The 112,800-nt window shown below is 61.8% G+C and carries 107 protein-coding genes, 1 tRNA gene and 1 pseudogene (1 of these 109 running past the window's edge); 45 read left to right on the plus strand and 64 right to left on the minus strand.

Annotation, left to right across the window (positions count from 1 at the left end):
* The first annotated feature begins 245 nt into the window (after nt 1-245).
* Together AC1PUL_RS13485 and AC1PUL_RS13490 are read left to right on the plus strand one after the other, a co-directional pair.
* The gene (locus AC1PUL_RS13485; protein ID WP_480468582.1) at nt 246-1,082 is read left to right on the plus strand and encodes an SMP-30/gluconolactonase/LRE family protein; all 837 of its coding nucleotides are present in this window, start codon (nt 246-248) and stop codon (nt 1,080-1,082) included.
* 220 nt (nt 1,083-1,302) lie between these two features.
* Entirely contained in the window at nt 1,303-2,082 is a 780-nt protein-coding gene (locus AC1PUL_RS13490; RefSeq protein ID WP_480464675.1) for a PRC-barrel domain-containing protein, read from the plus strand.
* A gap of 67 nt (nt 2,083-2,149) precedes the next feature.
* Here the strand turns inward: AC1PUL_RS13490 and AC1PUL_RS13495 are convergent, their stop codons facing one another.
* Both AC1PUL_RS13495 and AC1PUL_RS13500 read right to left on the minus strand, forming a co-directional pair.
* Nucleotides 2,150-4,195: an oxidoreductase gene (locus tag AC1PUL_RS13495; RefSeq protein WP_480464676.1), complete on the minus strand. Its 2,046-nt coding sequence runs from the start codon at nt 4,193-4,195 to the stop codon at nt 2,150-2,152.
* 195 nt (nt 4,196-4,390) lie between these two features.
* Entirely contained in the window at nt 4,391-5,932 is a 1,542-nt protein-coding gene (locus AC1PUL_RS13500) for a trimethylamine methyltransferase family protein (RefSeq protein WP_480464677.1), read from the minus strand.
* Between the two features lie 88 nt (nt 5,933-6,020).
* Between AC1PUL_RS13500 and AC1PUL_RS13505 the strand changes: the two genes are divergently transcribed.
* On the plus strand, nt 6,021-6,923 hold the full coding sequence (locus AC1PUL_RS13505; RefSeq protein WP_480464678.1) for a LysR substrate-binding domain-containing protein: 903 nt from the start codon (nt 6,021-6,023) through the stop codon (nt 6,921-6,923).
* 12 nt (nt 6,924-6,935) lie between these two features.
* Here AC1PUL_RS13505 and AC1PUL_RS13510 read toward each other — a convergent pair whose 3' ends face one another.
* Both AC1PUL_RS13510 and AC1PUL_RS13515 read right to left on the minus strand, forming a co-directional pair.
* Nucleotides 6,936-8,297: a putative bifunctional diguanylate cyclase/phosphodiesterase gene (locus AC1PUL_RS13510; protein ID WP_480464679.1), complete on the minus strand. Its 1,362-nt coding sequence runs from the start codon at nt 8,295-8,297 to the stop codon at nt 6,936-6,938.
* A 112-nt stretch (nt 8,298-8,409) separates the two neighbouring features.
* A complete protein-coding gene (locus AC1PUL_RS13515; protein ID WP_480464680.1) occupies nt 8,410-10,158 on the minus strand; it encodes a response regulator in 1,749 nt (582 codons plus the stop codon).
* Nucleotides 10,159-10,436: 278 nt separating this feature from the next.
* Between AC1PUL_RS13515 and mutL the strand changes: the two genes are divergently transcribed.
* Entirely contained in the window at nt 10,437-12,287 is a 1,851-nt protein-coding gene (gene mutL, locus AC1PUL_RS13520; RefSeq protein WP_480464681.1) for a DNA mismatch repair endonuclease MutL, read from the plus strand.
* A 94-nt stretch (nt 12,288-12,381) separates the two neighbouring features.
* Nucleotides 12,382-12,612, plus strand: coding sequence for a DUF2093 domain-containing protein (locus AC1PUL_RS13525; protein WP_162548179.1), 231 nt, complete (start codon nt 12,382-12,384; stop codon nt 12,610-12,612).
* Nucleotides 12,613-12,615: 3 nt separating this feature from the next.
* On the opposite strand, the gene lpxK is transcribed toward AC1PUL_RS13525, so the two are convergent.
* The 6 genes from lpxK to AC1PUL_RS13555 all read right to left on the minus strand — a co-directional run bounded on the left by lpxK (nt 12,616) and on the right by AC1PUL_RS13555 (nt 18,431).
* Entirely contained in the window at nt 12,616-13,650 is a 1,035-nt protein-coding gene (gene lpxK / locus AC1PUL_RS13530) for a tetraacyldisaccharide 4'-kinase (protein ID WP_480464682.1), read from the minus strand.
* A 114-nt stretch (nt 13,651-13,764) separates the two neighbouring features.
* Nucleotides 13,765-14,472 (minus strand): HAD family hydrolase, encoded by a 708-nt coding sequence (locus tag AC1PUL_RS13535; protein WP_480464683.1) that lies wholly within the window; start codon nt 14,470-14,472, stop codon nt 13,765-13,767.
* A gap of 20 nt (nt 14,473-14,492) precedes the next feature.
* Nucleotides 14,493-15,812, minus strand: a complete 1,320-nt coding sequence (gene waaA, locus AC1PUL_RS13540) for a lipid IV(A) 3-deoxy-D-manno-octulosonic acid transferase (RefSeq protein ID WP_480468583.1) — start codon at nt 15,810-15,812, stop codon at nt 14,493-14,495.
* Between the two features lie 155 nt (nt 15,813-15,967).
* Nucleotides 15,968-16,204 carry a DUF4170 domain-containing protein gene (locus AC1PUL_RS13545; protein WP_162548176.1) on the minus strand — a complete coding sequence of 79 codons (237 nt, stop codon included), beginning with the start codon at nt 16,202-16,204 and terminating at the stop codon, nt 15,968-15,970.
* Nucleotides 16,205-16,267: 63 nt separating this feature from the next.
* Complete coding sequence (locus tag AC1PUL_RS13550; protein ID WP_480464684.1) at nt 16,268-17,098, minus strand: 3'(2'),5'-bisphosphate nucleotidase CysQ; 831 nt, start codon at nt 17,096-17,098, stop codon at nt 16,268-16,270.
* Entirely contained in the window at nt 17,085-18,431 is a 1,347-nt protein-coding gene (locus tag AC1PUL_RS13555; protein WP_480464685.1) for a TldD/PmbA family protein, read from the minus strand. The genes AC1PUL_RS13550 and AC1PUL_RS13555 overlap by 14 nt, the downstream gene beginning before the upstream one ends.
* A gap of 135 nt (nt 18,432-18,566) precedes the next feature.
* On the opposite strand from AC1PUL_RS13555, the gene AC1PUL_RS13560 reads away from it, so the two are divergent.
* On the plus strand, nt 18,567-20,375 hold the full coding sequence (locus AC1PUL_RS13560) for a monovalent cation:proton antiporter-2 (CPA2) family protein (RefSeq protein WP_480464686.1): 1,809 nt from the start codon (nt 18,567-18,569) through the stop codon (nt 20,373-20,375).
* A gap of 3 nt (nt 20,376-20,378) precedes the next feature.
* On the opposite strand, the gene AC1PUL_RS13565 is transcribed toward AC1PUL_RS13560, so the two are convergent.
* The 3 genes from AC1PUL_RS13565 to AC1PUL_RS13575 are packed head-to-tail and all read right to left on the minus strand — an operon-like array spanning nt 20,379 to nt 23,810.
* Nucleotides 20,379-21,254, minus strand: coding sequence for a patatin-like phospholipase family protein (locus AC1PUL_RS13565; RefSeq protein ID WP_480464687.1), 876 nt, complete (start codon nt 21,252-21,254; stop codon nt 20,379-20,381).
* Nucleotides 21,255-21,281: 27 nt separating this feature from the next.
* Entirely contained in the window at nt 21,282-21,842 is a 561-nt protein-coding gene (gene rsmD / locus AC1PUL_RS13570) for a 16S rRNA (guanine(966)-N(2))-methyltransferase RsmD (protein WP_298464630.1), read from the minus strand.
* Between the two features lie 6 nt (nt 21,843-21,848).
* A complete protein-coding gene (locus tag AC1PUL_RS13575; RefSeq protein WP_480464688.1) occupies nt 21,849-23,810 on the minus strand; it encodes a pseudouridine synthase in 1,962 nt (653 codons plus the stop codon).
* A gap of 69 nt (nt 23,811-23,879) precedes the next feature.
* Here AC1PUL_RS13575 and AC1PUL_RS13580 point away from each other — a divergent pair, with 69 nt between their 5' ends.
* Together AC1PUL_RS13580 and AC1PUL_RS13585 are read left to right on the plus strand one after the other, a co-directional pair.
* Nucleotides 23,880-24,332: a nucleoside deaminase gene (locus AC1PUL_RS13580; protein WP_480464689.1), complete on the plus strand. Its 453-nt coding sequence runs from the start codon at nt 23,880-23,882 to the stop codon at nt 24,330-24,332.
* Complete coding sequence (locus tag AC1PUL_RS13585) at nt 24,332-24,652, plus strand: hypothetical protein (protein ID WP_480464690.1); 321 nt, start codon at nt 24,332-24,334, stop codon at nt 24,650-24,652. The genes AC1PUL_RS13580 and AC1PUL_RS13585 overlap by 1 nt, the downstream gene beginning before the upstream one ends.
* 5 nt (nt 24,653-24,657) lie before the next feature.
* On the opposite strand, the gene AC1PUL_RS13590 is transcribed toward AC1PUL_RS13585, so the two are convergent.
* The 10 genes from AC1PUL_RS13590 to chrA form a co-directional block, all read right to left on the minus strand.
* Nucleotides 24,658-25,140, minus strand: coding sequence for an N-acetyltransferase family protein (locus AC1PUL_RS13590; RefSeq protein ID WP_480464691.1), 483 nt, complete (start codon nt 25,138-25,140; stop codon nt 24,658-24,660).
* Between the two features lie 68 nt (nt 25,141-25,208).
* A complete protein-coding gene (locus tag AC1PUL_RS13595) occupies nt 25,209-25,841 on the minus strand; it encodes a hypothetical protein (protein WP_480464692.1) in 633 nt (210 codons plus the stop codon).
* 151 nt (nt 25,842-25,992) lie between these two features.
* Entirely contained in the window at nt 25,993-28,899 is a 2,907-nt protein-coding gene (ileS, locus tag AC1PUL_RS13600) for an isoleucine--tRNA ligase (protein WP_480464693.1), read from the minus strand.
* Between the two features lie 249 nt (nt 28,900-29,148).
* On the minus strand, nt 29,149-29,388 hold the full coding sequence (locus tag AC1PUL_RS13605; RefSeq protein ID WP_480464694.1) for a BrnA antitoxin family protein: 240 nt from the start codon (nt 29,386-29,388) through the stop codon (nt 29,149-29,151).
* A gap of 101 nt (nt 29,389-29,489) precedes the next feature.
* Nucleotides 29,490-30,716, minus strand: a complete 1,227-nt coding sequence (locus AC1PUL_RS13610) for a GGDEF domain-containing protein (RefSeq protein ID WP_480464695.1) — start codon at nt 30,714-30,716, stop codon at nt 29,490-29,492.
* A gap of 161 nt (nt 30,717-30,877) precedes the next feature.
* Nucleotides 30,878-31,321, minus strand: coding sequence for a DUF6691 family protein (locus AC1PUL_RS13615; protein ID WP_480464696.1), 444 nt, complete (start codon nt 31,319-31,321; stop codon nt 30,878-30,880).
* The gene (locus tag AC1PUL_RS13620) at nt 31,321-31,749 is read right to left on the minus strand and encodes a YeeE/YedE family protein (protein WP_480464697.1); all 429 of its coding nucleotides are present in this window, start codon (nt 31,747-31,749) and stop codon (nt 31,321-31,323) included. Before AC1PUL_RS13620 ends, AC1PUL_RS13615 begins: the two co-directional genes overlap by 1 nt.
* A 109-nt stretch (nt 31,750-31,858) precedes the next feature.
* Nucleotides 31,859-32,839 (minus strand): bifunctional riboflavin kinase/FAD synthetase, encoded by a 981-nt coding sequence (locus AC1PUL_RS13625; RefSeq protein WP_480464698.1) that lies wholly within the window; start codon nt 32,837-32,839, stop codon nt 31,859-31,861.
* Nucleotides 32,840-32,852: 13 nt separating this feature from the next.
* Nucleotides 32,853-33,701, minus strand: coding sequence for a TIGR01459 family HAD-type hydrolase (locus AC1PUL_RS13630; protein WP_480464699.1), 849 nt, complete (start codon nt 33,699-33,701; stop codon nt 32,853-32,855).
* Nucleotides 33,702-33,809: 108 nt separating this feature from the next.
* Nucleotides 33,810-35,168, minus strand: coding sequence for a chromate efflux transporter (gene chrA, locus AC1PUL_RS13635; protein WP_480464700.1), 1,359 nt, complete (start codon nt 35,166-35,168; stop codon nt 33,810-33,812).
* A 149-nt stretch (nt 35,169-35,317) separates the two neighbouring features.
* Between chrA and groES the strand changes: the two genes are divergently transcribed.
* The 3 genes from groES (at nt 35,318) to AC1PUL_RS13650 (ending at nt 38,458) form a co-directional block, all read left to right on the plus strand.
* Nucleotides 35,318-35,614, plus strand: a complete 297-nt coding sequence (groES, locus tag AC1PUL_RS13640; RefSeq protein WP_054148802.1) for a co-chaperone GroES — start codon at nt 35,318-35,320, stop codon at nt 35,612-35,614.
* 69 nt (nt 35,615-35,683) lie between these two features.
* Nucleotides 35,684-37,324: a chaperonin GroEL gene (groL, locus tag AC1PUL_RS13645; protein ID WP_298464677.1), complete on the plus strand. Its 1,641-nt coding sequence runs from the start codon at nt 35,684-35,686 to the stop codon at nt 37,322-37,324.
* Between the two features lie 693 nt (nt 37,325-38,017).
* A complete protein-coding gene (locus tag AC1PUL_RS13650; RefSeq protein ID WP_480464701.1) occupies nt 38,018-38,458 on the plus strand; it encodes a hypothetical protein in 441 nt (146 codons plus the stop codon).
* Nucleotides 38,459-38,521: 63 nt separating this feature from the next.
* Here AC1PUL_RS13650 and AC1PUL_RS13655 read toward each other — a convergent pair whose 3' ends face one another.
* Entirely contained in the window at nt 38,522-39,229 is a 708-nt protein-coding gene (locus AC1PUL_RS13655; RefSeq protein WP_480464702.1) for a glutathione binding-like protein, read from the minus strand.
* A 223-nt stretch (nt 39,230-39,452) separates the two neighbouring features.
* Between AC1PUL_RS13655 and AC1PUL_RS13660 the strand changes: the two genes are divergently transcribed.
* Nucleotides 39,453-39,902: a DoxX family protein gene (locus AC1PUL_RS13660; RefSeq protein ID WP_480464703.1), complete on the plus strand. Its 450-nt coding sequence runs from the start codon at nt 39,453-39,455 to the stop codon at nt 39,900-39,902.
* A gap of 74 nt (nt 39,903-39,976) precedes the next feature.
* On the opposite strand, the gene AC1PUL_RS13665 is transcribed toward AC1PUL_RS13660, so the two are convergent.
* The 4 genes from AC1PUL_RS13665 to hisS form a co-directional block, all read right to left on the minus strand.
* A complete protein-coding gene (locus AC1PUL_RS13665) occupies nt 39,977-40,576 on the minus strand; it encodes a class I SAM-dependent DNA methyltransferase (protein ID WP_480464704.1) in 600 nt (199 codons plus the stop codon).
* 8 nt (nt 40,577-40,584) lie between these two features.
* Nucleotides 40,585-41,280 carry an ATP phosphoribosyltransferase gene (gene hisG, locus AC1PUL_RS13670; protein ID WP_480464705.1) on the minus strand — a complete coding sequence of 232 codons (696 nt, stop codon included), beginning with the start codon at nt 41,278-41,280 and terminating at the stop codon, nt 40,585-40,587.
* Nucleotides 41,277-42,458 (minus strand): ATP phosphoribosyltransferase regulatory subunit, encoded by a 1,182-nt coding sequence (locus AC1PUL_RS13675; protein WP_480464706.1) that lies wholly within the window; start codon nt 42,456-42,458, stop codon nt 41,277-41,279. The genes hisG and AC1PUL_RS13675 overlap by 4 nt, the downstream gene beginning before the upstream one ends.
* A gap of 165 nt (nt 42,459-42,623) precedes the next feature.
* Entirely contained in the window at nt 42,624-44,252 is a 1,629-nt protein-coding gene (gene hisS / locus AC1PUL_RS13680) for a histidine--tRNA ligase (RefSeq protein WP_480464707.1), read from the minus strand.
* A 153-nt stretch (nt 44,253-44,405) separates the two neighbouring features.
* Here hisS and relB point away from each other — a divergent pair, with 153 nt between their 5' ends.
* The 6 genes from relB to AC1PUL_RS13710 all read left to right on the plus strand — a co-directional run bounded on the left by relB (nt 44,406) and on the right by AC1PUL_RS13710 (nt 47,323).
* Complete coding sequence (gene relB, locus AC1PUL_RS13685) at nt 44,406-44,633, plus strand: type II toxin-antitoxin system RelB family antitoxin (RefSeq protein ID WP_480464708.1); 228 nt, start codon at nt 44,406-44,408, stop codon at nt 44,631-44,633.
* Nucleotides 44,617-44,886, plus strand: a complete 270-nt coding sequence (locus tag AC1PUL_RS13690) for a type II toxin-antitoxin system RelE family toxin (protein ID WP_480464709.1) — start codon at nt 44,617-44,619, stop codon at nt 44,884-44,886. The genes relB and AC1PUL_RS13690 overlap by 17 nt, the downstream gene beginning before the upstream one ends.
* Before the next feature lie 3 nt (nt 44,887-44,889).
* Nucleotides 44,890-45,636, plus strand: coding sequence for a hypothetical protein (locus tag AC1PUL_RS13695; protein ID WP_480464710.1), 747 nt, complete (start codon nt 44,890-44,892; stop codon nt 45,634-45,636).
* 52 nt (nt 45,637-45,688) lie between these two features.
* Nucleotides 45,689-46,072, plus strand: a complete 384-nt coding sequence (locus tag AC1PUL_RS13700; protein ID WP_480464711.1) for a hypothetical protein — start codon at nt 45,689-45,691, stop codon at nt 46,070-46,072.
* Between the two features lie 65 nt (nt 46,073-46,137).
* Nucleotides 46,138-46,521 carry a CopM family metallochaperone gene (gene copM, locus AC1PUL_RS13705; protein ID WP_480464712.1) on the plus strand — a complete coding sequence of 128 codons (384 nt, stop codon included), beginning with the start codon at nt 46,138-46,140 and terminating at the stop codon, nt 46,519-46,521.
* A 97-nt stretch (nt 46,522-46,618) separates the two neighbouring features.
* Nucleotides 46,619-47,323 (plus strand): HAD family hydrolase, encoded by a 705-nt coding sequence (locus AC1PUL_RS13710; protein WP_480464713.1) that lies wholly within the window; start codon nt 46,619-46,621, stop codon nt 47,321-47,323.
* On the opposite strand, the gene AC1PUL_RS13715 is transcribed toward AC1PUL_RS13710, so the two are convergent.
* The gene (locus tag AC1PUL_RS13715) at nt 47,324-47,959 is read right to left on the minus strand and encodes a DNA-3-methyladenine glycosylase I (RefSeq protein ID WP_480464714.1); all 636 of its coding nucleotides are present in this window, start codon (nt 47,957-47,959) and stop codon (nt 47,324-47,326) included.
* A gap of 205 nt (nt 47,960-48,164) precedes the next feature.
* On the opposite strand from AC1PUL_RS13715, the gene AC1PUL_RS13720 reads away from it, so the two are divergent.
* Together AC1PUL_RS13720 and AC1PUL_RS13725 are read left to right on the plus strand one after the other, a co-directional pair.
* Entirely contained in the window at nt 48,165-48,998 is an 834-nt protein-coding gene (locus AC1PUL_RS13720) for a L,D-transpeptidase (RefSeq protein ID WP_480464715.1), read from the plus strand.
* 91 nt (nt 48,999-49,089) lie between these two features.
* Complete coding sequence (locus tag AC1PUL_RS13725) at nt 49,090-49,776, plus strand: L,D-transpeptidase (protein ID WP_298466134.1); 687 nt, start codon at nt 49,090-49,092, stop codon at nt 49,774-49,776.
* Nucleotides 49,777-49,852: 76 nt separating this feature from the next.
* On the opposite strand, the gene AC1PUL_RS13730 is transcribed toward AC1PUL_RS13725, so the two are convergent.
* The 5 genes from AC1PUL_RS13730 to AC1PUL_RS13750 form a co-directional block, all read right to left on the minus strand.
* Nucleotides 49,853-50,326 carry a hypothetical protein gene (locus tag AC1PUL_RS13730; RefSeq protein ID WP_480464716.1) on the minus strand — a complete coding sequence of 158 codons (474 nt, stop codon included), beginning with the start codon at nt 50,324-50,326 and terminating at the stop codon, nt 49,853-49,855.
* Nucleotides 50,327-50,387: 61 nt separating this feature from the next.
* Nucleotides 50,388-51,701 (minus strand): glycolate oxidase subunit GlcF, encoded by a 1,314-nt coding sequence (gene glcF, locus AC1PUL_RS13735; RefSeq protein WP_480464717.1) that lies wholly within the window; start codon nt 51,699-51,701, stop codon nt 50,388-50,390.
* Between the two features lie 49 nt (nt 51,702-51,750).
* Entirely contained in the window at nt 51,751-52,131 is a 381-nt protein-coding gene (locus tag AC1PUL_RS13740; protein ID WP_480464718.1) for a DUF4870 family protein, read from the minus strand.
* Nucleotides 52,132-52,143: 12 nt separating this feature from the next.
* Nucleotides 52,144-53,337: an FAD-binding protein gene (locus AC1PUL_RS13745; protein ID WP_480464719.1), complete on the minus strand. Its 1,194-nt coding sequence runs from the start codon at nt 53,335-53,337 to the stop codon at nt 52,144-52,146.
* A 277-nt stretch (nt 53,338-53,614) separates the two neighbouring features.
* A complete protein-coding gene (locus AC1PUL_RS13750) occupies nt 53,615-55,048 on the minus strand; it encodes an FAD-linked oxidase C-terminal domain-containing protein (protein WP_480464720.1) in 1,434 nt (477 codons plus the stop codon).
* Between the two features lie 138 nt (nt 55,049-55,186).
* On the opposite strand from AC1PUL_RS13750, the gene AC1PUL_RS13755 reads away from it, so the two are divergent.
* Nucleotides 55,187-56,083: a LysR family transcriptional regulator gene (locus AC1PUL_RS13755; RefSeq protein WP_480464721.1), complete on the plus strand. Its 897-nt coding sequence runs from the start codon at nt 55,187-55,189 to the stop codon at nt 56,081-56,083.
* On the opposite strand, the gene AC1PUL_RS13760 is transcribed toward AC1PUL_RS13755, so the two are convergent.
* Nucleotides 56,080-57,498, minus strand: coding sequence for a DUF6880 family protein (locus AC1PUL_RS13760; RefSeq protein ID WP_480464722.1), 1,419 nt, complete (start codon nt 57,496-57,498; stop codon nt 56,080-56,082). The genes AC1PUL_RS13755 and AC1PUL_RS13760 overlap by 4 nt on opposite strands.
* A gap of 66 nt (nt 57,499-57,564) precedes the next feature.
* Nucleotides 57,565-58,836 (minus strand): DUF3422 family protein, encoded by a 1,272-nt coding sequence (locus AC1PUL_RS13765; RefSeq protein WP_480464723.1) that lies wholly within the window; start codon nt 58,834-58,836, stop codon nt 57,565-57,567.
* Nucleotides 58,837-59,001: 165 nt separating this feature from the next.
* On the opposite strand from AC1PUL_RS13765, the gene AC1PUL_RS13770 reads away from it, so the two are divergent.
* The 11 genes from AC1PUL_RS13770 (at nt 59,002) to AC1PUL_RS13820 (ending at nt 70,602) form a co-directional block, all read left to right on the plus strand.
* A complete protein-coding gene (locus tag AC1PUL_RS13770; protein ID WP_480464724.1) occupies nt 59,002-59,826 on the plus strand; it encodes a FadR/GntR family transcriptional regulator in 825 nt (274 codons plus the stop codon).
* Complete coding sequence (locus AC1PUL_RS13775) at nt 59,823-60,596, plus strand: (Fe-S)-binding protein (protein WP_480464725.1); 774 nt, start codon at nt 59,823-59,825, stop codon at nt 60,594-60,596. The genes AC1PUL_RS13770 and AC1PUL_RS13775 overlap by 4 nt, the downstream gene beginning before the upstream one ends.
* Before the next feature lie 24 nt (nt 60,597-60,620).
* The gene (locus AC1PUL_RS13780; protein ID WP_480464726.1) at nt 60,621-62,045 is read left to right on the plus strand and encodes a LutB/LldF family L-lactate oxidation iron-sulfur protein; all 1,425 of its coding nucleotides are present in this window, start codon (nt 60,621-60,623) and stop codon (nt 62,043-62,045) included.
* 3 nt (nt 62,046-62,048) lie between these two features.
* Nucleotides 62,049-62,732, plus strand: coding sequence for a LutC/YkgG family protein (locus AC1PUL_RS13785; protein WP_480464727.1), 684 nt, complete (start codon nt 62,049-62,051; stop codon nt 62,730-62,732).
* Nucleotides 62,733-62,840: 108 nt separating this feature from the next.
* The gene (locus AC1PUL_RS13790) at nt 62,841-64,178 is read left to right on the plus strand and encodes a glycosyltransferase family 4 protein (protein ID WP_480464728.1); all 1,338 of its coding nucleotides are present in this window, start codon (nt 62,841-62,843) and stop codon (nt 64,176-64,178) included.
* Nucleotides 64,175-64,924, plus strand: coding sequence for an HAD-IIB family hydrolase (locus AC1PUL_RS13795; RefSeq protein ID WP_480464729.1), 750 nt, complete (start codon nt 64,175-64,177; stop codon nt 64,922-64,924). Before AC1PUL_RS13790 ends, AC1PUL_RS13795 begins: the two co-directional genes overlap by 4 nt.
* A 184-nt stretch (nt 64,925-65,108) precedes the next feature.
* Complete coding sequence (locus AC1PUL_RS13800) at nt 65,109-65,618, plus strand: NUDIX hydrolase (RefSeq protein WP_480464730.1); 510 nt, start codon at nt 65,109-65,111, stop codon at nt 65,616-65,618.
* Nucleotides 65,619-65,795: 177 nt separating this feature from the next.
* Nucleotides 65,796-67,301: an inorganic phosphate transporter gene (locus AC1PUL_RS13805; RefSeq protein ID WP_480464731.1), complete on the plus strand. Its 1,506-nt coding sequence runs from the start codon at nt 65,796-65,798 to the stop codon at nt 67,299-67,301.
* 19 nt (nt 67,302-67,320) lie between these two features.
* Entirely contained in the window at nt 67,321-68,058 is a 738-nt protein-coding gene (locus AC1PUL_RS13810; protein WP_480464732.1) for a 16S rRNA (uracil(1498)-N(3))-methyltransferase, read from the plus strand.
* Nucleotides 68,059-68,201: 143 nt separating this feature from the next.
* Nucleotides 68,202-69,575, plus strand: a complete 1,374-nt coding sequence (locus AC1PUL_RS13815; protein ID WP_480464733.1) for a glutamate--cysteine ligase — start codon at nt 68,202-68,204, stop codon at nt 69,573-69,575.
* Between the two features lie 112 nt (nt 69,576-69,687).
* Complete coding sequence (locus AC1PUL_RS13820) at nt 69,688-70,602, plus strand: DUF937 domain-containing protein (RefSeq protein ID WP_480464734.1); 915 nt, start codon at nt 69,688-69,690, stop codon at nt 70,600-70,602.
* Nucleotides 70,603-70,676: 74 nt separating this feature from the next.
* On the opposite strand, the gene AC1PUL_RS13825 is transcribed toward AC1PUL_RS13820, so the two are convergent.
* Both AC1PUL_RS13825 and AC1PUL_RS13830 read right to left on the minus strand, forming a co-directional pair.
* Nucleotides 70,677-73,184: a methyl-accepting chemotaxis protein gene (locus tag AC1PUL_RS13825; protein WP_480464735.1), complete on the minus strand. Its 2,508-nt coding sequence runs from the start codon at nt 73,182-73,184 to the stop codon at nt 70,677-70,679.
* A gap of 208 nt (nt 73,185-73,392) precedes the next feature.
* The gene (locus AC1PUL_RS13830; RefSeq protein WP_480464736.1) at nt 73,393-73,704 is read right to left on the minus strand and encodes a DUF1127 domain-containing protein; all 312 of its coding nucleotides are present in this window, start codon (nt 73,702-73,704) and stop codon (nt 73,393-73,395) included.
* A gap of 191 nt (nt 73,705-73,895) precedes the next feature.
* On the opposite strand from AC1PUL_RS13830, the gene AC1PUL_RS13835 reads away from it, so the two are divergent.
* On the plus strand, nt 73,896-74,849 hold the full coding sequence (locus AC1PUL_RS13835; RefSeq protein WP_480464737.1) for a LysR substrate-binding domain-containing protein: 954 nt from the start codon (nt 73,896-73,898) through the stop codon (nt 74,847-74,849).
* A gap of 6 nt (nt 74,850-74,855) precedes the next feature.
* Here the strand turns inward: AC1PUL_RS13835 and AC1PUL_RS13840 are convergent, their stop codons facing one another.
* The gene (locus AC1PUL_RS13840) at nt 74,856-75,482 is read right to left on the minus strand and encodes a TetR/AcrR family transcriptional regulator (RefSeq protein WP_480464738.1); all 627 of its coding nucleotides are present in this window, start codon (nt 75,480-75,482) and stop codon (nt 74,856-74,858) included.
* Between the two features lie 129 nt (nt 75,483-75,611).
* A complete protein-coding gene (locus AC1PUL_RS13845; protein WP_480464739.1) occupies nt 75,612-76,754 on the minus strand; it encodes a DUF3734 domain-containing protein in 1,143 nt (380 codons plus the stop codon).
* A 165-nt stretch (nt 76,755-76,919) separates the two neighbouring features.
* On the opposite strand from AC1PUL_RS13845, the gene AC1PUL_RS13850 reads away from it, so the two are divergent.
* Complete coding sequence (locus tag AC1PUL_RS13850) at nt 76,920-77,390, plus strand: hypothetical protein (RefSeq protein ID WP_480464740.1); 471 nt, start codon at nt 76,920-76,922, stop codon at nt 77,388-77,390.
* A gap of 67 nt (nt 77,391-77,457) precedes the next feature.
* Here AC1PUL_RS13850 and adhP read toward each other — a convergent pair whose 3' ends face one another.
* The 5 genes and pseudogenes from adhP to guaB all read right to left on the minus strand — a co-directional run bounded on the left by adhP (nt 77,458) and on the right by guaB (nt 82,517).
* Entirely contained in the window at nt 77,458-78,486 is a 1,029-nt protein-coding gene (gene adhP / locus AC1PUL_RS13855; protein ID WP_480464741.1) for an alcohol dehydrogenase AdhP, read from the minus strand.
* A 166-nt stretch (nt 78,487-78,652) separates the two neighbouring features.
* The gene (locus tag AC1PUL_RS13860) at nt 78,653-79,528 is read right to left on the minus strand and encodes a dienelactone hydrolase family protein (protein WP_480464742.1); all 876 of its coding nucleotides are present in this window, start codon (nt 79,526-79,528) and stop codon (nt 78,653-78,655) included.
* Between the two features lie 118 nt (nt 79,529-79,646).
* Nucleotides 79,647-80,435: pseudogene (locus AC1PUL_RS13865) on the minus strand (dioxygenase family protein).
* Between the two features lie 25 nt (nt 80,436-80,460).
* Entirely contained in the window at nt 80,461-81,030 is a 570-nt protein-coding gene (locus AC1PUL_RS13870) for a hypothetical protein (RefSeq protein WP_480464743.1), read from the minus strand.
* Nucleotides 81,027-82,517: an IMP dehydrogenase gene (guaB, locus tag AC1PUL_RS13875; RefSeq protein ID WP_480464744.1), complete on the minus strand. Its 1,491-nt coding sequence runs from the start codon at nt 82,515-82,517 to the stop codon at nt 81,027-81,029. The genes AC1PUL_RS13870 and guaB overlap by 4 nt, the downstream gene beginning before the upstream one ends.
* Before the next feature lie 305 nt (nt 82,518-82,822).
* Here guaB and AC1PUL_RS13880 point away from each other — a divergent pair, with 305 nt between their 5' ends.
* Nucleotides 82,823-83,134 carry an ATPase inhibitor subunit zeta gene (locus AC1PUL_RS13880; RefSeq protein WP_480464745.1) on the plus strand — a complete coding sequence of 104 codons (312 nt, stop codon included), beginning with the start codon at nt 82,823-82,825 and terminating at the stop codon, nt 83,132-83,134.
* A 44-nt stretch (nt 83,135-83,178) separates the two neighbouring features.
* Here AC1PUL_RS13880 and AC1PUL_RS13885 read toward each other — a convergent pair whose 3' ends face one another.
* The gene (locus AC1PUL_RS13885) at nt 83,179-84,159 is read right to left on the minus strand and encodes an MBL fold metallo-hydrolase (protein ID WP_480464746.1); all 981 of its coding nucleotides are present in this window, start codon (nt 84,157-84,159) and stop codon (nt 83,179-83,181) included.
* Between the two features lie 242 nt (nt 84,160-84,401).
* Between AC1PUL_RS13885 and AC1PUL_RS13890 the strand changes: the two genes are divergently transcribed.
* Nucleotides 84,402-85,808: a DHA2 family efflux MFS transporter permease subunit gene (locus AC1PUL_RS13890; RefSeq protein WP_480464747.1), complete on the plus strand. Its 1,407-nt coding sequence runs from the start codon at nt 84,402-84,404 to the stop codon at nt 85,806-85,808.
* Here AC1PUL_RS13890 and AC1PUL_RS13895 read toward each other — a convergent pair whose 3' ends face one another.
* From AC1PUL_RS13895 to AC1PUL_RS13905, 3 genes are read right to left on the minus strand one after another with little or no spacing between them, the layout of a single operon-like run.
* A complete protein-coding gene (locus AC1PUL_RS13895) occupies nt 85,809-86,192 on the minus strand; it encodes a VOC family protein (protein ID WP_480464748.1) in 384 nt (127 codons plus the stop codon). It abuts the gene before it with no gap.
* A 13-nt stretch (nt 86,193-86,205) separates the two neighbouring features.
* Nucleotides 86,206-86,985: an RlmE family RNA methyltransferase gene (locus AC1PUL_RS13900; protein WP_480464749.1), complete on the minus strand. Its 780-nt coding sequence runs from the start codon at nt 86,983-86,985 to the stop codon at nt 86,206-86,208.
* Nucleotides 86,986-86,987: 2 nt separating this feature from the next.
* On the minus strand, nt 86,988-88,646 hold the full coding sequence (locus tag AC1PUL_RS13905) for a Ppx/GppA phosphatase family protein (protein ID WP_480464750.1): 1,659 nt from the start codon (nt 88,644-88,646) through the stop codon (nt 86,988-86,990).
* Nucleotides 88,647-88,945: 299 nt separating this feature from the next.
* Here AC1PUL_RS13905 and AC1PUL_RS13910 point away from each other — a divergent pair.
* The 3 genes from AC1PUL_RS13910 (at nt 88,946) to AC1PUL_RS13920 (ending at nt 91,513) form a co-directional block, all read left to right on the plus strand.
* Nucleotides 88,946-89,019, plus strand: a tRNA-Gln gene (locus AC1PUL_RS13910).
* A 367-nt stretch (nt 89,020-89,386) separates the two neighbouring features.
* A complete protein-coding gene (locus AC1PUL_RS13915) occupies nt 89,387-89,896 on the plus strand; it encodes a hypothetical protein (RefSeq protein ID WP_480464751.1) in 510 nt (169 codons plus the stop codon).
* 60 nt (nt 89,897-89,956) lie between these two features.
* Complete coding sequence (locus AC1PUL_RS13920) at nt 89,957-91,513, plus strand: ISL3 family transposase (protein WP_097142919.1); 1,557 nt, start codon at nt 89,957-89,959, stop codon at nt 91,511-91,513.
* A 946-nt stretch (nt 91,514-92,459) separates the two neighbouring features.
* Here AC1PUL_RS13920 and AC1PUL_RS13925 read toward each other — a convergent pair.
* From AC1PUL_RS13925 to AC1PUL_RS13975, 11 genes are all read right to left on the minus strand, one after another.
* Nucleotides 92,460-93,656, minus strand: coding sequence for an AGE family epimerase/isomerase (locus AC1PUL_RS13925; protein ID WP_480464752.1), 1,197 nt, complete (start codon nt 93,654-93,656; stop codon nt 92,460-92,462).
* Nucleotides 93,657-93,696: 40 nt separating this feature from the next.
* Nucleotides 93,697-95,052, minus strand: coding sequence for a glycoside hydrolase family 130 protein (locus tag AC1PUL_RS13930; protein WP_480464753.1), 1,356 nt, complete (start codon nt 95,050-95,052; stop codon nt 93,697-93,699).
* On the minus strand, nt 95,049-97,328 hold the full coding sequence (locus AC1PUL_RS13935; protein ID WP_480464754.1) for a glycosyltransferase family 4 protein: 2,280 nt from the start codon (nt 97,326-97,328) through the stop codon (nt 95,049-95,051). The genes AC1PUL_RS13930 and AC1PUL_RS13935 overlap by 4 nt, the downstream gene beginning before the upstream one ends.
* A 62-nt stretch (nt 97,329-97,390) precedes the next feature.
* On the minus strand, nt 97,391-97,594 hold the full coding sequence (locus tag AC1PUL_RS13940; RefSeq protein ID WP_149740678.1) for a hypothetical protein: 204 nt from the start codon (nt 97,592-97,594) through the stop codon (nt 97,391-97,393).
* Between the two features lie 75 nt (nt 97,595-97,669).
* Nucleotides 97,670-97,933: a hypothetical protein gene (locus tag AC1PUL_RS13945; protein WP_480464755.1), complete on the minus strand. Its 264-nt coding sequence runs from the start codon at nt 97,931-97,933 to the stop codon at nt 97,670-97,672.
* Between the two features lie 218 nt (nt 97,934-98,151).
* Nucleotides 98,152-98,469: a hypothetical protein gene (locus AC1PUL_RS13950; protein WP_480464756.1), complete on the minus strand. Its 318-nt coding sequence runs from the start codon at nt 98,467-98,469 to the stop codon at nt 98,152-98,154.
* Between the two features lie 126 nt (nt 98,470-98,595).
* Nucleotides 98,596-98,883, minus strand: coding sequence for a DUF1488 family protein (locus AC1PUL_RS13955; RefSeq protein WP_480464757.1), 288 nt, complete (start codon nt 98,881-98,883; stop codon nt 98,596-98,598).
* Complete coding sequence (locus tag AC1PUL_RS13960; RefSeq protein WP_480464758.1) at nt 98,880-99,131, minus strand: hypothetical protein; 252 nt, start codon at nt 99,129-99,131, stop codon at nt 98,880-98,882. Before AC1PUL_RS13960 ends, AC1PUL_RS13955 begins: the two co-directional genes overlap by 4 nt.
* 201 nt (nt 99,132-99,332) lie before the next feature.
* Complete coding sequence (locus AC1PUL_RS13965) at nt 99,333-100,436, minus strand: AI-2E family transporter (protein ID WP_480464759.1); 1,104 nt, start codon at nt 100,434-100,436, stop codon at nt 99,333-99,335.
* 85 nt (nt 100,437-100,521) lie between these two features.
* On the minus strand, nt 100,522-101,328 hold the full coding sequence (locus AC1PUL_RS13970) for a transglutaminase-like domain-containing protein (protein WP_480468584.1): 807 nt from the start codon (nt 101,326-101,328) through the stop codon (nt 100,522-100,524).
* A gap of 134 nt (nt 101,329-101,462) precedes the next feature.
* A complete protein-coding gene (locus AC1PUL_RS13975; RefSeq protein WP_480464760.1) occupies nt 101,463-102,539 on the minus strand; it encodes a sensor histidine kinase in 1,077 nt (358 codons plus the stop codon).
* Between the two features lie 273 nt (nt 102,540-102,812).
* On the opposite strand from AC1PUL_RS13975, the gene AC1PUL_RS13980 reads away from it, so the two are divergent.
* From AC1PUL_RS13980 to AC1PUL_RS13995, 4 genes are all read left to right on the plus strand, one after another.
* Entirely contained in the window at nt 102,813-104,138 is a 1,326-nt protein-coding gene (locus tag AC1PUL_RS13980) for an APC family permease (RefSeq protein ID WP_480464761.1), read from the plus strand.
* Entirely contained in the window at nt 104,131-104,535 is a 405-nt protein-coding gene (locus AC1PUL_RS13985) for an OsmC family protein (RefSeq protein ID WP_480464762.1), read from the plus strand. Before AC1PUL_RS13980 ends, AC1PUL_RS13985 begins: the two co-directional genes overlap by 8 nt.
* Nucleotides 104,532-105,227, plus strand: coding sequence for a VIT1/CCC1 transporter family protein (locus tag AC1PUL_RS13990; RefSeq protein WP_480464763.1), 696 nt, complete (start codon nt 104,532-104,534; stop codon nt 105,225-105,227). The genes AC1PUL_RS13985 and AC1PUL_RS13990 overlap by 4 nt, the downstream gene beginning before the upstream one ends.
* Before the next feature lie 89 nt (nt 105,228-105,316).
* A complete protein-coding gene (locus tag AC1PUL_RS13995; protein ID WP_480464764.1) occupies nt 105,317-105,706 on the plus strand; it encodes a DUF302 domain-containing protein in 390 nt (129 codons plus the stop codon).
* Between the two features lie 79 nt (nt 105,707-105,785).
* On the opposite strand, the gene AC1PUL_RS14000 is transcribed toward AC1PUL_RS13995, so the two are convergent.
* From AC1PUL_RS14000 to AC1PUL_RS14015, 4 genes are all read right to left on the minus strand, one after another.
* A complete protein-coding gene (locus AC1PUL_RS14000; RefSeq protein ID WP_480464765.1) occupies nt 105,786-107,375 on the minus strand; it encodes an MBL fold metallo-hydrolase in 1,590 nt (529 codons plus the stop codon).
* Nucleotides 107,376-108,109: 734 nt separating this feature from the next.
* On the minus strand, nt 108,110-109,612 hold the full coding sequence (locus AC1PUL_RS14005; RefSeq protein ID WP_480464766.1) for a tripartite tricarboxylate transporter permease: 1,503 nt from the start codon (nt 109,610-109,612) through the stop codon (nt 108,110-108,112).
* Between the two features lie 10 nt (nt 109,613-109,622).
* Nucleotides 109,623-110,099 carry a tripartite tricarboxylate transporter TctB family protein gene (locus AC1PUL_RS14010; protein ID WP_480464767.1) on the minus strand — a complete coding sequence of 159 codons (477 nt, stop codon included), beginning with the start codon at nt 110,097-110,099 and terminating at the stop codon, nt 109,623-109,625.
* A 1-nt stretch (nt 110,100) separates the two neighbouring features.
* Nucleotides 110,101-111,240, minus strand: a complete 1,140-nt coding sequence (locus AC1PUL_RS14015) for a GntR family transcriptional regulator (protein WP_480464768.1) — start codon at nt 111,238-111,240, stop codon at nt 110,101-110,103.
* A 158-nt stretch (nt 111,241-111,398) separates the two neighbouring features.
* Here AC1PUL_RS14015 and AC1PUL_RS14020 point away from each other — a divergent pair, with 158 nt between their 5' ends.
* Both AC1PUL_RS14020 and AC1PUL_RS14025 read left to right on the plus strand, forming a co-directional pair.
* Entirely contained in the window at nt 111,399-112,370 is a 972-nt protein-coding gene (locus AC1PUL_RS14020; protein WP_480464769.1) for a Bug family tripartite tricarboxylate transporter substrate binding protein, read from the plus strand.
* A gap of 87 nt (nt 112,371-112,457) precedes the next feature.
* Nucleotides 112,458-112,800 carry the beginning of a class-II fumarase/aspartase family protein gene (locus tag AC1PUL_RS14025; protein WP_480464770.1) on the plus strand. It continues 1,037 nt past the right edge of the window, so only the first 343 of its 1,380 coding nucleotides appear in the window; it begins with the start codon at nt 112,458-112,460; the stop codon falls past the right edge of the window.

Consider the following 112,800-nt stretch of genomic DNA (forward strand, 5'->3'; position numbering starts at 1 on the left):
CGATATCATTCGGAAGAATGAATGAGAGAAGGGACACCCAAAGGCGATATCAACAGCGAATCTGGACCCTTAAGTTGCTGAAGCATAGACTTGTAAACGCTCCAGGGTCCAGATACCCCAAAAATTTTACCGTAAACCTCTGTCTTCGACCTTAGTCGCAGAGCAGAGATAAACAGACAACGACAAGGAGGACGCGCGTGATCGCGACACAAAGCTTCAATGGCAAGCCACTCATCGAAGACCTGATGGAATTGGGTGAAGGCCCCACCTATGATGCCGCGACAGGCCTGCTCTACTGGTTCGACATTCTCGGAAAGACGCTGTGCGCCCTTGATGTGGCGACCGGCGAACTTTCCAAACATCCCCTTCCCTTCCTTGGCAGCGTTCTGGCTGTTGTCGATGAGAAGCGGCAGCTCATTGCCTCCGATCAGGGTCTCTTCCTGCGGGACGGGATGACAGGCACCCTGTCGGCCTATGCCACGATCGAGGACAAGCCACAGAACCGCTCCAACGACGGCCGCGTCCATCCAAGCGGGGCGCTGTGGATCGGCACGATGAGCCGGACGGCCGAAACCGGCGCTGGTGCCATTTATCATGTGGCCGGCACCGTGGTGACCAAGCTGTTCAATGCCGTCAGCATCCCAAACGGGATCTGCTTCTCGCCGGATGGCAGCGTGGGCTACTTCAATGATTCGAAGGTCAACCACATGATGCGGGTCGAGCTCGATCCAGCGACCGGCCTTCCCACATCCGCACCGACCGTGTTCATCGACCAATCTCGCCGTCAGGGGGTGATTGACGGATCGGTGGTCGATCTCGATGGCACTATCTGGAACGCAAACTGGGACGGCGGGGCTGTGGATCGCTACGCACCGGACGGAAGCCAGATTGCCCGCTACGCCGCCCCGATGCGCCGCCCCACCTGCCCCGCTTTTTATGGCAGCCGTTTTGATCGGCTCGCTGTAACCTCCTGCTGGGAGGGGCTCAGTGATGCGGAGCGAGCCGAAGACAAGCTTGCTGGCGTGACCTTCGATCTCGGCGTCTCAGTCAAGGGTAAGCCCGAACCGCGGTTCAAGCTCTAAAATCGAGACTTGGCATAAACCACGGGGAATGCGGGGCCAAAGCCGGCCCCGCAAACCACGTTGCCAGCATTTTGTTCCGATAGATCCATCAAAATATTCAAAGACTAAGGGGCGGAACGATCGGCCCCGACGGACATTTTCCTCCTGAACCGACGCCCCCGCCCCATGCCGAGCGGGAAGCGTCAGTCGCAGACCATCTCAGAGGAAAGGTAGGTCCATCATGAACACGTCTCTCAAGACCCTCGCTGCAGCCATGCTGCTCGGCTCCACCGCCATGGCACCGTTTGCTATCGCTCAGGACGCAGCTCCCGGTGCGACGACCACACCGCCAGCGGCAACCGACGGCGCGGCAGGCACCGGCTCCGGTGACGCCGGCACTGGCGTTCCCCCTGTAACCCCCGGTGCCAACAGCGGCGCTGCCGGCTCGACCGGCACCATGGGCACGACCGCCCAGGATACGACAGGCGCTGCTTCCGGCAATGCCAGCTATCTGACGGAACAGGCCGAGAACCACATCTCTGTCAATGACTTCATGGGTCAGCCGATCTACACCGCCGACAATCAGTCGATCGGTGACATCAATGATCTCCTCGTCGAAGAAGACGGCGGCATCGTCGCAGCTGTTGTCGGTGTGGGCGGCTTCCTCGGGATCGGCGAAAAGAATGTCGCTGTTCCCTTCGAGAACATCACCATCACCCGCGTCATGGACGATGACATGTCGATGACCGGCACTGAAGGCGCTGCCACCACGGACGGCACGGCTGCCACCGGCACCAACGGCACAGGTGCTATGGGCACGACCGACACCACGGCCGCAACAGATACCACGGCCACGAATAGCGGCGAGACCCAGATGGAGCGTGTTGCAGACGCCGAAGTTCGCCTGACGACGACCGAGACGGCCGAGAGCCTGCGCAATGCCCCGGAATTCCGCACGCTGGAAGACCAGGCCAATAACGCGACCGACGGCACCACAACCTCGTCGACGGATGACAACTGATCCCGGAACGAGCCACGTGCTCACGGTCCTGACGGGCGGCGCTTCGGCGCCGCCTATTCTTTTGTCGTCACAAAAGGCTGCAGAAGCGCAGGGCGTCATAGATCGCCGCATGGATATTGCGGCTTTCGATGGCGTCGCCGATGCGAAGCAGATCGAAGGCTGCCTCCGCGTTCCTCACCGGAAGCGGATCCCGCCGGGCGATCAGGGCGGGATAGTCGACTGCGCCGCGATTGCGTGAAAGAGGTTTCAGCTCCAGGTACAGATCAGCGTTGGCCAGGGTGCCATGTTCCACGACCACCTGGGCGACACGGCGCTCGGTTCTCGTCTCGGCAAAGTCCGAACCGAGGGTCGCAACGAGGCCATTGCCCTCGCGACGCACGGCGACGAGCCGGGTGTTGATCGTCACCTTCACATTCTTTTCCGCAAACACCTTCGCATAGGGCACATGGTTCATGCCGCCCATTTCGGGTGCGAAGAAGCGCTCCGGCGAGACGACTTCCAACTCGACCCCGGCATTGGCGATCACTTCCGCAGCACTCATGCCGGGATGGCCACCATTGTCGTCGAAAAGCAGAACGGGGCCTTCGGGCTTGATGCTACCCGCGAGGATATCCCAGCTTGACGTGACGAGTTCCTCGCCTGCCTCCAGCTCCGGTGACTGCGCGATGCCACCCGTGGCGATGACCACCAGATCGGGTTGGAAAGCGAGTACGTCCTCGGCACCGGCATAGGTGTCGTAATGGATGGCAACGCCCAGACGATCGAGTTCCGCCAGACGCCAATCGACGATGCCGACCATTTCCTTGCGGCGCGGATTGCGGGTCAAGAGGTTCACCTGGCCACCGGCCCGGCTCGATGCCTCCAGGACCTCGACATGGTGGCCGCGTTCGGCGAGCACGCGTGCAGCTTCGAGGCCCGCCGGCCCCGCCCCGACGACGACGGCCTTGCGGAGTTTCGCTGCCTTGGGCAGGTCATGCGGGATCAGGGCTTCGCGGCTGGTCGCGGCATTGTGGATGCAGAGCGCCTCGCCGCCTTCATAGATGCGGTCGAGACAATAGGTGGCGCCGACGCAAGGGCGGATCTGATGTTCACGGCCTTCGATGATTTTTCTGACAATATACGGATCGGCGATATGGGCGCGGGTCATGCCGACCATATCGAGCTTGCCTTCGGCGATCGCATGGCGGGCGGTCGCGACATCGGCGATGCGGGCGGCATGGAAGACCGGGAACTTGGTCGCCGCGCGCACGTCACCGGCGAAATCCAGATGCGGCGAGGCGGCCATGCCCTGGATGGGGATGACGTTGTTCAGTGCCGCGTCGTGCTCGATATGGCCCCTGATAATGTTCAGGAAGTCGATCTTGCCGCCGCCGGCGAAACGCTTGGCGATCTCGACGCCTTCGTCGCGGCTCAGACCCTTGTCCCAGTCCTCGTCGGCGACCATGCGAATGCCGACGATGAAATCCGGGCCGACGGCCTTTCTAACGGCTGATATCACCAGGTTGGAAAAGCGCATGCGGTTGTCGAGCGAGCCGCCGAATTCATCCTCGCGCCTGTTGGTGGCAGGTGACCAGAAGCTGTCCATCAGGTGGCCGTAGGCCTCGAACTCGATGCCATCGAGGCCGGCCTCCTGCATGCGGGCGGCGGCGGTCGCATAGTCCTCGACGATGCGCTCGATGTCCCAGTCCTCGATCTCCTTCGGGAAATGCCGGTGGGCCGGCTCGCGGATCGGGGAAGGCGCGAGTACCGGTAGCCAGTCGCCCTTGTTCCAGTTGGTGCGTCGGCCGAGATGGGTGAGCTGGATCATCACGGCGCAGCCATGCTCGTGACAGTCGTCGGTGAGGCGCTTCAGATGCGGGACGATCTCGTCCTTCCAGGCCAAGAGGTTGCCAAAGGCGGGCGGGCTGTCGCGGCTGACACTGGCGGAGCCTGCCGTCATGGTAAGCGCGATGCCGCCTTTCGCCTTTTCGACGTGGTAGAGCCGGTAGCGCTCGGTCGGCATGCCCGCTTCCGAGTAGGCCGGCTCATGCGCAGTCGACATGATGCGGTTCTTCAGCGTCAGGTGCTTCAACTGGAAAGGCTGGAGAAGGGGATCCTTGCTGCGATCAAGCATGGGGCATACCCCCCTCTGCCCTGCCGGGCATCTCCCCCTCAAGGGGGGAGATCGGATTGTCGCTGCCCTCCCAATCCGTTGATTTCAGTCCGGGCGGACAGTGGAACCGCAGGGCAGCGGATCGACCAATCTCCCCCCTTGAGGGGGAGATGTCACGGAGTGACAGAGGGGGGTATTTCATCGGCTTCTTATCTTTCAGTACCAGGCGTCCGGCTTGGCGCGTTTCGTTCTCTCGACATAATCCAGAAGCGCCTCGTCGATGGCGACGTCCAAAGGCGGCGCTTCGTATTCGGCGAGCGTCTTTTTCCAGCGGGCGTTGGCACGTGTTGCCATATCGGTGGAGCCGGCTTCCGACCATTTTTCGAAGGGTTCGTTATCCGATAGGGCCGAATCCCAGAAGGCGGTCTGGTAGTTGCGCATCGTATGGGCCGAGCCCAAGAAATGGCTGCCGGGGCCGACCTCTTCGAAGGCATCCATGGCGAGCGTGTTGTCATCGACGACGACGCCGGCGAGGTAAGAATGCAGGGCGCCGCAGAAGTCGGTGTCCATGACGAATTTCTCGTAGGACATGGCGAGCAGCCCGTCGACGAAACCGGCCGAATGCAGGATGAAATTCGCACCGCAATGCACGGCTGATAGCATCGACATGACGCCCTCCTGCATGGCCTGGGCATCGGGCAGTTTGGAATTGGAAAAGTTGCCGGCACAGCGGAGCGGAAGTTTTAGCCGCCGGGCGAGCTGGCCGATGACCATGGAGCCGATCGCAGGTTCCGGCGTGCCGAAGGTCGGCGACCCCGAGCGCAGAGACATTGAGGAGAGGAAGTTGCCGAAGATGACCGGCGCGCCCTTGCGTTCCAGCTGGGTCAGGGCACAGCCGGCCATGGTTTCGGCCAGCGACTGGGCGATTGCCCCGGCATTGGTGACCGGGCCCATGGCGCCGCCGAGGATGAAGGGCACGATGACGGCTGCCTGGTTGGCGCGAGCATAGGCGCGCAGAGCCTTTGTCATCGTGCCGTCCCAGACGAGCGGCGAGTTGACGTTGACATTGCCGAGGATGACGCAGTTCCGGTCGACGAAATTGGCTCCGAACAGGATGCGGGCCATCTCGATCGATTCTTCGGCGCGGTCCTCTGCCGTCACCGAGCCCATGAACGGGCGGTCGGAATATTTCATGTGGCTGTAGACCATGTCGAGGTGGCGCTTGTTGACGGGCACGTCGACCGGCTCGCAGATCGTGCCGCCGGAATGATGCAGCCAGGGCGAGGACTGGGCAAGCTTTATCAGGTTGCGGAAATCCTCGATCGTGCCATAGCGGCGGCCCTTATCGAGGTCCATGACGAAGGGCGAGCCATAGGCCGGCGAGAAGACGACGGCGTTGCCGCCGATTTCGACATTGTTGGCCGGATTGCGGGCGTGCTGGGTAAAGACTGCCGAGGCCGAGGCAAGGATCTCGCGCAGCATTCCCTTGGGGAACCGCACGCGAAGACCATCCATCTCGGCGCCCGCCTTGCGCCAGAGCTCCAGCGCTGCCGGGTCGTCGCGAAACTCGATGCCGATTTCGGCGAGGATGCGATCGGCCACCGCTTCGATGCGTTCGAGATTTTCCTCCGACAGGATGTCGTAGGTCGGGATGTTGCGCCTGATATAAGGCACCACCAGAGGCGAGACCAAGGCTCCCCCTCGCCGAGCCGATCGCTGCCTGCGCGTGCCCGGGTTTTCCGCAAGTGCCTGATCCATGACGCTTCCCCTCGTTTTCTCAAAGGCTAATCCAGGCCAAAGCGCCTGTGACGCTGGAAAATTGCTGGAGATGCAATAAGCTCAGCTTATGACTACATTTCGCAGCCTCATCCCCTCGGCCAATGCGCTGGTGATCTTCGAAGCCGCGGGTCGACACGAGAACTTCACTCGGGCAGCCGAAGAGCTCGGCATGTCGCAGGTCGCCGTCTCCTATGCCATCCGTGGGCTCGAACAACAGCTCGGCACGCAGCTCTTCGAGCGGCAGCACCGGGCAGCAAAACTGACGGAGGTTGGCGAGCGGTTTCATGCCGATGTCTCAGCCGGGCTGTCTCGCATTGGCCGGGCGGCGGAAGAAATCCGAATGAAGGGGCGCGAGGTGAATGTGACGCTCGCGGCCTCGACTGCTTTTGCTTCAATGTGGATGCTGCCGCGACTTTCCGCCCTCAGGGACGATCTTCCAGATATCGACCTCCGGATCCAGACCAGCGTGCGGGATCTCGATCTCGATGAGGAAGACATTCCGCTCGGGGTGCGCGGTGGTAATCCGCAGGACTGGCCGCATTACCATTCGGCTGAACTGGCGCCGGAGATCGTGACGGCCGTCGCGAGCCCCGCCTTCGTCGAGGCGAACGGCTTGCCTGATAGTCCAGAGGCAATCGCCCGGCACCGGCTGATCTGGCTGGAAGAACCGGTGCGCCAGGCCTGCAGCTGGCCGGAATGGTTTGCCTCGGCCGGCATCGACTACCGGCCAACGGGGCGGCGACTGGCGATCAATGATTATGTTCTGGTGATCCAGGCGGTGCTGGCCGGCCAGGGCATTTCGCTCGGCTGGCGGCATTTGGTCGAGCGGCTGGTTGAGCAGGGGCAGCTGGTAGAAGTGGGCGGACATGCGCTGCGCACGGGTCAGGCCTTCCATATCGTCTGGCCCCGGTCGCGCGAGCTCAGCGCAGCGGCCACGCGGGTGCGCGACTGGTTGCTAAGGCAGACCTAAGTAACAAGAGGGTCAGGCGGAGGCGCGATCGACAAGCGCGAAGTCGTGATGGTTCTCGGCCAGGTAGCGCAAGGTGGCGGCCGCATCGACCGGTTTGCCAAAGTAATAGCCCTGCCCCATGCCGCAACCGAGTTCGCGCAGCTTCTGGGCTTCGGCCTCCGTCTCGATGCCTTCGGCCACGACTTCGAGATCAAGGCCCTCGCACATGCTGACGATCGCCTTGATGATGTGCTCGGAGGTTCGATCCGTCGTGATCGCCGAGACGAAGGCGCGGTCGATCTTGACTTTGTCGAAGGTGAATTCGCGCAGGCGCCCGAGGCTCGACTGGCCGGTGCCAAAGTCGTCGAGCGAGATGCGGATACCGGCGTCCTTCAATTCCTTGATGATCCGCCGCGCGGTGTCGGCGGAAGACATGACGGCCGTCTCGGTGATTTCGAGTTCCAGGCGGCGCGGATCGAAGCCGACGCTGTTGAGGATCGACAGCGTATTGAACGAGGTTCTGAGGTCCATGAGCTGGACCGAGGAGAGGTTGAACGAGAGGAAGAGATCGCGTGGCCAGGCCAGTGTCGCCTCTGCCGCCTTGCGCAGCAGCGTCTCCGAGAGCGTATCGATGAAGCCGCGCTCTTCGGCGAGCGGCACGAAGACGGCCGGCGAGACGAAACCGAGATCGGGATCGATCCAGCGGGCGAGCGCCTCGAAGCCGACGACGCGGTTGTCGCGCAGACGCACGATCGGCTGGAAGTGGACGTCCACCGTGTCGTTGATGATGGCATTGCGCAGCGCCTGTTCGAGCTGCGTCGCCTGCTTCATCTCCTGGGCGATCTCGCGGGAGTAGACTGTGATCTGGCCGCGGCCTCGGCGCTTGGAGCGGTAGAGCGCCGTCTCGGCACTCTTCATCAGCTCTTCGAAATCCTCGCCGGCAAAGGGATAGACGGCAAAACCGAGGGAGGCGGAAAGGCGCACGTTGCGATCACCGAGATCGTAGGGTGCAGACAACACATCCTTGATCAACTGACCGGCGCGTTCGGCGCCAAGACGCTCGAAGACCAGCGGCAGGACGATCGCGAATTCGTCTCCATCGTGGCGGGTCACGATCGCGCCATCGGGCACGCAGGCTTTCAAACGGTGGGCGACCTGACACAGGATCTCATCGCCGGAGGCCTGGCCGAAAAGGTCGTTGATCGGCTTGAAGCCGTCGAGATTGACGATGCCAACGGTGAAAGGGGCGGGATCGGATGCGCGATCGGCCGCAAGCTGGCGCACCTTGTCGCACAGCCTCAGTCGGTTGCCGAGGCCGGTCAGTCTATCGGTGTAGCCTGTCGTCTTCTGGTCGCTCTGGTGTTGCCGCTCAGGGCCTAGTCCGGCGGGACCCATTTATTCTTCCTGGTACGGTTCCTTCACGCGTGCCAGAATGGGTCTAAAACATTAAAATTATCATATCGATGCATATAATGCTTTAGTCCCAGCCACCCCGAAATCGGGGGGGTCACGCCGTCGATGCCAGCCGGGTGATATCCGGAACCAGGCGCCGGATGGCCTGATCAACCACGTCGGGGCTGAGGGGCTTGAGAATGACATCGTTCATACCGGAAGCGAAGCAGGCTTCGCGATCCCTGTCGAAGGCCTGGGCAAGAACGCCGATGATCGGCGTCGGCATGCGGGCGTCCTCAGGCGTCCGGCGGATCTGACGGGCGGCTTCGAAGCCGTTCAGGACAGGCAGGGTCACGTCCATCAGCACAATGGCGGGCTTCAGTTCCGCCTGAAGACGCACGGCCGCTTCGCCATCGGTGCAGATATGATAGGCATAGCCCAGACCTTCGAGGATCTGCGAGAATACGATCTGGTTGATCTCGTTGTCTTCAGCGACGAGCACCAGGGACGGCGACGGGGGCGACGGCGGAGCGATCTCCGACGGTCTGAGCGAGGCGCGCTCATGGCTGCCCGGCATTACGGTTTCAGCTGATGGGGGCGTCTCTTCCGTGGAGATTTCCCAGTCATCTGCCGCCGACGGGGGCGGCTGCAAGGCGGTCAAGCGTTCAAGAACGGCGAATGCGAGACCCGTTTCGATTTCATGGACCGCGAGCGTCAGGTAATCCACGTCGACGGCCTGGAGCAGTTCCAGGCATTGCATATCCAGATCGACATCGACAATCGCAAGGTCGATGGCAACGCCGACGGATCGTGCCACTGACAGGAAGGCATCGAGCTCCTGTTCGTCGCGGACACAGCAGCTGTCGAGACCAAGGAGTTGCAGCATTTCGAGTGCTCTCGCCTCAAAGTCCCGGTCCCCGGTGACAAGCAGCGCCTTGCGGCCGCGCAACCGTCCATCAATGCCGGTATATCCCGCAATGTCATTTTGGAGAGCATCGGCCTCTTCACCCTTGGCAGATGCAAGATCAAGGGCCGCCCCGACTTCGCCGAAACTCGCCACGATCAGATAGCGGCCGGGCGTTCCGACCCGCTGGACATGAACGAGGATCGGCCTTGGGGGATCTCCGTAGAGGCGCATCGGCAATGTGAGGGAGGATGTGATACCGGTTTCAAGCACCTGCCTCGACACCGTCGTCAGACGACCGGCAATCTCCGCCTCGAACAGAGGGGCGATCGTGCCGCCCAGCGCGTGGTCGGCGCCAACGGAGATGGCCGAGCAGAAGATCTTGTTGACGGCCACGAGTTGTAGGTTGCGATCCTGGACGAAGACCGGATGGGCCAGATTGTCGAGGATTTCCTCGGTGAGTTGGACGCGTTCGATATCGGCACGCCATTGCTCTTCACGCCGCTTCTGCTCCGTGATGTCGCTCATCACGCAGAAGCCATAGCCGGAAGACAGACGCCGCTTGGAAAACCGGGTCCAGCGCTTGCCGGTATCGCAGGCCTGGATCTCCGAGCGCTCCTTCCAGTGGGCGGCGATCTGGCGGGTCAGCCATTCCTCGCGGCTGAGCGTTGCGTCCGACTGGCCGCTCGCGGCATGACGCAGGCCGAGGTCGTAGGCTGCGCCGAGGATATCTCTCAAACGCGTTCCGGGCGCAAAGTAGGAGGCCGGCAGCGGCAGGAACTGGCGGGCGCTGCGGCTGGCAAAGATCAGATGATCGTTGCGGTCATAGACGATGAAGGCGGAAGAGAAGGCCTCGGACACCGCATCCAGCAGGGCAGCATCGAGCGTGGCTTCGGCCGACGGATTGTCGTGCCCCTGCCGTCTCTTGTCCTGGCCGGGGGCCGGTGGAAACTCGCTCACACTGCTGCCTCTTGGAACCTTGCCGCGGAACACGACAAGACTTTTGTGGGGCTGATGCCATGACTGAGACATGCCGTGTTGCGCTACCGGCGGGAACCCACACGAGGGACACATCGGCCGTACCCTCATTCCGCTGCCAGCGGACCTGCTTCCGGAGACATTGCAAGTCATTGTTCATATTAGAGACATTCCGTTAAGGCCCGCTTAATGATCGCATTCGCCGCACACACGGACGATTTCGTCTTTCGTCGAAGGCGCGAATCCGCGAAAATGAAATCATGATCATCAAGCAGCTTTCCGAAACCCTGATCAACCAGATCGCCGCCGGCGAGGTCATCGAGCGACCGGCCAGTGCGGCGAAGGAATTGATCGAGAATGCGATCGACGCGGGCGCCACCCGGATCGAGGTGGCGACGGCCGGCGGCGGCAAGACGCTCTTGCGCGTCATCGACAATGGCTGCGGCATGGGGCCGGAGGATCTGGCGCTCGCCATCCGCCGGCATTGTACGTCGAAGCTCAGCGAGACGCTGTTCGATATCCGCTCGCTCGGCTTTCGCGGCGAGGCCCTGCCCTCGATCGGCTCGGTGGCGAAGCTGACGATCACCAGCCGTCCGGCGGGCGCCGACAGCGGTGCGGAGCTCGCCGTGGTCGGCGGCAAGGTTGGGGATGTCAGGCCGGCGGCGGCCAATCCGGGCACGACGGTCGAGGTGCGCGATCTCTTCTTCGCGACACCGGCGCGGCTGAAATTCATGAAGACCGAAAAAGCGGAAGCCGGCGCGATCACCGAGATCGTCAAGCGCATGGCGATTGCCTTTCCGGCCATCCGCTTCGTGCTTTCCGGCACCGACCGCTCGACGCTCGAATTTCCCGGCACCGGTGACGATCATCTGGCGCGCATCGCCCAGGTGCTGGGTACCGATTTCAAGGAGAATGCCATCGAGCTCGATGCCGAGCGCGAAGACGTGCGGCTGACGGGCTTTGCCGGCGTGCCGACCTTCAACCGGGGCAATTCGGCCCATCAATATGCTTTCGTCAATGGTCGGCCGGTCCAGGACAAGCAGATCCTGTCGGCGATCCGTGGTGCCTATGCCGAGACCATTCCGCAGGGTCGCTATCCGGTGGCCGTGTTGTCGCTGACGCTTGATCCGGCGCTGGTGGATGTGAACGTGCATCCGGCGAAATCGGATGTGCGTTTCCGGGACCCCGCTCTGGTCCGTGGCCTGATCGTCGGAGCCATCAGACAATCTCTGCAGCGCGAGGGCGACCGGGCGGCAACAACCGGCGCCGGCGGGATGCTGCGGGCGTTTCGCCCGGGATTTTCGCCGCAGCCGGCGCAGGCCTGGTCACCGGCCAGCTCGCCTTCGCGGCCGCTTCATGGAGCCACGCCGAGCTTCGGCGGCGGATTGGCCGGGGCTGCAGCGCCTGCGGCCCGCGGGTTTGGCGAGGCTGCACAGGCGGCCTTTGACAGCCTGTCGATGCCAACTGCCAGGAGCGAGCCGATCGTGACCGCTCCTGAAACGCAGGGCGCGACCGTCGAGGCGATTGCCAGCTATCCGCTGGGGGCCGCGCGGGCGCAGGTGCATGCGAATTACATCGTGGCGCAGACGGATGACGGGCTTGTCATCGTCGACCAGCATGCCGCCCATGAGCGGCTGGTCTTCGAACAGATGCGCAAGGCGCTGACGGGTCGCAGGCTCCCGTCGCAAGGGCTGCTGATCCCCGAGATCGTCGACCTGCCGGAAGAAGACTGCGACCGGCTGATGACCCATGCGGAAAGCCTGGAGCAGCTGGGGCTTGCCATCGAACGCTTCGGTCCGGGCGCGATTGCGGTGCGCGAGACGCCGGCCATGCTCGGCGAGATGGATGCGACGCAGCTGGTGCGTGACCTCGCCGACGAGATTGCCGAATGGGATACGGCCGATCGGCTGTCGGCGAAGCTTGAGCATGTCGCGGCGACCATGGCCTGTCACGGCTCGGTGCGCTCCGGACGGCGCCTCAGGGTCGAGGAGATGAATGCGCTTCTGCGCCAGATGGAGCAGACGCCGGGGTCTGGCCAGTGCAACCACGGGCGGCCGACCTATGTGGAGCTGAAGCTCTCCGACATCGAACGTCTGTTCGGACGGAGCTGAGCGGCATTCGACGGGGTTTTGGGGTGGAGCATCTTTCATTCGCCGGGAGGGCGCTGTATTGCAGTTCCGTGACACGCGGCGCAGGAGAAGAGTGATGAACCGTTTCGAAGGCGGCGGAAACCGCGAAGCCAAGATCCGCTATCTCGATGCCGATTTCCAGATCCTGACGCCCGGAACCTTCGTCACCTGCGCGATCACCGGTCGCCCGGTCATGGTCGACGAGCTGAAATACTGGAGCGTGGCGCGGCAGGAAGCCTATGTCGATGCGGCAGCCTCGCTGGAAGCCGAAAAGCGCGCGGGCGCCCTGCCCAACCAGCGCCGCTGAGCTTTACGCCTTCCTTGCCAGACGCCTGCGGCGGCATGCCTCGATCGCCTGGTCGATGATCAGGCCCGGCGCCTTCGGATCGTCGAACAGCATGTCGACATCCACCACGCGCGATTTCTCCCGAAGCTCTTCCGAACGCCCGTGACCACCTGTCAGGCGCACACTGTCCTTGGCGGTGGTGACGAGTTGCAGACCCTGCTTTTCGGCACGGGCCAGCAGGTCCGCGATCTCGTCGTCGGCGAGGTGGTGGTGGTCGGGAAAATCCTGGCGGTCGGCGATGACGGCGCCGAGCTCTTCCAGCGTGCGGTAGAACTTGTTGGGATCGGCAATCCCGGCATAGGCCAAGACCGAGCGGCCGCGGAGATCCTCGGCCGCGCGCGGCGTGACATTGGCCACGAGGACCGGCTTTCCGCTCCGCGATGCCTGCCGGACGAACTGATCGGCGGCGTCCCCTCGCCCGACCTTCAGGATGGCATCGAGATGGCGCATCTGGATGCCGATCGGCGCGCGCACGGGGCCTGACGGAACGACCCAGCCATTGCCGATGCCGCGCAGGCTGTCGATGACGATGAGCGCATAATCGACGGTGAGCCGGGCGCTCTGGAAACCGTCATCCATGATGATGAGATCGGCGCCTTCGGCGACCAGCTTTTCGGCGCCGGCGATCCGGCGGCGGGAAATGACAGTCAGCGCCTCGCGGGCCAGCAGCAGGGGTTCGTCTCCAACGGCGGTCGATCGATGGTGATGACTGTCAACGACGGTGGTCACATCGAGCGAGCCGCCATAGCCACGGCTGAGGAAACCCGGCTTCAGGCCCTTGGCCTTGGCGGCGCGGGCAATGGCAATTGCGGTCGGGGTCTTGCCGGCACCGCCGACGGTGAAATTGCCGACGCATATGACAGGAACCGGCAGAGCATGCCTGCGACGGTGACGCATGATGGCGCCGGAGATGCGGCCATAGACGAAGGAAAGCGGATAAAGGCAGATCGCCTGCCAGCCGGTCTTGGTCCACCAGAAAGGCGGTGCCTCGGATACCATTCTCGTCCCTGTCGTGACCGCGACGCCCCTGTGGCGTCCTTCCCTTGGGCGCAACAAGAACCATTGCAACGCATAATGGTCAAGCTGGAGCGTTCCAAAATGGCACTGATCACGTCAGGCGAGGACGGCTTCGAGCTCGGTGATATCAGCCAGAACCATGTCGGAATGCAGGGTCAGAGTTTCGCGCGAGCCGGTGCCCGAGAGCACGCCGACCTTCAGCCCGGCGCCGGCATTGCGACCCATGTGGAGATCGTGGTTGTTGTCCCCGACGACGGCGACCTCTAGCGGGGAAAGGCCGGTCGCAGCACAGAAGCCAAGTACCATGCCGGCCTCTGGCTTCTTGCCATGACCGCTGTCATAGCCCGCGACGAAATCGATATAGGGCAGGATGCCGAAGCGTTCGGCGGCCACCCGGATCGAGCGCTCATTGTCGCTGGAGGCGATGCCAAGGCGCAGGCCCTTGCCATGCAGGCGGGCAAAGAGCGGTTCGAGTTCGGTCACGGGGACGGAGAACTCGGCGGCCCTTGCAAAGCAGTCGTCGATCTTCGGAACCAGGGTTTCGAGACCGAAGGGCGAGCCAGCCTCGATCATGCCTTCGGCGATCTCGATCGTGTTTCCGGCGGCAAACAGGCTGTCGGGGACAATCGCGCCGCTTACCGGATCCATGCCGCAGGCGGTCAGCAGACGGTCCGCGAGGGACGCATCGCCATCGGCGGCCATCAGGGCGACTTCGCGGTTGACCGGGCCCCAGCTTGCGTCGAAGTCGAGCAGCGTCCCGTCCTTGTCGAACAGGATGCCGGCGATGCGGGGCTTGTCGGTCATGGATGTGGTCCTGGTGCGTGTCAGCTCTGGCCTGCGGCGCGCGGCTCAAGCTTGGCCTTGACCGAGAGCGGGCTGATATAGGGCTCGAGGCCCTTGAGGGTTGCGGTGAGCGCGCCGCGCATCTCCTGCATGCTTTCGAGACCGGCATCGATCATCTTCGAGCGGGCGACTTCGTTGTTGAGCAGAAAGTGCACGGCCTTGGCGAGCATCTCGGCATCGCGGACGATGCGGGCCGAACCCTTGCGCACGAGGCGCTGGTAGCTTTCGCGGAAATTGCTGACCTGCGGGCCCGAAAGGACCGCGCAGCCGAGCATCGCCGGCTCCAGCGGGTTCTGGCCGCCATCGGCAGAGAGCGAACGGCCGACAAAGGCGACTTCGGTCAGGCGGAGATACAGACCCATTTCGCCGATCGTATCGCCGAGGAAGACATCGGTCTCGGGCGTGATGACATCCCCGCGGGTGCGACGGGCGACGACGAGGCCTTTTTCGACCAGCATGGCCTCGATCTCGTCGCTGCGCTCGGGATGGCGCGGCACGAGCACGGTCAGCATGCCGGTATGGGCCTTCAAGGCACGATGGACCATGGAGGCGATCTTTTCTTCACCGTCGAAGGTGGAGATGGCGGCCCAGGTCTTGCGGCTGCCGATCTGCTGGCGATAGCGCTCCAGCACCTGCTCGTCGCAAGGCGGCGCATCGCTGTCGACCTTGATATTGCCGGAGACGCTGACCGGCCAGGCGCCGAGATCGCGGAAGCGCTCGGCATCGAGATCGGACTGGGCAATGACCAGCGCCAGCTTGCCGAACAGGGTCTCGGCGATCGAGGGGTGGCGCTTCCAGCGATCGAAGGAGCGGTCGGACATGCGGGCATTGACGAGGATCTGCGGAATATGGCGGCGATGCAACTCGGCCAGCGTGGTCGGCCAGATCTCGGATTCGACGCCGATCGCAACGTCCGGCTGCCAGTAATCGAGGAAGCGGCGGACGGAGGGCAAGAGATCAAGCGGCACATACTGGTGCATCACCATATCGCCAAGGCGGTTCCTGGCGACTTCGGCGGAGGTGACGGTGCCCGTCGTCAAAAGCACATGGATGTCGCGGCGGCGCAGTTCGCGCATCAGGGCGACGACGGCGGTGGTTTCGCCAACGCTTGCCGCATGGATCCAGACGAGGGGACCGGCAGGTCTGGCAAGGCTCGCATGGCCGAAGCGTTCGTTGCGGCGGGCGCGGTCTTCCTTACCCTTGGCCGCACGATAGGCGAGCATCGGCCGCGACAGCGGGTAGATGGCGAGACCCAGCCAGCCATAGGACGTCAACGCGAAGGATGCGAGACCGTCGCTCAGTGCCATGGTTCAGACCTGCTCATCTTCATCGACAATGCCATGTTTCCCGTTCAGGAGGCGTCGCTACGCAACAAGAGAGATGCAAGAAGACTGAGTTGAAAACGTGACCCTTCCGGGCCGGATACGGCGGCGGTCAACAAGCCGCCGCCTGAGCCTCACTTGTCGGAGGGGTTCAGCAGCCGATGCATATGCACGATGAAGTAGCGCATATGGGCGTTGTCGACGGTTGCCTGGGCCTTTGCCTTCCATGCGACGAGTGCGCTGGCGTAATCCGGGAAGATGCCGACGATGTCGAGAGCGTCGAGATCACGGAACTGTACTTCTTCGAGGTTCGACAATTCACCGCCAAAAACCAGATGGAGAAGCTGCTTGTTTTCGTTGGTTTCCGTCATGATTGCGGCCTTTTTCACATTCTTGGTCTGTTGCAATTCATCTGCGCGATTTCCCTTGAAAGGTCAACTCCGGGGAACTCGGGTGATGTTCTTGAGCAATGCCGGAAGAAGGTCAGCCGATGCCGCGCACAACACCGGATGGGTAACGTCTTCCCTGTTGTAGACAAGCGGGTGCCCGTCGAGATCGGTGATCGACCCGCCGGCCCGCGTCAGGATCAGATCGGCGGCGGCCAGGTCCCAATCGTGTGAGCTCTTCTTGACCAGCGTCGCATCGATACGGCCATCCGCGACCAGAGCCAGACGATAGGCGAGCGACGGGATATGCTCGACGCGTTCGATACGGGGTCTGAGCACCGGGCTGAAACTGGCCACCATGTCCTGGGCGGAGGCGACCTTCAGGCTGCCCTCGATGCCGGCCGTGGATACGGTGATGTCCTGGCCGTTGCGTCGTGCGGGACCGTCGGACGTTGCAGTGAACTCTTCACCGAGGGAGGGCGCGACGAGAATGCCGGCGACCGGCTTTCCCTTGTGGACAACGGCGACCGACACACACCAGGTGTCCTTGCCGGCCAGGAAGGCTCGAGTGCCGTCGATCGGGTCGATGACGAAGAGGGTTTCGCAGGAGAGGCGCGCCGGATCATCGTCGGTCTCTTCCGACAGCCAGCCGTAATTCGGCCGGGCATGGCGGAGGATTTCCTCCAGAATGCGGTTGGCGGCATAATCGGCGGCGCTGACCGGAGAGCGGCCCTCGTTCTTCCACCAGACTTCCGGCGACTGGCCGAAATGGGCCATCGCCACCTTGCCCGCCTCGCGGGCGGCTTCGGTGATCAAAGCGAGATCCGCCTGCCAGTCGAAACGGGGCGTGCTTTCCGGCTTTCGATCAGAGCCCGGCAAGGGTCATGCCCTCGATGGCGAGCGTGGGAGCGGCCACACCGAACTTGCGGTCGATGTCATTGGCGACCGTGATCCGCATGAACATGTCCTTGAGGTTCGAGGCCAGCGTGATCTCGGAGACCGGATAGGTGAGTTCACCGTTCTCGATCCAGTAGCCACTCGCCCCGCGACTATAGTCGCCGGTGATCATGTCGACGCCACTGCCGATCATGTCAGTGACGTAAAGGCCCGTGCCGACGCTGCGGATCAGCTCTTCCGGGGAGATGTCGCCGGGCTCCAGCGTGAGGTTGGTGGAAGATGGCGAGACGGAGGTGCCGCCGCGCACGCCGCGACCATTGGTCTTGAGCCCCAGTTCGCGGGCGGCAGACGAGGAGAGGAACCAGTGCTTCAGCACCCCGTCCTCGATCATGGTCAGCGCCTTGCCCGCAACACCTTCGCCATCGAAGGGGCGAGACGAGGAGCCGCGCACCTTCAGCGGATCGTCGGTGATGTTAAGGCCAGCCTTCAGCACCTGCTGGCCCATCTTGTCGCGCAGGAAGGAGGTCTTGCGGGCAACCGAAGCACCGTTGATGGCGCCGGCGATCGTGCCGACGAAGCCACGGGCGACGCGGGGATCAAAGACGACGGTGAGGTTCGAGGCGGTCGGCACCTGACGCGGGTTCAAGCGGCGGACGGCACGCTCGGCTGCGCGGCGGCCGATCTCTTCGGGGCTGTCGAACTCGGCAAAATAGAGACGGCTGTCAAAATCATGGTCGCGCTCCATCTTGGTGCCTTCGCCGGCGATGACGCCGACCGAGCGGGAGAAGCGCGAGCCGGCATAGCTGCCGGAAAACCCGTGGGAGGTGACGAGCACCAGGCCGCCCATGCCGGCGGAGGCACCGGCACCCAGCGAATTGCTGACGCCGTTGACCGAGCGGGCCGCCTCTTCCATGGCCAGCGCGCTCTCGCGCAGCTGGTCGCTCGAGACATCCGTTTCGTCGAAGAGCTGGAGATCGGCGATTTCGCGCGCCAGATCGCTTTCATCGGCGAGGCCGGCGAAGGGATCCTCGGGCGAGACCTTGGCCATGGCGACCGCGCGCTCGGCGAGCGCTTTCAGGTCGAAGCCGGGATTGGCCGAGACGCTTGCCACCTGACGGCCGATGAAGACGCGGAGCGAAAAGTCGTCGCTTTCGGAGGCCTCGGTCGACTCGACCTTGCCGAGGCGGACGCTCACTCCCTTGGAGCGGGAGCGGACAACGACGGCATCGGCCTTGTCGGCACCCGCCTTGATGGCGAGATCGACAAGCTGTTCGGCGCGTTCGAGGAGGTTGGCGGAATCGATTTGATTGGGCATAGGTTGGCCTTTCCTTCCCGCTCCATTTATTGTGCCTTACAAGGGGCATCAAGGGCGGTTCGGGCTTTTCCATTCACGAGCCCGGCATAGGGCCCCAAGAAGTCCGTCTGACGGCGGCAAACAAGGAGAATAGACTTGGCCAGCGCAACCGAAGCCCTGTTTGCCCAACCCCTGCTTCTGCTCGGCGGCGCCGTCATCGCGGCACCGATTTTCCGCAAGCTCGGACTTGGGACCGTGCTCGGCTATCTCGCGGCCGGCGTCGTGATCGGCCCGGTGCTGAACCTGATCGGCGGCTCGGGCGAAATTCTCGCGGTGGCCGAGCTCGGGGTGGTGCTGCTGCTCTTTGTCATCGGGCTCGAGCTCAAACCCAGCCGATTGTGGCACATGCGGCGCGACATCTTCGGGCTCGGCACCAGTCAGGTCGTGCTGACAGGTCTTGTGCTGACGGGCATCGTCATCGCTTCGGGTCTGCTCGACTGGCGCGGGGCACTGGTTGCGGGCTTCGGCCTGGCGCTGTCATCGACCGCCTTTGCCCTGCAGCTTCTGGAGGATTATGGCGACATGAACAGTCGCTACGGACAGCGGTCCTTCTCCATCCTGCTGTTCCAGGATCTCGCCATCGTGCCGCTTCTGGCCATGGTCTCGATACTCGGCGCGCAAGGCGGCGGGGCCGAGCAGTCAGCGCTTCTTGAAGTGGCGATCGCCGTCGGGGCCGTGATCGCGATGATCCTGGCTGGCCGCTATCTGCTGACCCCGATGTTCCAGATCATTGCCAGGACCGGCGCCCGCGAGGTGATGATTGCTGCAGCCTTGTTCGTCGTGCTCGGATCTGCCTATCTCATGCAGGTCGCCGGCCTTTCCATGGCCATGGGCGCCTTCCTCGCTGGCGTGATGCTGGCCGAGTCTTCCTATCGCCACGAGCTGGAGGCCGATATCGAGCCCTTCCGCGGATTGCTGCTGGCGCTCTTCTTCATCGCCGTCGGTCTGTCGATGGAACTGCAGGTGATCACCGACAACCTGCTCTTGATCGCGCTGGCCGTGCCGGTTCTGATGGCGGTCAAGGCACTGGTGATTTACACGATCTGCCGCATTGCCGGATCGTCGCGCAATGATGCGATCCAGATCGCCATGCTCCTGCCGCAAGGCGGCGAATTCGGCTTCGTGCTCTTCACCACGGCGGCGACGGCCGGCCTGTTCAGCGGCGCGCAGGCCTCGCTGCTGATCTCCATCGTGACGCTGTCGATGGCATTGACGCCGCTGACGGCCATGATCGGCCAGAGATTGCTGAGCCGGGATTCCGCCGAAAAGGAAGAAATGGACGAGGATTTCGAAGGGGCCGGGTCCGACGTGCTGATGGTCGGCTTCTCGCGCTTCGGCCAGATCGCGGCGCAAATCCTGCTGGCCAGCGGGCGGGATGTGACCATTCTCGATGACAGTCCGGATCGTGTGCGCCAGGCGGCAACCTTCGGCTTCCGGATCTATTTCGGCGACGGCACACGGCTCGACATGCTGCGCGACGCCGGCATCGAGAAGGCGAAGATCGTTGCCGTGTGTACGCACAAGAAGGAAATCACCGACAAGATCGTCGATCTCATCCGCTCGGAATACCCCGATGTGCGCCTTTTTGTCCGGTCCTATGACCGCATCCACAGCCTGGAACTGCGGGCGCGGGACGTCGAATATGAGCTGCGTGAGACCTTCGAGTCCGGACTGATGTTCGGACGCCGAACGCTCGAAGGGCTTGGCGCGACCGAGGACGAGGCCTATGAGATCGGCGAGGACATCCGTCGCCGCGACGAGGAGCGCTTGAGGCTGCAGGCGCAGGAGGGCATTCTCGCGGGTCGGGACCTCATGCACAAGCGACCGGTCAAGCCGGAGCCACTGATCAAGCCTAAGAAGCAGATCCAGGCCGTCGAAAACGAAGAACAGGCACCGGCTGTGTGATCCTCATCGGCGGACGAAATCCTCGATACGGGCTGCGATATCCCGCTTCAGCGGATCCTTCAGTCGGTCGCAGACCTCGAGGATCTGCCGGGCCTTGAAGAAGTCGAGCACCTTATAGCTGTTGACCTCCGGCCGGATATAGATGTCCGGCTGGAAGATCTTCATCTTCAGCGCGATATGTGACTGCATCATCAGCTGTGCTGCGCCAAAGAGGCTGTCGATGCGATTGGGCATCAAGGAACCGTCGCCTTCCGGCGCACCGATTACATCGATCGCCACCATGATATCGGTCTTGCCGACGAGGTGGTCATAGGGCACCGGGTTGAAGATGCCGCCATCGATCATCAGTCGCCCATCAATCGTCACCGGTGCGAAAAGCGCCGGGATGGCCGCCGATGCCGAGAGCGCCTCGTAGAGGTCGCCTTCGCTTCGCACCATTTGGCACTGGCCGTAGTAGTCGGTGGCGATCACCGTCAGCGGCAGTTTCAGGTCTCTAAAACTCTCGGGGATCTGCGGCGGCAGGAAGGCGCGCAAGAGGCGCGGCAGGTTGAACTGGCCAAGCCGGAAGCCGCCAAGCGCGCGGATGCTGGCCGGGCGCAGGCTCCAGAAACGGTTGAGGACAAGGCCTCGGTTGTCGGCAAGTTCCAGCGCATAGTCCCTGATATCGCGGCCGCTCATGCCGGCGGCATAGCCCGCACCGAGGATCGCGCCCATCGACGCGCCGGCGATCAGCGCCGGCTTGATGCCGAGTTCATCGAAGACTTCGAGAACCGGAATATGGGCAAAGCCGCGAGCGCCCCCTGCCCCAAGTGCCAGGCCAATCGTCGGATCGGCCTTGACAGCTGTGGATGGGATGGGCGTTTCTGCGACGAGATCCATGAGCTCAGCCTTTCTCCGCGACTGGGATCACGATGGCCTATAGGAAAAGAAGTACATTTTCGTGTCACCGAAGGCGCGCTCTTCGACAAAGGCGAAGACTGGATCGACGGAGACCTGCACATCGCCGCGCTCTTCGAGGATGACAAGCGCGTCTTTTGCCAGCCAGCCACCCTTGTGCGCGGCAAGCAGCGCCTTTTCGCCCAAGCCCTTGCCATAGGGCGGATCGGCAAACAGCAGTTCGAAGGGTTCGATATTGTTCGACGGCCCGAGATCGGTGGCGTCGCGCCTCAGGATGCGGGCGCGGCCATGCAAGCCGAAGGCATCAATGTTTTCCCAGAGGAGGCTCCGACCTTCGACGCTGTTTTCAACGAACAGCGCCGACTTGCAGCCGCGCGACAAGGCCTCGATGCCGACGGCACCGGTGCCGGCGAAAAGGTCGAGTATGCGGGTGCCGTCGAGCACGCCCGGATGGGCATGCGCCAGGATGTTGAAGAGGCTCTCACGCGTCCGGTCGGTGGTCGGCCGGATGTCATTCGACTTCGGCGTGGCCAGGCTCCGGCCACGAAACTCACCGCCGACAATGCGCATGCCGGCTTACCTCTTGCCCTTGGGCGCGCCGCTGCGACCACCGGAGGGCTTGCCCCCAGGGCCACCTGGGCGCGGGCCACCGGGGGCACGTCCGCCCGGCTTGCCACCAAAGCTCTTGCCGCCACCGGGCTTGCCGCCAAAGGATTTTCCGCCCGGCTTCCCTGCGGGCTTGCCGCCGAAGGACTTGCCGGCGGGCTTGTCGCCGAAGGGCCGGTCACCGAAGGACTTCCCTGCCGGCTTGCCAGCGCGCGGCTTGTCGCCGAACGGACGTTCGCCACGCGGGCGGTCATCCCGGGGTCTGTCGTCGCGGGGACGATCATCGCGCGGGCGATCGCCACGCGCAGCACGATCACCGAAATCACGCTTTGGACCACGATCGGAAAATTCGCGGCGCGGGCCGCGGTCTTCACCTTCACGACGCGGTGCGCGTTCGGCAAGGTCGCCGGAATCGCGGCGCGGGCCACGGTCGCCGAAGTCACGGCGAGGTCCACGGTCGGCGCCTTCGCGGCGCAGGGCGCGATCGTCACCGTCACGGCGGGGCGGACGGGCACCGAAGCCACCAGGCTTTGCACCACGGTCACCACTGCGGCCGCCGGGCTTCTGGTCCGGACCGTCGGCGCGGATCCAATCGCCCTCTTCGTCGCGGGCGCGGGTGATCTGAACGGTCGAGGTCGGGCGGTCGTCAAAACACTCGGCGGGCTTGGGGCCACGCGGATCGGGCTTGCGACGGGCGGCGGCGGCGGCTGCCTTTTCGCCGAGCGGACGGGCACCCGGTGCCATCCAGACATTGGCGGTGCGGCCCTTGGTGTTGCCGGCCGGGCGCTTCGGCTTGTCGCCGAACTTGTCGCCGGATTTGCCGTCGTCGCGGCGCGTGTCGAGGCGTCCGAGCGCCTTCTCGCGGCGGTCGCCCTTGTCGGACCAATCCTTTGGCGCGCGCTTCTTGTCTGTCGGGCGCTCTTCGCGGCCCCATTCGGCCTTCGGCTCGCGGCCGGGCTTCTTGGGCGACGCTGGCGCCTCTTCCTCGTCGGTCTCGACGCCGTGCGAATAGATCGGCGCGTCGAAATTGGCCTTGGATTCCTCGATCAGGCGGGGGCCGAGCTGGTCGCGCAGCATGCGGCCACGCACTTCGAGCACCTTGCCTTCCGGCAGGTCGCCGAGCTGGAAGGGACCGTAGGAAATGCGGATCAGGCGGTTGACCTCCAGGCCAAGAGCGCCGAGCACGTTCTTGATCTCGCGGTTCTTGCCTTCGCGCAGACCCATGGTGATCCAGACATTGTGGCCCTGCTTGCGGTCGAGCGTGGCGTCGATCGCGCCGTAGAGCACGCCGTCGACGGCAATGCCTTCCTTCAGCGCGTCGAGTGCCGGCTGGTCGACCTCGCCATAGGCGCGCACGCGGTAGCGGCGCAGCCAGCCGGTGGTCGGCAGTTCGAGCACGCGGGCGAGACCACCGTCATTGGTGAGCAGCAGCAGGCCCTCGGTGTTGATGTCGAGGCGGCCGATCGACATGACGCGCGGCAGCTCTTCCGGCAGGTTCTCGAACACTGTCGGGCGGCCTTCCGGATCGGAATTGGTGGTCACCAGGCCGGCCGGCTTGTGGTAGAGCCACAGACGCGTGCGTTCGATGCCACGGATCGGATGGCCATCGACCTCGATCTTGTCGGCGAGTGTGGCGTTGAGGACCGGGGTCTCCAGCACCTTGCCGTTCACGGAAACGCGGCCTTCCATGATCATGCGCTCGATGTCGCGGCGCGAGGCGACGCCGGCGCGGGCGAGCAGCTTGGAGATACGCTCGGGCTTGACGACGTCGTCGGTCGCGGTTGCTTCGGCACGCGGAGCGCGGACGGGCTTCGACGCGGGCTTGTCTTCGAACTTGTCGACTGGGCGGGCGGTTGGTTTTCTGGTTTGCGGCTTGCCGCTGCGGTCGGAGGACTTTGCCCCCGGACGCCTGGACTTGTCTTTGAATGTCATTTGCTGTTTGCCTGTGGTTTGGGCTGTCGTATCAGGTCGCGCGGCTCTGGTTAAGTGGAAAGTTCAGGCATGGCGCAGACAAACGGCTTCATGGAAGCGGCTTTCGAGGAAGCGCGGGCCGCTGGCGCCCGGGGCGAGGTTCCGATCGGCGCCGTGGTCGTGCGCGACGGCGAGATCCTCGGACGCGCCGGCAACGAGACGCGGGCGCTGAACGATGTCACGGCGCATGCCGAGGTGCTGGCCATCCGGCGCGCAGCCTCTGCTGTCGGGGACGAGCGCCTCGTCGATGCCGATCTCTATGTGACGCTCGAGCCCTGCACGATGTGCGCTGCTGCAATCTCCTTTGCCCGAATACGGCGACTCTATTATGCTGCGCAGGACATCAAAGGCGGAGCAGTGGAGAACGGCGTGCGCTTCTATCAGCAGGCAACCTGCCATCATGTGCCGGACGTCTATTCCGGCATCCGCGAAAGCGAGGCCGCCGAGCTGATGCGCAGCTTCTTCCAGGACAGGAGAGATTGATGATCTATGTCGTGCTCGCTCTTTCAATCGCGATCATGGTATCGATTGCGATCTGGGCCTATCGCAATGTCGCACCCCAGGCGGACAAGCTGCCGATGCAATGGTCGGCGCGCGGATCGATCAACTGGCGGGCACCGCGCATCGTCGCCGTTGCCGCATCGCCTGTGCTGATGATCAGCCTGATCGTGGTGATCTTCGTGTTTTCGCGGCATGATCATGCCGAGCGCAACATGGCGTTGCTCTGGGTCTCGTTCATCGGACCTGCGCTTCAAGCGCTGCATATGGCGCTTGTCGCGCGCACCGTCGAGAACGAGGAGTAGCAGGCTCAATCGGCTGAGGCAAAAGCCTTGAGCTTGTCACCTGCCAGGCGGTAACGGATCCATTCCGTCTGTGGCTCAGCGCCGATGGCGTCATAGACGCGGATCGCTGGCTCATTCCAGTCGAGCACGCTCCATTCGAAACGACCACAGCCCTTTTCGACCGCGACCTTGGCCAGATGCTTGAGCAGCAGCTTGCCGGCCCCCGACCCGCGATAATCCGGCGCGACATAGAGATCCTCCAGATAGAGGCCATTCTTCGCCTGCCAGGTCGAGTAGTTGTAGAACCAGACCGCGAACCCGGCCGGGCGGCCAACATGGTCAAGAATCGCGGCTTCCGTGACCGAGCCTTCACCGAAGATGGAGGCGCGGATCGTCGCTTCGGTCGCCTCGACCTCGTGACCGGCCTTTTCATAGACGGCGAGCTCGGTGATGAAGCCGAGAATGATCGCGGCATCCTCTGGCTTTGCAGGGCGGATGGTAAAGGGCATGGGATGAGCTCACGTAAAAGGGCAGGTCGTTGCCGCCCTGCCCTGGTCATATCGTATGTGACTTGCGTTTACTGGAAGGGTCTCCACCAGGAGCTACCCTGGCGGGCTGCCTTGGCCTCGGCCTTGCGGCGCTTTTCCTTCTTCAGCTCCGGTTCGCCGAGATCGCTCAGAGCGACGTCCTGCGTCTGGCGATATTCGGCCGGCGGATCGGAAAGCACGCGGCGCTGGTCGAGATAGGCACCCTTCTGCAGCGCGCGGGCGTCGCGGAAGGCCTGCCACTTTTGCGTCTCGGTCATCGTGCCGGCCGTGCCATAACCGGCGAGCAGCGGCGAGCGGTAGCGCGGGTTGTTGGCATTGGCATCGGCCTCGGCCACCAGGCGCTCACGCGCCTCTTCCGGCGATTCCACCCATTCCGGATTGTTTTCGCGGCTTGCCAGCGACGCCTGAGGCGACACGAGCGCCGCCGTCTGAGCGCCGCCCGGGGGCAGAACCAGATCAGGACGCGGGTTGTACTTGGTGTCCTTGTTGGCGGCTTCGCGGGGTGCGAGCGACACGGCCGAGCCGACGTCGTCCACCAGCTGCTCCATCGCGGTCTTGTCGGTGCCGTAGGTCGGGCTGCCGACGCAACCGGAAAGACCTGTCGTGACGCCGAAAAGACCCACCAGACCCAGGCCAACTCTGAACAGATATGCCGAATTCATGAATGCCTACCAGCCTCGCCGCAGTTACATCAGTCGTGCCGAATACTCGCGACCAGCCCTGCCGGTCGATTTCGGCCAATTTCAGGCAGTTTTACCGGATGACCCGCGAAAGCGCAAATCATCCGGTCACATTTCCTCAAGCCAGGCTGTCTCAGCCAGCCAGCGCCTTCAGCTCGCGCAGTGCCTGGGCATCGCGGGCGGAAACATCCGGATAGTCCGGATCGGAGCCGACGTCCCTGGTGATCTTCCAGGAACGGGCGCATTTCGTGCCTTCGGCGAGCTTCGGTTCGACGGCGACCTTGGTCCCATCGTCGAGACGGAAAGCCTCTGCAGGACCTTCACCAGCGACAACCGAGATGTCGGAGGTGATGCAGATTTCGGCGAAGTCGAGCCCATCGAGCGCGTTCAAAAGTTCGGCATCGGCGACATGGACGACCGGGGCTGCTTCCAGCGAGGAGCCGATGCGCTTTTCCTTGCGCTCGATTTCCAAGGCACCGGTAACGGCACGGCGAACGGCGCGAACGCCCTTCCACTTCTCGGCCACGGCATCGTTCGACCAGTTGGCCGGGATGACCGGGAACTGTTCGAGATGCACCGACTCAGCCTTCGGGTCGCGCGAAAGCCAGGCCTCTTCCGTTGTGAAGGGCATCATCGGCGCAAACCACAGGACCAGGCAGTCGAAGAGCTTGCGGATAACGAAGAGGGCGGACCGGCGCTTCAGGCTCGACGGAGCGTCGCAGTAGAGCGTGTCCTTGCGGATATCGAAATAGAAGGCCGAGAGTTCGACATTGGCGAAGTCCGAGAGCGCGCGGACGATACGCTTGAAGTCGAATTCGTCGTAGGACTTGCGCACCAGCTGGTCGAGCTCGGCCAGGCGGTGCAGCATCAGCTTTTCGAGTTCCGGCAGATCGGCATAGGCAATCTCGTCGCCATGGTCATGGGCGAGCGTGCCGAGCATCCAACGAACAGTGTTGCGGATCTTGCGGTAAGCGTCGATGTTGGTCTGGATGATCGTCTTGCCGAGGCGCTGGTCTTCGGCATAGTCGGTCGACATGACCCAGAGGCGCAGGATATCGGCGCCGGATTCCTTCATCACATCCTGCGGCGTCACGGTGTTGCCGAGCGACTTCGACATCTTGCGACCGTCTTCCGCCATGGTGAAGCCATGGGTGATGACGGCATTGTAGGGCGCGCGGCCACGGGTGGCGCAGCTTTCGAGCAGCGAGGAATGGAACCAGCCGCGATGCTGGTCGGAGCCTTCAAGGTAGACGTCGGCCGGCCACTTGAGGTCCGGGCGGTCTTCCAGCGTGAAGGTGTGGGTGGAGCCCGAGTCGAACCAGACGTCGAGAATGTCGGTGACCATCTGCCAATCATCCTGATCGGTACGGCCTTCAAGGAACCGCTCTTTTGCCCCTTCTGCAAACCAGGCATCGGCGCCTTCGATCTCGAAGGCGGCGAGGATGCGATCGTTGACGTCCTTGTCCTTCAGCACATTGCCTTCGGCATCAGCGAAGACGCAGATCGGCACGCCCCAGGCGCGCTGGCGGGAAAGTACCCAATCCGGGCGCTGCTCGATCATGGCGCGCAGGCGGTTCTGGCCACCGGCGGGGACGAAGCGGGTCTGGTCGATGGCCGAGAGTGCGCGGGTGCGCAGCGTCGTGCCGTCGCCGAGGTCCTTGTCCATATAGACGAACCACTGCGGCGTGTTGCGGAAGATGACCGGCTTCTTCGAGCGCCAGGAATGCGGATACTCGTGCTTGATGCGGCCACGGGCAAACAGGTTTTTCGCCGCGATCAGGGCCTCCATGACGCGCTTGTTGGCGTCGCCCTTCTTGCCGTTGTCGTCGAGCACGCGGGCGGCACCGCCTTCGGCAGACGGGCCGAAACCGGGGGCGTCTTCCGTGTAGAAGCCGGCATCATCGACCGGGAACGGGATCTTGGTGTCAATGCCACGGGCTTCGAGGGCGCGGACATTGGCCATCCAGGCTTCAAAGTCTTCGCGACCATGGGACGGGGCCGTGTGGACGAAGCCTGTACCGGCGTCATCGGTCACGTGGTCGCCATCGAGCATCGGGACGGCGAAGGTGTAGCCGAGGTCGGCCAGCGGGTGGGCGCAGGTGATCGCGCCGAGTTCGGCGCCGGTCACGTCACGGACGAGCTTGAAGGTCACCTTGGCCTTGGTTGCGGCATCTTCGGCGAGGCGCTTGGCAAAGATCAGCTTTTCGCCCGGCTGCGGGCCGAAGTCGTTCGTGGCTTCCGTGATCTCGTAGAGGCCGTACTCGATCTTGGACGAGTAGGAGATCGCGCGGTTGCCCGGGATGGTCCAGGGGGTGGTTGTCCAGATGACGACGGCAGCCGATTTCAGTTCGTCCGCGCCTTCGACCACCGGGAACTTCACCCAGATCGTGTCGCTCTCGACCTCGGCATATTCCACTTCGGCTTCCGCCAGCGCCGTGCGCTCGACAACCGACCACATGATCGGCTTGGAGCCGCGATAGAGCTGGCCGGACATGGCGATCTTCAGGAGTTCGCCGGCGATACGGGCTTCCGAGTGGAAGGCCATGGTCGTGTAGGGATTGTCGAAGTCGCCCTCGATGCCGAGGCGGCGGAATTCTTCGGCCTGGATGTTGATCCAACCTTGCGCGAACTCGCGGCATTCCCGACGGAATTCGTTGACCGGGACCTCGTTCTTGTCCTTGCCCTTCTCGCGATATTTTTCCTCGATCTTCCACTCGATCGGCAGGCCGTGGCAGTCCCAACCCGGGACATAGTTGGAGTCAAAACCGCGCATCTGGAAGGAACGGGTGATGACGTCCTTCAGCACCTTGTTCAGCGCATGGCCGATATGGATGTTGCCGTTGGCATAGGGCGGGCCATCATGCAGGACGAACTTCTCGCGGCCGGCGGCGGAGGCACGCAGGCGCTTGTAAAGACCCATCTGCTTCCACTTCGCCGCCATTTCCGGCTCCTTCTGGGGAAGGCCGGCGCGCATCGGGAATTCGGTCTCGGGCAGATAGAGGGTCTTGGAATAATCGGGTTTTTCAGGGGTATCGGTCATGGATCAGCCATCGGATGGGGCGACCTCAAGCGGTCGCGGAATTACGTCTTGGAGTGGCGGCAAGCGGGCGTGGGGCTTTCCAACCCAACGCCAAAAACCCGGACCTTCCCGCAGCTTCTCAAGCCGCCGGGAGGGCCGGGCCAATAATTCGAATGATCCGGGCCGCCGAAAGATACGTCATGGCCGCGTTCTTTAGGGGTTTTTCGCGCCGAAAGGAAGGGGCAAGATGGAGCTTCCGCACCTCGCTTTCTACTCGCCACTCTCTGCATCTACGACCCCGCGCAGGGCGTCGTTGATGCGGTCCTGCCAGCCGGGGCCGTCCTTCTGGAAGTGTTCGAAGACCGCGCTGTCGAGCTTGATCGACACGAGTTCCTTGACTTCGGGTGCGGCGCGGCGCTCGACCACCGGGGCCGGCGGCTTCTTTGCAGGCTTGAACAGCGCCTCGGCGGCATCCTTCGGGTTCACGGGTCTGCGCGGCGTCATGGCCATGGGATGCCTTTCGGGCTTTGTCGGTGATTTGCTTGAGGCGCACTAGGCGGCAAGACAACGGAGGCGTCAACCTCCGCTCCTTCGCCAGGCGGGTCCGCGGCTCAGGCCGACAGGCGAGCGTCGTTGCTCACCTCGTCGACAACCGGCGCTTCAAGATGCGCTGTGAGACGCTCGTCCTTGGGCAATGCCTGCTCCTGGAGGACAACGCGATTGCGGCCCTGCGCCTTGGCCTCGTAAAGACCCGTATCAGCCAGGGCCATCCAGGCATCGAGGCTGCGCGCCGGGGCTTCCGTCACCACCACGCCGCAGGACAGAGTGAGCCGGAAGCGATGGTGATCGGAACGGATGTCCTCGGTCGAGACCGCCAGACGCACGGCGTCGAGGATGCTGCGTGCAGAGACGCTGTCCTGACGGGACAGACAAATGCCGAATTCCTCGCCGCCAAGCCGGCCGAAGAGCGCATCGGGCGGCAGAAGCCGGGTGGCGCGTTCGGCGAAATGCATGAGCGCATCATCGCCGCCCTTGTGACCATAGGTGTCGTTGATCCGCTTGAAGTGATCAAGATCGAGAACAGCGATCGCTGTGCCGGGCTGTGTGGCAAGCCTTGTCGCCTGGTGCAGGAACATGCGGCGATTGACCAGCCCGGTGAGGTGGTCGCGCTCGGCCAGCTGCCGCTGGACTTCACCGCTGCGCTCCAGCTTCAAGACCATGGCCATCAGGAAGGCCAGGAGATTGAAGACCAGCAGCAGCATGCTGGAATAGGTTAGCCACTCGGAGATCGGGGTATTGCCCTCGAACTGGATCGGATAGACGATCGGCAGCGGCGCGATCACCAGGCTCGCCAGCGCATAGAGCGCATAAACTGCGGCTGCGAGGCGACCCGACGGGAGCGTTTCGCCCGGCTTGCCGCGCCAGAGATCCTGCGCGCCAAGCGCGAGATTGATGGCTGACCCGAGATAGACGAGGGACACGCGGATCGGAGTCGGATCCTCCAGAACTTCGGCAAGGGCCATGCCGATGCAGACCACGATCGCGATGCTGAAAGCCTGCAAATGCCTGTAGGGCTGGCCGAAGAACTCCTTGAATCCAAGCCGGATCAGGCCGGTTCGGGCGACATAGAGCACGCCGCCAATGTAGGCCATGATGTTATAGGGAACGTGTTCCGTCAGGCTGGAGCAAATCGTGCCGACCACCATGAACCATGCGGCCAGGGCCCAGAAGGCGATGTCCTTCTGCTGCGGATTGCGTGCCCATGCGATCGTGGCGACGACCAGCACAGCCAGATTGATCACCGCATTGTAGGTGAGGACGGTGACCACGTCTAACATCGGCTCGGAACACTCCTGATGATCGGAAGCTCACAGCATGGGCTGAAACCTCATTCTGCCGGATTAATTGTTCCGAAATGGCGCCGGCACAAGTTAAATTGGGTTAAGGCCCATTTAACACGGGCACAGATGCGACAGTTCTTCTGCCAAGCCCCCAGGTTTCAACTTTGTCGGGTAACATCCGCGAAGAAATCGGCTTGGGCGAGCCTGCGGGCGACCACAATCCCGACCAGCAGGGACGCGACGAAGATCGCCGCCGAGGCATGTCCCAGGCCGAGGGCCGGGATGGAGGCACCGGGGCAGAAGCCGGCAATACCCCAGCCGATGCCGAAGACGGCGGAGCCGCCGATCAGCTTGGCATCGATGGCGCTTGCCTTGGGAAGACGGAAGGTCTCGTCGAAGAGCGGCTTTTGCCGGCTGCGGAAAAGCAGCGCATAACCGGGGCCGGCCACCGAAAGCGCGCCGGCCATGACGAAAGCGAGGCTCGGATCGAAACTGCCGGCGAAATCGAAAAAATTCAGAACCTTGGCGGGGTTTGCCATGCCGGACAGGACAATGCCGGTTCCGAAGAGGGCACCGATAAGGAAAACGAGGAGGAAGCGCATCAGATCGAGACCCCCAGGACATGGCGGATGAGGAAGACGGTCACGACGGCAAAGACCATGAAAGTCACGGTCGCGGCAATCGAGCGGCGCGACAGGCGGGCCATGCCGCAGATGCCGTGGCCCGAAGTGCAGCCGGAGCCGAAGGTGACACCAATGCCGGCGATCAGACCGCCGATGATCAGGGCCGTCGTCGAGACCGGCACCGAATATTCGACCTGATAGCCGGTAAGCGACAGAGCCAATGGCGCAAGGATCGCGCCCGCCAGAAAGGCGGCCTTCCAGGACCAGTCCCGACCCAGCGGCGGCAGGATGCCGCCGATGATCGCGGTCATGCCGGCGATCCGGCCCCAGGTGAGCATCAGGAGAAGTGCCGAGAGGCCGATCAGCAGGCCGCCGGCAAAGGACATCAGGGGAGTGAATTCGGTCAAGAGGATCTCCAGCGTCGCCCGTGCAGTCACGGGCTCAAGTCACATATAAACACCCATATGTGACGACAGGCGGATCGGCAACTCACATCGCCGACAGCCGAAACCCGCCTTAAAAAGCGATGGCCGCATCCAGAGGGCCGATGGGCTGGACGCCCGAAAGCAGCGCGCTTGCCTCCTCCGCATCCTTGCGGATCTGGGCCACAAGCGGATCGAGGCCGTCGAATTTCCACTCGTCGCGCAGGAAGCCGAAGAGCGAGACGGAGCCGATTTCGCCGTAGAGGTCGCCGGAGAAGTCGAAGATGAAGGTTTCGAGCCAGGGATCGCCATTGCTGGTCACCGTCGGTCGATAGCCGAAGCTTGCGACGCCGTCGCGGATGATGCCGTCGGGGCGGCGGAAGCGGACGGCGTAGATGCCGGGACGCAGCGTCGCTTCCGGCGGGAGATGCATGTTGGCGGTCGGGAAGCCCAGGGTCCGCCCGAGCTGCTGGCCCTTCATCACCTCGGCTTCGACCGTGTAGCGATAGCCCAGCAGACCGGCCGCCTGGACGACGTCGCCCTCAGCAATCAGGCCACGGATGCGGCTTGAGGAGATGACTTCGGCCCCCTCGTCGCGGAAGGCATCGACGAGGCTGACGCCGAAGCCGTGGCGGCTGCCGGCCTGCATGAGGTAGGCGGGACCGCCCTCCCTGCCCTTGCCGAAATGGAAGTCGAAGCCGGTCACGACTTCGCTGGCACCGAGCCACTCGCCGAGGATCGACTGGACGAATTCTTCCGCGGAGCGCTGCGAGAATTCCCGGTCGAAGGGATATTCAATGACCGAATGGAAGCCCATGGCCTCCAGGATGCGGGCGCGCAAGGATGGCGGCGTGAGGCGGAAGACCGGCTTGTCCGGGTTGAAGACGGTGCGCGGATGGGGCTCGAAGGTCAGTACGAGTGCGGGAACGCCGAGCGCTTCGGCCCGCTCCAGCGCGCGGTTCAGCACCGCCTGGTGGCCGCGATGCACGCCATCGAAATTGCCGATGGCGATCACCCCGCCGCGCAAGCTTGCGGGGAGCGGTTCCCTCTTTTCGTTGCGGTGAAAAACGGTCATCGCAGGTCTCGCCTCATGCCAGCCTGTGCATCCAGTATTGCGGCGCGACCTTTTCCCGCTCGAGGAAGAGCTTCAACCTTGCCTCGTCCGTCACGTTGTTGGTCGCGTAGTCGGCGGCGTGGATACCGCCCGAGATATAAAGGAGGTCGAGACCGGCATCGACGGCGCCCTTGACGTCGGTCGGCATGCCGTCGCCGATGGCGAGCACACGGGACGTGTCGAAGTCGCCGCGGGCCTCGCGGGCGGCAGCCAGCGTCGCCTCGTAGATCGGCGTGTGCGGCTTACCGGCAATGCGGGTTTCGCCGCCGAGTGCGGTGTAGAAGGCGGCAACGGCGCCGGCACAGGGAATGATGCGGTGGCCGCGCTCGACGACCAGATCCGGATTGGCGCAGATGAGAGGCACCTTGCGGGCGACGAAGTCGGTGAGCATGTCGCGATAGTCTTCCGGCGTTTCCACCTCGTCGTCGAAGAAGCCGGTGCAAACGACGCAGTCGGCCTCTTCCTTCGAGACAACCTCGACATCGAGACCATCGAAGAGCGGCAGGTCACGTTCGGGACCGAGCAGGAAGACCTTCTTCGGGCCGGCGGCAATCAAAGTGCGCGTGACGTCGCCCGAGGTAACGATCCGATCATAGGCGGTGTCGACCACGCCGATGGCGCGAAGCTGGGGGATGACGCCGATCGCGGGCCGCGGGGAATTGGTGATGAGCACCACCGTCAGGCCCTTTGCGCGGGCTGCCGTCAGCGCTTCGCCGGCGAGCGGGAAGGCATCGATACCGTTGTGCAGCACACCCCAGACATCGCAGAGAATGACGTCGTAAGCGTCGGTCACGTCGCCAAGGGTGGAAATGCTGCGGGTCATCGTCTGTCCTGACTCTCAAGGTAAGACGGGTGACATGGCAAAGGACGGGCGGCAAGGCAAGGGGCAAGCGTATCGGAGGCCGAAATTGCCGCGATCTCTCCTTGCGCGTCAGAGCAGGAAATGCGCGGCCAGGCCAAGCGCTCCGGCAACCAGAAGCGTCTTGCCGATGCCGAGGTGGAAGCGGAAGATCATCACGGCGGCCAGGACGGCGATGACGAGGGCCCGCCAGTCGAGGGTGGACCAGACGGGCTGCGGCACAGACAGCGTGAGCGGCCCGAAACCGGCAATCGTGAACGGTGCCACCTGCGTGAAAATCACATGCAGCGCAAACCAGACGGCCAGATTGAGGATCACACCGACGACGGCGGCGGTGATCGCCGAAAGAGCGGCGCTCAACAGCGTGTTGCCGCGCAGACGCTCGACATAGGGAGCGCCGGCGAAGATCCAGATGAAGCTCGGGATGAAGGTGGCCCAGGCAGCAATCAGACCACCGAGCAGACCACCGAGCAGCGGATCGAGCGCCCCGCTCTGGCGGAAACCGGCGAGGAAGCCGACATAGGAGAGAACAAGGACCAGCGGTCCGGGCGTCGTTTCCGCGAGCGCCAGACCATCGAGCATTTCTCCGGGTTTGAGCCAGGCATAGTGATCGACGGCGACCTGGGCGACATAGGCGAGCACGGCATAGGCGCCGCCGAAGGTGACCAGCGCCATCTTGGAGAAGAAGGTCTGGATTTCGGGCAGAGCCGTCTCCGGCAGCAGAAGCCAGAGGAGTGGAAGCGGCGCGAGCCAGACCGCGACCCAGAAGAGGAGTGCCGCAAGCTGGCGGAGCAATGGGGGACGGGCCGTTGCCTCTGGCACGACCGGCACGGCGGCGTTGGACGGCGACGCCTTTGCGTGAAGAAGACCAATCAGCGCGGTGGTCAGAACGACCAGGGGAAACGGGATCGAGAAGAGGAACAGCGCGAAAAAAGCCGCAGCGGCCAGCCAGCGATGAAAGTCGCTCTTCAAGGCCCGCTTGCCGATGCGGATGACGGCTTCGACGACAATCGCGAGCACTGCAGCCTTCAGGCCGAAGAACAGCCCGGCGACAAGGCTCGTGTCCTGGTAGAGCGCATAGAGCGTGGAAAGGCCGAGGATGACGGCAAGGCCGGGCAAAACGAAGAGAAGGCCTGCGACAATGCCGCCCCGCACGCCATGCAGCAGCCAGCCGATATAGGTGGCCAGCTGCTGGGCCTCGGGACCGGGCAGCAGCATGCAGTAGTTCAGGGCATGGAGATAACGGTCTTCGTCGATCCAGCGCTTTTCCTCGACGCAGATCTTATGCATCAGCGCGATCTGTGCGGCCGGCCCGCCGAAAGAGAGGCAGCCGATGCGGGCAAAGGCGGATACGAGTTCTGAAAATGTCGGAGAGGCAGGGCGATCGATCGGAACCTGGGCGTCGTGAATGTCGGTGGGCTTCGCCGGCATGCACCCTTCCTTTTTTCAAACGCGCGCTTGACTCGTCACGAGGCTGTTCTTATCTCAGCCTCGCTGGCACTCCCTGAGGGAGAGTGCTAACAAAATCCGATGTGGTCCCGTCCGGGATCGCGAATGTCATTTGATCGAGGGATTAGACAATGGCAAGCACCAATTTCCGTCCTCTGCACGATCGCGTTGTTGTCAAGCGCGTCGAGTCCGAAGAAAAGACCAAGGGCGGCATCATCATTCCCGACACCGCCAAGGAAAAGCCGGCTGAAGGCGAAGTCATCGCTGTTGGCCCGGGCGCCCGCGACGAAAGCGGCAAGCAGGTTGCCCTCGACGTGAAGGTCGGCGACCGCGTTCTGTTCGGCAAGTGGTCCGGCACCGAGGTCAAGCTCGACGGCGTTGACCTGCTGATCATGAAGGAAGCCGACATCATGGGCGTTATCGGCTGATTTCAGCCGGATACCCGACTTCCTCTTTAACCAATTCACCAATGGGCTAGACGCCCGGGAGTTTTGAACATGGCTGCTAAAGAAATCAAGTTTGGCCGCACCGCGCGCGAAAAGATGCTGCATGGCGTCGACATCCTCGCTGACGCCGTGAAGGTAACGCTCGGCCCGAAGGGTCGTAACGTCATCATCGACAAGTCCTTCGGCGCTCCGCGCATCACCAAGGACGGTGTATCGGTTGCCAAGGAAATCGAACTGGAAGACAAGTTCGAGAACATGGGCGCCCAGATGGTCCGCGAAGTTGCTTCGAAGACCAACGACATCGCCGGTGACGGCACCACCACTGCAACCGTTCTGGCCCAGGCCATCGTTCGCGAGGGCGCCAAGGCTGTTGCTGCCGGCATGAACCCGATGGACCTGAAGCGCGGTATCGACCTCGCCGTTTCGGAAGTCGTCAAGGATCTCCAGGCCAAGGCGAAGAAGATCTCCACCTCGGCTGAAGTTGCCCAGGTTGGCACGATCTCGGCAAATGGCGACACGCAGGTCGGTAACGACATCGCTGAAGCCATGCAGAAGGTTGGCAACGAAGGCGTCATCACCGTCGAAGAAGCCAAGACCGCCGAAACCGAACTCGAAGTCGTCGAAGGCATGCAGTTCGACCGCGGCTACCTCAGCCCCTACTTCGTGACGAACCCGGAAAAGATGGTCGCCGATCTCGAAGACGCGTTCATCCTGCTGCACGAGAAGAAGCTCTCGAACCTCCAGGCCATGCTGCCGGTTCTCGAAGCCGTCGTTCAGACCGGCAAGCCGCTCGTCATCATCGCTGAAGACGTCGAAGGCGAAGCCCTTGCGACCCTCGTCGTCAACAAGCTGCGTGGCGGCCTGAAGATCGCTGCCGTCAAGGCTCCGGGCTTCGGCGATCGCCGCAAGGCCATGCTGGAAGACATCGCCATCCTCTCGGGCGGCACTGTCATCTCGGAAGACCTCGGCATCAAGCTCGAGTCGGTCACCCTCGACATGCTCGGCCGCGCCAAGAAGGTCTCGATCACCAAGGAAAACACCACCATCGTTGATGGCGCCGGTGCAAAGTCCGACATCGAAGGCCGCGTTGCCCAGATCAAGGCGCAGATCGAAGAAACCACTTCGGACTACGACCGCGAGAAGCTCCAGGAGCGCCTGGCCAAGCTCGCCGGTGGCGTTGCCGTCATCCGCGTCGGCGGCTCGACCGAAATCGAAGTCAAGGAGCGCAAGGACCGCATCGACGACGCTCTGAACGCGACCCGCGCGGCCGTTCAGGAAGGCATCGTACCGGGCGGTGGTACCGCTCTCCTGCGTTCTTCCACGAAGATCACCGTGAAGGGCGTCAACGACGACCAGGAAGCCGGCATCAACATCGTTCGCCGCGCCCTGCAGTCGCTGGTTCGCCAGATTGCCACCAATGCTGGTGACGAAGCTTCGATCATCGTCGGCAAGATCCTCGACAAGAACGAAGAAAACTACGGCTACAACGCCCAGACCGGCGAATTCGGCGACATGATCGCCATGGGTATCGTCGACCCGGTCAAGGTCGTTCGCACCGCCCTGCAGAACGCAGCTTCGGTTGCTTCGCTGCTGATCACCACCGAAGCCATGATCGCCGAGCTTCCGAAGAAGGACTCTGCTGGCGGCATGCCGGGCGGCATGGGTGGCATGGGCGGCATGGACATGATGTAAGACCGAAAGGTCCTATGTCTGAGCCATCCGGTTCAGTTACGGAAAGGGCGGCCTTCGGGTCGCCCTTTTCTATTGGTGGTGAGAACCTCGCCAAGACTATAGCGGCATGCGGCGAGATACGGTTGTCGCGCCTTTTCCTCTTCGCTTCAGAGTGTCACATCATTGTTTTGAAGATGTCCGGTGCCCCTCGCGGATGAAAGCGGCGAGGGGAGATTTATTTCAACTTATCCTAATATTTAATTGTACTTGGCGAATCCGATCATTCTGTGCCGAATGGAGACGGAAACCGTTTTCATCGGAAATAAATCGTGGTATCCAGTCGGTTAATTCCGGCGCTTTCAGCGTGTTAATCTTCGGCTTTCTTGTGGGGGAAGGCTGCGGACCAGGCAGTACCAAGAGTACTGTCGTGGCATATGACATGGCTGAGGCCGGAACATTATGCTGCGATTGCGTGTATGCCGATCGGTCGGTCTACCGGCTGGCTGAGCTATGTTTGAAGGCTGTGTTTTCTCGATCAGGGGCGAGGCGACACGGCAGTTTTCGTCGCGTGTGTTTCGAGTGCTGGAGACCGGAAGAACGGGGGACCGTTCCCATGGATACCCCGGCGACAAGCCGGACAGGGATGGCTGCAGGGCAAAACTGTCCGGGCCGGTGGAATATGGGCCAGTTCTGGCTATCGACTTGGGGAACGCCTTGTTCAAAATAGCGAATGCTGATCTTGCGACCACCTTCAAGGTGAGCGAACGGGATGGGGATGGGCTGGCCGACCAGCACCCCTGCCGTTTTGGCCTGTCCGAGGATTGGACCGGCGATCTGACAAACGGATTGTTGAAGCTGGGGAACAATGCCCGCACGCTGCACGGGCTCGACAACCACGAGTGCGGACTGCTGACGGTCATGCGGTGCTATGATGCGGCGGACCGAGCCCATATCCTGAGGCTGTTCGAACAGGCGGCAACGCAGCCATCGCGCTTCTGCTATTCGACCACCATCGTCTCCGTCGGACAGCACCGCCAGCCGGTCTTCTGCATCGGCGAATCCTCCGGCTTTGAAGGCAGCGGGGGCAATATGGTCGGGCTCTTCATCTTTCCGCGCTTCCAACTGCCGACGACGGTCTCGGTCACACCGTCCTGATGGGACGCCAGGTTGCAGTCGATGCGATGGGAGGGCGGCCTGCCGCCCTCGCCGTTGCAAATGTCAGGAGCGGGCCGGAATGTTCAGCCCCCTCTGGCTTGCCGGACGCGCTTCGGCGCGTGCCCACCAGTCGAGCACCCGTGGGAAGTCCGCCAGGCCAAGATCCGTTTCGCCATTATAGAAGACCTTGAGGCAGCGCACCCAGGGCCAGGTGGCGATATCGGCGATGGTGTAATCCTCACCCGTCAGCCAAGGCCCATGTTCCAGCTGTGCTTCCAGAACGCTCAGCAGGCGGCGGGTCTCGTCTCTGTAGCGCTGGGCTGGATAGGGATTGTTCTCCACCTTGTCGGCGGCAAACTTGTAGAAGTGGCCATACTGGCCGAACATCGGACCAACGCCGCCCATCTGGAACATCAGCCATTGGAGGACGGCGTAACGGGCCGCGCCTTCCTTCGGCAGGAGCTTGCCGGTCTTGTCGGCGAGATAGACCAGGATGGCGCCCGACTCGAAGATGCCGATCGGCTTTCCATCCGGACCGTTGGGGTCAATCAGCGCCGGGATGCGGCCATTCGGGTTGAGCGAGACAAATTCCGGGCTTTTCTGGGCGTTGCTGCCGAAATCCACCAGATGCGGCTCATAGGCAAGACCCAGTTCCTCGAGCGCGATCGAGACCTTCACGCCGTTGGGCGTTGGCAGGGAGTAGAGCTGGATGACATCGGGATTGGCGGCTGGCCACTTGGTGGTGATGGGGAATGCGGAGAGATCTGCCATGGGAGGGCTCCTTTCAGGCGTGGACATGCCCCAAGTAGGAAGCGTCACAGCGAAGGGAAAGGGTCCGACTGTGACCACGACAGCATTTGTCGTTTCATTTTTGTGAACGAAGAGTCAAAAACTGTTTACCTATACCTGCGACAAAAAAGCATGCATTGAGGCGGCAGTTACTGAGACCGCCACGGATGGGGTTTCAGCGTCAACGCAAAACGGAGTCTCCCCCATGTCCGCCACCAATAACGGTCTTCTCGTTCTCGCCCGTATTCTTCTCTCCTTCATGTTCATCATGTCCGGCTTCGGCAAGCTGGCTGACCCGACCGGCACTGCTGGCATGATCGCCGGCGCTGGCTTCCCGGCGGCCGACCTGCTGGCCTATGCCGCAGGCCTCTATGAACTCGTTGCTGGCCTCTTCCTCCTGGTCGGCTTCCAGACCAAGATCACCGCCTGGACGGTTGCGCTGTTCTGCGTGTTCACCGGTCTTGTCTTCCATTCCGGCACCGTTGCCATCGAAGGCTGGCCGGAAGGCGCTCTCGGCTGGATCAACACCCTGAACCAGATCATGCTGATGAAGAACATCACGCTGGCCGGCGGCTACATCGCTCTCGCCATCGTCGGCGCCGGTGCCTACTCCATTGACGCCCGCCGTGGCTCGGCTTCTGCCGTCACTGCCTGATATCCCTGCCCTAACCGGCAAAAGGAAACTCGCTGGAGCGATCCGGCGGGTTTTTTTGTGGCCGTGATTTCCACTTAAGACTTTTGCGCCAGCCAGACTGTTGCGCCACCGCATGCCGGATCTTCGACCACATGCTTGAGCACGATGAACCCGTGGTCTGCCAGCAGGGAGCGGTACTCATCAGGATCGAGGCTCGCGTGATAGAGTGGCTCGCCCTCGAACTCCCCAACCGCCACGCCAGCGGCTGGACCCGATGTGAACATCAGGGTAGCGCCGCTTGCGGTATGGGATGCAAAGCGCGGGAACATGGCCCGCTGCGCCTCGGGCGTCAGATGAAAGAAGCTGTGCCACGCGACGATTGCATCAAATGTCCGGCCCAGCGCCAGATCCCGCATATCGCCGACATGAAAATCATGTGCCGGGAACCGCTCCCGGCAAAGGCGGATCAGGGGTTCGGAGACGTCCAACCCGGTGACGAGAAAGCCTCGATCGATCAGGTCTGCCGCGATAGGTTCGCCGGAGCCGCATCCGAGATCGAGCACGTGGGCACCGGGCTGCAACGGCGCGACAAGGAGGTCCAGCCAGGGACGCTCGAAGCCGTTCTTCCCGCGCACGCGATCAAAGGCCTCTGCATGACGCGCATACAATCCGGGGATGGCATCCGCGTGTGACATGGCCCCGCTCACAGAACGCCGCTGATGGCCTCGACAATCCGACCGATCATCGCATTGCCCTCATGCTCCGGCTTCCGCGCCCGCACAAGGCAGGCCTCCGAGCGCAGGATCACGCCATCCGACAGCACCTTCAGATGATTGGCGCGCAGCGTCGAGCCGGTCGAGGTGATGTCGACGATGATATCCGCCTGGCCAGCGGCGGGGGCGCCTTCGGTGGCCCCTAAGCTTTCGACAATGCGGTAAAGCTGGATGCCGTGCTGGCGGGAAAAATGCTGCTGCGTCAGGCGCCAGTATTTGGTCGCGATCGCGAGCCGCCGGCCATGGCGGCTGCGGAATTCGGCGGCGACGTCACCCAGATCAGCCATGGTATCGACGTCGTACCAGACCTCCGGGACAGCCACGACGACATCGGCATGGCCGAAGCCGAGGCGGGCGGCGATTTCGACGCGAGCGTCTGCTTCGGCAAGCCCTTCGCGGATCAGGTCCTCGCCAGTGACGCCGAAATCGACCGTGCCATTGCCGATCTCGCGCGAGATCTCGGAGGCCGAGAGATAGGCGATCTCGACATCATCAAAACCTTCGACACGGCCACGATAGGAACGGTCATTGCCGACGGCAACGATCTTCATGCCCGCCTTTTCAAAGATGGCGGAGGCATCGTCCTTCATGCGGCCCTTGGAGGGCAGACCGATGGTGATGGTCATTGGCTTCCCTCCTGGCGCGGCGATTCCGTCCGAAAACCGGTATCCACTTTTCGGATCGCCGCGTCTGTCCTCTCGGTCTCAATGCGGTCGAGCCAGAGCGAGAAGCCGACGGCGGGGATATGTGTCTCGGCGCCAAGCAGCGTCAGCAGTCGGTCGAAGCGCCCACCACCGGCAAGGACCGCGGGTTTGCCCTTCACCGCCACCTCGAAGACGAGGCCGGTGTAATAATCCAGCGGACGGCCGAAAGCGGCGCGGTAGGTGATGCGGGTCAGATCCGTGCCGATATTCGCCAGCGCTGCCACGCGTTCGTCGAAGCGGCTGAGTGCTGCCCCGAGCTTCAGGCCGGCGGCATCGGCAAAGCCGGCAAGGGCCGCCGAAGCATCGCCAAGCGGCAGTTCCAGCGACAGGAATTCGCGCAGAAGAAGAAGGGCGGCGCCATCGAGGCGGGTCTCGGAGAGCTCCAGTTTTTCCTTCAGGCGGCGGGCGATTTCGGCGGGCGTGCGGCTCGCATTGGTGAGATAGCCGGTTTCCTGCATGGTCGCGTCAATATGCGCGATCAGGGCCTGCTGGTCCCCCTTGGCCAGAAGATCCAAAACCTCCGGCGCCAGACCCGGCACCGGCGTCGGCGTGGCGAGCGTCCGCAGGAGCTGGTCGATCTGGACGGAGTTGCCGAAGGCCTGGATCAGGCGCTTCTGCCAGCCTGCCGGAAGCCCCAATGCCTTGACGACGGCTTCAAAGACGGACTGGTCGCCGAGGGTGACGATGAGCGGCTTGGTCGGCAGCAGGCGGGTGAGGATGGCGACGCTGTCTGAAATCGCACGGGCATCCGAGGCGGCGACAGCGATATCGCCGAGATCCTCGATGCCGGCCTGGTAGAATTCCTGCGGACCTTCAAGGCGCTGGCGGAAGACTTCGCCGAGATAGGCGTAACGCTTCGGCGTGCCGGTCGCGGTTTCGATGTGGCGCAGGCAGACGGGAATGGTGAATTCCGGACGCAGGCACAGACTTTCGCCGCGCTCGTTTTCGGTCAGAAAGATGCGCCGGCGCAGGTCTTCGCCGGCCATGTCGAGGAAGGGGGCGGCCGGCTGGATCACGGGTGTATCCACGCGGGTTGTGCCGCGTGATGTGAATTCCTGCAGGATGGTGCCGGCGAAATCGGGCATGTCGGTCAGGGGCATGAGATTGAACCTGGAATGTGTGGATACCCCCCTCTGCCCTGCCGGGCATCTCCCCCACACGGGGGGAGAGCGGGTTGGGGCCAGCGTCTCGCGCTGCCGCCACTCTCCCCCCGTGTGGGGGAGATGTCACGAAGTGACAGAGGGGGGTAAAACCACGAACTCAACTCAAACACCCTTCGCCCGACGGCGATCTTCCACCTGGGCGGCCAGGATCTCCTTGACCTTCGCCACCAGATCCGCCTCGGCCACGACTTCCTGAGCCACACGCGCCTCGCGCCATTCGGCATTGTCGGTGATCTCGCCCGACAGGCGCTTGCCCTCGATCAGATCCTTGATCTGCACCACGCCTTGCGCGCGCTCGTCGCCGCCCTGGATGATGGCGATGGGGGCGCCGCGGCGGTCGGCATATTTCAGCTGGTTACCGAACTTCTTCCAGTTGCCCTGGTACATTTCGGCGCGGATGCCGGCATTGCGCAGGTCCTGCGTGAACTTCTGGTAGCGGCCCATGCTTTCGACATCGCCATCCATGACGGTGACGAGGACCGGGCCGAGCACCTCGTCCTGGCCGAGCTTGCCGAGGTTCTTCAGCGCCGTCATCAGGCGCGAGACGCCGATGGAGAAGCCCGTGGCAGGGACCGGCTGGCCCATGAAGCGCGACACGAGGCCATCATAACGCCCGCCGCCGCCGACCGAGCCGAAAACGACCTTTTCGCCCTTTTCATTGGTGACGTCGAAGGTGAGTTCGGCTTCGTAGACGGGGCCGGTGTAGTATTCGAGGCCGCGGACGACGGACACATCCATTCGGATTCGATTGGTCCCGTATTCGGCTGCGCGCACAAGATCGCTTATTGCCTTCAGTTCCTTGAAACCTTCATGCGCCGGATGTCCCTCACCGAACAACTCCAGATAAGCAGCAAGCTGTATCGAGTTGGATGGATAAACTGTCCGACCGTCGGCGTTCACGACCGAATAGTCATCCCGCGCAGCGGCGTCTGTCGCAGGCGTGAATAGGTCTCGCGCACTCTGACCAACACCGCTGTAGAAAAGTTCAAGTTTGTTGATCTGGTCTTCAGCTAGACCGGCGCCCTTGGTAAAGTCGCCCTTACCTTTTTCGCCGCCATCCCATCGGCCCTCTCCGAGCAACAGACGCACACCTTCAGGGCCGAACTTGTCCAGCTTGTCGATGGCGCGCAGCACGTTCAGCCTACGTCCTGCATTCTCCTCGCCGCCGAGGCCGATCGCTTCCATGACGCCGTCCAAAACCTTGCGGTTGTTGACGCGGATCACATAGTCGCCGCGCTTGATGCCGAGGGCCTCCAGCGTATCGGCCATCATCATGCACATTTCGGCGTCGGACTGGACGCCCGGCGCGCCGACGGTATCGGCATCGAACTGCATGAACTGACGGAAGCGGCCAGGACCCGGCTTCTCGTTGCGGAAGACATAGCCGGCGCGATAGGTGCGGAACGGCAGCTGGATTTCCTGGAAGTTCTCCGCGACGTGGCGCGCCATCGGCGCCGTCAGGTCATAGCGCAGCGACATCCACTGTTCGTCATCGTCCTGCAGCGAGAAGACGCCTTCGTTCGGGCGGTCCGAGTCCGGCAGGAACTTGCCGAGCGCATCGGTATATTCGAAGAGCGGTGTCTCGATCGGGTCGAAGCCGTAGCGCTCATAGACCTCGCGGATGGTCTCCATCATCTGGTTGGCAGCGCGGATATCGGCCGCCTCGCGATCGACGAAGCCGCGCGGCAGGCGGGCCTTCAGCTTCTGGGGCTTCTTGTTCTTATCGCTCATGATGACAACCGGAATTTCGTTTCAAAAAGGTGCCGGTGTCTTAGAGGATCAAGGATTTGGCGGCAAGGGCGAAGGCGGGCGGGCGCGAGGGCGGATGCTGGAAAATGGATGCTTTCACTGGTATGCTGAGGCTTCGAAACAGGGATCGCTCCGATGAACAAGCGCGTCACGCTCGATATGCCGGAAGAAATGCATCAGTTGATCGTCGAATACGCGTCGGAGGCGGGTGCCGAGCCGGATGATTATCTGCGCCAGATGATCCAGCGTGAACTTGAAAACCTTCAGGATCTCGCCTCGGCGGATGAGGCCATGAGGCGTATCCAGAGCGGCGAGGATAAGGTTGTCAGCTCCGAGGAGTTCTGGCGTGGTCTGGACGATTGAGTACCGCCAGCCCGTTCGGAAAACGATCGACAAACTCGATCCCGTCATTCGCCGCCGTATAAAGCAGTTTCTGGAAGAGCGGCTTGCCAAACACGATAATCCCAGAAGTCTCGGCGATCCTCTTCATGGCAGCAAGCTTGGTGCCTATTGGCGCTACACAGTTGGCGACTACCGGATCATCTGCGATATCCAGGACGGCAAGCTCATCGTGCTCGTGGTCGAGATCGGCCATCGCAGCTCCGTCTATCGGTAAGACATGATCCTCGAAGCCCTGAACTTTGCAGCGAGCGTTCCGCTCACCTCGGCCGCGCATCGTCCGTTCATCCGCTCCTCGGTCAATCTCTGGGCGCGGGCCAATCGGTGTCGCCACGACTGGGCGGACCACGAGCGGCGGACGAAGGCGGCTATTCTCGATGCCGCGCAGGCGTGCCGGCAGAAGCGGACGGTGGTGGTGCTGGGTTCGGGACTGTTGCGCGATGTGCCGGTTGCCGAGCTGTCGCGGCTCTTCGATACGGTGGTGCTGGTCGATCTCGTGCATCTGGCGAGCGTGCGGAGCTGGATCAAGCTCAAGGGTTTGAAGAATGTGCGCCTGATCGAGCGGGATCTTTCGGGGATTGATGCTCTGCTTGCTGGCCAGCCTGTAGAGCCGCTCTCGTTTCTCCGGCAGGTGCCCTATCTCGATTTCGTGGTCTCGGCCAATCTGCTCTCGCAGATCGGCATCGGGGTTGCGCGGCGCCTCGGTGGGCAGCCGGCGGAAGACGACAGGATGCGCCAGGTGATCGCGGCGCATGTCGAGGGGCTGGCGCGGCTGCCGGCGAAGACCTGTCTTGTCACCGATGTGAGCTATGCGGTCATTGACCGAAACGGCCTCAAGCATGACACCCAAGACCTCATGCATGGATTCGATCTCGGCACATCATCGACTGATTGGGACTGGCCGGTGATCCCCTTCGGTGAAGAGAGCCGGGACTATCGGATCGTGCATCGCGTGATAGTCCGATGACCAGGCCTCAAGCGACCTTGCTTTCGTCGGAATGGCGGCCCATCTTCGTGGCATGAGATCGCTCGCCCGCCTCCTGCTGCTTGTCGCAGCCCTTGCCTATGGCGCCATGCCCATGACCGGCATGTCGGCCATGGCGATGCCTGTGGCGCATATGGTGGATGCGGTTGCCGGCGCGCATGAGGCGGGTTCTGCCGCTGATATGGTGGCGGATGTCGATTGCCCTCATTCGGGCGCGTCCACGATCAATGCCGATGGCGGCGAGGATACCGGCAAACCCTTGAAGATGACCTGGCATTGTGCGGCCTGTCTCACCCTGCCTGCCGAACCGACACTTTCCGACAGCGGCAAGCCGGCCAGGGCCGCCGAGGCTTCCACGCGCCTTCCACGGCTCGTGTCGCAAGTGACGGCGCCGCTGACGCCCCCTCCCCGCGCCTGATCCGATGACCTGCGCGGCAATACCGCCCGCGCTTTCCCTCTCATCGATCAGCACAGGAGAATTCAATGCTGAAGACTGTTCTCGTGGCGGCGTCGCTGGCGACCGCGCTTTCCGCTTCTATCGTCCTCGCCCAGGACAACACCATGCACCAGGGCCATGACATGTCGGCCATGGGCCATGGCATGATGGACGACAGCCCGTCGTCCAAGGCCTTCCAGGCGGCCAATGAAAAGATGCACAAGGACATGGCCGTGCCGCTGACCGGCAATGCCGATGTCGACTTTGTTCGGGGCATGATCCCGCACCATCAGGGCGCCATCGACATGGCAAAGATCGTGCTCGAACACGGCAAGGATCCCGAGATCCGCAAGCTCGCGGAAGAGGTGATCAAAGCCCAGGAAGGCGAGATCGACATGATGAAGGAATGGCTTGCCAAGAACGGGCAGTAGCCCACCTTCCCCATGAACCTGCAATGGCGTCTTCGGACGCCATTGCTTTGCGGAAGAGACGGATTAGTCTGCCCCTCCAGATCAATGAGGAGGCGTCATGTCGAACCGCCCTGTCTCCGTGATCGGCTTCGATGCCGACGACACGCTCTGGCAGAACGAGCAGTATTACAAGCTGACGGAGCACCATTTCCGCAGTCTGCTTTCCGATTATGCCGAAGGCGAGCACGTCTCCGAACGGCTGCTGGAGGCAGAGAAGCGCAACCTTGCCCACTACGGCTTCGGCATCAAAGGTTTCACCCTCTCGATGATCGAGACGGCGCTGGAGATCACCGAGGGGCGGGCGCCGTCTTCCGTGATCTCGGAGATCCTGGCCATCGGGCGGGATCTTCTCAGCCATCCCGTAGAGTGTCTGCCGCATGCCCGCGATGCACTGGAGGCGCTGCGTGGACACTATTTCCTCGTGCTGATCACCAAGGGCGACCTGTTCGACCAGGAACGGAAGCTGGCGCAATCGGGCCTTGGCGACTATTTCGATGCGGTCGAGATCGTCTCGGACAAGACGGCCACCACCTATCGGCGGATCTTCGGCAAACATGGCGAGGGACCGGAGCGGGGGATGATGATCGGCAATTCGCTGAAATCCGACGTCGTGCCGGCAATCGCGGCCGGTGCCTGGGGCGTCTTCGTGCCCCATGAGCTGACCTGGGTGCTGGAGCATGTGGAGAAGCCGGCCGAGGCGCCGCGCTTCCGCGAGATCCCGGATCTCGGGCATGTACCAGATCTCGTCGCCAGTCTTGCCTGATCACGGACGCACAAGCCGGGCGCGCAGTTCTTCCGTGGTCGCGCGGCAGCAGCAGCCTTCGATATGGTCGTTGACCAGACCCATGGCCTGCATGAAGGCGTAGACGGTGGTCGGGCCGACAAAGGTCCAGCCGCGCTTCTTCAGATCCTTGGAAAGCCGGATCGAGGTGGGCGAGGTCGGATTGGCCCTGAGTGTCGCGTAGTCCATGCGCGGCGGGCGTTCCGAGATGTCGGGTTCGTAACTCCAGAAATAGCGGGAAAGCGAGCCGAATTCGGCCTTGAGATCGACGGCGCGGCGGGCATTGTTGATCGTCGAGACGATCTTGCCGCGGTGGCGGATGATGCCGGCGTCAGCCAGGCAGCGGGCTATGTCGTCGTCGCCGAAGCGGGCGACCTGATCAAAGTCGAAGCCGGCAAAGGCGGCGCGGAAGTTTTCGCGCTTTCTGAGGATGGTCAGCCAGGACAGGCCGGACTGAAAGCCTTCCAGGCAGATCTTCTCGAACAGACGGATGTCGTCCGTGACCGGCCGGCCCCATTCCTCGTCGTGATAGCGGCGATAGTCTTCAAGACCGCCATGCCAGAAGCAGCGGTCGAGTCCGTCGTCTCCCCGGATCAGGCCTTCCGCTGTCGTCTCCATGCGATTCCCTCTCACCATTGAGGGCTGTTTACCATTTGTTCACGATTTTTCCAAACCGGGCGCTAACCCTTCGGAAGGGTTTACGGGTTCGAACGCATTTTCATGAATGGGTCTTTACCAATTGGCGGCGCTCGCTCTGGCACGATCAACCGGAAATGGCGGCAGGGTTTGTCGCCGCATCCGGTCCCTAGTTGCGAGTTGTCCGATGTCGAAGAGTTCCCTGTTCCTGGCCCTGCTGGCCAGCCTGTCGATCGCCCTCCCCGTTCATGCCAATGACCGCTACCAGAGCCGTCCGCCGGTGATGGTCAGCCCTGATCTGCAGGCGTCCTGGGTGCTGCAGCTCGGCGGCGCGCAGGCGCAAACGCGCGGCTACACGGCGCCGCAGCGGATGCGGCAGCCGGTTCCGGCGGGTCGCCAGCGGATTGTTCAGCAGCCGCAACAGGTTCTGCGTCAACAACCCATACTCCGTCAGCAGCCGGTGCAGCAACGCCGTGTTGTGCAGCAGCGGCGCGTGCTCTTCCCGCAGCAGCCGGCGCCGCAACAGGTGGCGATGCGCCCTGACAAGCCTGTCCGCACCCAGATTGAACCGCAGTTTCTGCCGCAAATGGTCCAGTATCAAACCAAGCAGAAGCCGGGCACGATCGTCATCGATACGCGCGAGCGCTTCCTCTATCTCGTGATGGCCGATGGCATGGCCAAGCGTTACGGCGTTGGCGTTGGCAAGCCGGGCTTCGAATGGGCGGGAACGCACAAGGTGACCCGCAAGGCCGAATGGCCGGACTGGCGTCCGCCGCAGGAAATGATCGCCCGCGAAGCGGCCAAGGGCCATTTCCTGCCCGCGCACATGCCGGGCGGCCCTGAAAATCCGCTTGGCGCACGTGCACTTTATCTCGGCTCGACACTCTATCGTATCCACGGAACGAACGCGCCCTGGTCGATCGGCAACGGCGTTTCCTCCGGATGCATCCGCATGCGCAACGAGGATGTCATCGACCTCTATGAGCGCGTGAAGGTCGGAACGAAGGTGATTGTGATCTGAGGCACTGCTCAAATCACAATCTTCCGATTAGCACTTGCTTTGACAAGCGAAGCAGCTAGGCTTGAAGCCCTGTAAATCAGGGGGATTGCTTATGTTCAACACGACTTTCCGCAAGGCGGCTGTGGCGATGATCGCGCTGACACTCGCCTTGCCGGCGCCCGCCAGCGCCATCAGCCTCAATCGCATCCAGACGACCAGCGACGTGACGCTCGTTGCGCAGCAGCGCAAGGAAGTGCCTGAGAAGTTCAAGCGGAAGGTTGTGCGCCTGACGACGGACGAGAAGCCGGGCACAATCATCATCGATACGAACAACAAGTTTCTCTACTATGTCGAGGGCAACAACCGTGCGACCCGCTATGGCGTCGGCGTTGGTCGCGAAGGCTTCGGCTGGTCGGGCGTGGTGAAGATCGGCCGCAAGGCGGAATGGCCGGAATGGCGTCCGCCGGCAGAAATGCGCCGCCGCGAAGCCGCCAAGGGCCATATCCTGCCGGTCGTGCAGGAAGGCGGTCCGGACAATCCGCTCGGCGCGCGCGCGATGTATCTCTACAAGGGCGGCCGCGACACGATCTTCCGCATTCACGGCACCAATCAGCCCTGGACGATCGGGCTCAACATGTCCTCGGGCTGCATCCGCATGATGAACAAGGATGTCGAACATCTCTATGAGCGCGCCGATATCGGTACCAAGGTAATCGTCATCGGCCCCGGCAACCGCCAGGGCGACGTTTCCTTCGATGATCAGGGCGTGGACATTCTGCGCACTATCTTCGGCGGCTGAGCGAGACCCATCGGAAGAAATTCAGACGGCCGCATCGCGAGAAGCGGCCGTTTTCATTTCAAGTGGGTTTATCCGTTCAGCGCTTGATGTCGCAGAAAATGTCGCCCTCGTGGGAGAGGATCTGCTCGCCGCCGACGGCGCTGCCCATCTTCAGCTTGACGACCTTCAGGTCGTAGCGCCCGGTAAACCGCTTTGCGGTGCTTGAACTGCGATCGGTGATCATCGCCATGGACACGCGGTACAGCGGATCTCCTTCGGGGGCAAAGGCATGGATGCTGAAGCGCAGATCGCGCTCGTCGATCCAGTATTGTTTCAGCATTTTCGAGGTGATCTGGAAGCGCTGGAAGCCCGCTGGCGCCGCCTTGTCCTTCACGCCGGCCATGCCGCGGAAATGGACGATCCTTTCCTGATCCTTGTTGCTGAAGCCGCTTTCCAGCGACATGTCGATCACGCTATCGGATGTGGCGCAGTAAATGCGCTCGATCGCCATCGCCGGTGTCACCCAGGGACACAGGAACAGGAATGCGATAGCAAATGTCTTTCTCGCCATGATGGCATCCCGGGATGCCTCATCCCGGGACAATTATTGCAGCAATCGCTTAACAATTCGCTCAAACCGACGCCCGGCGATCAAGCGCCTTGGGTCGCGGCCCACCATAGGCCCAGTTCAGCAGCTCGACCGTGTGGACAACCGGAATGCCCGTGGCGGAACCGATCTGGGTCATGCAGCCGATATTGCCGGCAGAGATGATGTCGGGTTTCGTCGACTCGATGTTCTTGACCTTGCGCGCCTTCAGCCGCGCCGAAATCTCCGGCTGCATGATGTTGTAGGTGCCGGCAGAACCGCAGCAGAGATGGCCTTCCGGCGGGTCCTTCACCGTGAAACCCGCCGATTTCAACAGCAGTTTCGGCGCCATGGTCACCTTCTGGCCGTGCTGCAGGGAGCAGGCGGAATGATAGGCGACGGTCAGGCCCTTCGTCTCCGCAATCGGCAGATCGAGGGTGGAGAGATATTCGGTAACGTCCTTGGCGAGCGCCGAGACCCGAGCCGCTTTTTCCGCATAGGCCGGATCGAGGCGCAGCATGTGGCCATAGTCCTTGATCGTCGTGCCGCAGCCCGAGGTCGTGACGATGATCGCATCGAGACCGCCGTCTTCGATCGCGCGGGTCCAGACATCGACATTGCGGCGGGCACTGTCGAGCGCCTGCTCTTCGCGGCCCATATGGTGGACAAGCGCACCGCAGCAGCCTTCGCCCTGGGGCACGACAACTTCGACGCCGAGGCGGGTCAGCAGCGAGATCGCCGCTTCATTGATGCCGGGATCGAGGACGGGCTGGGCGCAGCCGGTGAGGATCGCCACACGGCCACGGCGGTTGGCGGCCGCAGGATGGGTTGCGGGCTTGGCGAAATCAGACGATGGTGGAACGCTCGATGGGGCGAGCCTGAGCATCGCGGCCATGGGCTTCAGGGCTTTGACCTGGTCGAAAAGGCCGGCAAAGGGGCGACCGAGGGCAGCGAGTTTCAAGGCCAGGCGGAAGCGGCCCGGATAGGGCAGGACCATGGCCAGCATGTTGCGCGTCAGCCGGTTCATCAGCGGGCGGCGATAGGTTTTTTCGATGTGGATGCGGGCGTGGTCGACCAGATGCATGTAGTCGACGCCGGAGGGGCAGGTCGTGGTGCAGGCGAGACAGGAGAGACAGCGGTCGATATGGGTGACGACCTGCTCGTCCGCCGGACGGCCATTTTCCAGCATATCCTTGATCAGGTAGATGCGGCCGCGCGGGCTGTCGAGCTCGTTGCCGAGCGTCACATAGGTGGGACAGGTGGCGGTGCAGAAGCCGCAATGCACGCATTTGCGCAGGATGCTCTCGGCTTCCGCGACATGGGGATCGGCGAGCTGCTCGGCGGTGAAATTGGTTTGCACGCTAGTCCTCCATGGGGGCGGCCAGCACGACCGCTCCGTTCACGCGATTTCAGATCCACCAGCTCTCAGGACGGGAAATTGGTTCGCCGGCCGAGGCCTTTTGCAGGCCGATGACACAGCGCACCACGATCCAGATGGCGACTGCGAAGATCAGGATGATGCCGATAAAGGCGAGCATCAGGATGCTGGCGATCAGGGCGTAAAGCAGTCCGATCCAGAAGGTCCTGATGGCATAGGTGTAGTGGGTATCGACCCAAGGCTCGCCCTTGCCGCGGTTCACATAGGCCATGATCAGCCCGACGATGCCGGTGAGGCCGACGACGAAGCTGACGAGATAGAGGCAGTAGACCACCTGGACATTGAGGCGGCCCGGCGAGAACCAGCCTTCGCCTCCGGAGGTCGCGGGCGGCTGGTAATTGGGATCAGTCATGACAAAACTCCTTCACGTCATCAGCCCGGGATTGAAGATCCCGTGCGGATCGAGTTTTGCCCTTATCCGGGCGGAAAGCAAAGCCACCGCCGAAGCCTGCGGTTCGAAGGTTGCGACTTCGGCGCGGATCTGGGGAGCGCCCCTGACGAGCGTCGCGTGACCGCCGCCAAGAGTGCGGATGCCGTGGCGCAAGACCTCGGCCTCGGGATCGGCCTCCATGCGCATCCAGACGAGCCCGCCCTGCCAGTCGTAATAGGCATCGATGCCGGCGCGCAGCCGCAAGCCGGCGACCAGCTTCCAAGCTTCCGATGGCGCCATGGACACACGCCAGAGCGGGCGCGCCGTGCCATCGGCATAGGGCATGACATCGCGGATTTCGCGCCAGAGGGTCTTCGAGTGCTCCGCGTCAAGGCGGCTGACCGGGCCAAAGCCTGCCATGGCCACGGCCAGCTTTTCGGCCCGCACGGCAACCGAGGCCTCCAGGCCTTCCAGGCGCATCACGGTGGCGGCACCTTCCGGAAGCTTGCCACCGATGAAGCGGCCGCGCACGCTTTCCGGCAGATGGGCGGCACCCGAGACTTCGACGGAAAGCGACAGGGCGGCGGCGAGCGCCTTCATCGCCTGCTCGTCCTCAAGACCGGAGAGAACAAGGGTGGTCGAGGTCTTCGCCACCGGCAGGACCTTGAAGGTGACTTCGGTGAGGAAGCCCAGCGTGCCGTGGGAACCGGCGAGCAGCTTGACGAGATCGAGGCCCGTGACGTTCTTCATCACCTTGCCGCCGGCCTTGACGACATCGCCGGCGCCATTGACGAAACGGACACCGAGCAGGTGGTCACGGGCGGCCCCTGCCGTGAAACGACGGGGACCCGAACTGTTGACGGCAAAGAGGCCGCCGATGGTGGGTGTGCCGGAGGTGCCCATGGCGCCGCGATGGTCCATGGGCTCGAAGGCCATGCCCTGCCCGTTTTCGGCAAGGGCTGCCTCGATCTCGGCCACGGGCGTTCCCGCCCGGGCGGTGATGACCATTTCGGCGGGGTTGTATTCGACGATGCCTGTGAGGCCGGCAGAGGACAGGGTGGTTTCTGCGGCGACGGCATTGCCGAAGCCCGCACGGGTGCCTCCGCCGCGGATTTTGAGCGGGTATTTGCTGGCCGCGTGCTCGCGGATCATGTCTGCCGCTTCGGCTTCGGTTGCGGGGGTCAGCATGGGGTGGCCCCTTCATGTCGCGGCGAAAGCCTACCCCCCTCTGCCCTGCCGGGCATCTCCCCCTCAAGGGGGGAGATCGGAAAACAGCAGGTGCCGCGCCCTTCAACAAAAATCGAAAGCGGTCGGTCGTGGTTCATGGATTTTAGCACCACGGCAACTCCTGCTTTCGTCACGGACGCGGAGGATCGAGCGGCCGCCACAGCCAATCTCCCCCCTTGAGGGGGAGATGCCCGGCAGGGCAGAGGGGGGTAAGCCAGGGACACGAGAGACATGAGCATCATCCCCTGCCCTCCAGCGGAAAGACCTTGGAGGGATTGAGGATCCAGTCCGCATCGAAGGCGGAGCGCACGGCCATCTGCTGGTCAAGATCGATCTGGCTGAACTGGTGCAGCATCAGGTCGCGTTTTTCGATACCCACGCCATGTTCACCGGTCAGGCAGCCGCCGGCATCGACGCAGAGTTTGAGGATCTCCATGCCGGCGGCTTCGGCTTTCGCCGCGTCATCAGGGTCATTGATATTGTAGAGAATCAGCGGGTGCATGTTGCCGTCGCCGGCGTGGAAGACATTGGCGACGCGCAACCCGTAGCGGTCGATGATCTCGGAGGTCTTGCGCAGCACGTAGGCGAGCTGGCTGAGCGGCACGGTGCCATCCATGCAGATGTAATCGGCGATGCGACCGGTGGCGCCGAAGGCGGATTTGCGGCCTTTCCAGATAAGAGCGGCCTCCGTCGCCGACTGGCTTTCGCGCACGGTCTTCACGCCATGGCGTTTGGCAATCTCGACGATCGAGGCCAGCATGGCGTCCATCTCGGCCTCGGATCCCTCGACCTCGACGATCAGCAGCGCTTCGACATCCAGCGGATAGCCAGCCTTGGCGAAGGCCTCGCAGATCTCGATGGCCGGCTTGTCCATGAATTCGATGGCAACCGGAATGATGCCGGCACCGATGACATCGGCGACGCAGGAGCCGGCGGCCTCGGCGCTATCGAAGCCGAAAAGCACGGGGCGTGCGCCTTCGGGCTTGGCAAGCAGGCGGACGGTCGCTTCCGTGACAACGCCGAGCTGGCCCTCCGAACCGCAGACGAGGCCGAGCAGGTCGTAGCCCTCGGCATCAAGATGCTTGCCGCCGAGATCGATGATCGTGCCATCGACGAGGACCATTTTCACGCCGAGCAGGTTGTTGGTGGTGACGCCGTATTTCAGACAGTGGGCGCCGCCGGAGTTCATGGCGATATTGCCGCCGATGGTGCAGGCGAGCTGCGAGCTCGGATCGGGGGCGTAGAAATAGCCGTCGGCGCCGACCGCATCAGAAATCGCAAGGTTGGTGACGCCGGCCTGGACCGTGGCGCAACGATTGGCGTAGTCCACCTCGAGGATGCGCGTCATGGCGGACAGGCCGAGGACCACGGCGTCCTCCTGCGGGATGGCTCCGCCCGACAGCGAGGTGCCGGCGCCGCGCGGGACGACGGGAATGCCGTAGCGATGGCAGTATTTCAGCACGGCCGCGACCTGCGCTGTGGTCTCCGGCAGGACGACGGCGAGCGGGCGGCGGCGATAGGCGATGAAACCGTCGGTCTCAAAGGGCACCAGCGCCGTCTCCTCGGCGACAAGGCGACCCGCGGGCACCAGCTCCTTCAGGTCGGCAAGGATCTCGGCGCGGCGCGACAGGACTTGCGCTCTCGGCGGCAGAAAGGCGATGGCCTCGCTCATGATGGTCTCCTCCCCATGTGCCGCGATCCTAGCGGCAGGACGTCCGCCACTCAACTGGTCTAATTTTCTTACCACTAGGACTTTCGCAGGGCAAATGCTATGCACTTATGACCAAATCGGAAAAAATGGCAGCCACTCATGACCAATCTCGGTGATCTCGAAGTCTTCGTCCGGGTGATCGCGGCCGGCAGCATGTCGACCGCGGCGCGCGACCTCGGCCTTTCGCCTGCCGTTGTTTCCAAGCGCATCAAGCGGCTGGAGGACAAGCTCGGCACGCGGCTTTTGCAGCGCACGACGCGGCAGATCTCGCTGACGGAGGCGGGCCAAGGATTTCACGAGCGGGTGCTGACGGTGCTTGGCGGGTTGGAAGAGGCAGAGGCCTTCGCTTCGGGCCGCTCGTCAGAGGTCAACGGCACGTTGAAGATCTCGGCATCGACATCATTCGGCCGCATGCATGTCGCGCCGCACTTGAAGCCCTTCATGGAGGCGCATCCGGATCTGGCGATCCATCTGGTGCTGTCGGACGAGTTTACCGACATCGTCGGCGGCGGCTTCGACCTCGCCATTCGTATTGCGGAGCTCAACGATTCCTCGCTGGTCGCGCGCCGGCTCGCCCCGGTGCGTCGCGTGCTCTGTGCATCGCCTAACTATCTCGCCGAACACGGGACGCCTGCGACACTGGATGACCTGAAGAAGCACCGCTGCCTGCCGGCGCATAACCACGATTCCTGGCGCCTGGAAGGGCCGAACGGACCGGTGACACTGAGGCCGGAGGGCATGCTGATCACCAATTCCAGCGAAGTGCTCCGCGAAGCAGTCATCGCGGGCCTCGGCATTGCGCTGCGCTCCACCTGGGACGTCGGCGCGGAACTGAAGAGCGGCAAGCTGGTGCAGGTCTTGCCGCAGTATGAAAGCTCGCGCAATGTGGCGCTGTCGGCCGTTTATCCAAGCCGCCAGTTCCTGCCGGCCAAAGTGCGGCTGTTCATCGACTATCTTGCAGAGCTTTACGGGCCGGTGCCATATTGGGAGCGCTAGGACGGCGCCGACAACCCACCCGGCACCGAACTCCAAAAACCGTATTTCTTCGAATGATTGCGCCTGAGCTCTGCAAGAAAGGCAGCATGCGTCGAGAGGCCGTGGCCTTCGGGCAGGTTCGGCATGAGGCGTGCGAGTTCGCCGACATAACGGCCGGCATAAGGGTAGGCCATGCCGATGCCGCGCCGCAGGATATCCTCGACCAGCACACGGTAGAGCACAACGGCGGCCAGCGGCTCTCTCGCGGCAAGCGCTTCAGCGGCGGGGGCGAGGTCGTCGTAGTGGCGGCCTTCCCAGTCGTGGCTGTGGCGCAGGACATGGGCTGCGGCGAGATCGAGACGCGGCCAGGCGAGGAAGAAATCGAGGGCGAGGTAGATGTCCTCGTGCTCCGTAGCCAGCGCCAGTGCCCGGTCGAGTTCATCGAACTCGGCGAAATCGTCGAGCTTCGAGAGGTAGAGCTTCAGCACGGATGGATCGAGGGTCTCAGTAAACTCGCGCCAGCGCAGTTCCTGGGCGTCCTCGCGACGCTTGAGCTTTTCGAGGATTTCGGCTTCCAGCAGACGGCGTTCATGGGCGCCGCAATCGGGTCCGACGGAGGCGAGCACGCCATTGACCGGGATGAGGCGCATACCGCGCGGGCGCTCGCGCACCCATTCCAGCGCATCTTCGAAACGGCCGGTCTGATGCAGCAGGCTGGCCACGGCGAGCGTATCGCGGCGATTGTCAGGCTTCTGGCGTTCCAGCGCGAGGAAATCGTCGATATCGCCCTGATGCAGAGCCAGCGACTGCAGGAGATCAAGGGCTCCGAGCTTCAAGGGTTCTGAGGGGACGACCTCCGCCAGAACCTTGCGCCATGCCGTCGCCGCCGGGGCTGAAACGACACCGGCAAGGGCGCGCAGGAAACCGGTATGCTCACCGTAGCGATCGCGCAGACGCAGACGCTCGATCTGCGGGACCAAGAGTGCCTGCTCCTCGGCGCCCACTGTCTTGATCAGTTCAAGGGCGGCAAGCTCGGTGTCGTCAAAGACCTTCCACAGGCGGGCACTATCGGCGACAAGGCGCGCCGAGAGCGAAAACCGCAATCCGATGAAGCGCAGGATGCGTTCCCCCGCTGCCTGCGGCTCGACCAAGCCGAGTTCCGAGAGGATGTTTCGCGCAAGGGCGGCGAACTCGACGGCCATGTCGCGCGCCCGCGCCTTGTTGATGCGGGTCGTTGCCTGGTCGATGGCGTCGAGGCGCCTGTCGATCAGGCGGGCCATCTCGTCCGGGCCGGTCTCGCCGGCCAGCGCCGTCTGCAATCGGGCCTTCAACGCCTTGTTGGCGGCAGCTTCCTCCAGAAGGATATCGACGAGTTTCTCGAGCCCAAGGCCTGATAGCCCCTTCTTGTCGAGTTTCGCCTTGGTCTGCTTCGCCATTCTGCCCGTTACCTGCCGCTTTGCGCGATCTTATATCGATCGGCAGGGCGCGTCAGCAAGAGCTCATCAGCCGTCCCGCTCATGGCTCTTCCGGATGCGGCGCACCACCCACCAGACGCCGAGTACGGCGAGCGGCACCGAAAGGCCGGTTATGATGGCCGGGTCGAAGGGCAGAGCGTCATGCGGGATGGCCTTGACGGCGTATCCCACGAGGCCGACGACATAGTAGGAAATCGCGGCGACCGAGAGGCCTTCGACCGTCTGCTGCAGGCGCAGCTGCATTTCGGCGCGGCTGTTCATGGCGGTCAGCAGGTCGGAGTTCTGGCGTTCCAGCTCGACATCGATCCAGGAGCGAACCAGCGCCGTGGCGCGCGAGAGTTTTCGCGAGAGGTTGGCCTGGCGCTCCTCGACCGACTGGCAGGTACGCATGGCGGGGGCGAGGCGACGCTCCAGGAAGGCGCCCAGCGTTTCGTGGCCCGGCACCGGCGTTTCATCCAGCGTCTTGATGCGCTCGCGCACGATGCCGTCATAGGCGCGACTTGCGCCGAAACGGTAGAGGCTGAGCGCCGCATTGGCTTCGAGCTCGGCGGCTAGACGCGTGAGTTCGGATAGCATCTCGTCGGACTCGTCGCGGGCATGGGCCTTCATCCGCTGGGTGACGGCGGTCAGGCCGTCCTCGATGCGGCGGATCTCGGGCGACAGCGTCTGGGCGAGCGGCAGGCCAAGCATGGCCATGGTGCGATAGGTCTCGATGTCGAGCAGGCGCTGGACGACGGCGCCGCGACCGGCCTCGGTCATGCCTCTGTCTATCACGAGGATCTGGGTGAGCCCGTGGCCATCCTGGCGGAAGTCGGTGAGAACGGCAGCCTGACCGTTCTTCAACTCGCTGTAGCAGAGGCTGGCGGGATCGAAGATGTTGCGGGCTTCCAGCGTCTCCGGACCCTCGGGTCTCAATTCCAGACGGATGCCCGAAATCAGCGGGCCGGGGGCCATGAAGCCGTCGCCGAAGGGATGGACGGGCACTTCGCCACCGAATTTTTCCGGCAGCGGGCCGTCCCAGAACCAGGTGGAAAACTCGGTATGCCGCTCCCAGCGCAGCGTCCCCTGCCCCCAGGCGAGCGAGTGATAGCGCCCGTTCTTCTCTGGCGGGGCGACGCCGCGAGCGCGGGACAGTTCTGATATCGCGGCATGATGGACCGCCGAGCCGCCATCCATCATGAAGGCAAGCTGAAAGATCACGCGGCCGGATTTGACCAGCGCGTAGGGTCGCGCATGGATTTCGCCGAGTGCCAGCGCCCGTTCCGGCGCCATTGGAAATGCAAAATCACCCTTTGCCACGCCGACCGTCTCCCTTGCCCGGACGACAAGCTAGCAGTGCGTCCGCCTCAGCGCAAAGGTGCAAACGTCACAGCCCCGCTTTGAATGGAATTGCCGAATAGTCAACTGGACAAGAAAGTTGACCACTTGTCACTCTGCTTGCTATGAAACGGCATGGAGCGAGGAATGATCGAAAGCGACCAGACACTGTTTTCCGGCGTGAGCCACAGCCGCACGGCTGACGAGGTGGTGCAGCAGATCGAGCTGTTGATCCTCGACGGCGTACTGCGCGATGGCGACAGGTTGCCGGGCGAACGAGAACTGGCGCAATCACTCGAAGTCTCCCGGCCGATCCTGCGTGATGCGCTGAAAGAACTGGAGAACCGAGGGCTGCTGGTCAGCCATCATGGCGGCGGCACATTCGTTGCCGACATCATCGGCCAGGTCTTTTCCAAGCCGATCACCGATCTCATTTCGCGGCATGCCCGCGCCACGCGCGACTATCTTGAATATCGGCGCGAGCTCGAGGGGCTGACGGCGGAGTTGGCGGCCCAGCGGGCGACGGACACCGACAAGGCGCTTTTGTCCCGGATCATCGAGGACATGCGTCATGCCCATGGGACCCAGGAGCCGGATGATGAACTGGCGGCAGATGTCGAATTCCACAATGCCGTTGGTGAAGCCGCCCACAACATCATCCTCCTGCATACGATGCGGGCCTGCTATCGGCTGCTGTCGGAGGGTATTTTCTTCAATCGCAAGGCCGTCTTCTCGCTGCCCAATGCGCGGGAACAGCTTCTGGACCAGCATGTGGCAATCCATGACGCGATCCTGGCCGGCGACCCGGCGGGCGCCAAGGCTGCGGCCCAGGCGCATATCGACTTCGTCATGCGGGCAGCGGATGAAAGCGCGCGCGCCGGCGAATGGGGACGGGTCGCGAAACTGCGGCTGATCCGGCGTGATGGGCGCGGCACCCGCACCGGCAATTCCAAGACGGAGACGAAAGCGTGAGCGAAATCCAATCGCGGCCGAAGGTCGGCCTGTTTGCCACCTGTCTGGTTGATCTCTTCCGGCCGAGCGTCGGCTTTTCGGCGGCAAAGCTGATCGAAGATGCCGGCTGCGACGTGCATGTGCCGTTCGCCCAGACCTGTTGCGGCCAACCGGCTTACAATTCCGGCGACACGAAGGATACGCGCGATCTGGCAAGGCAGGTGATCGAGCAGTTCGAAAGCTTCGACTATGTCGTCGTGCCCTCGGGTTCCTGCGGCGCGATGCTGAAGATGCACTATCCCGAACTGTTCAAGGGCGACGTCCTCTGGGAGGAGCGCTGTCGGCGCTTCTCGGACAAGGTGTTCGAGCTCGTTTCCTTCCTGACCGACGTGCGCGGCATGACACGCGTACAGGCGCAGCTCGACAGAACCGTGACCTATCACGACAGCTGTTCGGGCCTGCGCGAGCTCGGCATATCGAAACAGCCGCGCGCACTGCTTTCGAGCGTCGAGGGGCTGGACCTCAAGGAAATGGCAGGGCCGGATGTCTGCTGCGGGTTCGGCGGCACCTTCTGCGTCAAGTATCCCGACATCTCCGGCAAGATCGTCTCGAAGAAGACGGCGATGATTGCCGAGACCGGCGCCGAGCTGCTGCTTGCGGGCGACATGGGCTGCCTGATGAACATGGCGGGCAAGCTCAAGCGCGAGGGCTCATCCATCGAGGTGCGGCATGTTGCGGAGGTGCTGGCCGGCATGACCGACGGGCGGCCGATTGCCGGCAGTGGCAAATAACAGACACGAAGGGAGGACGAAGGCATGCAATTCACCGCCCCGCAGTTCAAGGACAATGCCGCCAGAGCGCTGGCCGACGGCCAGTTGCAGAAAGCGCTGACCAATGTCGAGAAGGGCTTCATCGCCAAGCGCGCGGCCGCCGTGGCCGCCCTTCCCGAATTCGACGCCCTGCGCGACAAGGGCCGCGAGATCAAGAACCATACGCTCGCCCATCTCGACCTCTATCTCGAAGCCTATGAGCGCAAGGTGACGGCATCAGGCGGGCATGTGCATTGGGCGGAAAGTGCCGAGGATGCGCGCCGGCTGGTGCTCGACATCTGCCGGCGGGTCGGGGCGAAGACCGTGACCAAGGGCAAGTCGATGATCACCGAGGAAATCAACCTCAACGACTTCCTCTCCGAGCATGCGATCGAACCGGTCGAGACCGATCTCGGCGAATACATCATCCAGCTTCGCGGCGAACATCCGAGCCACATCATTGCGCCGGCGGTGCATCTCAACAAGGAGCAGGTGGAAGAGGATTTCCGCCGGGTGCATACGCATCTCGACCCGAAGCGCGATCTGGCGGCACCGGAAACGCTGCTATCGGAGGCGCGGCAGGTGCTGCGCAAGCGCTACTTCCAGGCCGATGTTGGGATCACCGGGGCCAACTTCCTGATCGCCGAAACCGGCACTTCCGTCATCGTCACCAATGAGGGCAATGGCGACCTGACCCAATCGCTGCCGAAGGTGCATATCGTCGTCGCTTCGATCGAAAAGCTGGTGCCGACGCTGGAGGACTGCTCGCAAATCCTCAGGCTTCTCGCCCGCTCTGCGACGGGCCAGGACATCTCGGTCTACACGACCTTCTCGACAGGACCGCGCCGGGCCGAAGATCCGGATGGACCTGAGGAGTATCACGTCATCCTGCTCGACAATGGCCGTACCGCCATGCTCGGCAGCGAATTCCAGGACATGCTGCGCTGTATCCGCTGCGGCGCGTGCATGAACCACTGTCCCGTCTATCACGCGGTCGGCGGCCATGCCTATGGTTCGGTCTATCCGGGACCGATGGGAGCTGTTCTGACACCGTCTCTCTTCGGCGTCGACGTCTCAGGGCATCTGCCGAATGCCTCGACCTTTTGCGGGCGCTGCGAAAGTGTTTGCCCGATGCATATTCCGCTGCCGAAGATGATGCGGCACTGGCGCGAGCGTGAGTTCGAAAAGCATCTCAACCCGGCCACGGCGCGTTATGGACTGGGTGTCTGGGCCTTTTTCGCCAAGCGGCCGAAGCTCTACCGGCTGGCGACCTCCATCGGTGCGCGCATGCTGTCCGTTCTCGGCGGCAGACGCGGGCGGATCGCCGCCCTCCCCTTCGCCTCGGGTTGGACCAGCGTCCGCGATCTGCCGGCACCGGAGGGACAGACCTTTGCCCAGCAATGGGCCGCACGTCAGAAGCAGGGAGCCTGACCCATGGACAGCCGCCAGGCCATTCTTTCCCGCATCCGCACCTCGCTGAAGGTGAGCACAGGCGACACTGATCGTGCCGCAACCGTATCGACACGGCTTGCCGAGCGTCCACGCGGGATTATCCCGAAGCGCGGCCAGCTGCCGGCCGAGGAGCGGCTCGCGCTCTTCATCGCCATGGCCGAGAAATACAATGCGACGACGGAGCGGCTCACCTCGCGCGAGACCCTGCCGCAGTCGGTCGCCGAGTATCTGAAGCAGCGTAATCTGCCGGCCTCGATCCGGATCGGCGCAGACAACCGGCTTGTGAACCTGCCCTGGCAGAGTGCCGGGGCGCTTGAGATCCTGAATGGCGCCTCTGATGGCAACGACCTCGTCGCTGTCAGCCATGCCTTTGGCGGTATTGCCGAGACCGGTACGCTGTTTGTGCTCTCCGGCCCCGACAATCCGGTGACGCTGAATTTCCTGCCCGACCACCATATCGTCGTCGTCGCGGCGTCTGACATCGTCGGCGACATGGAGAGCCTCTGGGCCAATCTGCGCACTGCCGAGGGGGACGCGATGCCCCGAACAGTCAACCTGATCACCGGACCTTCACGCTCGGCCGACATCGAGCAGACGCTACTGCTCGGGGCGCATGGACCCCGCGCCTTGCACATCGTGATCGTGGGAGATGCGGTCGTAACTTGAGTTTACGGCAAAGTCGAAAAAGTTCCCTAACCCTGATTAAATGGAACAATCGTGTCGTGGAGGCGTTTCCAATGCTCTTCAGACGAACGAATTTTCCAGAGTGGGGTTATGGCTGTATCAACGGATCCGCATGAGACGCCGCGCATTGCGCTTGTTTCAACACATGGCTATGTGGCCGCCCAGCCGCCTCTGGGGGCGGCCGATACCGGCGGGCAGGTGGTCTATGTTCTCGAACTTGCCAAAAAGCTCGCACAGCTCGGGCACAAGGTCGATATCTTCACCCGCCGCTTCGAAGACCAGCCCGAGATCGACGAGGTGGACGAGAATGTCCGTGTGGTGCGCATTCCCTGCGGCGGCCGCGACTTCATCGCCAAGGAATACCTCCACCGTCATCTAACCGAGTGGAACGAGAAGGCGCTGCGCTGGATCAAGCGTGAGGGTCTCTCCTATCTCTTCATCAACAGCCATTACTGGGACGCAGGCGTTGCCGGGCAGCGTCTGTCGGAAGCGCTCGGGGTGCCGCATATCCACACGCCGCATTCGCTCGGCATCTGGAAGAAGCGGCAAATGGAGACCGACTATCCCGAACGGGCGGACCGCTTCGAGCAGGAGTTCAATTTCAAGGAACGCATCCAGCACGAGCTGATCGTCTATCGCAGCTGCCAGCTGGTGATTGCCACCACTCCCATCCAGCTGGACATGCTGATCGAGGATTATGGACTGGCACGCAATCGCGTCCACATGATCCCGCCCGGTTATGACGACAACCGCTTCTATCCCGTCTCGGAAGCCTCGCGCAAAATGCTGAGGCAACGGCTCGGCTTCGAGGGTACGACAATCCTCGCGCTTGGACGTCTCGCGACCAACAAGGGCTATGATCTGTTGATCGATGCCTTTGCCGTGCTGGTGGAGCGGATGCCCGAAACGCGACTGCGGCTCGCCGTTGGCGGCGAAAACCTCGATCAACAAGAGGAGACACTGCTCTCCCAGCTGAAGCAGCAGGTTGTCGAGCTCGGCATTACAGACAAGGTCGATTTCTCCGGCTTCATCCCGGACGAAGATCTGCCCGACATGTATCGGGCGGCCGATCTTTTCGTCTTGTCGAGCCGCTATGAACCCTTCGGCATGACAGCGATCGAGGCGATGGCGAGCGGCACGCCGACGATCGTCACGATCCATGGTGGGCTGTTCCGCGCGGTCAGCTACGGCCGGCATGCGCTGTTCGCCGACCCGTTCGACAAGTATGATCTCGGCATCACCATGATGAAGCCGCTCAAGCATCCACGGCTTTATGGCCGCTTGTCACGCATGGGCGCCCACAAGGCTCGCAGTCTGTTTACCTGGACCGGGATTGCCCAGCAGCTGGTGGCTCTTGTCGAAGGCCGTCCCGTGGCGCAAGCTCTGGAGGAAAGCGACTGGGCAGAGCCATGGAACGACGGGGATTGAAACCAATACGCCTGTTTTCGTCCGATCTGGACGGAACGCTCGCTGGCGATCGCGAAGCGTCGATCGAATTCGCGCGTTTGTGGCAGGCTCTGCCGGAGCGTGAGAGGCCGCTGCTGGTCTATAACAGCGGTCGTTTGATCGAGGATATCCTGGACTTCACGGCAGCCGAAGGATTGCCGAAAGCCGATGTCCTGATCGGTGGCGTCGGCACCATGGTGCATGCGCACGACCACCCGCATCTGGCGGATCAGTACACAGCGTTTATCGCGGAGGGTTTTGACGTCGATTTGATCGAGGTCGAGCTTGTCATGATGGAGCGGCTTACCCGTCAACCGGCGCAATATCAGCATGCCTACAAATCGAGTTGGTATCTCAATGGCGCAACGGCGGAAGACATTCGAGAACTGGAAGACTTGCTCGCCCGTTCGGGCCATCGCACACGAGTTGTCTATTCCAGTGATCGGGACCTGGATGTGCTTCCGGAGATGGCTGACAAGGGGCGTGCTCTGACCTGGCTCTGCGAGGAACTCGGGATCGGGTTGGACGAGGTCGTCGTTGCCGGAGATACCGGCAATGACCGAGCGATGTTCGAACTCGATGGTGTGCGCGGCATTCTGCCTGGCAATGCGCTTCCCGAACTCGTCAGCCTGGCACAGGCCAGATCCGGCATGGTTTTTACACAGGGCATGGCTGCCCGGGGTGTGATCGATGGGCTTAGGCAATTTGGTGTGTTGGCGGCATGCTGAGCTTTTCACATGTCGCGAAAAGGCGAAGTCCGGGTACTGGATGTCGCATTGAAATGAACGCTCGTGGTTCACACCTGTTAGGCAGCAATAGCCATCGTGTGAAAAGCGTTGCTTTGGAACGCCTGGCGTCGTGCCTTACCGGTATTTTGGCGTATTCTGATCGACGAATCGAGGTGCAAGTTCATTGGGTATCATCGGCCGCATCACATCTGACCTCAAGCTCATGCTGCAGCGTCCGCCGCGGCAGCAGTTTGCTGCGATCTGTCACAGGATACGCAAGAAGACCGGTGAGCTGGAGGTGCTGTTGATCACCAGTCGGGATACCGGGCGCTGGGTCATTCCGAAGGGCTGGCATATGCCGGGGAAACAGCCGCATGCCATCGCAGAACGCGAGGCATTCGAGGAGGCCGGCATCAAGGGCAAGGCGGGTCTAGAGCCTGTCGGCTATTACACTTACATGAAAAAGATGCGTGGCGGCCATAAAGTGCCGACCCGCGTGCAGGTCCATGCGCTCGACGTAAAGGGCGCGGCGAAAGAGTTCCCGGAAAAAGGTGTCCGACGCCTGGAATGGGTCAGCTGCGAGGAAGCGGCAGCCCGCGTGGACGAACCCGAATTGAAGTCTCTCTTCCTTGAGTTTGCCAAGCTGACACAAAACGCAGCGCCGATCGCAAAAAAGGCTGCAGAACGCGCCTAAAACAGACTGTCACAAAACTGTCATATTGCAGCGAGGACCCTTTGTCGCTAGGGCCTTCTGCGACCCGATGACTTATGCCGTCACGAGCCTCTGGCCAACGAACCAGGCGTCATCATCTGCCGCGACCAAGAGTGAATGAGGAAACCGGAAGGCAACCTCTTCCGGAGACATCTCACCATGGGCAAGCCAAAGCCGAAACTCGTGAAGCCGACCCTCGACAAGGATCTCGACAAGATCGCCCATGTCGAGGAAGCGGCCCATCATGTCTCACGCGGCTTCGCCCCGCTCGGCATCGGTCTGATCTTCCTGGTGCTTGCCACGGTGCTGGCGGGTGCTGCGGTGATGGACCGTCCAGGTGCAGCGATCATCATCGCAGCGGCAGCGATTGGTGCCTATATGGCCATGAACATCGGCGCCAATGACGTGACCAACAATGTCGGTCCGGCCGTCGGCTCCCGCGCCATGAGCATGGGTGTCGCACTGGCGATCGCCGTGGTCTTTGAAACCGCTGGCGCGATGATCGCCGGCGGCGACGTCGTTTCGACGATCTCGCGCGGGATTGTCGACCCGACCAAAATGCCGAATGCCGATGTCTTCATATGGGCAATGATGGCGTCACTCCTGTCCTCGGCGCTCTGGGTCAATCTGGCGACCTGGATTGGCGCGCCTGTTTCGACAACCCATGCCGTTGTCGGTGGCGTGCTGGGCGCAGGGGTCGCGGCAGCCGGAATGTCTGCGGTCAATTGGGGCGTCATGGGCGGGATAGCCGCAAGTTGGGTGATTTCGCCCGTGCTCGGCGGCATCATCGCCGCGCTCTTTCTCGCCTTCATCAAGGAATTCATCATCTATCGCGAGGAAAAGATCGCAGCGGCGCAGCGTTGGGTGCCGGTGCTGATCGGAATCATGACCGGTGCCTTCCTCGCCTATCTGGCGCTGAAAGGGCTGAACAAGCTCATCTCCATCAGCCTTTTGCAGGCCTGCCTGATCGGGCTGGCTTTTGGATTGCTGTCGTGGTGGCTGAGCGTGCCGCTGATCCGCAGACAATCGCAAGGGCTGGAAAACCGCAATCAGTCGCTCCGAAAGTTGTTCAAACTGCCACTGATCTTCGCGGCTGCCCTGCTCTCCTTCGCCCATGGCGCCAATGACGTGGCGAATGCAATCGGTCCGCTGTCGGCGATCGTGCATGCCGCGCAGGACCATGAGATTTCCGGAGAGGTTACCGTACCGCTCTGGGTCATGGTCATCGGCGCTGCCGGCATCTCGCTTGGCTTGCTTCTTTTCGGTCCGCGCCTGATCCGGCTTGTCGGCGAGCAGATTACCAAGCTCAACCCGATGCGCGCCTTCTGCGTCTCCCTTTCAGCGGCGATCACTGTGATCGTCGCATCGGCCCTGGGTCTGCCGGTCAGCTCGACGCATATTGCCGTCGGTGCCGTTTTCGGCGTCGGCTTCTTCCGCGAATGGTACACGCGCAACTCCAAGCGGCGCATGGAATACATGCGCAACAAGGCGGAGCGTTTCGACATCGAGCCGAAGCCGGAGCGCAATTCGGAGGAGATCCGCCGCCGCTATCTCGTGCGCCGTTCGCATTTCATGACGATCGTCGCTGCCTGGATCATTACCGTTCCGGCATCCGCGGCTCTTGCAGCGCTGCTTTATTGGGTTATGTCTCAGCTCGCTCTTTGATCCCTCAGACGAGACCATCATGCGTGCCAATTACCGGATGCAGCGGCTTTATGTGACCGCCGACCTCAGCTTGAACCAGGCCTTCGAGGCGACGGCTGAGCAGTTCAACTATCTCGCCAATGTGTTGCGCTTCGAGGAAGGGGCCGAGCTTCTCATCTTCAACGGACGGCATGGCGAGTGGAAGGCGCGCGTGCATTTTCCGACGCGCAAGAAGATCCTGATCACGCCCATCGAAGAGACGCGACCGCAGCCGGAAGATTGCGACCTGCAGTTCCTGTTTGCGCCGCTGAAGGTCGGCCGGATGGATTATCTCATCCAGAAGGCGGTGGAGATGGGGGCCGGCGTGTTGCAGCCGGTGATGACACAGCATGTGCAGGGCAAGATCGGCAGCATCGAGCGGCTGCAGGCGAATGCGGTGGAAGCCGCCGAACAATGCGGCATCCTGGCCATCCCCAGGGTTACCGAGCCAGTCAAGCTTCGTGACCTGCTGGACCACTGGCCTTCAGACCGCCGGATCATCTATTGCGACGAGGACAGCGCGACGCAAAATCCCCTGCCCGCACTCTCGCAGATCAAGGAGAAATCGCTGGCATTGCTGGTCGGACCGGAAGGTGGGTTTTCGGATGAAGAGCGCAGCCTTTTGCGCTCTTTGCCCTTCGTGACGGCCATTCCGCTCGGTCCCCGTATCCTGAGAGCCGACACCGCAGCCGTTGCCGCTCTGGCCGTCGTACAGGCTGCCATCGGCGACTGGCGCTAGCCTTCAGATTGCACGTTCCCTCGTTCCAGTTTTTTGAGCCGTGCATGAGAGATTTTCACTTGCACGGCACATAAATCCGGTTCAATCAGCCACAGTGATGGGCTCCTTCCTGCCCACCGACGACGCCCAGCAAGGTAGCTTTCATGGCCCGTGACACCACCGACCAGACCCCCCTCGGCACTCTCGACGACATGGCTGCCTATATGGCTGCCGGGTCCAAGCCGAAGGAGAAGTTCCGGATCGGCACCGAGCATGAGAAGTTCGCCTTTTTCCGGGCTGACAACAGCCCCGTTCCCTATTTCGGAGCCGCCAGCATCTCCGCGCTTCTCAAGGGCATGCAGGAAAAGCTCGGCTGGGAGCCGATCATGGACGGTGAGAACATCATCGGTCTTGGCGAGCAACACGGCATGGGCGCGATTTCGATCGAGCCGGGCGGCCAGTTCGAACTCTCGGGCGCACCGCTTGAGACGCTGCACCAGACCTGCAAGGAATCGAACCAGCATCTCGCCGTGCTGCGAGACGTGGCCGAGCCCATGGGTATCCGCTTCCTCGGCATCGGCGGCAGCCCGAAATGGTCGCTGGCCGAGACGCCGCGTATGCCGAAATCACGCTACGACATCATGACCCGCTACATGCCGAAGGTCGGCAGCCAGGGTCTCGACATGATGTATCGGACCTGCACGATCCAGGTGAATCTCGACTTCTCCTCGGAAGCCGACATGCGCCAGAAGATGCGGGTGTCGATGAAGCTGCAGTCGCTGGCGACCGCGCTGTTCGCCTCCTCGCCGTTCACGGAAGGCAAGCCGAACGGGCTTCTCTCCTGGCGCGGCGACATCTGGCGCGACACCGACAACCGCCGCGCCGGCGTCTTGCCTTTCACATTCTCCAAGGACTTCTCCTTCGGTGATTATGTCGCCTGGGCGATCGATGCGCCGATGTATTTCATCGTGCGCGACGGTCGTTATCACGACTGCACCCACATCACCTTCCGGCAGTTCATGGATGGCGCGCTGAAGGGCGAGATCGCCGACTGGGAACCCCAGCAGGGCGACTGGACCAACCACCTCTCGACCCTCTTCCCGGATGTGCGACTGAAGCGCTTCCTCGAAATGCGCGGCGCCGATGGCGGCCCCTGGCGGCGTATCTGTGCCCTACCGGCCCTCTGGGTTGGCCTGCTCTATGACGAGACGGCGCTTTCCGCCGCAGACGATCTGACCGCCGACTGGACGGTCGAGGATGTGGTCGCCATGCGCGATGCCGTTCCTGCGCAGGGGTTGAAGGCCTCGGTTGCCGGACGCCCGCTGATGGAGGTGGCTCGCGAGGTCGTGGAGATGTCGCGCGCTGGCCTCAAGGCCCGTGCCCGCCTGAACGGCGACGGCCAGGACGAGAGCGTGTTCCTCAACACGCTCGACGAAGTGCTGGCCAAGGGCACCACGCTGGCCGACGACATGCTGGCCCTCTATCACGGGCGCTGGAACGGATCGGTGGAGCCGGTTTTCGAGGAATATCAGTACTAAGCAGATCGGCTGGAGCAACCGCGCATTTCAGCATGCCGGCAAAAAGCGGTTTGCCTGAGGGCCTTTCCGGATATAGTGCGGAATCATCTGCACGCATCCGGGGAGAATTGCCATGCTGCCACTGTTCGACATGATGCTGCAGGCTCAGAACGGGACCGCCATGGAGGCGATGGCCAAGCAATTCGGCCTCGCCCAGGAACAGGCGGCCAAGGCGGTGGCGGCGCTGATGCCGGCCTTTGCCTCGGGTTTCAAGCGCAACGCCACCAATCCCTATGATTTTTCGGCCCTCGTCCAGGCGATGACCTCTGGCAACTACGCCAAATATTTCGAGGACATGAGCTCGGCCTTCACGCCGCAGGGCATTGCCGACGGCAACCAGGTGCTGCAGCAGCTTTTTGGTTCCAAGGAAGTCTCGCGCGCGATTGCGGCGCAGGCGGCCCAGTTCACCGGCATCGGGCAGGACATCTTCAAGCAGATGATGCCGGCCATGGCGGACGCGCTGATGGGCGGCCTCTTCAAACAGGCCACCGGACAGTTCACCGGAGCCAATGCCTTCGCCGGCACGCCCATGGGCGCCATGATGCAGCAATGGCTGGAAAGCACCGGGCTGCAGCCGAAGCACCAGCCGCAACCGGCGGCGGCCATGGCGGCGGCGATGTTTGACAATCCCTTCGCGCGGGCCTTCCAGGAGATGATGGGCGGGCAGAAGAAGCCAGAGCCCCAGGCCGCGTCCAATCCGTTTCTCGACAACCCCTTCACCAAGGCCATGCAGGACATGGCAGCCAGTTACACGGCGCAAATGACAGGCAAGCCGGTGGAAGCGGCCAAGCCTGCTCCCGAAGCAAAGACGCCGGAGAAGGAAGCTCAGGAAAGCTTTGCGGCCATGGTCAACACCATGTTCGACAGCGGCCTCGAAGTGCAGAAAAGCTATCAGAAGAGCATGGAGCAGATCTTCGACACCTATCTGTCGGCTTCTCGTCAGGGCGCCGCAGACCCGGCGGAGCCTCCTCCGGACGCCAAGGGCTGAGCCGCAGACACAATGGTCAAACGGAAAACGGCGCGGTCTCCCGCGCCGTTCTGCATTTCAGCGGACTGCCCGCCTCAGAACTCTTCCCATTCGTTCTCAGACTTGCCGTCTTTCGCCTGGTTGAGCTTGGCGCCGAGACCGATCGAGATCTTGTCCATCAACGAACGCGCCGGAGACGCGACCGCACGGTTTCCAGCTTCTGCCGGGGCGACCTTGGGCTTCAAGAATGAACGCGTTGCGGGTTTTGCGGCGCCTGCAGAATTCGGCGTTGGCTGGGAGAGCGGTGGCGACGCGGGGCGCGTGAAATTCGTGTCACGCTGATCGGCGAACCGGTTCTGCATGGTCGAGGCATTGGCTTCCAGCGTGAACTGCCCGACGAGGCCGGAGAGCATTTCGGCGTCGCGGGTCAGGCCGGCCATGTCGGCATTGGTCTGTTCGGCAGCCCGGGCATTCTGCTGGGTGACGTTCTCCATGCGGGCGACCGCATCGTTGATTTCGTTCAGGCTTGCCGACTGCTGCTTGGCGGCAGAGGCGATCGAATGGATGTGATCGCCAATCTGGACAACCTGTCCGGCGATGGACGAGAGAACCGTTCCGGTTTCACGCACGAGGCCGACACCGCTGGCAACTTCTTCACCCGACTTGGTGATGAGGGACTTGATGTCCTTGGCGGCGGTGGCCGAACGTTGTGCCAGTTCACGAACCTCCTGGGCGACGACGGCGAAGCCCTTGCCGGCTTCACCGGCGCGCGCTGCCTCGACACCGGCGTTCAAGGCCAGAAGGTTCGTCTGGAAGGCGATCTCGTCGATGACGTTGATGATCTTGGAGATTTCGCTGGAGGCGTTTTCGATGCGCTGCATGGCATCCACGGCACCGCCGACGATCTCGCCGGAGCGGTCGGAATTGGCGCGGGCCTCGCGGGCAAGACGGGATGCGTTTTCCGCGCGCTCGGAGGAGTGCCGGATCGCGTCCATGATCTGACGGATCGCGGTCGAGGTTTCGACCAGGGCTGCTGCCTGCTGTTCGGTGCGCTGGCTGAGATCGGCGGTCGAGGAACTGACCGTACCGCTCTTGCGGTTGATCTCAGCGACATTGCCGTGGACCGAGGCCACCGTCCCGGACAGGCGCTCGAGCGAGGCGTTGAAGTCGAGGCGCAGACGATCGAGATTGCCGGCGAGCGGTTTGCGGATCGTGCCGGTGAGATCGCCGTTGGCAAGACGCTGCAGACCTGCGCCCAGGATCTCGATGGCTTCCGTGAGTTCTGCCTGGGCAGCGGCACGCTCAGTCTCGCGCTGATGGCGCTCGCTCTCGGTGGCCGACCGACGGCTTTCGTTCTCGGCTTCCAGCTGACGCTTGTCGATTTCAGCCTGGCGGAAGACGGCGACCGAGCGGACCATGTCACCGATTTCGTCCTGACGGCTGATGCCCTTGAGTTCGATATCGGTATTGCCGTCAGCCAGCTGCCCCATGGAACTGACGAGTTCGGAGATCGGCCGCGTCAGGCTACGCGAGAAGAAGAAGCCGACCAGCGAGCCGATTAGGACGAGCACCACACCAGACCCGACCGATGTCAGCCCAGTGTCGATCAATTGGGCAGCAACCTCGTCTTCGCCGATGAGTGCAACCACCGACCAGCGAACATCACCGAAGTCGAGCGGCACAAGTGCCGCGTGGCTGGTCATGCCTCGGTAACCTTCAAGCGTGCCGCGCGTATCCTGACCACCCATCGCGGTGGCGAGCATCGGAGACGACAGGCTGACCTTGAGACTGTCCACATCGGACGTACGGGCACTGTCGGAGACCAGCATGCCGGACTTGTCGACGAGAAGCGTCTCGCCGGTCTCGCCCAGACCGCGGGTGTTGGCAAATATGCCGTTCAGCTGGTCGTTCGGCAGCTGGTAGGCAAGCACGCCAAGCTTGCGATCGTTCATAATGATGGGAACGGCGACAAAGGCTGCCGGTGCGCCGCCCGAGGGCTCATAGGCCTCGAAGTCGGAATTGGCGAACATCTCGGGATCATCGCTCGCCATGACCTTCTGGAAGACTTGAGCGAGCCCGGTGTCCTTGAAGGGACCGGTGATCAGATTGGTGCCGAAATCGCGCTCTTTCTGGACCGTGTAGACGATGTTGCCATCAGCATCGATCAGGAAGATGTCGTAATAGCCCTGTGCCTTCAGATGCTTCAGGAAGGTTGCATGGCCCTGGCGATGGGCACGGTCGTAGCTGTCCTTCTTGGCGCTATCGAGATTGTATTTCTCCCCGACAGGGTTCGGGTTGTCGTCGATGTAGCGCTTCTGCAATTCGGTTGCCGGATCGTCACCCAGTTTAGGCCAAGCTCCAGTAATGCCGAACAGGGCCTGTTGGGTCATCATATCGGCTGCGGTGCCACGGGCATCCAGCCGGATGGCCTCCAGAAAACGGCGGGCCTCGTTGCGGCGACCGTCGGCTGTCGCCTCAAGCTTCAGGTAGACCTGCTCATCGAGAATGCGGCTCTGCTGAACCAGACCTGTTACAGCCGATGCACTCAGGATCACGAGGGCGAACAACGTGGCGGCCAGGGGCAGCTTGGTCGATATACGCATGAAGGGTCTCCGCAGATGCTAGCACGTCAGGCGCCTTCATCGCTGACATAAGGCCGTTAGCAACAGGTTACTTCCCGCCACTTTTCCCTTCGTATTTCACAACAAGGATTGTTATTTTAGCGTTTACAAAAAAGCCCGGTCCAAGAAATTCGGGACCGGGCAAGCGGCAGGGCTATTGGCTGTCACCCTGCGGGGATGAAGGCGGGCTTCAATCGGCCCTGAGACCGCGAAGGGATCGTTCGGCGCGGCGGCGCGCCAAACGGGTCAGGTGCTGCGAAGGATCGTCAGCATAGCCGTGACGGCGCAGCACATCCTGCACCTCGCCACGCGTAAGGCCAAGGTCATTGAGGAGGCGCTCGTCGAGATCGGCGAGGCTGTTCGCAGCAAGGCGATTCTGCAGCGCAACGAGGAGCGATCGGTACCAGGCCCGCAGCCGGGTCAGACGCGCGGCAAGCGTCCGGTTCGGCTGTTCGACAGCAAGGGTGAGGTCAAAGTCGAGTATCCGATCGTTCGTGCGCATGGCGTCTTCCTTTCAGCGGGCACGAGGAGATTGTCCCGTCCGCAAACACGGACAGGAGACGAGGGTTGGAGGTTGGGGCTTGGCCGGGAACCGGTCGGTGAGGATTACGATACCGAAGATGGCAAAAGGATATTGATCAGTCCAACGAATGTTTCTAATGATAGTCATCAACCTTTCTGATGGACGTTCCCATGTCGGCTCCCCTCGATATCGATCAGTTGCAGACCTTCATTGCCATCGTCGACACCGGCAGCTTCACCAAGGCGGCCGGGCGCGTGTTCAAGACGCAGTCCGCCGTTTCCATGCAGATGCGGCGCCTGGAAGAGCGGGTCGGCAAACAGCTGTTCATCAAGGATGGACGCGGCAACCGGCTGACGGCCGATGGCGACAAGCTTTTGAATTATGCGCGGCGCATTATCCGGCTGAATTCCGAGGCGATCGCGGCCTTTGACGACAACCGGCTCGAAGGCACGCTGCGGATCGGAACGCCTGACGATTATGCCGACCGCTACATGCCCGAGATCATCGGCCGGTTCGCCAAGACCCATCCGAATGTCGAACTCTACATCGTCTGCGAACCCTCGGTGGACCTGGCGGAAAAGATGGCCAAGGGCGAACTGGATATCGCTTTGGTCACGCATAACCCGCTTCTACGCCAGTCTGATGTCGTGCGCACCGAACCTCTGTGCTGGGTCGGATCTGCCAACCATCCGCTGAAGGATGATGCCCCCGTGCCACTCGCTGTCGGCCGACGCGATTGCCAATGGCGGCAGCTCGCCTGCTCGGCGCTTGACGCCGATGGCCGTGACTACCAAATCCTGTTTACAAGCTGGTCTTCGACCGTGGTGGCGGCAGCCGTGCTTGCCGGCATGGCGGTTTCGATCCTTCCTGAATCTGCTTTGCGAACAGGAATGAAGGTTCTGACGGCCAATGACGGCTTCCCGCCGCTGCCTCCGGTGCAGATCGGCCTGATGAAGCGGCCCGGGCTTTCGACGTCGCTGCTCAACGCGATCACCGACCATATCACCGCCTGCCTCGACAACATTACGCCGGCCCAGGTGGAAGACGACATGGATGGGGAAGCCAAGACCTATACGCGTTATTATCCGCGGTTGCGTGCGGGGCACATGATCCCGGGTTGGTGAAACGCCTCAATAGGCAAAGAGGCTGCTGCGAACAACGCGACGCCACTGATTAAGGTGGGCTTGGGCCAATTCATCCGGCTGTCGCGTCGAAAAGCGGATGACTTCGCCGGTCGCCAGGATCATCAACTTGAGATTGATGCGAAAGCGCTCGTAATCACTCTCCGGGATGAGATGGGCGAGATCGCGGTAAAAGCTCGTGATGATCTGATCATGGAAATTGCCAGACAATTGCGACAGATCGCGGTCTGTCACGGTTGCCTGCCACAGCGCCATGTAGATTCTCTGTTCACGGAACATGGCATGCAGTTGCATCAGGCTCTCGGCAGCGCGTTCAGCCGCGTCATCAAGCGTTTGTACGCCCGCAAAGATCTGACGGATAAAGCCTTCGAGCTGGCCTGAGAAGCGGTCGTGAACGGCCTTGATGAGCGCAGCCTTGTGCGGGAAAAACTGATACAGCGAGCCTATGGAGATGCCAGCCCGTTGGGCGATCTCGCTCATGGTCGTCCCGTGAACGCCCTTCTCCAGGAACAGGGCCTCCGTCGCAGCGAGGATTGTTTCGAGTCGCTGGATGCTGCGCTCCTGCTGTGGCGTCTTTCTCGGCTGCAGTCGCGTGCCCATGATGTGTTGGCTCAATCAGATCCTCCCCAGGCTGATCCAAGGACTTCAAGTCGCTCAACGGATAGGGAGCGGTTCTGGCGAAAGTGTTAATAGCCGGAGTTTGTACACTGTCTGTCGACATGTACACAAAAAAGGTCTGTTATGCTATCGGGCCTCCACCCGCAGGTGCCGTTCCCGCGCCAGGTCAAAGATCTGGATGCCATCCTTCGGGCGACCACGGTTGCGCCATTTCGGATGCTTCAGGGTATAGGACGCATCGTCATACCCTGCTTTCCAATGCTCCTCGATCGAGCGGCGGGAAAACTCAGCATCCATGGCATGGGTCGCATGGGAGGCGCGGCGGTGGATCAGGTGGACGATGGTGACATCATATTCATGGCCGATGGAGCGGAGGATCTGTGCGTCCTCGTCGTCGCGGAATTCTGGCGGCAGCTTTTCCAGGAGGCGCTTGGCGGCGCGGCGGACGATCTGGCGGCGGGCGAAATCGTCGGTGTTCATGCGCGTACGGCTGGAGTAGCGGATCTCCTTGATCCGGCTTTCCACCTCGAACTGGTCACGGGGCATGTCGCCCCGGGCATTGAAGAGATCGACCTGGAAGATTTCGAGGTCACGCGAGGCATCGTTGACATTGAGCACATGCTGCAGCGGCGTGTTCGATACCAGGCCACCGTCCCAATAGTGGCGGCCATCGATCTCAATGGGCGGGAAGCCCGGCGGCAAAGCGCCTGAAGCGGCGATATGACGGGCGTCGATACGGGTCTTGCGATTATCGAAATAGGCGAAATTGCCGGAACGGATCTCGACTGCACCAAGGCTTAGCCGCGTCTGGCAATCGTTGAGGAGATCGAAGTCAATCAGCCGCTCGAGCGTTCTCATCAAGGGCTCAGTATCGTAGAAGCTCACATGCAGGTCAGGATTGCTGAAGACCTGATGTGGGGTTGGCAAGCGCGGTGAAAAGAAGCCGGGTATGCCGAACGCAACCGCAGCGAGGGCTGCGGCATCATTCTGCATGCGGCGCAGCATCGTATCCTGCGCATTCCAGGGAAAATCCAGTGAGGAGGAAACGGTGTGCCAGAAGTCGCGGAGATTGGCGATGCGTGCATCGCGCGGGCTTCCGGCGATGATGGCGGCGTTGATCGCGCCAATCGAGATACCGGCTAGCCAATCCGGTTCCACGTCGCTGGCATGCAACGCCTCATAAGCGCCGGCCTGATAGGCGCCCAGGGCACCACCGCCCTGAAAAACGAAGATTCGATCGGTTGCGGCGTTGGTCTCTGGCATTGTCATGGCGCGATCCGTAATTGCTGCAATGCAATATATAGCGATCGTTCAGCCGGCAGCCAGACCCCGCCTTCACTCTGCATTCACAATTGCTGCGGTCTATTGCAGTTCTCTCCTAAAGGGATGCGTTGCACTATTGCAGAACTGGATTATCAGGAGAAAGAAGCCTGCATGGGAACTGACATCATGATCCGATCGACTGCCATTCTGTTTTCCGCCGTTCTGCTTGCGACCACACTGACCGGTGTTGCTGCGAAGGCTGACGAAGCCTCCGTCGATCAGCAGATCGAAACGTTGCTGGGCGATGCGCCTGACTACAAGGAGCTGTTCTACGCCTTCAAGGTGGCGCTCGAAGAAGGGAAATCAGACATCGTGGTGAGCCTGGTGAACTATCCGATCACCGTCACGATCGATGGTGAGGAGGCGACCTACAGTTCGGAACAGGAACTGCTCGACAACTACGATTCCGTCTTTACAGAGGCCATCGTCGAGGCCGTGTCCAATCAGGATTACGGTGATCTCTTCGTCAATTCCGAAGGTGTGATGATCGGCAATGGGGAGGTTTGGATCTCCGGCATCTGCGAAGACAGCGCCTGCAGCAGCGCGCCGCCGCGCATTGCGGTCATACAGTCGGGCAACTGAGCCACGCCCAGCCTAAGAAGAGGCAGAGGCGGCACAATAATGCCGCCTCCCGCATTTTTCGGTCGGATCAGGCAGCCAGATCGAGCACGATACGGCCGTCGATCTGGCCCTTCTCCATCCGGTGGAAGATGTCGTTGATGTTCTCCAGCTTGTCCCAGCTGAAATGCGAGGCGACCTTGCCTTCACCGGCGAATTGCAGGCTTTCTTCCAGATCCTGACGCGTGCCGACGATCGAGCCACGCACGGTGATGCGTTTCAGCACGGTCTCGAAGACGGGCAGTGAGATGAAGCCCGGCGGCAGACCGACCAGCGACATGGTGCCCTTGGAGCGCAGGAAGCCATAGGCCTGTTCCATGGCCTTGGGCGACACCGCCGTGACGAGTGCACCATGTACCCCGCCGGTTGCCTTCTGCACCTGCTCGATGGCATCGGCAGCCGTGCCGTTCACCACCATGTCCGCGCCGAGGTCGGTCGCGAGCTTCAGCTTGTCGTCGAAGATGTCGGCAGCGACCACGTGCATGCCCATGGCCTTGGCATATTGGACTGCCATATGGCCAAGGCCGCCGATGCCCGAGATGACGACCCATTCGCCGGGCTTCACTTCGGTTTCCTTGAGGCCCTTGTAGACGGTGACACCGGCGCAGAGCACGGGTGCTGCCGGACCGAAGCCCAGATTATCCGGCAGGCGGCCGACATAATCGGGATCGGCGAGGCCATACTGGGCAAAGGTGCCGTTGACCGAATAGCCGGTGTTCTGCTGGCTGCCGCACAACGTTTCCCAGCCAGTGCGGCAAGGCGAGCAGCAGCCGCAGGCGGTGTGCAGCCATGGCACGCCGATCCGATCACCCTCCTTGATGCGGGAGACGCCGGCGCCGAGCTTGGCGACGTAACCGACACCCTCGTGACCAGGAATGAAAGGCGGATTAGGCTTGACCGGCCAGTCGCCATTGGCGGCATGCAGGTCGGTGTGGCAGACGCCGGTCGCCTCGTATTTCACCAGGATCTGGCCGGGGCCGGGATCCGGGATCGCCATTTCCTCGATCACCAGCGGCTTGCCGAATTCGCGGACCACCGCAGCCTTCATTGTCGATGCCATGTCAATCTCCCGTCGCTTTCTCGTGACCTTCCACCGGTATTCGACCGGCGGTTATGGACAGAAGTTATGCGCGGGATGGATGCGCCCGGTTGATCGGTGTCAAACGGCGAAATATTTCATGGAATTGTCATGAAAGCGGGGAGCGATGCCCACTCCCCGCCCCTTGTTATCCAAGGTTCTTCTTGAGGAACTCGACCGTGCGCGACCAGGCAAGATCGGCGGCGGCCTTGTCGTAGCGGGCTGCCGAGGTGTCATTGTTGAAGGCGTGGTTGACCCCTTCATACATGTGCAGCTCATAGGTCTTGCGATTGGCATCAAGGGCCGCCTTGTAGGCGTCGATGCCGGCATTGATGCGCTCGTCGAGGCTTGCGTAGTGCAGCATCAGCGGCGCCTTGATTGCGGGCACCTGTTCTGCCGGGACCTGGGAACCGTAGTAGGCAACGCCTGCGCCGAGGTCGGGAGAGGCGACCGCCATGCGGTTCACCATGCCGCCGCCCCAGCAAAAGCCGATCGCACCAACCTTGCCATTGGTCTTTTCATGGCCGGCGAGGAAGCTGCGTGTCGCCTCGCCATTGGCAACGGCAGCCGCCATGTCCAGCGACTGGAACATGGCGCGGGCCTCGTCTTCGTTGGCGGGCGTGCCACCATTCGGCGACAGGAAATCGGGTGCCAATGCTACGAAGCCTTCGAGCGCCATGCGGCGGGTGACATCGCGGATATGCGGGTTGAGACCCCGGTTCTCGTGGATGACGATGACTGCGGGAAGCCTGGCGGCTGCGTCCTTCGGAATCGCCAGATAGCCCTTCATCTCGCCGCCAGCACCTGGATAGGTGACGTCCTGGGCGTCGAGGCGCGGATCGCCCTCCTCCACGATCGCCGCATTCGCCTGATTGGCGGCCAGCATCGGCATGATCGCGGCAGCAGCGGCGCCTGAGCCGGCGAGTGTCGTCAGCTTCTGCATGAAGCCACGGCGGTCGAGCGTCAGGTGGGTGTATTCGTCATAGGCGTCGATCATCGCCTGGGTGATGCCAGTCTTCTCCATGGGATCCTCCTTGTTCAGCGTGTGTGCCGCTTCGCAAGGTAGCGCCCGAAAATGTCAGACCCAGCCTGTGCCGACCGAAGGGACAACACAGTTGCGTGAATTTGCTGAAGACGATGGATCAGCAGCGATCGTCGGCGACGCCGATGGTGAAGCTTGCCTGAAGCACACCGGCATCGAGCTTTTCGACATCGAAGATGAAGTCGGCCGCTTCGTCTTCCGAGATGATCCGGTCATTGCCATTGAGGACGCGGCGCGGACCTCGACCCGCATAGTCGGAATGATCGGCGTAAATCACATCGCTCAGGCTGTCGTCGAAGATGAGCTGTGACACCAAAAGCTCCCGGCCACCCACCACAACACGCAGATGAATGTGCACGGTCCGGCTCGGATACCAGCCGGGATAGACGGTGATGAAATCGACGCGGCCATCGGCATCGCTGATCTGCCGGCCTCTGCCAAAATCGGCCTGCTTCGCCTGCTGGTCGCCGGGATTGCACATATTGGCCGCATCGCCCGAATAAACGCCGCGTGCGTCCGTATGCCAGAGCTAGACATCGGCGCCTTCGATCGGCGAACAGTCCGGCATCGACACCACACGGAGCGAGATCCGGATCGGCAGACCGGGGATGCCGGCAGAGATGTCCCTGCGCACCGGAATGCCATCGACATGGCAGGGACCCAGCGTGAAGGAACAGGTGGTGATGCAATTCGGCGTCGCGCGGAACACGGGCTCGGGAAGGTCTGCAGGGATCGAAGCGGTGCCGCCGGAGAGGAAGTCACTGCCTTTCCAGGTATAGGTTCGTCTCGACACGCCGACCGCCTCGCGCGGCAGGCCGAAATAGCCTGCCGAGGCGACAAGTGCTGCGGTCGCGGCACTGCCGCCAATGATCAATGTACGTCGGCGCATGCTGCTTCTTTCTCTCGAGCGTTGATTACTCTTGCGCGCGCTCTCTGGGTCCGAACGCGAGGCGGAGGATCAAGATGCCAGAGACGACGAGAAAGAGAAATTTCAAACGCGTGAACCAAACGAGAGCTTCCGCGAGCAAGTCCGCCATGGCCGGAGCCGGGATAGAGGGTGGAAAGAGCATCAGGCTGGAGATGTTCTCGATGTAATCGATGACCCCGTAAGCGATCGGCAGCGCCAGCAGGACGGGCATCAGACGCTCGATCGGGCGACCGTAAATACTGGCACCCGGTGCCACGCGCCGCATCAGGAGAAACAGGAACAGGGCGAAAACAGCCGGGAAAAGCAGATCGGGGCCGAGATGCATGCTGCGGAGAAGGTCTGCAGCCTCCGGCCTTTGTTCCAGCACGTCCTTGAGACCAAGGAGTGATTGGGCCGTGCCATTGATGTCCAGATCAGGAATGGTCCTCTTGCCTGCCAGGACGAAGAAGGGCGAGACAAAACCCAGGTTCATCCAGGCGAACAGCCCAGCCGAAAGGACGCCGCTACCCCAGAGGAGCGGCGCCTGACGCGGTCCGGGCAATCGGCTCAGGATCATGCCGCGCCCGGATAGTTCGGGCTTTCGCGGGTGATGGTCACGCCATGCGGATGGCTTTCGCGCAGGCCGGCGCCGGAGATGCGGACGAAGGTCGCCTTTTCCTGGAAGTCCTTGATGTCCTTGCCGCCGACATAACCCATAGCGGCCTTGAGACCACCGGCGAGCTGGTGCAGGACGGCCGAGACCGGGCCCTTGTAGGGGACCTGGCCTTCGATGCCTTCGGGCACGAGCTTCAGCGTGTCGCGCACTTCTGCCTGGAAGTAGCGGTCTGCCGAGCCGCGGGCCATGGCACCGACGGAACCCATGCCGCGATAGGCCTTGAAGGAGCGGCCCTGGTAAAGATAAACCTCGCCCGGGCTTTCGTCGGTTCCGGCGAGCAGCGAGCCGACCATCACGGCGGACGCACCGGCTGCGATCGCCTTGGCGACGTCGCCCGAGAACTTCAGGCCGCCATCGGCGATCACTGGAATGTCGTGCTTGTTGGCCTCCTCGACGGCAGCCATGACCGCGGCGAGCTGCGGCACGCCAACACCGGCGACGACCCGGGTGGTGCAGATCGAGCCAGGGCCGATACCAACCTTGACGCAATCGGCGCCGGCATCAATGAGTGCCCGGGTGCCCTCGCCCGTTGCCACGTTTCCGGCGATGATGCGGATGGCATTCGACATCTTCTTCACATGGGCGACGGCGTCTAGAACCTTCTGGCTGTGGCCATGGGCGGTATCGACGACGATCACGTCGCAGCCGGCGTCGATCAGGCGCTCGGCACGCTCGACGCCGTCGTCTCCTGTGGAGATGGCGGCGGCGACGCGCAGGCGACCCTGGGCATCCTTGGCGGCATGCGGGTTGAGCTGCGACTTCTCGATGTCCTTGACCGTGATCAGGCCGACGCAGCGGCCTTCGTTGTCGATGACCAGCAGCTTTTCAATCCGGTGGGCATGCAGAAGACGCTTGGCTTCCTGCTGATCGACCCCGTCCTTGACCGTCACGAGGTTCTCGCGGGTCATCAGCTCGTAGATCTTCTGGTTCGGATTGGAGGCGAAGCGGACGTCGCGGTTGGTCAGAATGCCGACGAGACGGCCGGGGCGGCTGGCGCCTTCAACGACGGGAATGCCGGAGATTCCATGCGCGCCCATCAGCGCCTTGGCCTCGGCGAGCGTCGCGTCGGGGCCGATCGTGACCGGATTGACGACCATGCCGCTTTCAAACTTCTTCACCTGGCGGACTTCTTCCGCCTGTTCGACCGGGGTCAGATTGCGGTGAATGACGCCGATGCCGCCGGCCTGGGCCATGGCGATCGCGAGCCGGCTTTCAGTGACAGTGTCCATAGCGGAGGAGAGGATCGGCAGCGAAAGATCGATGTCGCGAGCAATCCGCGTCGCGATGTTGGTCTGCCCCGGCATCACTTCGGAGTGCCCCGGCTGCAGGAGGACGTCGTCAAAGGTGAGCGCTTCTGCGCCTGTTGCCGACATTACGATGCGTGCCATTGCCAATTCCTTCGTTTGAATAGGCAGAATCCGCCCGGAAACGAGACATCCCGTTCGGTCGCTTCTGCAAGAAATGCTTGGAAGTTGGCGAGGGCTGGTAACACGTTCATGACAGGAAGGGAATAGCAAAACGTGGGCCAGTTCCCGCCTTCCAGACACCAATCACGGGCAATCCAAGAAAATCCGAGATCGTTAGAATTTTACAGAGCCGCGAAAAGGTCTTTGAAGCTATCGCTTATATAAGGATAAGCGCTCTCGGGGCTGGGGGCACAACAACAAACAAGAAACGACGAGGGGATTTTCATATGACGGCATTGAAGAAGCGTGCGCAGGCACTTGAGAACCAGTTCGCCCGTCAGGCGGAAGTCGAATTTAAGGCGAAGGTGCGCGGCAGCAAGATGATCGGTCGCTGGGCCGCCTATGCGATGGGGCTCGACGATGTCGAAGCCTATGCACGCACGGTTGCAATCAAGCAAGTGGTGGAGCCGCACAGACTTCTCGAGCAGCTGCGTCAGGACTTTTCGAAAGCCGGCGTCAATGTGAGCCAGGCTGACATCGACAGCCGCATGCATGACTTCATCGAGCAGGCGACCGAAGAAATCTACGCCGGTCGCTGAGACCTGCGACGGGGCCGCAGCATTTGCGCGGCCCCGCTGATCGCTCAGATATCGAACTGATAGGCCTTCGGCACGAAACGATAGCCCTGGTCGAGTTTCTCGACGAAACCGACCGACGGGAATGGCATGTGGTAGCCGAGGAAGGCGAGCTTGTCCGTCGCCAGCATGTCGAAGACGCGCGTGCGGGTGGCGGCGGCAGCGGCCTTGTCCATGTCGAAGCGCACTTCCCAATCCGGACGCTGCAGCGAGAGCACGAAGTGGTTGGCGGTGTCTGCGGTCACGACCAGCTGCCGGCCTTCCGATTCGATCCGGTAGATCATGTGGCCCGGCGAGTGGCCGAAGGCGGCCATGCCGGTGATACCGGAGACCACTTCCCCACCGTCGCCGATGAAGGTCATCTTTTCGGCCATCGGAGCGACATTGGCGAGCACGCCCTTGTGGCCGTTCTCGGCCGGGGTGCCAACGCGCGCGGGATCGGCCCAGAAATCATATTCCGCCTGACCGGTGACGTAACGCGCATTCGGGAAGGTCGGCTGGCCGCCTTCCATAAGGCCGCCGATGTGGTCGCCATGCATGTGGGTGATGACGACGGTGGTGACGGCTTCGCGACTGTAGCCGGCGGCAGCGAGCCCTTCGACGAGACGGCCGAGACCATTTGCCCGACCACCTTCACCGAGACCGGTGTCGAACAGGATCACGTCAGAACCGGTGTTGACCAGCACAGGCGAGAAGCTGTTGACGAACTTGTCGGCCGGCAGGAAGTTTGCCTCGAGAAGCGAACCCACCGTTTCCGGCGTCTGATTGGTGCCGAAGGTTTCCTGCGGCTTTTCGGAGGTACGCGAGCCATCCTTCACCACGACCACTTCGAACTTGCCGACATTGAAGCGATGGGTATCGGGCGGCATAGTGGTTGCTGCGGCCATTGGGGTCTCTGCGGTCGCCTGCTGCGCGAAAGCAGCACGGGTCATGATCATCGGTGCAGCCAGTGCTACACCGGCGCTGCCGAGCAGCATACGTCTTTTCATCGAAATCATCGAAATCTCCTCAATCAAACACCTCGCCCCTGCGCGGGCTCACCTCGAGATAGGGGAACCAAGCGCTGCGAGTAGCGCTCTCACACCATCGTGATGCCGATGGTCGCTGCGTCGCCACAGGCGTAAGCAGAACTTGTCCGCAAGGGCCGAAATCTTGCCGGTTTCAAGCCGCGCGCGATTGCGCTATGTCACCCCTTGCCCTAGTCGCGCCTGCGGCCCATCCCGGAATGCCGATGAACCGCATCACGCCCCTCATCCTCGCCGTCGCGCTTTTCATGGAACAGATGGATTCGACCGTGATCGCCACGGCGCTGCCGACGATTGCGATGGATCTGGGCGTTGGACCAATCACGCTGAAGCTGGCATTGACCTCCTATATGGTGGCGCTTGCGATCTTCATTCCGGTCAGCGGCTGGATGGCGGATCGCTACGGCGCCAAGCGTGTTTTTCGCGCGGCCATTGTCGTCTTCATGCTGGGCTCGATCTTCTGCGCGATCTCGGATTCGCTCCTGACCTTCGTTGCGGCCCGCTTCCTGCAGGGCATGGGCGGGGCGATGATGACGCCGGTCGGGCGGCTCGTCCTCTTGCGCACGACGAAGAAGAGCGAACTCGTCTCGGCCATGGCACTGCTGACCATCCCCGCCCTGCTTGGTCCGATCACCGGCCCACCGGTGGGCGGCTTCATTACCACCTTCTTCAGCTGGCACTGGATCTTCCTGATCAATATTCCGATCGGGCTTCTCGGTCTCTGGCTTTCAGGGATCTATCTGCCCGACATCGAACCGATCGAGACGGCAAGGATCGACTGGATGGGCTTTTTCCTCAGCGCTGCCGCGGCGTCCGGTCTGGTCTTCGGATTGTCGGTGATGAGCCTGCCGGCGCTTCCCGTCTGGGTGGGGGCGGCGGCAACGCTGGTCGGGGTGATCGCCATGGTCCTTTATGTGTTGCACGCCCGCCGGCACCCTGCCCCATTGCTCGACCTGTCGCTCTTCGCCAACAAGAGCTTCCGCGCCTCGATCGTCGGCGGCACGCTGTTTCGCATCGCCGCCGGCGCCACGCCTTTCCTGCTGCCGCTGATGCTGCAGCTCGGCTTCGGCATGACCGCCTTCGAATCCGGCATGACCACCTTCATTGCCGCCGTCGGGGCAATCTCGACCAAGTTCATTGCCAGACGCGCTTTTGCGGCGGCCGGGTTCCGCAATGTGCTGATCCTTGCCGGGATTTTCGGCGCGATCACGACGGCGGCCAATGCGCTCTTCACGCCGGCTACCCCGATTGTCCTGATCATGACAATCCTGCTGATCGGCGGCTTCTGCCGGTCCTTCTTCTTCACGGGCGTGAACACGCTTGGCTATGCGGAGATCGAGGACCGGGAGGCGTCACAGGCAACGTCGCTCACCTCCGTGCTGCAGCAGGTGAGCCTGGCGCTCGGCGTGGCCGCCGCAGCCTCGATCCTCGAGGCCAGTACACGGATCACCGGCGAGACGCTCTCGCTTGGCGATTTCCACCTCGCCTTTGCGGTCGTTGCCGGACTTTCGCTGTTTGCGGTGGTGCCGTTTTTCAGGCTGCCGCGCGATGTCGGCTCTGCCGTCTCGGGCTACCGACGGGCAAGCGACGACGAGACGATCAGTGTGAAGTGACTATTCCGGCCGCTCGCAGAGCGCCGAAAGCTTGTTGCCATCGGGATCGCGGACATAGCAGGCGTAGAAATTCGGATGGAAATGACGCAGGCCCGGAGCGCCTTCGTCCGTGCCACCATTCGCCAATGCTGCGGTATGGAACGCATCGACGGCGGAACGCGACGGCGCATCGATGGCCGGCATGGAGCCGTTGCCAACCGTTGCAGCCTTTCCGTCGAAGGGACGGGTCACCCAGAAGCGGCATCTGACATCATCCGGCGGGCCGTAGCCGGCCTCATTCTCCACCGTGACACGGCGCACGATACCGAGCGTGGCAAAGACTGCATCATAAAAGCGGATAGCCCGCTCGAGATCATTGGTGCCGACCGTGATGTAGGTGAACATACGCAGCTTCCGATCAGTCTTCCGTCTCGTCGGCCGGATCAAGCTCCCGCGGATCGCGGGCAAAACCCTCCTCGTCGAGTTCGCCACCCACGACACCGCCCTTGCGGCCCTTAAAACCCTTGGCGAGCAGGAACATCTCGACCGATTCAGAGCGGGACGAGGCCGGCTTGATATGCAGCACCTGGCGGAAATTCTGCTTCAGCATGTTGAGCAGATCCTTCTCCGTGCCGCCCTGGAAGGTCTTGGCCAAGAAGTGCCCGCCCTCGGCCAGAACCTCGACGGCAAAATGGGCCGCGACTTCGCACAGATGCATGGTGCGCAGATGGTCGGTCTTCTGGTGACCCGTGGTGGGCGCCGCCATGTCCGAGATGACAAGGTTCGGCGTCCCGCCGACACCTTCGATCAGCTGGCGCGGGGCGTCCGGATCGAGAAAGTCGAGCTGCAGGATCTTCACGCCCGGGATCGGCGCCATTTCCAGGAAGTCGATCGCCGCGACGCGTATATCGTCATCCGTGGAATCGGTCACCTTGGCGGCGATCTGCGACCAGCTGCCAGGCGCGGCCCCCAGATCGATGATGCGCTTGGCGCCTTTCAGGATCTGATGCTTTTCGTCGATTTCGAGCAGCTTGAAGGCCGCGCGGGCGCGGTAGCCCTCGAGCTTCGCCCGCTGGACATAGGGGTCGTTGATATGACGCTCGATCCAGCGCCTGGACGAGGCCTTCAGGTTGCCCTTCTTGACCTTCTGGCCGAGCTTTCGGCCGGTGCGGTTGCCGCCGATGGGTGGTTTTGCCATGGTCAGCGCTCCCTCGAAACTGGAGGACGTCGGTTGCGGCCGCGGCGCCAGACGCCATCATCGGCCATCATATCGGTGAGAAGGCCTTCGCGCAGGCCACGATCGGCAACGCGCATACGGCTCGAGGGCCAGCGGCGGCGGATCGCCTCCAGGATCGCGCAGCCGGCCAGAACGAGATCGGCACGGTCCGGCCCGATGCAGGGATTGGAGGCGCGACCGGCATAATCCCAGGACAGGAGCTTTGCCTGCATGGCCGTCACCTCGGCATCGGACAGCCAGAGGCCATCGACCTTGCGGCGATCGTAGCGCGGCAGGTCGAGATGGACGCCGGCGAGCGTCGTCACCGTGCCAGAGGTGCCGATCAGATGGAAATCGTCCATCCCGCGCGGGATATCGGGGCATTCGAACTTCGCCAGCATGCCCTCGACCTCGCGGGTCATCGCCTCGAAGATATCAGGCGTGACATCACGGCCGCCATGGCGCTCCGATAGCGTGACCACACCCACGGGAAGCGAGGTCCAGTGGGTGATGTGGTTGGCAAGCCGGCTGGAGCGGTTGTCATGGATGCGGATGACCGCAATCTCCGAGGAGCCGCCGCCGATATCAAAGAGCACCACGGAGCGCGCTTCCCGGCCGACCAGCGAGGAGCAGCCGGAGACGGCAAGCCGCGCTTCGGTCTCGCGATTGATGATCTCGAGCTTGAGGCCCGTTTCGACGGTTACGCGCTCCAGGAAGAGTTCGCCGTTTTCGGCCGCACGGCAGGCTTCGGTTGCAATCAGCCGCATGCGCCGGATATCTCGGCCGGACAGCTTGGACGCGCAGACGCGCAAGGCCTCGACCGCGCGGTCCATGGCATCCTGAGACAGGCGGCCGGTTGCCGCGAGCCCTTCGCCCAGGCGCACGATGCGCGAAAAGGCATCGACGACGCGGAACTGGCCCGGCCGGGTGGGCTGGGCAATCAGCAGGCGGCAATTGTTGGTGCCGAGATCGAGTGCCGCATAGAGATCGTCCGGGCCACCGTCCTGGATGGGTCGGATGCGCTCGGCAGCGGGCGCGGTCTTTTGCGGCGGATGGGCAACCAGTTGCGTGGCCGGAGCAGCATGAACTTCGGTCCGACCCGGCTTTTCCAAGGTCGCCGAGGGCGGCTCGGAGCCGGTCAGCGGGCGCACATGGCCCGACTTCTGAACCACGGCATGCCGGTTTCGATTGCGCTTGCGCTTGCGGCCGTGTCGCGGACTGGCCGGGTCCGGCGCAGCCTGCTCACCCATTCTCTCCGCTTTGGATTGAGCGGGCATGCCCTGCCCCCCGCGGCCATCGTGCAGCGAGTTCGGGGACGCGGGCGCCAGGAGGGTGCCCGCCGCGTCATGATCATGGGTCTTGCTAATCGGATTTCCGGTGGCGGGCGTCGAGGAGGCGGCACCGCCGCCCTTGCCGCGTCTACGACGCTTTCGCTTGCGGATGGGACCATCCGCAAAGGCTGATTCGGAACGTCGCTCGGCGACCGGCGCGCCCGCCGATCCTGCCGAGGCAGAAGCCTCGTGACCGTTCTTGACCGGTCCCGCCTTCTTGCCCTTGCCGCGCCGGCGGGAAGATCCGCCCTTGCGCTTGCCTGTCGACGCCCCCTCGCTGTTCGGCTGTCCGCCGCGATTGGGGTCTGTCACTGAAGTTTTCCACAGCACCGCGCAAGGCGCCGAGATCGACGCATGCCGCTGGTGTCATCATTCGTTTCGTTGGACAAAGCATACCAGCGCCGGCCCTGAGCGCCAAACGGTTTTTCCGGCAGCGCTGTTCGACGCAAGCCAGAGCCATCAGCGTCTCATCTCGTGACGGCCGATCCATCTTCGCCCTCGCCCTCAAGATCACCTCTGGCTTCTGTCATTTTTTTGAATTTCAGTCTTTGCAATGCGAAATGTTTTGGCTATAAGCCCGCTCACCGATCGCCGCTGCGGCGATACCTTGGTGGGGAATAGTTCAACGGTAGAACGACGGACTCTGACTCCGTTAATCTTGGTTCGAATCCAGGTTCCCCAGCCAATTCTCCCAAAAAGCCTTGATTTTCGTGTTTTTCCGTCGTACCGGATCCCGTTTTGGCGTCATCGGCGACCTGATGCCCAAAACTGATGCCCAAAGGTGAGACCCAAGCCGAAATAGGCACGGGGTGACCTTCAGGGCCTGATTCAGGGTGTCTACGTCATGGCAGTCCGCCACGGGGTCGAAAATCTTATCCGCCGGGGAAACATCTTCTACCTGGCGGCCACGCATTCCAGCAGCCTTCATTCACTGCCAACCCGGCAGCCGACTTTCACTGACCCTTCATTGTTCGGATCATAGGAAGGCACAGATGATCGGCCGCAAACTCAACACGCGGCTTGCCGAATTGAAGATGCAGTCGAAGGAAACAATGTCCAAGCAGCAGCTCCAGAAGCTCTTTGAACATGAGCGCGACAAGGAACTCGAGCGACTGGGAGAGATCAGCGAAGCCGCAAAGATCTTCGGGCGCGCGGGTGATGTCGTTGACATGGAGCTCGATCTTGAAGCGGGCTGGGCCTACCAACTTCTCGCCAAGTTCGGAACACGTGTGGAGCTCTCCCTGGAGGAAGGGTGCATCGGCCTCAGCTATCTCTTGAAGAATGGCGTACCAGTCTCTCACGTCGATGCCATCCGCATCAATTATCTTGCTGAGCGCACGACAGCCGTGAGCGCAAGTTTTGAAGCCGGCATTTGCAGGCTGATGTACCACTTCGAAATTGAAGACACCGCGATCAATCGCCAGCGAGCAGCGTCGAAGATCTTCGAGGGCCGCGCAGCAGCCCTGCTCGAGATCGATGAGCGCCACGAACTGGTCGATAAAACCTTGAGCGAGTTCACTGGCGGCAGCGATGTGTCAATCGGCACGCAAACTTGGCTCTGACTCACTTTTGATGAATTCTGGGCGTCGGCTGGCGTTGGTTTTGCAAAAGGAATCAGCGCCATGGTTCATTCGCTTCGCCCCTCCGCACTCGTGCCCCGAGGCTTTGTCATCGACGAGACAGCTTCTGCTGACGACTCGATAATACTCGCTGTCCGATCGGCGGATATGTCCAGTCCTTGTCCAGGCTGTGGAACAAGATCTGAGCGGATACACAGTCGTTATCATCGACGTCTAACGGATCTTCCCATAGCGGGAAAGTCTGTGCGATTGGTAATTGCCGCACGCCGGTTCTACTGTGACGCAGTGCTGTGTTGCCGAAGGATCTTTGCCGAGCGCTTCGAGGCAGATGTCCTGGCGCCGTGGGCCCGGCGTACTGCGCGGCTTGATCATATCGTCCATCATCTCGGGCTTGCTTTGGGTGGGCGACCGGCGGCGACTATCGCCCGCAGACTGATGGTGCCGGTCAGCAACGACACCTTGCTGCGTGTTGTCCGACGGCGCGGCACCCCGCGTATCGTTCCGCCGACGGTGATCGGCATCGATGACTGGGCATGGCGGCGCAACCAGCGTTACGGGACGATCATCTGCGATCTCGAACGGCGCAAAACCATCGCACTTCTGCCGGACCGAGAGCCGGCAACCGCTCAGGCCTGGCTTTCGGATCAGCAACAGATCAGTATTGTCGCCCGCGACCGCGGTGGCGCCTACGCCCTTGCTGCAGCCAAGGCATTGCCGGACGCAACCCAAGTGGCCGATCGATGGCATTTGATGGAGAACGCCAGTCGGGCATTCCTCGACGCCGTCCGCAAATCGATGCGTCAGATCAGAACAGCGATCGGCTCGGTAACGATCAACCCGGAGCTGCTGACGGCCGCTGAGCGGATCCAATATCAGGGATATCTGCATCGAGAAGACACGAACGCCGTCATTTTGGACTTGGCCAAGTCCGGTGTTGCAATCAAAGAAATCGTTCGTTGCACAGGGCACAGTCGCGGCCTTGTCAGGCGGGTACTACGTGGTCAGCGATCCGACGTGTTCCGCGTGCGGGAGAGCTCCCTTGAAGTTTATCTGCCATGGCTCGACGCGCAGTGGAGCGCCGGTCACCGCAATGGCACACAGTTGTGGCGAGAGCTGACGCGTCAGGGATTCCGGGGCTGCCTTCGTGTTGTCACCGAGTGGGCGACGCGTCGGAGAAAGGCGGAAAAGATGGATTGCGAGGCTTTGAGCCGTACGCCGTCGGCACGGACTGTCGCACGCCTCATGACCATCGGTCGCGACGATCTCTCCAAGTCTCAGACCGTTACGGTTGCCGCGATTGAAGGCGGCGTGCCGCAACTCGTCGAGGCGCGGGAAGTCGTCGCCGCCTTCCAAGCCATGATCCGCAAGAAATCTCTCGCCGATCTCGAATCATGGCTGGAACGGGCCCGATCAAGCTTGGTCGCGGCCTTCGCCAATGGTGTCGCCAAAGACCGGGCAGCCGTGAGTGCCGCGATCAGTTCGCCTTGGTCGAATGGACAGACAGAGGGGCAGATTACCAAGCTCAAGCTTGTAAAACGCCAGATGTACGGCCGAGGGAAAATCGACCTCCTTCAGGCCCGCGTCATTGGCGCCGGATAGACCTCTGACCACCAAAATTGCGTCAGAGCCAATTTTGCACGCCGAAACACATAGAACAGGGTTACAGCCGCCGTGCGTAAGCACAGCGATAAACCCTTACGCCTTGCGTTTCAGCGCTGCGGGAGTGGCACGAATAGCGCGCGATGGACCGAGATTTACTGATCCCATGCTGGCGTTCAAGGCGACAGTCACTGGACAAGGCGTTCTTCTGGGCTGGACCGTTCTGACAAAGCAGGCACTGGAGGATGGGCGACTGGTTAAGCCATTTAGCTTCGAGGCGCTCAGCGAGTACGGGTACCGGCTGGCGCCCCCCCATTTAAGAAGATAGAGAAAGGTACAGATCTTCCGGAGCTGGCTCATGAAGGAGCTGCAAAGAGACTTTGGGGGAAATTGACCTGAAACTCCGGCCGCAGCCACTTCGACTGCTAGTGACCCGAAACCCGAGTCCCCTCCAAATGTGGGAGGTTCTTGGGATTCGTCGGCTTTGGGGCATTAGCGATGACTACCTTTACGACCGAATTGGAGGCGCAAAGCCGCCACGCGAAATGCTCACCTCACCTCCGTGTTAGCGCTCCCGAGCGGAGATAATTGCCGCTCTCCCGCCATGTTGACGTCGGCCCAAAGCCAGGGCACAAAGATGGCATCCACGGTCGCTCGCGGCAGGAAAACAGAGGGAAATCAAAGGTGATTTTTCTAAGCCTTTGAAATCATGTGAGAATCCAGGCTCTCCAGGCAGGCCATTTTAGGTCGGTTTTCCGCTGGAAATCACAGACTATTTCTCACAGAAAAAAGCGACGCCTTCTCAACAACTTGAGCAATCTCGCCTGCTATTCACCAAGCCATCCGTCTTGCTGAAGCAGGTCTCGCAAAATTGGCTGGGGACCTAAGAGCGACGATCGCTTTGGGCAGCAAATCGATAGTCCGCTTTTAGCCTCGAAGCTTGATATCAGGACAGACTGTTTCCCTTTGTCCCAGACGTCATGGATACGTGACTTGCAGACAGGGAGCGGACGTGACGGTCATCTCCGACCAGATCCGCAACGGCAGTCCAGAGGTGATAGAGCGAGCTTGCGGGGATCGTCTCGGCAATTGGCATGTCGTTCGTGTCCAGGCGATCATGCCAGCAACCGGGAGGCGCTCCGGTCATGTAGGCTCCCAGGATGGCACCAGCCACGTCGTCTGCCTCGACAAGATATCCTTGGAAACCAAAACGCTCGTAGAGTGACAAGAGCGCCTTCAGCATCTCCACCTGAGGCCAGAGCCTTCGCGAAGGTATGATGGGCCTGACCGCCGAAACGACATCGACCAGGAAGGGTGAAACCTCAATACGCCCGATCGCCAGAGCGGTCGAGAAGAGGTCGAGGCAGATCTTGGCGTGGTCGCTGCCGGCCAGAATGTCATGGCGTGTCGTCAGCCACACCCATTCGCACATGTGACCCGGTTCCAGCCGATCCGATCCATATTGGGAGGCGAGTTCCCATTGCGGCCCGAAGAACTCGTGAAGCGGCCCTTTTTGTCCGACCAGGAAATGCGAGCGCAGGAGTGCGAAGGCCTGAGCTTCCACCCTCATGTAAGCAGATGTCCGATTGTTTTCGCATAGGGCCAGAGCCGCTTCGAGGTAGTGCATGTGCGGGTTCTGCCTGCGCGGCAGGCTTCCGTCGCTGTCTTCGGCCCACCCGCCGAAAGGATCCTGCAATGTCCGGTCGATCGCGATGAAGGCCTGATCGAGATGATGACGGTACATGTCCTTGCCGGTGGCCGTCAGCAGCCATGAGAGGGCAAGCAGGATGCAGGAACTGTCATAGAGGTCGCGGATGGGGTCGGTGATGATTTCGGTATGGCGGTTGAAGGCTCGAGCGTAACCGCCACGCCTACCGCCAATCCAGGCGACGCGGTGCAGATTGGCAAAGGCCGCCTCAGCCATTTGAAGAGAAGCGGGCGGTGCAACACCGAGATGGGCCGCATGCGCATGCACATAGATCTGCCGTGCCACCGTTCTCGTCCTAACCTCTCCGGATGCCTGGGCTGATCCATCGAGTTCCAGATGCTCGACAAACTGACCGCAGCGCTCGTCATAGCCCACGACGGCCCAAGTCGGCAAAATCACCTGAAGGAAATGTGATTTGAGAAGCGACAGGCTCACAACGGAAGTCCTCGTGGTCGCCTTCCGGTACGGTTCGTCATCATGAACTCGCCCCGATGGGACGCATCGTTTCCAGAAGCTCCCGGATCTTGATCGTCGTGAAGTTGGAGTAAGTGTCCGACACAGCATAAGGCAGGGCAATCAGGTCGCCGTGTCGCATGGCACCGCAGGAATAGACAACATTCGGCACATAGCCTTCCCGCTCCATCGGATCCGGCTGCAGCAAGGGGTCGACCGTCCGCGAGAGAATGATGCTGGGGTCCTGCTTGTCGAGCAAGGTCACCCCGATCGCGTAGCGTCGCATCGGCCCCACCCCGTGGGTGAACATGAGCCAGCCCTCATCGATTTCGACTGGCGAGCCGCAGTTTCCGATTTGTACGAACTGCCAGGCAAATTCCGGCTTCATCAGCATTTGGCCCTCCTCCCAATAGTGAAGATCGTCGGAATAGAGGAGGAAGAGGTTTTCGCTGTCTTGCCGGGCAATCATCGCGTAGCGCCCGTTGATCCGCCGAGGAAACAGCGCCATGCCTTTGTTGCGGGCAGCAGGGCCTCGCAAAGGGGTCAGGGTAAAGGTCGCAAAGTCTTTCGTCTCAAGGAGTTCCGAGCGGATTGAAGAGCCGCTATAGGCCGTATAGGTGGCAAAATAGATCGTCTGACTATCGTCCTCAAAAGCCACGAAACGGGCATCCTCGATGCCGTTGGATTGGGCCTCGGTGACCGGGAAGACAACGCGCTCGCTGAGGTCGCTGTCACGGTTGAAGCTGAGCCCGATACATCCGGCGGGCGCTAATCCATCATGGGCATGAATGTCCGGCAGCCCAGCCAACCGTGTCGGAGGATCGATGGCCAAAGCACCATTCGGATCAAGCACACCCGAGCGGAAGGTTAGCGAGGAGATGTGGCCCTCTCCGACCGCCCTCAGACTTAGGATCACCCGCCTGCTGCCCTCAACGATACCAGACTGATCTGGATGCGCAACGATACTGGGATTGAATAGGGCGGCGGATTCGAACGAATACTCGTTCATGAAATAGGCCCCGACCAACTGCCTCTGTTGCTGGCTGAACTGCTGGTGATGATGGAATGCGTCTTCCATCGCATCCGCCCGCAGCTCGAACTGGCGCAACAGGTTGCGGTGTCGTCCGTCGAAATTGGCGAGGATATCGCGCAACTGCTGGGCCGTGGCGACCGGATCCAGCGACAGAACGCGATCGACGATCTCATTCGCCCTGCTCTTGTCACGTGGATTGAGGTGGCGCGGCTCGGTTGATGGCTTGAATGGGCGCACGATCACGCGTGTCGGGTCCGGCCGGAGATACAGAGCCTGCCGGTTCAGAAGGCTGTCTTGGGGCAAAAGGGAACCTGTTCTGTCTGGATGAGGGGTGATCCGGCTCATGAGAGTTGCCGGAACACGACCTTGGGAAGCACAGGCGCGTGTGCCTGATTAACTCTCCCGATCTCGATTGAGGAGATCAGGTAACAAAGTACGGATTCAGCGCCGCGATTTTCATTGGGGCGGTCTGCATGCAGGCCGTCGCGGCAACTCCCCGTTTCCGGATCGACAAGCGAGATCCCATGATCGTTGCTGCCCGTGAACCAATTGAAGGTTCTGTTGGCAACCTCGATCCAGTGCTTGTCGGAGGTGGCTTCGTACGCGGCAAGACATGCCGATATCGTTGCCGTTGCCTCCACGGGCTGCTGATCAAATGGCTTCGGTGGTTCACCGATTTCGAAGAAGCCGTCCGTGCCTATGGCCCGAAAATGACCAGCTTCTGCAGTCTGCTGCCCCATCAACCATTGCAGAGTCGCCAAACCCGTTTCGACATAGGCTGACACCTTGGTCGACAGGCCCGTGACAATCAAAGCCTGGCTCAGTCGCGCGTTTTCGTAGGACAGTCCCTCCTCGAACCAGCGGCGTCCATTCTTCGACACACGCCGTTCCAGATCCATCAGATTTTCGGCGTGCCGGACGCGCAGCATACGTGCGTGGGGATCGTGGCGATTGGCCGTGCAGTAGTCGTTCAATCCGAGGAGCGTGAAAGCCCAGGCTCGGGGAGAGCGAAAGTCGAGCGTGACGGACATGGCCTTCGCAAAGAGCGCACTCGCCCAGCGGCGGCGAGGCGCATCGGTGTCGTTGAGCGCGCAGCAGCCCAGGGCCCAGAGCGTCCTCCCGTGGCTGTCTTCGGATCCCTCGTCCTCGAGCCAGCGGCGGTCAAAGCTCATGAAGTTGCGAAAACGGCCCGTATCCGGATTCCACGCATGTTCGACAAAGGCTGCGAATGACACTGTCATCCGATCGGGAATTCCAATCTCAGCAGCTTTCGACAGCAGAGACGATAGAAGCAGCGCCCGCGCATTGTCGTCCACGCAGTAACCGTGAGACCTGTCTGGCACAGAAAAGACGGCATGTTGAATAATGCCGGTATCGTCACACATGGCGTGGAAATGACCGAGTTTCAACGCCGTTCGCTGCGCCGGCCGCTTGATCCGCAAGGAGACGAGGTCACTGACGAGCTTCGGCCGAAAGGATTCGCGCGCCTTTGCCATGCTCTCCAGATAGAGTGCGGCCACATGGGGCCAGATCATCGAACGTCCCGCATCGTAGGCGAGGTGGCGCATGGCCATACGACGCTCATCGTCTCCGAGGAGGGCGGCAATCGCCTTGCCGGTCGTCGATGCGTCGCCAAATGGAACGAGAACGCCGCGTGCATCGGTCAGAAGTTCCAGGGCGTGCCAGTAGGGGGTCGATACGACTGCGCTGCCCATGCCAAAGCTGTAGGCAAGAGTTCCAGACGTCATCTGCGCTTCGTCGAGATAAGGCGTCACGTAAACGTCGCACATGGCGATAAAGTCGAGCAGTGTCGGCAGGTCTACAAATTGGTTGAGGAATTGCACGGCGTGGTCGACCCCGAGCTTTTCCGCGCGATGCCGCAGGCTGTCTCGATAGGTGTCGCCCTGCTTGCGTAGCAATGTCGGATGGGTGGCCCCAAGCACGATGTAGAGCGCGCGAGGGGTCTGCTCCAGGATCGCGGGCATGGCATCAATCACCACCTCGATCCCCTTGTTCGGAGAGAGCAGGCCAAATGTCAGGATGATCGGTCGTCCCGCGTAGCCTCGTTCGACTTTGGCCAATTCCGGGTCATGAAAGGGGCGATCGGGAATGCCGTGTGCGATGACGTCTATCTTCTCTGGCGCAACCCCATAGACCTCCGTGAGCAAGAGACGTCCGCGCTCCGCCATAACGACAATACGATTTGAGTACGCGGCGACCTTTTTCAGCACGCGGTGCTGCGAAGGTGTCGGATCAGCAAGGATCGTATGGCAGGTTGTGACGACTGGCACCCGCAGATGCGACAGGAGTGTCAGGATAAACTCACCGTCAGGCCCACCAAAGATACCGAATTCGTGCTGAAGGGAAACAGCGTCGAAACGTCCTTCGTTCAGGATCCTCGCTGCGGTCACATAATCTTCAGGTTCGGGCTCCCGGATCTCAAAGATCACGTCGGGCGGATAGGCGTAACTCTGCTGCTCGTCCGTGATGGCGATGATGCTGGCACTGACACCGGCGGCGCTTTCGGTCATGGCGTGCGACAGATCACTCGTAAATGTGGCAATGCCACACTGACGCGGGGGAGAGTTGCCGATGAAGGCGATACGCGTTGGCTTGGGCATGGACGTTCCCCTTCAGGGCACAATGGCAAGCTGGTTGCCGCAAACGGTCAGGACATCAGAGTTCATCGGGGTTGTACCGCTTCAAGTTCCCGTTCCAGGGCAACTCGTCCCTGTTGAAGTTCAGTATTCCACAGCCGGTATTGCGGGCTGTTCTGATAGGCGGGCATTGGGGCCTCGACGGTGTAGGTGACTGCGGCGGCAGGAGACAGCCCCTTGGTCGTGACGAGGCGGACCATCTGGCCGATGGTAAAGCGATGAGAAGGCATGCTGTTTCTCCTTTTTGAGGGTTCGCTCGACATGGGCGGGACTGCAGGACTGACGGGTCGATGATCGGTTCCCAATCACAGTCCCTGCACTGCGAGCAGCTTGTCTTTTTCCAGGGCGGCATCGAGTTCCGATGGATCTATTTCAACCAAGCTCTTCTTGTTGCCTGAGGCCACTTCGATCATGGTGGAGACGCGCCGATAGGCGAGCCAGGAGATCCCGGTGATCTGCTCCTCGTCGTCCAAGACATCGTAGTCACCCGCCGGGTACACGCCCTGAAGCCCCGTGAGCGTGAAGGGTGCGTTGAATTGTACGGTTCTCTTTTTCGTTCGCGTGAACATCTGATGTTCCAATCCCTTTGGTGACCTTGCGATCTTGGGGCATCACAAGAGCCGATGAGTGTTACGGCTTGATTGCCGAAGTCATCCTGGTCCGGCCAGAGAACATGAGGACCTTGCACGTCTTGCGCGGACTGATCGGTTTGATCTCGACAATTGCCGTGTGAATCGGTCGAGCTGCAGTACGTCTCGACCTGACATCGGCCAGAACCACGATGTCATTACCCTTCGCCATCGTCGCCACCCTCCAGCACCTGCTTTTGAGCGGTTCCGGAAGTGGAGGAACTGCCGCCCTCATCTTCCCAGCGAGAAAGCGCAGCGCGCTCTGCAAGAACCATCTGTCGCTTGGAAGCGGGGTAGCCATCGGCCATGATCATGCCGTCGTTGATTTGTGCGATTATCCGTTGCTCACGCGTGCCGTCAGGCCCTGCCAGGGCTTCAAGATCAGAAGTCGCATAGTTGGATCGTTTGAGCAGGGATCGTAAGGTCCGCTGCTCTGCTTTCGTCTCAGCATCATCTGACGTAAGCCGGCCTACCATGGCTTAGCGAACAAACGTCCTAAAGGACGTTCATGGGCCTCCGCCGCGTTGACGGAAACAAGGGATACGAGTGTCATATGGTCATCTCCTCATCTGGATTGCACTGAAACGGTGATGGGTAACCAGTCAGTTCGCGAACCGCAGTGAAGAACCGACAGCGTTCGCGTCCATTTTGATCATCGAGCGGTTGTTCTTCTGATACAGAGCCTGCGCGATCTCCAGGATCCGGCTGTGGCACCGATCGAAGGCCATCAGATAGCCCTGCTCCCGCAGACTCGAGTGAGAGCTTTCCTGCTCGAAGAGCCCCACGGACAAAAGGAAGACAATCTGCTTCAATCCGTCGTAGCCGACAAACCTGATAACACCGCGGCGCTCGTCGTAAGTCCGTGTTCTATTCGCAAACGATAGGCTCATACGCCAAACTCCATCGCGGTCGTTTGATCGCGACGCTCAGAGAGACCTTCTGCCCATGTGCTGACCGCCGCGATCAGAACATCCGGCTCCCTCGTTCCATTCTGATAGAGTTCGAGCGCGTATCTGGCCGCATTGCGGTCCAGCTCACACATCGGCTCCTGGTATTGAAACCCCGTGTAGCGAAGAACGTCTTTGATGATGCCGATATCTGTATTGCCAAGCGGAAGAAGATTGCTGTCGGAAGACATATCGTCCTCCTTTGCTGGGGCTCGGGTGCGTGCCGCCCGTAAAATGACAGCGCCCGTAAAGTGGCTGCCATTGATATCAAAGTGGTGCGCAAATCAGAAATTGCAAGAGCACCCTGCAAACAGCGAAAAGATGCGGCGATGGCGCACTTGCAGGTTGATGAGACCTGCCATGCTCGACGACTGTCAGGGTGGCGCTGTGTTTTATTGCGAAAACTTATTCCCGCCCTTTTTTCCCGGATCCATCGGGTGGTCTTGAACCTCCGCCCGCTGATCCTGTTGTTTGATGAACAAGGACCACGCGGAAATGAAGAGTGCTGCAATCAGGGGGCCAATGACAAAGCCACTCAGGCCAAAGAGCGATATGCCACCGACGGTCGAAATCAGAACGACATAGTCGGGTAGCCTTGCACCTTGACCGACGAGGGGCGGTCTGAGGATATTATCGATCAAGCCGATGATGAAGGCTCCGACCACCACCATGATTATTCCTTTGACCCAGGCACCGACCAGGAAGAGCCAGATGGCTGCGGGCACCCAGACGATTGCTGCGCCAATGGCCGGCAGCATCGACAGAAAAGTCATCACGACGCCCCAGAGCAGGGCCGCTTCTATGCCCAAGGCCCAAAAGGTTACGCCTCCGATGATGCCCTGGATGATTGCGATGATCACATTACCGCGGACCGTGGCGCGGACAACCGCCGCGAACTTGTCGACGAACTGTCGCGTGTAGTCGTCGCTCAGCGGAATGGAGTGGCGCAAAGTCTTTCCAAGGGACGCGCCATCCCGAAACAGAAAGAACAGAAGATAGAGCATGAGCCCCATGCTGATGAAAAATTGCAGCGTGTTCTGACCGAAGCTCAACAGACCGCCTGCAATCGACTGACCAGCCTCCATCAGGCCCGACGAGAGCCGTGCCCACAACTCGGCAAAGCCATCAAGCTTCAGCGAAGTCAACCAGTTGCTTACAAATTCGGGAAGCACCGCCTGCAAACGCAGAAGATGGGCATTCAGGTCGATTTCATTGCTGCTGATGCGCTGATAGAGGCTCGTCCCTTCCTGAATCAGGGATGCCAGGATGCCGAGAGCCGGCAGGATGACGAGGCAGATGCAAAGGAGCAGCGTCAGCAATGCCGCGCCCGTTGGGCGACCACCCAGCCACCGCTCCAAGCGCTTGTGGATGGGGAAGAAAAGGATCGCCAGGATGACGGCCCATAACACCGCTGTGTAGTAGGGGATGAGAAGCCACACGAAGGCGATCGTGATGATGAGAAGGAGGACATAGAAGCTTGCTCGCTGGATGGTCATTTGGCACCTTCCTCTCGTCGGCTCAGCCGTCCGCCAATGGCGATGGGTCGAGGTCTTTGTTCATCGCGCCAAGGCCTGATGGCCGTCAGTCGACTTCTTCCGTGACGACTTCGAAATGCGTCAGCGTTGCCGGACCGAAGGCTGTCGAGAGCGCGACATCCGTGGCATCGCGTCCCCTCGCCATCAGGATGCGCCCGATCCGCGGGACATTGTGGCGCGCATCGACGGTCCACCATCGACCGCCGAGATAGACCTCGCACCAAGCACTGAAATCCATGGGATGCGGATCTTTCGGCACGCCGATATCACCGAGATAACCTGTGCAATAGCGGGCGGGGATGTTCAGGCATCGGCAGAGCGTGATGGTGAGATGCGCGAAATCGCGGCACACGCCCGTCCGGTCCATGAAGCCGCCATGGGCCGTGCGCATCGGGTCTGCCCTGTCATAATCAAACACGAGATGGCCATGAACGAAGTCGAGGATGGCCTTGACACGCGGCCAGCCCAGAGGCGTCGCAGAAAACTGCTTCCAGGCAAAATCGGCCAGACGATCGGTGTCGCAATAGCGACTGCCCAGCAGGAAGACCAGCACGTCATCGGGCAGATCCTGGATCGGGAGTTGCACGGACTGCTCGGGTAGAAACTCCGGCAGCCCACTGTCGCTCACCTCGAACTCGGTCGAGATCATCGTCCTGCCGGGAGGCGCCAGAATCCGGCTACAGGCGTTGCCATAGGCATCGAGATAGTCTCGATGGGAAATCGGTCGGCTGAAGGAGAGGTTTTGTTCGGTGCAGAGATCCCGTTCACGCGATGGGTGAATTTTCAGGACGAGCAACATGGGCGTCTCGTTCTGACACTCGTATTCAATGTAAAATCCTGCGCGGATCTTCATGTCACCGTCTTTCTGCAATGTCGCCATAAAGTCTCTTGATCGCAACGGATGAGACGCGTAGGCGTTCCGATCGATCCCAGCTTCGAGGATGGAGGAGGTTGTCAGCGTCACCCCACCGTCCGGCGGTCAAGGCCTCAGGCTGCGGTGCTCGTGGTCGAATGGAACGTCGCATGAGCCACAGTGACACTCATGCCCTTATCGCTGGATGCAATCTCGACCCGCGCATCGAGCTGTTTCGCCAGAGCCTCGATGATCAGGGATCCGAGACCAGATCCGGGCTCAGCCGGCTTCTCCGTCACGCTGCGACCGACACCGTTATCCGCGACTACCAGCCGCCAGTCAGTGTCGCGTGTCTCATAGCTAACGAGAACCCGTTCGGACCCCGTGGACACCGGGAAGGCATATTTGATGGCGTTGATGACGAGTTCGGTCACGATCAGACCGATGCTGACGGCATTGCGAGACGGGATCGTGCTTACGGTGGCGTGGAGGTCGATGACAATCGGCCGACTGTCCACAATGATGGACTTCGCCAGGCCATAACAGAGCTTCTGCAGATAGGCTGAGACCTCGATTTCGTCGACGCCATCCGTCAGATGCAGATAGTTCTGCACCGTGGCGACCGACATCACGCGCTGGTGGGCGTCTTCGAGATGACGACGGCTTTCCTCGGACGTCACGGCGCGCGCCTTCAGCATCAGGATGCTGGCGATGATCTGCAGGCTGTTGGCCACCCGGTGCTGCATCTCCTGAAAGAGAATGCGCTGCTGGACGAGCAATTCCTCCGTGCGCTCCAGCAGAGCCTGTTTCTCGGCTTCCGCCCGCCTTGCCTCGGTGATGTCGCGAAACGCAAGCAGCGTGTTGGGGGCAGAGGATCCGCCATAATCGACGGTTCGCGCCGACATCAGCAGCGTGCGGCGTCCGATCCTGGCGACGTCCCTGTCAAACTCGAAGGCGGATATCTCCGGGTGGTCCGGGATCGCTGCAGCAAGACGCTTGCGAAGCAGGGGAATGTCCCATTGCCGCTCATCCAGATCAAACAGGCTGATCCCATGTGAACGTCCCGGATCGATCTCGAAGGTTTCGAAGAAGGCGCTGTTTGCGGCGACCAGCCGCAAATGACTATCGAGAACGACGAAGGGTTCCGGTATGCTTTCAACGATGGCTAGTGCTAGCCTTTTCGCGTCACTCGGGTCTCCGAATTGCTGCATCGGCTATCCCTCCATCGCAGAGCGGACGATCCCATCGATGCCCAGTCCTGCATTTGTGCAGACACTACGCCTCATTGTTCCCTTTGGCCATAACAATCGGAAAGTGCTGTTGGTCACCCGATTGAAGACCTTGGCGCAGTAGGCCCGGGCGTTTTCCGGGCCTGCATCGAATAACAAGCAACTGTCGCGGGAAGCGGTGTAGGGTGAGGTCGAGCCTGCGAAGGAAAGGCGTCGACACACCGAACAGACCTCAGTCCTCCCGGAGAGTAGCTCATGCCTTCCGATCAATCCCAAACGGCGCCAGCCCAGCTCCTCAGACGGCTCGGTCTCGTGCACGCCGTCCTTTACGGTCTGGGTGTCACGATCGGCGCCGGCATTTATGTACTCGTGGGGGTCGCGGCTGGTCGATCGGGAATGCATGCGCCGCTTGCCTTTGCGCTGGCCGCAATCGTGATGGGCTTGAGTGCGGGTTCATTTGCCGAACTCGGGACACGCATGCCGGTAAGCGCCAGCGAAGCGGCCTATGTCGAGCGAGCCTTTCACCGCCGCTGGCTCAGTCTTGCCACCGGCCTTCTGGTGATCATCACCGCAGTGATTTCCGCCTCAACGATCAGTTCGGGCAGTGCCGGATATCTGCAGACCTTCCTTCCGTTTGATAGAGTTTGGATCATCGCCGCTGTTGTCAGCTTGATGGGGCTGGTCTCCTGTCTCGCAACCATCCACTCCGTCACCTTCGCGGGCCTCATGACACTGATTGAGGTCGCAGGGCTGGTGCTGATCGTCGGGGCTGGTGTGTGGAACGGAACGGGCTTGCTCACGCGGCTGCCGGAGATCTGGCCCGGAGGCGATTTGGGGGGATGGCTGGGCGTGGCAAGCACAACCATGATCGCAGTCTTTGCCTTCATCGGTTTCGAACACCTGGTCAACGTTGCCGAAGAGATGAAGGCGCCGCGCCGCACGCTGCCCGCTGCCCTGTTCCTTACCCTCGGCCTGACCGCCGTCATCTACGGACTGGTCGTCTGGGTATCGATCATAGCCGTCCCGCCTTCAGAACTTGCCGCTTCCAACGCACCACTCGCTATGGTCTTCGAACGGTTGACGGGTTGGCCGCCATCCAGTCTGAGCGTGATCGCCATCGTCGCAACGCTCAACGGCGTCATCGTCCACATGATCATGATCGCACGGGTCATCTACGGTCTGGCGCAACAGGGAAACCTCCCGCGGGTTCTGGGGCGTGTCAGCAGGAGGACGGGCACGCCGCTTGTCGCGACCGGCCGGGGTTACCCTCATCCTGCTCTTCTCGACCGCGCTCCCGCTGGAGGGGCTCGCCGAACTCACCTCGCAAGGCACGCTGGTTCTGTTTGCAATCGTGAACCTGGCTTTGATCCGCATAAAGTGGCGGGAGTCTACCCCGCCCCCGGAGGTCTTCATCTGTCCCATGTGGATACCCTATGCCGGCCTTGCGGCCAGTCTCTTGCTCTTGGTGTTCGACAGTCTTCCCTTGTCTTGATGTCGATCAAGTCCGGCATGGGGCCTGATGATACGGTGCATCTCGTGAACCTCCAGGAGGATCACATGAGGAGGACTTGCGATGCTTGAATACAGGGTCTCGGCAAGACGGATCGATCCCAGGCAGAGCGTGGCGCGCACAGAGAAGGCAGAGGTCAGGCTTGCCACCGGACTGACCGGTCCGGTCGACGCCTTCAATCCGGCCGAACTGTTGCTGGCGTCGATTGCCGCCTGCATGATCAAGGGGATCGAGCGTGTCCTGCCTCTCCTCGATTTCTCCCTCGATGGTGGGGAGGTGATGCTTCACGCCGTCCGGCAGGATGATCCGCCGCGTATCGTCTCCGTCAACTACGAACTCGTGATCGATACCGACGAGACCGACCAGCGGCTCGAGCTCCTGCACAAGAATGTCCGCAAATACGGCACGATCTCCAACACCGTGGCTCTCGCGACCCGCCTTGATGGCGTGATCCGGAGGGCCTCATGAGGAGCCTTCACAGCGAAACGCATCTCGTGTCCCGGATCGGATGGCTGCGGGCTGCCGTTCTCGGTGCAAATGACGGCATCGTGTCGACCGCAAGCCTGATCGTCGGGGTCGCTGCCTCTGCGGCGGGAAGCTCCGAGATATTGATCGCCGGCATTGCCGGACTGGTGGCCGGAGCCATGTCGATGGCAGCGGGCGAATATGTTTCCGTGAGTTCGCAGGCGGACACCGAACAGGCCGATCTCGCCCGTGAACGGCTGGAGCTTGAAACCCAGCCCGATCTGGAGCGAGAAGAGCTTGCCCAGCTCTACGCCAAGCGTGGTGTCGATATCGATCTGGCCCAAAAGGTCGCGGAGCAGTTGATGCGCAAGGATGCGCTCGAGGCGCATGCCCGCGAAGAACTCGGCATTTCCGAGATCACCACCGCCCGACCGATCGTGGCTGCCCTGACATCGGCGCTGACCTTTGCGGTTGGCGCCATGATGCCGCTTGCCATGGTGTGGCTGGCACCGGCGAACCAGCTTGTGTGGCTCGTCTCTGCCGCATCACTGCTGTTTCTCGCGCTGCTTGGAGCCATCGGCGCCAAGGCCGGAGGGGCAGACGTGCTGAAGGCCACAATCCGCGTCACCTTCTGGGGTGCCTTTGCCATGGCGCTGACGGCAGGGATTGGTGCTCTGGTGGGAACCGCCGTCTAGGTGGTGCGCGACGCTGAGAGAACATGCTTCGGTGTGGGGCCCACACCGGCAACAGGATCGGTAACCGCCGATCGCAGGGGAGTGAGATCATGACCTATACAATCGACAAGACAATCAAAGGCATGCCTTTCGACGAGGTGGTCGTAGCTACGAAGTCGGCTCTCGCGACGAAGGGATTCGGTGTGCTGACCGAAATCGACGTGCGGGCGACGATGAAGAAGAAGCTCGACGTCGATGTGGCTGACTATCTCATTCTCGGCGCCTGCAATCCTAATATGGCGCTTGAAGCGATGAAGATGGAACCCAGGGTCGGCGCCATGCTGCCCTGTAATGTGATCGTGCGATCGCTGGAGGACGGGACCATCATGGTCAGCGCCATCGATCCCGTCGCCTCGATGCAGGCGATCGACAATCCGCACCTCAAGACGGTCGCTGGCCAGGTCCGCTCTCTCCTGCAAGACGCCGTCGCCGCCATCTGAGTCCCCTGCTGTGCCGCAGGCTTACTGAACGTGTCAGGCTTGCGCCTGGCCCGCGGCAGCGTCTCCGCCCGTACCGGCCTCAGGTCTCGATGGCGCGCCTGATCTTGCGGACGATGGCCCGGCGGGCCTTGTCGTCTGCAGCCATGCGAAGCTCGGCCTGGAGATCCTGGATCAGGCCCTGATAGTCGTTGTTCCAGTCGCGATGGCCTGCCTGCGCCGGATCCATACGAGGCGGCGGCAGGAAGCTTGAGATATCGACCGGACCATTGGCTTCAAGGCGAAAAGCCGAGTCGATGTGGGGGATATAGATCCGTTCCTCGCCAATGACGGCGGCAACCCTTGCCTTCATGGCCGCGAGTGCCTGATCTTCACCATGGACCAGGAAAATGGCGTGGCGGATGGGCTGTCGTGCGGCAAGCCATGCGAGCAGCTCGGCACCATCCGCATGTCCGCTATAGACATCGATCGAACGGATCCGGGCCCTGACGGCGATCTCGTCGCCCTGGATCTTCACGGTGGACGCACCGTCCTGGAGTATCCGCCCAAGTGTTCCCGCCGCCTGGAAGCCGACGAGGAGCACCGTCCCCTCCTCCCGCCACAGCCAGTTTTTCAGTCTGTGGCGGATGCGTCCTGCCTCGCACATGCCGCTGGCTGCGATGACGATGTGAAAGCCCTTCACGAAGTCCAGCGCCTTGGATTGCTCGACGCTTTCTGTGAAGCGCACGAACCGAGAGCGGATCGCGCGCTCCAGAAGGTCGCCATTGTCCAGCTCGCGACTATGGGCCTTGAAAATCTCCGTGGCTCGGGTTGCCAAAGGAGAGTCGATGATCACTGGACAATCCGGGATCTTGTTCTGCTCCATCAGGAAGACGAGATCGGCAAGAAGCTCCTGGGTTCTCTCGACCGCGAAGGAAGGAATGATCAGGGCGCCGTCACGATGCCGCGCGGCGGCGGTGACCTCTGCCTGCAAGATGCGTCTCCGCATCTCATCGGTCGTGTCGATGCGGTCCCGATCGCCATACGTGCTCTCGCACACCACATAATCCCAGCCCTGAGGCGCTTCCGGATCGGCCTGGAGCAGTTTGAAGGCCGGCCCAAGATCGCCAGAAAACAGGAGGCGGGCCGGCGTCTCGCCGCCGATCTCGATCTCCACGGAGGCCGATCCAAGCAGATGCCCGGCATTCCAGAAGCGGATGCGTATACTGTCACCCAGATCCTGCCACTGGCGCAATGACAACGGTCTGAACTGGGTGAGTGTCGCCTCAGCATCCTCGGCGGTGTAGATCGGTTCGACGACCTCGCGGCCGCGCCGCCGGTTCCGACGGTTGAGTTGCTCGACTTCGAATTCCTGGATATGGGCCGAATCCGGCAACATCACGCTGCACAGATCAACCGTGCCACGCGTTGCATAGATCGGTCCAGCATAACCATGCTTCACGAGCTTAGGCAAAAGGCCCGAATGATCGATATGGGCATGGGTGAGGATGACAGCGTCAATCTGGCGAGGATCGAAAGGGAAAGCCCTGTAGTTCAGTTGCTTCTCGCTCTTGGAGCCCTGGAACATCCCGCAATCCACGAGTATGTGCCGACCATTTACCTCGAGACTGAAGCAGGATCCTGTCACCGTGCCAGCAGCACCATGGAAACTCAATTTTGGGCCTGAACGCATTGTCTTGTCCTCCACAGGCAGCACACTAACCTCAAGAGAACGCTTGCCGCTTGATAAGCATCAACTGGCACCTCGATTGTCCGGTTAGCTGCGGCTTAAATTCGTCGACGGGTGGGACCCGCGGTTAGCCCTAACGACTGCTAGCTAGCGCTTTACCACGAGAGATCGGATTGGGGCGGAAGACTGCCACGCGAACATGCTCCCCTCAGCTTCTGCTTGGCACTCCCGAACGGAAATAATTGCCGCTCTCTCGCCATGTTGACGTCGGCCCAAAGCCAGGGCACAAAGATTGCATCCACGGTCGCTCACGGCAAGAAAACAGAGGAAAATCAATGGCTATTTTGTTAAGCCTTTGAAATCATGTGAGAATCCAGGTTCTCCAGGCAGGCCATTTTAGGTCGGTTTGCGACTGAAAATGAGCGACTACTTCTCACAGAAAAAAGTGATGCCTTCTCAACAACTTGAGCCATCGTAGCTGCCGTTTTTCAGACCATCAGTCGTCCCGATACGGGTTTCGCTAAAATTGGCTGGGGACCCGAAAGCGATGTCGTTTAAGGGGTCGCGACGGGACAGTCCGCTTCGATCTGTCGAACCAGTGAAGCGGACATCTAGTTGAAGCTATAAGCTGGGATGACACCTGCCGCCTAAGGGCGCGCCGTCTCGCGGCACCTGTGTGTATCCATGGGAGTGTATGTCGGAGGATTGCCGGCTTTCACCAATCCCTCCTTTCTCCATCACCCCTCCTGGAATGCTTCCTCGCGTTTCTTCCTGACCGATGGCAGAACAACCAGCAGCAGCATGATCGCTGCGATCGAAAGCAGGGCCGCACTGAGCGGTCGGGTGAAGAAGACGCTCGGGTCGCCCTTGGAGAACAGAAGCGTGCGGCGCAGGAATTCCTCCATCATCGGACCGAGGATGAAGGCGAGCAACATCGGCGCCGGCTCGACCTCCAGTTTGCGGAAGAGGTAGCCGACCACGCCGAACAGCGCCATGGCATAGACATCGAACAGGCTGTTGTTGACGCTGAAGACGCCGATAGCACAGAGCGCGATGATAGTCGGGAACAGAAAGTGATAGGGAATGGCGATCATGCGGACCCAGAGACCTATCAGCGGCAGGTTCAGCACAAGCAGCATCAGATTGCCGATCCACATTGAGGCAATCAGGCCCCAGAACAGGGTCGGCTGTTCCGTCATGACCGAAGGACCAGGCTGAATGCCCTGGATCAGCATGGCACCGATCATCAGGGCCATTACGGAATTCGAGGGTAGCCCCAGGGTCAGCATCGGGATGAAGGAGGTCTGCGCGCCGGCATTGTTGGCCGATTCCGGACCGGCCACTCCCTCGATCGCGCCCTTGCCAAAGAGTTCCGGCTCTTTCGAGAGGCGCTTTTCCAGCGAATAGGAACCGAAGGATGCCAGCGCTGCTCCACCACCGGGCAGAATGCCCAGCACCGAGCCCAGCGCCGTGCCGCGGGCGATCGGGCCGATGATGCGGCGCCAGTCCTCGCGTGTCGGCATGAGATTGGTCACCTTGCGGGTGAGCAGCGTGCGCTCCCCTTCGGCCTCCAGATTGGCGACAATCTCGCCCAAGCCGAAGATGCCCATGGCAAGCACAACAAAACTGATGCCATCGGAGAGCATGGGCACATCGAAAGTGAAACGCGGAACGGCAGAGTTGACGTCCGTGCCGACCATGCCCAGCAGCAAACCGGTCAGGATCATACCGAAGGCCTGCAGCAGCGAGCCCGACGCCATGACGATGGAGGCGATCAGGCCGAGCACCATCAGTGCGAAATATTCCGCCGGTCCGAACTGCAGCGCCACCGCCGCCAGTGCTGGCGCAAAGAGCGCGATCAGCAGCGTCGAGATGGTTCCGGCGATAAACGAGCCGATGGCAGCGGTCGAGAGCGCACGTCCCGCCTGGCCCTGACGCGCCATCTGGTGGCCATCAAGCGCGGTGACCACTGACGATGGCTCGCCCGGCAAATTGACGAGAATGGCGGTGGTGGAGCCGCCATACTGGGCGCCGTAATAGATGCCCGCGAGCATAATCAGCGCCGTTTCCGGCGGCAGACCGAAGGTCAGTGGCAAAAGCATGGCGATCGTGGCGACCGGGCCGAGGCCCGGCAGCACGCCGATGGCCGTGCCGAGGAAGACGCCGAGAAGGCAATAACCGAGGTTGGTGATCGAGGAGGCAATGGTCAGCCCCATCCAGAGATTTGACAGCATGTCCATCGCAGGGTCCTCAGGAGGCGAACAGCGGCGAAAGCCAGCTTCCGGTGAGCGGCATGGGCACACCCAGTCCCTTGACGAAGACCAGGGAGCAGACAGCAACCAGCGCCATGAGAGCGGCGAGCGAGCGCACCGACAGGGCGAAATGCTGGCTCGCAGCGGCCGATACCAGCAATAGCACGGTCAGCGCCAGCGGCAGTCCCGCCCCGGTCAGCAACAGGCCGAACAGGCAAACCGATGCCGTGACCAGCAGCAGCGCTTTCCAGTTGACCGGGCCAATCGGATCGCCATCGCGTTTCAGGCTGCGCAGCAGCGATACGAGCGCGACCAGAATGAGCAGACCGGAAATGACCCGTGGGAAATATCCAGGCCCCATGCGTCCGGCCGTGCCGAAACCATAGTCGCCTGCGATCACAAAACCGGCTGTGCCCAGTACTCCATAGAGCAGCGCGCTGCCGAACTCTTTCTTCGACCTTATTCTCAGTGCCATACTATCCTCCCGGTGTATCCTCAGCCGGGGTCGACGGGCTTTCCGGGGCGTTATGCGCCGCCGGAAGCACCGAGCGCCCCTCGACCTCATGCATGGTGATCAATGTCAGTCCATAGGGCGTGTGCGGATCGCTCCACCGACTTTTCAGCCGCGCATACAGCGCCTCGGCCTGTTCCTGGGCGCTATAGCCGATCAGGTGAAAGAAGCCTTCCCGCTCGGCCTCGACATCGCTGCGGCCCAGAAGGACGATGGAGATATCCTCTGGCACGCGGATGCCGCGCGCATGCAGGCCGGCGCGCAGTCGCTGCCCGCTCTCGACGCCCCAGACGAGAACACCGCGACGCTCCCCACCGGGTTCGCGGGCGATGGCCGCCAGCCGCTCCAGCACGGCCAGTTCGAATTCGCGCGATGGCAGGGAAGGCAGCAGGTCGGGCGCGCGCAACTGCGTGCGATCGGGGCCCTCCTCCCGCATCTGCCGGTAGCGATGCAGGCCAAGTTCATTGGCGAGAAAGGAGTTTGCCGTCGTGATGTAATGGATCTGCTGATGCGCACATGCCGACAGCAGGCGGACCGCCCGTTCGACAGGCCGGCCCCATTCGAAGCCCACCGCATCGACATCCGTGCCGACCAGCCAGGCACCATCGACGATCACGTTCTCCGACTTGCGCCGGAGCGCCGCCAGCATTTCGACCGGCATCTGCTCAAAGGAATTCTGGATGACGCAGGCATCGAAACGCGGCAGGGATTGCAGCACCCGGCGCGCGTGATCGGCATCGGAATATCCGACCTCCAGGGTCATATCGCCGCCATCGGCGACCATGGCCTGCAGACGGTCCATGACGAGGCGTGCCCTTTGCGTGGCGCTCGGACGGCGCAGCAGGATCACGCTGCGGCCTTTCTGTGGCAGACTGCGCATGCCTGAGCCACCGTGACCCGCACTGCCGCCAACGAAAAAGGTCCCGCGCCCGACTTGCGCATCAATGAGCCCCTCTTCCTTCAGCGCCTGCAGGGCGCGCTGCACCCCCGGCTGCGCCAGCTTAAAGTCGCGCATGAGGCTACGAACCGTCGGCAGCCGGTCTCCCGGCTGCGCCGTTGTCGCCAGCGACTTCAGATAGTCCTGAAGCTTCCCAATTCTCTCCATGCCCGGCTCCTATCACAATACAAATTGTATCATCAAGAATGTATTTCATCATCACAGTCGAAATACTATTGCCTGATTTTCAGGCCATCTCTAACAAATACGCGAAGCCGAAACTAGGCTTAACAATACAATATGTATCACTCGGAGGAGGAGTTCACATGTTTCACAAGATTGGGAATGCACTGGCGGGCCTAGCCCTTGCGCTCGGGGTTGCCGCTCCGATTGCCCAGGCTCAGTCCGATGCGCCACTGACATTGCTGGTCGGATACTCGGCTGGCGGCAGCGCGGATCTTGCTGCCCGGATCATTGCGCCCGAGATCTCAAGCCGTATCGGCCGCACGGTCATCGTCGAAAATGCAACGGGTGCGAGCGGCATGATTGCACTTCAGAAGCTGATCAACGGCGCAGCCGACGGCAATACACTCTACTATGGCGGCTTCGACACGGTTGCCGTGCCAATGACCAATGCCAAGGTGGGCGTCAACTGGGAGACGGACACGATCGCCGTCGGTCGCACAACGACCACATCGATGGCGGTGGTGGTTCCGGCACAGTCTGACTATCAGGACATGGCCGCGCTTCTGGCCGCCGCAAAGGCCGCCCCGGAAAGCATCAGCTACGGCTCGCCGGGCATCGGTTCTGCCCAGCATCTTCTCGGCGAGATCATCTCGCAGCGCGCAGGTGTGAAGCTGCTGCATGCCCCCTATCGAGGCGGGGCGCAGGTGACCAACGACCTCTTGGCCGGCGTGCTGAATTCTGCCGTGCTGACCCTTTCGACAGCATTGCCACTGGCCAAGGAGAACAAGATCCGCATTCTCGCGGTCTCCGGAACCGAACGTGCTCCGCAGGTGCCGGATGTGCCGACGCTGGCCGAAACCCCCGGTATGGACGGACTGGCATTGCCGCTGTGGCAAGGCATCTTCGCCAAGGCCGGCTCGCAGGCCGACTTCGTCGCTGCCGTCGACAAGGCGATCAGCGATGCTCTGGCAAACGCCGATGTACAGAAGCGTTTCGCCGACGTCGGCTTCCTGGCCTCCCCCCTTTCCTCATCCACTTTCAAGGATTTCGTGCTCCAGCAGGGCACCGTCTACAAGGGTGTGATCGATAGCGCCAAGATCGTTGTCGAGTGAGATAAAAAGCCCGCGGCGCCCGATCTGTGTCGGGCGCCCGAATCTTTACGCCTAGCCATTCCGTTGAGGTTCCGCATGAGTGTCGGCATGTTCACATCTTTCATCACTCGGCATTGGTTCAGTCCGACCGCAATCTCGATCTGGTCGGATGATGCAACGCTGCAGGCATGGCTGGATGTCGAGGCCGCACTGGCACGCGCCCAGGCGGAACTGAAGATAATCCCGCAAGGCGCGGCAGACAGGATTGCCGCCTGTTGCCGGGCCGAAGGTTTCGATCACGAGCGACTGAGCCGAGAGATCGCCTTTGCGCAACATCCCTTCGTGCCTGTGCTCAAGCAGTTGGAGGAACGCTGCGGCGAACCGGATGCCGGCTTTATTCACTGGGGTGCGACGACACAGAACATCTTCGACACGGCGATCGCCCTGCAGT

Source organism: Rhizobium sp. P43 (assembly GCF_056730705.1).

What these genes read in the sequence shown, in the direction of transcription:
- AC1PUL_RS13985 (WP_480464762.1), top strand. Translation starts at nt 104,131, where the DNA reads ATGCTTGAATACAGGGTCTCGGCAAGACGGATCGATCCCAGGCAGAGC.
- chrA (WP_480464700.1), bottom strand. Translation starts at nt 35,168, where the DNA reads ATGCCGGCGAAGCCCACCGACATTCACGACGCCCAGGTTCCGATCGAT.
- AC1PUL_RS13590 (WP_480464691.1), bottom strand. Translation starts at nt 25,140, where the DNA reads ATGCCCTTTACCATCCGCCCTGCAAAGCCAGAGGATGCCGCGATCATT.
- AC1PUL_RS13805 (WP_480464731.1), top strand. Translation starts at nt 65,796, where the DNA reads ATGGGCAAGCCAAAGCCGAAACTCGTGAAGCCGACCCTCGACAAGGAT.
- AC1PUL_RS13595 (WP_480464692.1), bottom strand. Translation starts at nt 25,841, where the DNA reads ATGAATTCGGCATATCTGTTCAGAGTTGGCCTGGGTCTGGTGGGTCTT.
- AC1PUL_RS14020 (WP_480464769.1), top strand. Translation starts at nt 111,399, where the DNA reads ATGTTTCACAAGATTGGGAATGCACTGGCGGGCCTAGCCCTTGCGCTC.
- AC1PUL_RS13740 (WP_480464718.1), bottom strand. Translation starts at nt 52,131, where the DNA reads ATGACTGATCCCAATTACCAGCCGCCCGCGACCTCCGGAGGCGAAGGC.
- AC1PUL_RS13535 (WP_480464683.1), bottom strand. Translation starts at nt 14,472, where the DNA reads ATGACCGACAAGCCCCGCATCGCCGGCATCCTGTTCGACAAGGACGGG.
- AC1PUL_RS13880 (WP_480464745.1), top strand. Translation starts at nt 82,823, where the DNA reads ATGACGGCATTGAAGAAGCGTGCGCAGGCACTTGAGAACCAGTTCGCC.
- AC1PUL_RS13870 (WP_480464743.1), bottom strand. Translation starts at nt 81,030, where the DNA reads ATGATCCTGAGCCGATTGCCCGGACCGCGTCAGGCGCCGCTCCTCTGG.
- AC1PUL_RS13965 (WP_480464759.1), bottom strand. Translation starts at nt 100,436, where the DNA reads ATGACCATCCAGCGAGCAAGCTTCTATGTCCTCCTTCTCATCATCACG.
- AC1PUL_RS13695 (WP_480464710.1), top strand. Translation starts at nt 44,890, where the DNA reads ATGATCCTCGAAGCCCTGAACTTTGCAGCGAGCGTTCCGCTCACCTCG.
- AC1PUL_RS13760 (WP_480464722.1), bottom strand. Translation starts at nt 57,498, where the DNA reads ATGGCGAAGCAGACCAAGGCGAAACTCGACAAGAAGGGGCTATCAGGC.
- AC1PUL_RS13860 (WP_480464742.1), bottom strand. Translation starts at nt 79,528, where the DNA reads ATGGAGAAGACTGGCATCACCCAGGCGATGATCGACGCCTATGACGAA.
- AC1PUL_RS13975 (WP_480464760.1), bottom strand. Translation starts at nt 102,539, where the DNA reads ATGCAGCAATTCGGAGACCCGAGTGACGCGAAAAGGCTAGCACTAGCC.
- AC1PUL_RS13785 (WP_480464727.1), top strand. Translation starts at nt 62,049, where the DNA reads ATGGACAGCCGCCAGGCCATTCTTTCCCGCATCCGCACCTCGCTGAAG.
- AC1PUL_RS13915 (WP_480464751.1), top strand. Translation starts at nt 89,387, where the DNA reads ATGTCCAAGCAGCAGCTCCAGAAGCTCTTTGAACATGAGCGCGACAAG.
- AC1PUL_RS13845 (WP_480464739.1), bottom strand. Translation starts at nt 76,754, where the DNA reads ATGACAATGCCAGAGACCAACGCCGCAACCGATCGAATCTTCGTTTTT.
- AC1PUL_RS13725 (WP_298466134.1), top strand. Translation starts at nt 49,090, where the DNA reads ATGTTCAACACGACTTTCCGCAAGGCGGCTGTGGCGATGATCGCGCTG.
- AC1PUL_RS13770 (WP_480464724.1), top strand. Translation starts at nt 59,002, where the DNA reads ATGATCGAAAGCGACCAGACACTGTTTTCCGGCGTGAGCCACAGCCGC.
- AC1PUL_RS13730 (WP_480464716.1), bottom strand. Translation starts at nt 50,326, where the DNA reads ATGGCGAGAAAGACATTTGCTATCGCATTCCTGTTCCTGTGTCCCTGG.
- AC1PUL_RS13525 (WP_162548179.1), top strand. Translation starts at nt 12,382, where the DNA reads ATGAACCGTTTCGAAGGCGGCGGAAACCGCGAAGCCAAGATCCGCTAT.
- AC1PUL_RS13575 (WP_480464688.1), bottom strand. Translation starts at nt 23,810, where the DNA reads ATGACATTCAAAGACAAGTCCAGGCGTCCGGGGGCAAAGTCCTCCGAC.
- AC1PUL_RS13495 (WP_480464676.1), bottom strand. Translation starts at nt 4,195, where the DNA reads ATGCTTGATCGCAGCAAGGATCCCCTTCTCCAGCCTTTCCAGTTGAAG.
- AC1PUL_RS13490 (WP_480464675.1), top strand. Translation starts at nt 1,303, where the DNA reads ATGAACACGTCTCTCAAGACCCTCGCTGCAGCCATGCTGCTCGGCTCC.
- groES (WP_054148802.1), top strand. Translation starts at nt 35,318, where the DNA reads ATGGCAAGCACCAATTTCCGTCCTCTGCACGATCGCGTTGTTGTCAAG.
- AC1PUL_RS13820 (WP_480464734.1), top strand. Translation starts at nt 69,688, where the DNA reads ATGCTGCCACTGTTCGACATGATGCTGCAGGCTCAGAACGGGACCGCC.
- hisG (WP_480464705.1), bottom strand. Translation starts at nt 41,280, where the DNA reads ATGACCATCACCATCGGTCTGCCCTCCAAGGGCCGCATGAAGGACGAT.
- hisS (WP_480464707.1), bottom strand. Translation starts at nt 44,252, where the DNA reads ATGAGCGATAAGAACAAGAAGCCCCAGAAGCTGAAGGCCCGCCTGCCG.
- ileS (WP_480464693.1), bottom strand. Translation starts at nt 28,899, where the DNA reads ATGACCGATACCCCTGAAAAACCCGATTATTCCAAGACCCTCTATCTG.
- AC1PUL_RS13565 (WP_480464687.1), bottom strand. Translation starts at nt 21,254, where the DNA reads ATGGATCTCGTCGCAGAAACGCCCATCCCATCCACAGCTGTCAAGGCC.
- AC1PUL_RS13935 (WP_480464754.1), bottom strand. Translation starts at nt 97,328, where the DNA reads ATGCCCAAGCCAACGCGTATCGCCTTCATCGGCAACTCTCCCCCGCGT.
- AC1PUL_RS13755 (WP_480464721.1), top strand. Translation starts at nt 55,187, where the DNA reads ATGACCAATCTCGGTGATCTCGAAGTCTTCGTCCGGGTGATCGCGGCC.
- AC1PUL_RS13885 (WP_480464746.1), bottom strand. Translation starts at nt 84,159, where the DNA reads ATGAAAAGACGTATGCTGCTCGGCAGCGCCGGTGTAGCACTGGCTGCA.
- AC1PUL_RS13890 (WP_480464747.1), top strand. Translation starts at nt 84,402, where the DNA reads ATGAACCGCATCACGCCCCTCATCCTCGCCGTCGCGCTTTTCATGGAA.
- AC1PUL_RS13815 (WP_480464733.1), top strand. Translation starts at nt 68,202, where the DNA reads ATGGCCCGTGACACCACCGACCAGACCCCCCTCGGCACTCTCGACGAC.
- AC1PUL_RS13485 (WP_480468582.1), top strand. Translation starts at nt 246, where the DNA reads ATGGAATTGGGTGAAGGCCCCACCTATGATGCCGCGACAGGCCTGCTC.
- mutL (WP_480464681.1), top strand. Translation starts at nt 10,437, where the DNA reads ATGATCATCAAGCAGCTTTCCGAAACCCTGATCAACCAGATCGCCGCC.
- AC1PUL_RS13825 (WP_480464735.1), bottom strand. Translation starts at nt 73,184, where the DNA reads ATGCGTATATCGACCAAGCTGCCCCTGGCCGCCACGTTGTTCGCCCTC.
- AC1PUL_RS13630 (WP_480464699.1), bottom strand. Translation starts at nt 33,701, where the DNA reads ATGACCCGCAGCATTTCCACCCTTGGCGACGTGACCGACGCTTACGAC.
- AC1PUL_RS13545 (WP_162548176.1), bottom strand. Translation starts at nt 16,204, where the DNA reads ATGACGGAAACCAACGAAAACAAGCAGCTTCTCCATCTGGTTTTTGGC.
- AC1PUL_RS13835 (WP_480464737.1), top strand. Translation starts at nt 73,896, where the DNA reads ATGTCGGCTCCCCTCGATATCGATCAGTTGCAGACCTTCATTGCCATC.
- AC1PUL_RS13555 (WP_480464685.1), bottom strand. Translation starts at nt 18,431, where the DNA reads ATGCCCAATCAAATCGATTCCGCCAACCTCCTCGAACGCGCCGAACAG.
- AC1PUL_RS13750 (WP_480464720.1), bottom strand. Translation starts at nt 55,048, where the DNA reads ATGAGCGAGGCCATCGCCTTTCTGCCGCCGAGAGCGCAAGTCCTGTCG.
- AC1PUL_RS13700 (WP_480464711.1), top strand. Translation starts at nt 45,689, where the DNA reads ATGAGATCGCTCGCCCGCCTCCTGCTGCTTGTCGCAGCCCTTGCCTAT.
- AC1PUL_RS13940 (WP_149740678.1), bottom strand. Translation starts at nt 97,594, where the DNA reads ATGCCTTCTCATCGCTTTACCATCGGCCAGATGGTCCGCCTCGTCACG.
- AC1PUL_RS13625 (WP_480464698.1), bottom strand. Translation starts at nt 32,839, where the DNA reads ATGACCGTTTTTCACCGCAACGAAAAGAGGGAACCGCTCCCCGCAAGC.
- AC1PUL_RS13945 (WP_480464755.1), bottom strand. Translation starts at nt 97,933, where the DNA reads ATGTTCACGCGAACGAAAAAGAGAACCGTACAATTCAACGCACCCTTC.
- AC1PUL_RS13920 (WP_097142919.1), top strand. Translation starts at nt 89,957, where the DNA reads ATGGTTCATTCGCTTCGCCCCTCCGCACTCGTGCCCCGAGGCTTTGTC.
- AC1PUL_RS13810 (WP_480464732.1), top strand. Translation starts at nt 67,321, where the DNA reads ATGCGTGCCAATTACCGGATGCAGCGGCTTTATGTGACCGCCGACCTC.
- AC1PUL_RS14005 (WP_480464766.1), bottom strand. Translation starts at nt 109,612, where the DNA reads ATGGACATGCTGTCAAATCTCTGGATGGGGCTGACCATTGCCTCCTCG.
- AC1PUL_RS13930 (WP_480464753.1), bottom strand. Translation starts at nt 95,052, where the DNA reads ATGAGCCGGATCACCCCTCATCCAGACAGAACAGGTTCCCTTTTGCCC.
- AC1PUL_RS14010 (WP_480464767.1), bottom strand. Translation starts at nt 110,099, where the DNA reads ATGGCACTGAGAATAAGGTCGAAGAAAGAGTTCGGCAGCGCGCTGCTC.
- AC1PUL_RS13510 (WP_480464679.1), bottom strand. Translation starts at nt 8,297, where the DNA reads ATGGGTCCCGCCGGACTAGGCCCTGAGCGGCAACACCAGAGCGACCAG.
- AC1PUL_RS13780 (WP_480464726.1), top strand. Translation starts at nt 60,621, where the DNA reads ATGCAATTCACCGCCCCGCAGTTCAAGGACAATGCCGCCAGAGCGCTG.
- AC1PUL_RS13720 (WP_480464715.1), top strand. Translation starts at nt 48,165, where the DNA reads ATGTCGAAGAGTTCCCTGTTCCTGGCCCTGCTGGCCAGCCTGTCGATC.
- AC1PUL_RS14015 (WP_480464768.1), bottom strand. Translation starts at nt 111,240, where the DNA reads ATGGAGAGAATTGGGAAGCTTCAGGACTATCTGAAGTCGCTGGCGACA.
- AC1PUL_RS13610 (WP_480464695.1), bottom strand. Translation starts at nt 30,716, where the DNA reads ATGTTAGACGTGGTCACCGTCCTCACCTACAATGCGGTGATCAATCTG.
- copM (WP_480464712.1), top strand. Translation starts at nt 46,138, where the DNA reads ATGCTGAAGACTGTTCTCGTGGCGGCGTCGCTGGCGACCGCGCTTTCC.
- AC1PUL_RS13505 (WP_480464678.1), top strand. Translation starts at nt 6,021, where the DNA reads ATGACTACATTTCGCAGCCTCATCCCCTCGGCCAATGCGCTGGTGATC.
- AC1PUL_RS13830 (WP_480464736.1), bottom strand. Translation starts at nt 73,704, where the DNA reads ATGCGCACGAACGATCGGATACTCGACTTTGACCTCACCCTTGCTGTC.
- AC1PUL_RS13655 (WP_480464702.1), bottom strand. Translation starts at nt 39,229, where the DNA reads ATGGCAGATCTCTCCGCATTCCCCATCACCACCAAGTGGCCAGCCGCC.
- rsmD (WP_298464630.1), bottom strand. Translation starts at nt 21,842, where the DNA reads ATGCGCATTGTCGGCGGTGAGTTTCGTGGCCGGAGCCTGGCCACGCCG.
- lpxK (WP_480464682.1), bottom strand. Translation starts at nt 13,650, where the DNA reads ATGGTATCCGAGGCACCGCCTTTCTGGTGGACCAAGACCGGCTGGCAG.
- AC1PUL_RS13960 (WP_480464758.1), bottom strand. Translation starts at nt 99,131, where the DNA reads ATGTCTTCCGACAGCAATCTTCTTCCGCTTGGCAATACAGATATCGGC.
- AC1PUL_RS13980 (WP_480464761.1), top strand. Translation starts at nt 102,813, where the DNA reads ATGCCTTCCGATCAATCCCAAACGGCGCCAGCCCAGCTCCTCAGACGG.
- AC1PUL_RS13790 (WP_480464728.1), top strand. Translation starts at nt 62,841, where the DNA reads ATGGCTGTATCAACGGATCCGCATGAGACGCCGCGCATTGCGCTTGTT.
- AC1PUL_RS13710 (WP_480464713.1), top strand. Translation starts at nt 46,619, where the DNA reads ATGTCGAACCGCCCTGTCTCCGTGATCGGCTTCGATGCCGACGACACG.
- AC1PUL_RS13580 (WP_480464689.1), top strand. Translation starts at nt 23,880, where the DNA reads ATGGCGCAGACAAACGGCTTCATGGAAGCGGCTTTCGAGGAAGCGCGG.
- relB (WP_480464708.1), top strand. Translation starts at nt 44,406, where the DNA reads ATGAACAAGCGCGTCACGCTCGATATGCCGGAAGAAATGCATCAGTTG.
- AC1PUL_RS13850 (WP_480464740.1), top strand. Translation starts at nt 76,920, where the DNA reads ATGGGAACTGACATCATGATCCGATCGACTGCCATTCTGTTTTCCGCC.
- AC1PUL_RS13715 (WP_480464714.1), bottom strand. Translation starts at nt 47,959, where the DNA reads ATGGAGACGACAGCGGAAGGCCTGATCCGGGGAGACGACGGACTCGAC.
- AC1PUL_RS13900 (WP_480464749.1), bottom strand. Translation starts at nt 86,985, where the DNA reads ATGGCAAAACCACCCATCGGCGGCAACCGCACCGGCCGAAAGCTCGGC.
- AC1PUL_RS13615 (WP_480464696.1), bottom strand. Translation starts at nt 31,321, where the DNA reads ATGCGCTTCCTCCTCGTTTTCCTTATCGGTGCCCTCTTCGGAACCGGC.
- guaB (WP_480464744.1), bottom strand. Translation starts at nt 82,517, where the DNA reads ATGGCACGCATCGTAATGTCGGCAACAGGCGCAGAAGCGCTCACCTTT.
- AC1PUL_RS13660 (WP_480464703.1), top strand. Translation starts at nt 39,453, where the DNA reads ATGTCCGCCACCAATAACGGTCTTCTCGTTCTCGCCCGTATTCTTCTC.
- AC1PUL_RS14000 (WP_480464765.1), bottom strand. Translation starts at nt 107,375, where the DNA reads ATGCGTTCAGGCCCAAAATTGAGTTTCCATGGTGCTGCTGGCACGGTG.
- AC1PUL_RS13995 (WP_480464764.1), top strand. Translation starts at nt 105,317, where the DNA reads ATGACCTATACAATCGACAAGACAATCAAAGGCATGCCTTTCGACGAG.
- AC1PUL_RS13955 (WP_480464757.1), bottom strand. Translation starts at nt 98,883, where the DNA reads ATGAGCCTATCGTTTGCGAATAGAACACGGACTTACGACGAGCGCCGC.
- adhP (WP_480464741.1), bottom strand. Translation starts at nt 78,486, where the DNA reads ATGGCATCGACAATGAAGGCTGCGGTGGTCCGCGAATTCGGCAAGCCG.
- AC1PUL_RS13605 (WP_480464694.1), bottom strand. Translation starts at nt 29,388, where the DNA reads ATGGCCATGACGCCGCGCAGACCCGTGAACCCGAAGGATGCCGCCGAG.
- groL (WP_298464677.1), top strand. Translation starts at nt 35,684, where the DNA reads ATGGCTGCTAAAGAAATCAAGTTTGGCCGCACCGCGCGCGAAAAGATG.
- AC1PUL_RS13745 (WP_480464719.1), bottom strand. Translation starts at nt 53,337, where the DNA reads ATGCTGACCCCCGCAACCGAAGCCGAAGCGGCAGACATGATCCGCGAG.
- AC1PUL_RS13665 (WP_480464704.1), bottom strand. Translation starts at nt 40,576, where the DNA reads ATGTCACACGCGGATGCCATCCCCGGATTGTATGCGCGTCATGCAGAG.
- AC1PUL_RS13500 (WP_480464677.1), bottom strand. Translation starts at nt 5,932, where the DNA reads ATGGATCAGGCACTTGCGGAAAACCCGGGCACGCGCAGGCAGCGATCG.
- AC1PUL_RS13970 (WP_480468584.1), bottom strand. Translation starts at nt 101,328, where the DNA reads ATGAAGATCCGCGCAGGATTTTACATTGAATACGAGTGTCAGAACGAG.
- AC1PUL_RS13950 (WP_480464756.1), bottom strand. Translation starts at nt 98,469, where the DNA reads ATGGTAGGCCGGCTTACGTCAGATGATGCTGAGACGAAAGCAGAGCAG.
- AC1PUL_RS13895 (WP_480464748.1), bottom strand. Translation starts at nt 86,192, where the DNA reads ATGTTCACCTACATCACGGTCGGCACCAATGATCTCGAGCGGGCTATC.
- AC1PUL_RS13675 (WP_480464706.1), bottom strand. Translation starts at nt 42,458, where the DNA reads ATGCCCCTGACCGACATGCCCGATTTCGCCGGCACCATCCTGCAGGAA.
- AC1PUL_RS13585 (WP_480464690.1), top strand. Translation starts at nt 24,332, where the DNA reads ATGATCTATGTCGTGCTCGCTCTTTCAATCGCGATCATGGTATCGATT.
- AC1PUL_RS13990 (WP_480464763.1), top strand. Translation starts at nt 104,532, where the DNA reads ATGAGGAGCCTTCACAGCGAAACGCATCTCGTGTCCCGGATCGGATGG.